98 protein-coding genes, 1 pseudogene and 1 riboswitch (2 of these 100 only partly in view) are annotated in these 115,343 nt (G+C 62.7%); of the genes and pseudogenes, 51 read left to right on the top strand and 48 right to left on the bottom strand.

The features are described from left to right. Both grxC and secB read left to right on the top strand, forming a co-directional pair. Positions 1-170 carry the 3' portion of a glutaredoxin 3 gene (gene grxC, locus J3A98_RS26010; protein ID WP_003249204.1) on the top strand. 85 nt of this gene lie to the left of the window's left edge, so the window shows 170 of its 255 coding nt (coding positions 86-255); its start codon lies off the left edge, out of view; the stop codon is at positions 168-170. 39 nt (positions 171-209) lie between these two features. Continuing rightward, entirely contained in the window at positions 210-695 is a 486-nt protein-coding gene (gene secB, locus J3A98_RS26015) for a protein-export chaperone SecB (protein WP_003249206.1), read from the top strand. Positions 696-849: 154 nt separating this feature from the next. Here the strand turns inward: secB and trmL are convergent, their stop codons facing one another. Then, positions 850-1,311, bottom strand: a complete 462-nt coding sequence (gene trmL / locus J3A98_RS26020; protein WP_003249209.1) for a tRNA (uridine(34)/cytosine(34)/5-carboxymethylaminomethyluridine(34)-2'-O)-methyltransferase TrmL — start codon at positions 1,309-1,311, stop codon at positions 850-852. Here trmL and J3A98_RS26025 point away from each other — a divergent pair. Beyond that, positions 1,310-1,747, top strand: coding sequence for a hypothetical protein (locus J3A98_RS26025; RefSeq protein ID WP_209969484.1), 438 nt, complete (start codon positions 1,310-1,312; stop codon positions 1,745-1,747). The two genes, trmL and J3A98_RS26025, sit on opposite strands and share 2 nt — an antisense overlap. 575 nt (positions 1,748-2,322) lie before the next feature. Here J3A98_RS26025 and ntrC read toward each other — a convergent pair. The 3 genes from ntrC to glnA all read right to left on the bottom strand — a co-directional run bounded on the left by ntrC (position 2,323) and on the right by glnA (position 6,613). Beyond that, entirely contained in the window at positions 2,323-3,759 is a 1,437-nt protein-coding gene (gene ntrC / locus J3A98_RS26030) for a nitrogen regulation protein NR(I) (RefSeq protein ID WP_003249213.1), read from the bottom strand. Continuing rightward, the gene (gene glnL / locus J3A98_RS26035) at positions 3,756-4,841 is read right to left on the bottom strand and encodes a nitrogen regulation protein NR(II) (protein WP_209969488.1); all 1,086 of its coding nucleotides are present in this window, start codon (positions 4,839-4,841) and stop codon (positions 3,756-3,758) included. Before glnL ends, ntrC begins: the two co-directional genes overlap by 4 nt. 365 nt (positions 4,842-5,206) lie before the next feature. After that, positions 5,207-6,613, bottom strand: coding sequence for a type I glutamate--ammonia ligase (glnA, locus tag J3A98_RS26040; RefSeq protein ID WP_021783715.1), 1,407 nt, complete (start codon positions 6,611-6,613; stop codon positions 5,207-5,209). 470 nt (positions 6,614-7,083) lie between these two features. Between glnA and thiI the strand changes: the two genes are divergently transcribed. Next, entirely contained in the window at positions 7,084-8,538 is a 1,455-nt protein-coding gene (gene thiI / locus J3A98_RS26045) for a tRNA uracil 4-sulfurtransferase ThiI (protein WP_003249221.1), read from the top strand. A gap of 128 nt (positions 8,539-8,666) precedes the next feature. Then, positions 8,667-10,487, top strand: a complete 1,821-nt coding sequence (gene typA / locus J3A98_RS26050) for a translational GTPase TypA (RefSeq protein WP_021783717.1) — start codon at positions 8,667-8,669, stop codon at positions 10,485-10,487. Between the two features lie 182 nt (positions 10,488-10,669). On the opposite strand, the gene J3A98_RS26055 is transcribed toward typA, so the two are convergent. Further along, positions 10,670-11,074 carry a YkgJ family cysteine cluster protein gene (locus tag J3A98_RS26055; protein WP_049870388.1) on the bottom strand — a complete coding sequence of 135 codons (405 nt, stop codon included), beginning with the start codon at positions 11,072-11,074 and terminating at the stop codon, positions 10,670-10,672. A 184-nt stretch (positions 11,075-11,258) separates the two neighbouring features. Between J3A98_RS26055 and J3A98_RS26060 the strand changes: the two genes are divergently transcribed. From J3A98_RS26060 to J3A98_RS26080, 5 genes are all read left to right on the top strand, one after another. Continuing rightward, the gene (locus tag J3A98_RS26060; RefSeq protein ID WP_176684812.1) at positions 11,259-13,709 is read left to right on the top strand and encodes a glycogen/starch/alpha-glucan phosphorylase; all 2,451 of its coding nucleotides are present in this window, start codon (positions 11,259-11,261) and stop codon (positions 13,707-13,709) included. A gap of 237 nt (positions 13,710-13,946) precedes the next feature. After that, positions 13,947-14,957 (top strand): class 1 fructose-bisphosphatase, encoded by a 1,011-nt coding sequence (locus tag J3A98_RS26065; protein WP_176684813.1) that lies wholly within the window; start codon positions 13,947-13,949, stop codon positions 14,955-14,957. A gap of 3 nt (positions 14,958-14,960) precedes the next feature. Then, entirely contained in the window at positions 14,961-15,557 is a 597-nt protein-coding gene (locus J3A98_RS26070; protein WP_176684814.1) for a DUF924 family protein, read from the top strand. A 226-nt stretch (positions 15,558-15,783) separates the two neighbouring features. After that, positions 15,784-16,038 (top strand): outer membrane protein assembly factor BamE, encoded by a 255-nt coding sequence (bamE, locus tag J3A98_RS26075; protein ID WP_009681214.1) that lies wholly within the window; start codon positions 15,784-15,786, stop codon positions 16,036-16,038. Beyond that, positions 16,035-16,607 carry a lipocalin family protein gene (locus tag J3A98_RS26080; RefSeq protein ID WP_176684815.1) on the top strand — a complete coding sequence of 191 codons (573 nt, stop codon included), beginning with the start codon at positions 16,035-16,037 and terminating at the stop codon, positions 16,605-16,607. The genes bamE and J3A98_RS26080 overlap by 4 nt, the downstream gene beginning before the upstream one ends. A 156-nt stretch (positions 16,608-16,763) precedes the next feature. On the opposite strand, the gene J3A98_RS26085 is transcribed toward J3A98_RS26080, so the two are convergent. Next, positions 16,764-18,128: a formimidoylglutamate deiminase gene (locus tag J3A98_RS26085; protein ID WP_209969492.1), complete on the bottom strand. Its 1,365-nt coding sequence runs from the start codon at positions 18,126-18,128 to the stop codon at positions 16,764-16,766. Between the two features lie 144 nt (positions 18,129-18,272). Between J3A98_RS26085 and hutC the strand changes: the two genes are divergently transcribed. The 14 genes from hutC to J3A98_RS26155 all read left to right on the top strand — a co-directional run bounded on the left by hutC (position 18,273) and on the right by J3A98_RS26155 (position 36,004). Next, positions 18,273-18,983, top strand: coding sequence for a histidine utilization repressor (hutC, locus tag J3A98_RS26090; protein WP_176684829.1), 711 nt, complete (start codon positions 18,273-18,275; stop codon positions 18,981-18,983). Next, on the top strand, positions 18,980-19,552 hold the full coding sequence (locus J3A98_RS26095) for a HutD family protein (protein ID WP_176684817.1): 573 nt from the start codon (positions 18,980-18,982) through the stop codon (positions 19,550-19,552). The genes hutC and J3A98_RS26095 overlap by 4 nt, the downstream gene beginning before the upstream one ends. Positions 19,553-20,109: 557 nt before the next feature. Then, positions 20,110-21,783 carry a urocanate hydratase gene (hutU, locus tag J3A98_RS26100; protein WP_176684818.1) on the top strand — a complete coding sequence of 558 codons (1,674 nt, stop codon included), beginning with the start codon at positions 20,110-20,112 and terminating at the stop codon, positions 21,781-21,783. A gap of 107 nt (positions 21,784-21,890) precedes the next feature. After that, positions 21,891-23,423 carry a histidine ammonia-lyase gene (gene hutH, locus J3A98_RS26105; RefSeq protein WP_176684819.1) on the top strand — a complete coding sequence of 511 codons (1,533 nt, stop codon included), beginning with the start codon at positions 21,891-21,893 and terminating at the stop codon, positions 23,421-23,423. A 153-nt stretch (positions 23,424-23,576) separates the two neighbouring features. Continuing rightward, a complete protein-coding gene (locus J3A98_RS26110) occupies positions 23,577-24,980 on the top strand; it encodes an amino acid permease (RefSeq protein WP_176684820.1) in 1,404 nt (467 codons plus the stop codon). A 15-nt stretch (positions 24,981-24,995) separates the two neighbouring features. Beyond that, the gene (gene hutI / locus J3A98_RS26115; protein ID WP_021783727.1) at positions 24,996-26,201 is read left to right on the top strand and encodes an imidazolonepropionase; all 1,206 of its coding nucleotides are present in this window, start codon (positions 24,996-24,998) and stop codon (positions 26,199-26,201) included. Between the two features lie 10 nt (positions 26,202-26,211). Next, on the top strand, positions 26,212-27,015 hold the full coding sequence (gene hutG, locus J3A98_RS26120) for an N-formylglutamate deformylase (RefSeq protein WP_209969496.1): 804 nt from the start codon (positions 26,212-26,214) through the stop codon (positions 27,013-27,015). Between the two features lie 169 nt (positions 27,016-27,184). Then, positions 27,185-28,156: a prolyl aminopeptidase gene (pip, locus tag J3A98_RS26125; protein ID WP_003249260.1), complete on the top strand. Its 972-nt coding sequence runs from the start codon at positions 27,185-27,187 to the stop codon at positions 28,154-28,156. Next, entirely contained in the window at positions 28,153-28,590 is a 438-nt protein-coding gene (dtd, locus tag J3A98_RS26130; protein WP_176684823.1) for a D-aminoacyl-tRNA deacylase, read from the top strand. The genes pip and dtd overlap by 4 nt, the downstream gene beginning before the upstream one ends. Before the next feature lie 263 nt (positions 28,591-28,853). Continuing rightward, on the top strand, positions 28,854-30,575 hold the full coding sequence (locus J3A98_RS26135; protein ID WP_209969498.1) for a glucan biosynthesis protein G: 1,722 nt from the start codon (positions 28,854-28,856) through the stop codon (positions 30,573-30,575). After that, positions 30,568-33,141: a glucans biosynthesis glucosyltransferase MdoH gene (mdoH, locus tag J3A98_RS26140; RefSeq protein ID WP_209969533.1), complete on the top strand. Its 2,574-nt coding sequence runs from the start codon at positions 30,568-30,570 to the stop codon at positions 33,139-33,141. The genes J3A98_RS26135 and mdoH overlap by 8 nt, the downstream gene beginning before the upstream one ends. 296 nt (positions 33,142-33,437) lie before the next feature. Then, on the top strand, positions 33,438-34,235 hold the full coding sequence (locus tag J3A98_RS26145) for a transporter substrate-binding domain-containing protein (protein ID WP_033730273.1): 798 nt from the start codon (positions 33,438-33,440) through the stop codon (positions 34,233-34,235). A gap of 79 nt (positions 34,236-34,314) precedes the next feature. Next, positions 34,315-35,277: an amino acid ABC transporter permease gene (locus J3A98_RS26150; RefSeq protein WP_209969536.1), complete on the top strand. Its 963-nt coding sequence runs from the start codon at positions 34,315-34,317 to the stop codon at positions 35,275-35,277. Next, positions 35,270-36,004, top strand: coding sequence for an amino acid ABC transporter ATP-binding protein (locus J3A98_RS26155; RefSeq protein WP_003249271.1), 735 nt, complete (start codon positions 35,270-35,272; stop codon positions 36,002-36,004). Before J3A98_RS26150 ends, J3A98_RS26155 begins: the two co-directional genes overlap by 8 nt. 109 nt (positions 36,005-36,113) lie before the next feature. On the opposite strand, the gene J3A98_RS26160 is transcribed toward J3A98_RS26155, so the two are convergent. The 11 genes from J3A98_RS26160 to ubiE form a co-directional block, all read right to left on the bottom strand. Next, the gene (locus tag J3A98_RS26160; RefSeq protein ID WP_209969539.1) at positions 36,114-38,057 is read right to left on the bottom strand and encodes a methyl-accepting chemotaxis protein; all 1,944 of its coding nucleotides are present in this window, start codon (positions 38,055-38,057) and stop codon (positions 36,114-36,116) included. 2,261 nt (positions 38,058-40,318) lie between these two features. Then, the gene (locus J3A98_RS26165) at positions 40,319-42,235 is read right to left on the bottom strand and encodes a methyl-accepting chemotaxis protein (protein WP_176683053.1); all 1,917 of its coding nucleotides are present in this window, start codon (positions 42,233-42,235) and stop codon (positions 40,319-40,321) included. Between the two features lie 101 nt (positions 42,236-42,336). Continuing rightward, positions 42,337-43,044, bottom strand: coding sequence for a 16S rRNA (uracil(1498)-N(3))-methyltransferase (locus J3A98_RS26170; RefSeq protein ID WP_209969543.1), 708 nt, complete (start codon positions 43,042-43,044; stop codon positions 42,337-42,339). Further along, entirely contained in the window at positions 43,041-43,829 is a 789-nt protein-coding gene (tatC, locus tag J3A98_RS26175) for a twin-arginine translocase subunit TatC (RefSeq protein WP_209969546.1), read from the bottom strand. The genes J3A98_RS26170 and tatC overlap by 4 nt, the downstream gene beginning before the upstream one ends. Continuing rightward, positions 43,826-44,203, bottom strand: a complete 378-nt coding sequence (tatB, locus tag J3A98_RS26180; RefSeq protein WP_020192064.1) for a Sec-independent protein translocase protein TatB — start codon at positions 44,201-44,203, stop codon at positions 43,826-43,828. Before tatB ends, tatC begins: the two co-directional genes overlap by 4 nt. Before the next feature lie 3 nt (positions 44,204-44,206). Next, the gene (locus J3A98_RS26185) at positions 44,207-44,479 is read right to left on the bottom strand and encodes a twin-arginine translocase TatA/TatE family subunit (protein ID WP_209969551.1); all 273 of its coding nucleotides are present in this window, start codon (positions 44,477-44,479) and stop codon (positions 44,207-44,209) included. An 81-nt stretch (positions 44,480-44,560) separates the two neighbouring features. Continuing rightward, the gene (locus J3A98_RS26190) at positions 44,561-44,896 is read right to left on the bottom strand and encodes a phosphoribosyl-ATP diphosphatase (protein ID WP_003249283.1); all 336 of its coding nucleotides are present in this window, start codon (positions 44,894-44,896) and stop codon (positions 44,561-44,563) included. 1 nt (position 44,897) lies between these two features. Further along, positions 44,898-45,290, bottom strand: coding sequence for a phosphoribosyl-AMP cyclohydrolase (hisI, locus tag J3A98_RS26195; protein ID WP_021783739.1), 393 nt, complete (start codon positions 45,288-45,290; stop codon positions 44,898-44,900). 72 nt (positions 45,291-45,362) lie between these two features. Continuing rightward, on the bottom strand, positions 45,363-46,985 hold the full coding sequence (gene ubiB / locus J3A98_RS26200; RefSeq protein WP_103443686.1) for a ubiquinone biosynthesis regulatory protein kinase UbiB: 1,623 nt from the start codon (positions 46,983-46,985) through the stop codon (positions 45,363-45,365). Next, positions 46,982-47,605: an SCP2 sterol-binding domain-containing protein gene (locus J3A98_RS26205; protein WP_209969556.1), complete on the bottom strand. Its 624-nt coding sequence runs from the start codon at positions 47,603-47,605 to the stop codon at positions 46,982-46,984. The genes ubiB and J3A98_RS26205 overlap by 4 nt, the downstream gene beginning before the upstream one ends. Then, a complete protein-coding gene (gene ubiE, locus J3A98_RS26210; RefSeq protein WP_209969559.1) occupies positions 47,605-48,375 on the bottom strand; it encodes a bifunctional demethylmenaquinone methyltransferase/2-methoxy-6-polyprenyl-1,4-benzoquinol methylase UbiE in 771 nt (256 codons plus the stop codon). The genes J3A98_RS26205 and ubiE overlap by 1 nt, the downstream gene beginning before the upstream one ends. A 124-nt stretch (positions 48,376-48,499) precedes the next feature. Here ubiE and J3A98_RS26215 point away from each other — a divergent pair, with 124 nt between their 5' ends. Then, a complete protein-coding gene (locus J3A98_RS26215; RefSeq protein WP_003249289.1) occupies positions 48,500-48,775 on the top strand; it encodes a polyhydroxyalkanoic acid system family protein in 276 nt (91 codons plus the stop codon). An 18-nt stretch (positions 48,776-48,793) separates the two neighbouring features. Here J3A98_RS26215 and J3A98_RS26220 read toward each other — a convergent pair whose 3' ends face one another. Continuing rightward, the gene (locus tag J3A98_RS26220) at positions 48,794-53,554 is read right to left on the bottom strand and encodes a DUF6543 domain-containing protein (RefSeq protein WP_245354965.1); all 4,761 of its coding nucleotides are present in this window, start codon (positions 53,552-53,554) and stop codon (positions 48,794-48,796) included. A 179-nt stretch (positions 53,555-53,733) separates the two neighbouring features. On the opposite strand from J3A98_RS26220, the gene J3A98_RS26225 reads away from it, so the two are divergent. Together J3A98_RS26225 and J3A98_RS26230 are read left to right on the top strand one after the other, a co-directional pair. Continuing rightward, entirely contained in the window at positions 53,734-54,153 is a 420-nt protein-coding gene (locus J3A98_RS26225) for a phasin family protein (RefSeq protein ID WP_209969562.1), read from the top strand. Positions 54,154-54,163: 10 nt separating this feature from the next. Beyond that, the gene (locus J3A98_RS26230; protein ID WP_209969566.1) at positions 54,164-54,895 is read left to right on the top strand and encodes a phasin family protein; all 732 of its coding nucleotides are present in this window, start codon (positions 54,164-54,166) and stop codon (positions 54,893-54,895) included. A gap of 121 nt (positions 54,896-55,016) precedes the next feature. Here the strand turns inward: J3A98_RS26230 and J3A98_RS26235 are convergent, their stop codons facing one another. From J3A98_RS26235 to gshB, 14 genes are all read right to left on the bottom strand, one after another. Next, entirely contained in the window at positions 55,017-55,631 is a 615-nt protein-coding gene (locus J3A98_RS26235) for a TetR/AcrR family transcriptional regulator (protein WP_209969570.1), read from the bottom strand. Between the two features lie 12 nt (positions 55,632-55,643). Then, positions 55,644-57,326 (bottom strand): class II poly(R)-hydroxyalkanoic acid synthase, encoded by a 1,683-nt coding sequence (gene phaC / locus J3A98_RS26240; protein ID WP_209969572.1) that lies wholly within the window; start codon positions 57,324-57,326, stop codon positions 55,644-55,646. Between the two features lie 48 nt (positions 57,327-57,374). After that, positions 57,375-58,226, bottom strand: a complete 852-nt coding sequence (gene phaZ, locus J3A98_RS26245) for a poly(3-hydroxyalkanoate) depolymerase (RefSeq protein ID WP_209969576.1) — start codon at positions 58,224-58,226, stop codon at positions 57,375-57,377. 62 nt (positions 58,227-58,288) lie between these two features. Beyond that, entirely contained in the window at positions 58,289-59,968 is a 1,680-nt protein-coding gene (gene phaC / locus J3A98_RS26250; RefSeq protein ID WP_209969579.1) for a class II poly(R)-hydroxyalkanoic acid synthase, read from the bottom strand. A gap of 268 nt (positions 59,969-60,236) precedes the next feature. After that, entirely contained in the window at positions 60,237-60,614 is a 378-nt protein-coding gene (locus J3A98_RS26255; RefSeq protein ID WP_003249306.1) for a DUF971 domain-containing protein, read from the bottom strand. 166 nt (positions 60,615-60,780) lie between these two features. Further along, a complete protein-coding gene (gene hslU / locus J3A98_RS26260) occupies positions 60,781-62,124 on the bottom strand; it encodes an ATP-dependent protease ATPase subunit HslU (RefSeq protein ID WP_003249308.1) in 1,344 nt (447 codons plus the stop codon). A 76-nt stretch (positions 62,125-62,200) separates the two neighbouring features. Beyond that, a complete protein-coding gene (gene hslV / locus J3A98_RS26265) occupies positions 62,201-62,731 on the bottom strand; it encodes an ATP-dependent protease subunit HslV (RefSeq protein ID WP_003249309.1) in 531 nt (176 codons plus the stop codon). A gap of 211 nt (positions 62,732-62,942) precedes the next feature. Beyond that, positions 62,943-64,214: a dihydroorotase gene (locus tag J3A98_RS26270; RefSeq protein ID WP_209969582.1), complete on the bottom strand. Its 1,272-nt coding sequence runs from the start codon at positions 64,212-64,214 to the stop codon at positions 62,943-62,945. After that, positions 64,211-65,215, bottom strand: a complete 1,005-nt coding sequence (locus tag J3A98_RS26275) for an aspartate carbamoyltransferase catalytic subunit (protein ID WP_209969585.1) — start codon at positions 65,213-65,215, stop codon at positions 64,211-64,213. The genes J3A98_RS26270 and J3A98_RS26275 overlap by 4 nt, the downstream gene beginning before the upstream one ends. Before the next feature lie 12 nt (positions 65,216-65,227). Beyond that, positions 65,228-65,746: a bifunctional pyr operon transcriptional regulator/uracil phosphoribosyltransferase PyrR gene (gene pyrR, locus J3A98_RS26280; protein ID WP_176683065.1), complete on the bottom strand. Its 519-nt coding sequence runs from the start codon at positions 65,744-65,746 to the stop codon at positions 65,228-65,230. A 49-nt stretch (positions 65,747-65,795) separates the two neighbouring features. Next, positions 65,796-66,221 (bottom strand): Holliday junction resolvase RuvX, encoded by a 426-nt coding sequence (gene ruvX, locus J3A98_RS26285; protein WP_003249316.1) that lies wholly within the window; start codon positions 66,219-66,221, stop codon positions 65,796-65,798. Further along, positions 66,221-66,790, bottom strand: coding sequence for a YqgE/AlgH family protein (locus tag J3A98_RS26290; RefSeq protein ID WP_209969588.1), 570 nt, complete (start codon positions 66,788-66,790; stop codon positions 66,221-66,223). The genes ruvX and J3A98_RS26290 overlap by 1 nt, the downstream gene beginning before the upstream one ends. A 169-nt stretch (positions 66,791-66,959) precedes the next feature. Next, entirely contained in the window at positions 66,960-67,865 is a 906-nt protein-coding gene (locus J3A98_RS26295; RefSeq protein ID WP_176683066.1) for an energy transducer TonB, read from the bottom strand. Positions 67,866-67,956: 91 nt separating this feature from the next. After that, complete coding sequence (gene gshB / locus J3A98_RS26300; RefSeq protein WP_209969591.1) at positions 67,957-68,910, bottom strand: glutathione synthase; 954 nt, start codon at positions 68,908-68,910, stop codon at positions 67,957-67,959. 238 nt (positions 68,911-69,148) lie between these two features. Between gshB and pilG the strand changes: the two genes are divergently transcribed. The 7 genes from pilG to J3A98_RS26335 all read left to right on the top strand — a co-directional run bounded on the left by pilG (position 69,149) and on the right by J3A98_RS26335 (position 78,762). Then, positions 69,149-69,535, top strand: a complete 387-nt coding sequence (gene pilG, locus J3A98_RS26305) for a response regulator (protein WP_209969594.1) — start codon at positions 69,149-69,151, stop codon at positions 69,533-69,535. 63 nt (positions 69,536-69,598) lie between these two features. After that, on the top strand, positions 69,599-69,964 hold the full coding sequence (gene pilH, locus J3A98_RS26310; protein WP_003249327.1) for a twitching motility response regulator PilH: 366 nt from the start codon (positions 69,599-69,601) through the stop codon (positions 69,962-69,964). Beyond that, positions 69,961-70,515 (top strand): chemotaxis protein CheW, encoded by a 555-nt coding sequence (locus tag J3A98_RS26315; protein ID WP_176683067.1) that lies wholly within the window; start codon positions 69,961-69,963, stop codon positions 70,513-70,515. Before pilH ends, J3A98_RS26315 begins: the two co-directional genes overlap by 4 nt. A 47-nt stretch (positions 70,516-70,562) precedes the next feature. Then, positions 70,563-72,587, top strand: coding sequence for a methyl-accepting chemotaxis protein (locus J3A98_RS26320; protein ID WP_339444141.1), 2,025 nt, complete (start codon positions 70,563-70,565; stop codon positions 72,585-72,587). Positions 72,588-72,599: 12 nt separating this feature from the next. Then, on the top strand, positions 72,600-77,540 hold the full coding sequence (locus J3A98_RS26325) for an Hpt domain-containing protein (protein ID WP_209969596.1): 4,941 nt from the start codon (positions 72,600-72,602) through the stop codon (positions 77,538-77,540). Continuing rightward, on the top strand, positions 77,533-78,006 hold the full coding sequence (locus J3A98_RS26330) for a chemotaxis protein CheW (RefSeq protein WP_209969600.1): 474 nt from the start codon (positions 77,533-77,535) through the stop codon (positions 78,004-78,006). The genes J3A98_RS26325 and J3A98_RS26330 overlap by 8 nt, the downstream gene beginning before the upstream one ends. A 138-nt stretch (positions 78,007-78,144) precedes the next feature. Beyond that, a complete protein-coding gene (locus J3A98_RS26335; protein WP_209969603.1) occupies positions 78,145-78,762 on the top strand; it encodes a hemolysin III family protein in 618 nt (205 codons plus the stop codon). Here J3A98_RS26335 and J3A98_RS26340 read toward each other — a convergent pair whose 3' ends face one another. Both J3A98_RS26340 and J3A98_RS26345 read right to left on the bottom strand, forming a co-directional pair. Next, positions 78,763-79,482: a 16S rRNA (uracil(1498)-N(3))-methyltransferase gene (locus J3A98_RS26340; protein ID WP_209969606.1), complete on the bottom strand. Its 720-nt coding sequence runs from the start codon at positions 79,480-79,482 to the stop codon at positions 78,763-78,765. Between the two features lie 148 nt (positions 79,483-79,630). Continuing rightward, positions 79,631-81,037 (bottom strand): adenosylmethionine--8-amino-7-oxononanoate transaminase, encoded by a 1,407-nt coding sequence (locus tag J3A98_RS26345; RefSeq protein WP_209969609.1) that lies wholly within the window; start codon positions 81,035-81,037, stop codon positions 79,631-79,633. Between the two features lie 371 nt (positions 81,038-81,408). Between J3A98_RS26345 and J3A98_RS26350 the strand changes: the two are divergent. From J3A98_RS26350 to J3A98_RS26360, 3 genes and pseudogenes are all read left to right on the top strand, one after another. Beyond that, positions 81,409-83,019: pseudogene (locus tag J3A98_RS26350) on the top strand (flavin monoamine oxidase family protein); the annotation flags it as partial. Between the two features lie 229 nt (positions 83,020-83,248). Then, positions 83,249-83,800, top strand: coding sequence for a cytochrome b (locus J3A98_RS26355; protein ID WP_176683072.1), 552 nt, complete (start codon positions 83,249-83,251; stop codon positions 83,798-83,800). A 32-nt stretch (positions 83,801-83,832) separates the two neighbouring features. Beyond that, a complete protein-coding gene (locus tag J3A98_RS26360) occupies positions 83,833-84,411 on the top strand; it encodes a YceI family protein (RefSeq protein WP_003249350.1) in 579 nt (192 codons plus the stop codon). 140 nt (positions 84,412-84,551) lie between these two features. On the opposite strand, the gene J3A98_RS26365 is transcribed toward J3A98_RS26360, so the two are convergent. The 5 genes from J3A98_RS26365 to ahcY all read right to left on the bottom strand — a co-directional run bounded on the left by J3A98_RS26365 (position 84,552) and on the right by ahcY (position 91,201). Continuing rightward, complete coding sequence (locus J3A98_RS26365) at positions 84,552-86,435, bottom strand: DEAD/DEAH box helicase (protein ID WP_209969612.1); 1,884 nt, start codon at positions 86,433-86,435, stop codon at positions 84,552-84,554. A 218-nt stretch (positions 86,436-86,653) separates the two neighbouring features. Further along, positions 86,654-87,442 carry a transporter substrate-binding domain-containing protein gene (locus J3A98_RS26370; protein ID WP_209969617.1) on the bottom strand — a complete coding sequence of 263 codons (789 nt, stop codon included), beginning with the start codon at positions 87,440-87,442 and terminating at the stop codon, positions 86,654-86,656. 167 nt (positions 87,443-87,609) lie between these two features. Beyond that, entirely contained in the window at positions 87,610-88,686 is a 1,077-nt protein-coding gene (locus tag J3A98_RS26375) for a hypothetical protein (RefSeq protein ID WP_209969620.1), read from the bottom strand. Between the two features lie 93 nt (positions 88,687-88,779). Continuing rightward, positions 88,780-89,625: a methylenetetrahydrofolate reductase [NAD(P)H] gene (gene metF, locus J3A98_RS26380; RefSeq protein WP_176683076.1), complete on the bottom strand. Its 846-nt coding sequence runs from the start codon at positions 89,623-89,625 to the stop codon at positions 88,780-88,782. Positions 89,626-89,791: 166 nt separating this feature from the next. After that, positions 89,792-91,201: an adenosylhomocysteinase gene (gene ahcY, locus J3A98_RS26385; protein ID WP_021783768.1), complete on the bottom strand. Its 1,410-nt coding sequence runs from the start codon at positions 91,199-91,201 to the stop codon at positions 89,792-89,794. A 20-nt stretch (positions 91,202-91,221) separates the two neighbouring features. Then, positions 91,222-91,318, bottom strand: a riboswitch (S-adenosyl-L-homocysteine riboswitch). Between the two features lie 178 nt (positions 91,319-91,496). On the opposite strand from ahcY, the gene J3A98_RS26390 reads away from it, so the two are divergent. Beyond that, positions 91,497-91,898 (top strand): hotdog domain-containing protein, encoded by a 402-nt coding sequence (locus J3A98_RS26390; RefSeq protein WP_012312432.1) that lies wholly within the window; start codon positions 91,497-91,499, stop codon positions 91,896-91,898. A gap of 112 nt (positions 91,899-92,010) precedes the next feature. Here J3A98_RS26390 and J3A98_RS26395 read toward each other — a convergent pair whose 3' ends face one another. Continuing rightward, positions 92,011-93,246, bottom strand: a complete 1,236-nt coding sequence (locus J3A98_RS26395; RefSeq protein WP_209969623.1) for a sodium:proton antiporter — start codon at positions 93,244-93,246, stop codon at positions 92,011-92,013. A gap of 282 nt (positions 93,247-93,528) precedes the next feature. Here J3A98_RS26395 and J3A98_RS26400 point away from each other — a divergent pair, with 282 nt between their 5' ends. Together J3A98_RS26400 and J3A98_RS26405 are read left to right on the top strand one after the other, a co-directional pair. Further along, complete coding sequence (locus tag J3A98_RS26400) at positions 93,529-94,362, top strand: EamA family transporter (RefSeq protein ID WP_176683080.1); 834 nt, start codon at positions 93,529-93,531, stop codon at positions 94,360-94,362. 28 nt (positions 94,363-94,390) lie between these two features. Further along, positions 94,391-94,777 carry an MAPEG family protein gene (locus J3A98_RS26405; RefSeq protein WP_176683081.1) on the top strand — a complete coding sequence of 129 codons (387 nt, stop codon included), beginning with the start codon at positions 94,391-94,393 and terminating at the stop codon, positions 94,775-94,777. Between the two features lie 111 nt (positions 94,778-94,888). Here J3A98_RS26405 and J3A98_RS26410 read toward each other — a convergent pair whose 3' ends face one another. After that, positions 94,889-96,040, bottom strand: coding sequence for an MltA domain-containing protein (locus J3A98_RS26410; protein WP_176683082.1), 1,152 nt, complete (start codon positions 96,038-96,040; stop codon positions 94,889-94,891). 119 nt (positions 96,041-96,159) lie between these two features. Here J3A98_RS26410 and J3A98_RS26415 point away from each other — a divergent pair, with 119 nt between their 5' ends. After that, positions 96,160-96,618 carry a cytochrome c gene (locus J3A98_RS26415; RefSeq protein WP_209969626.1) on the top strand — a complete coding sequence of 153 codons (459 nt, stop codon included), beginning with the start codon at positions 96,160-96,162 and terminating at the stop codon, positions 96,616-96,618. 188 nt (positions 96,619-96,806) lie between these two features. Here J3A98_RS26415 and J3A98_RS26420 read toward each other — a convergent pair whose 3' ends face one another. From J3A98_RS26420 to J3A98_RS26435, 4 genes are all read right to left on the bottom strand, one after another. After that, on the bottom strand, positions 96,807-97,199 hold the full coding sequence (locus J3A98_RS26420; RefSeq protein WP_084850245.1) for a DUF1090 domain-containing protein: 393 nt from the start codon (positions 97,197-97,199) through the stop codon (positions 96,807-96,809). Between the two features lie 132 nt (positions 97,200-97,331). Next, positions 97,332-99,032, bottom strand: a complete 1,701-nt coding sequence (ligB, locus tag J3A98_RS26425; protein WP_209969629.1) for an NAD-dependent DNA ligase LigB — start codon at positions 99,030-99,032, stop codon at positions 97,332-97,334. Positions 99,033-99,270: 238 nt separating this feature from the next. Beyond that, on the bottom strand, positions 99,271-100,461 hold the full coding sequence (metK, locus tag J3A98_RS26430; RefSeq protein ID WP_003249375.1) for a methionine adenosyltransferase: 1,191 nt from the start codon (positions 100,459-100,461) through the stop codon (positions 99,271-99,273). Positions 100,462-100,479: 18 nt separating this feature from the next. Then, the gene (locus J3A98_RS26435) at positions 100,480-101,472 is read right to left on the bottom strand and encodes a metalloregulator ArsR/SmtB family transcription factor (protein ID WP_003249377.1); all 993 of its coding nucleotides are present in this window, start codon (positions 101,470-101,472) and stop codon (positions 100,480-100,482) included. Positions 101,473-101,723: 251 nt separating this feature from the next. Between J3A98_RS26435 and tkt the strand changes: the two genes are divergently transcribed. The 9 genes from tkt to J3A98_RS26480 all read left to right on the top strand — a co-directional run bounded on the left by tkt (position 101,724) and on the right by J3A98_RS26480 (position 111,205). Continuing rightward, positions 101,724-103,721, top strand: coding sequence for a transketolase (gene tkt, locus J3A98_RS26440; RefSeq protein WP_176683086.1), 1,998 nt, complete (start codon positions 101,724-101,726; stop codon positions 103,719-103,721). A 152-nt stretch (positions 103,722-103,873) separates the two neighbouring features. Then, on the top strand, positions 103,874-104,935 hold the full coding sequence (gene epd / locus J3A98_RS26445; protein WP_209969632.1) for an erythrose-4-phosphate dehydrogenase: 1,062 nt from the start codon (positions 103,874-103,876) through the stop codon (positions 104,933-104,935). Between the two features lie 12 nt (positions 104,936-104,947). Further along, positions 104,948-106,111: a phosphoglycerate kinase gene (locus J3A98_RS26450; RefSeq protein WP_176683087.1), complete on the top strand. Its 1,164-nt coding sequence runs from the start codon at positions 104,948-104,950 to the stop codon at positions 106,109-106,111. Further along, complete coding sequence (locus J3A98_RS26455; protein WP_176683088.1) at positions 106,111-106,362, top strand: hypothetical protein; 252 nt, start codon at positions 106,111-106,113, stop codon at positions 106,360-106,362. Before J3A98_RS26450 ends, J3A98_RS26455 begins: the two co-directional genes overlap by 1 nt. Before the next feature lie 160 nt (positions 106,363-106,522). Then, positions 106,523-106,852, top strand: coding sequence for an MliC family protein (locus J3A98_RS26460; protein WP_176683089.1), 330 nt, complete (start codon positions 106,523-106,525; stop codon positions 106,850-106,852). Between the two features lie 100 nt (positions 106,853-106,952). Further along, positions 106,953-108,017 carry a class II fructose-bisphosphate aldolase gene (gene fba / locus J3A98_RS26465; protein ID WP_176683090.1) on the top strand — a complete coding sequence of 355 codons (1,065 nt, stop codon included), beginning with the start codon at positions 106,953-106,955 and terminating at the stop codon, positions 108,015-108,017. Positions 108,018-108,229: 212 nt separating this feature from the next. Next, on the top strand, positions 108,230-110,356 hold the full coding sequence (locus J3A98_RS26470) for an EAL domain-containing protein (RefSeq protein WP_209969635.1): 2,127 nt from the start codon (positions 108,230-108,232) through the stop codon (positions 110,354-110,356). Positions 110,357-110,395: 39 nt separating this feature from the next. After that, a complete protein-coding gene (locus J3A98_RS26475; protein WP_176683255.1) occupies positions 110,396-110,896 on the top strand; it encodes a M48 family metallopeptidase in 501 nt (166 codons plus the stop codon). 12 nt (positions 110,897-110,908) lie between these two features. Next, positions 110,909-111,205: a winged helix-turn-helix domain-containing protein gene (locus J3A98_RS26480; RefSeq protein WP_003249396.1), complete on the top strand. Its 297-nt coding sequence runs from the start codon at positions 110,909-110,911 to the stop codon at positions 111,203-111,205. Positions 111,206-111,262: 57 nt separating this feature from the next. Here the strand turns inward: J3A98_RS26480 and J3A98_RS26485 are convergent, their stop codons facing one another. Then, positions 111,263-111,715, bottom strand: coding sequence for a GNAT family N-acetyltransferase (locus tag J3A98_RS26485; protein WP_176683092.1), 453 nt, complete (start codon positions 111,713-111,715; stop codon positions 111,263-111,265). A 153-nt stretch (positions 111,716-111,868) separates the two neighbouring features. Here J3A98_RS26485 and J3A98_RS26490 point away from each other — a divergent pair, with 153 nt between their 5' ends. Beyond that, positions 111,869-112,606, top strand: a complete 738-nt coding sequence (locus J3A98_RS26490) for a transporter substrate-binding domain-containing protein (RefSeq protein ID WP_209969638.1) — start codon at positions 111,869-111,871, stop codon at positions 112,604-112,606. 30 nt (positions 112,607-112,636) lie between these two features. On the opposite strand, the gene yccS is transcribed toward J3A98_RS26490, so the two are convergent. Further along, positions 112,637-114,820, bottom strand: coding sequence for a YccS family putative transporter (gene yccS, locus J3A98_RS26495; RefSeq protein WP_176683094.1), 2,184 nt, complete (start codon positions 114,818-114,820; stop codon positions 112,637-112,639). A 211-nt stretch (positions 114,821-115,031) separates the two neighbouring features. Continuing rightward, positions 115,032-115,343: the end of an NAD(P)/FAD-dependent oxidoreductase gene (locus J3A98_RS26500; protein WP_209969641.1), read on the bottom strand. Its footprint extends 870 nt past the window's final position; 312 of the gene's 1,182 nt are visible here — the last part of the coding sequence; the start codon falls outside the window, past its right edge — the gene reads right to left on this strand; its stop codon occupies positions 115,032-115,034.

Raw genomic sequence — 115,343 nt, forward strand, 5'->3', positions numbered from 1 at the left:
TCGAGGAAATCAAGGTCGACGGCAAGCCGCAGGTTCGCGCCGAGATGAGTCAGAAAGCCGGCCGTACGTCGGTGCCGCAGATCTGGATCGGCAGCACCCATGTCGGTGGATGCGATGACCTCTATGCCCTGGAGCGCGCCGGCAAGCTCGACGCGCTGCTGGCGGCCTGATTTGCACTGCATTCAAAAACATTAGGATAAGGATCTGACATGACTGACCAACAGACCAACGGCGCTGCTGCAGAAGACAACAGCCCTCAGTTCTCCCTGCAACGCATCTATGTGCGCGACCTGTCGTTCGAGGCCCCGAAAAGCCCGCAGATCTTCCGTCAGACCTGGGAGCCGAGCGTTGCCCTGGACCTGAACACCAAGCAGAAATCCCTGGAAGGCGACTTCCACGAGGTCGTGCTGACCCTGTCGGTTACCGTCAAGAACGGTGACGAAGTGGCTTTCATTGCTGAAGTGCAGCAGGCCGGTATCTTCCTGATCGCCAACCTCGATGCGCCTTCGATGAGCCACACCCTGGGTGCGTTCTGCCCTAACATCCTGTTCCCTTATGCCCGTGAGGCCCTGGATAGCCTGGTGACTCGCGGTTCGTTCCCGGCGCTGATGCTGTCGCCTGTCAACTTCGACGCCCTGTACGCGCAAGAAATGCAGCGTATGCAGGAAGCGGGTGAAGCGCCTACTGTGCAGTAATAACTGCCGGTATGAAGAAAGCGCCTCTCGGGGCGCTTTTTTTTGCCTGTGCGGGCCTCTTCGCGGGTAAACCCGCTCCTACAGGGGATTGGGCCGTTCCCTCAATCTGTGTAGGAGCGGGTTTACCCGCGAAAAGGCCGGCACAGGCGACACATCAGCTCCCGGCAAACCCGTTCTGCCGCCACGCCTCATACACCGTCACCGCCACGGTATTGGACAGGTTCAGGCTACGGCACCCCGGCCGCATCGGCAGGCGCAGGCGGTGTTCGGCCGGCAGGCTGTCCAGCACCTCGGCCGGCAGCCCGCGGCTCTCCGGCCCGAACAGGAAGGCATCGCCCGGCTGGAAGGCCACTTCGTGGAACGGGTGCGAGCCCTTGGTGGTAAAGGCGAACAACCGTGGGTTGCCAAGGCTTTCCAGGCATCCGGCCAAGCTCTCGTGACGCTTGAGCGTGGCATACTCGTGGTAGTCCAGCCCTGCGCGGCGCAGGCGCTTGTCATCCAGTTCGAAGCTGATGGGTTCGATCAGGTGCAGGGCGCAGCCGCTGTTGGCGCATAGACGAATGATGTTGCCGGTATTCGGCGGAATTTCTGGTTGAAAAAGGATGACGTGAAACATGCACGGCTCCAAGCGTGAAGATGACGGGCATTCTACTCCTGAACCGGACGTGCGTTCGAAGGCCTTCCCACGGGTGATGCTGTCGTTGGCGATCGTCGGCTTGATGGTGGGGCTGATGATCGGTCGCCTGACTACGCCCGACGAGCGTGAGTTGCAACAGGTGCAGGTGATGCAGGATGGCCTGGAGCTTTGGTTCAACGAAGAGCCCAAGCTGCATGGCGAGAACGTGGAAGGGACAGTGGCATTGCTGTTCCAGGCCCAGGGCAAGGCTCAGCAAGGGCAGCTTAGCCTGCAAGGCAAGCCGGTGAGCTGGCGGATACAGCACACCAAGGAAGGTTTGTTGCTGACGGTGGTGGCCGCGCGCCCTCTGCACGGCGAATGGGCCGGTGCAGAGGACGCTGGGCGCTGGCGGGTGCAAGTGAAACTGCACGAATAAAAGAGGGGATATCCCGGCCTGCCTGTACCAGGGTCCCCAAAAGGGGTACTGCGTATAAAGGGGGGATGTCCCGGCCTGCCTGTACCGAGGTCCCCAAAACGGGCGGTGCTGCGTATAAAAGAGGGGTTCACCCGGCCTGCCTGTACCAGGGCCCCCGAAACTGGAGATGTATTGCTTATTGCAGGGGGCGTGCCAGTTTTGCAAAAGCCGTGAATACTGGGCTTTGCGGGTGATTTGGCCGGATTTTAAGGGTATTTGTGCCTTCGAGAGGTGCAGCCGGCACAGGAACGGTGCATTCAGACGGCTGAAATGGCTGGGGCCGCTTTGCGCCCCATCGCGACACAGGATCGTGGTAGGAGCGGGTTTACCCGCGAATACGGTGGTGGCGGCAATGGTGAGCGGCAGGTGGAGATTGGCCAGCAGGCCCGGCCTCTTCGCGGGTGAACCCGCTCCTACGACGACCCCGATGTATGTCCATCGCATCAGCCTTGGGGCAGAGGTGATCCCGTGGGAGCGGCCTTGTGTCGCGATGGGCTGCAAAGCAGCCCCAGCAATCTAGAAGGCTAATTCAGAGCTCAGTGGTCATCACCTTCCTCATCATCCCCACCAGCCACATTCATCCCCAATTCCTTGATCTTGCGCGTCAGGGTGTTACGCCCCCAGCCCAGCAACAGCGCGGCATCCCGCCGGCGTCCGGCGGTGTGCTTGAGTGCCGTCTCGATCATGATCCGTTCAAAGCTCGGCACTGCGCTGTCCAGCAGGCTGGTCTGCCCGCGCGCCAAGGCCTGGTCGGCCCACTGGCGCAGGGCCTGCTCCCAGTTGGTTACCGGCGCGGCGTCTTGTGGCAGGTTCAGCAGTTCTGGTGGCAGGTCACCGATCAGCACTTCGCGGCTGGAGGCCATCACGGTAATCCAGCGGCAAGTGTTCTCCATCTGCCGCACGTTGCCCGGCCATGGCAGGTTGCGGATGAACTCTTCAGTCTCCGGCTTGAGGATCTTCGGCTCGACTGCCAACTCCTGGGCGGCCCGGGCAAGGAAGTGGCGGGCGAGGGCGGGGATATCTTCGCGGCGGTCGGCCAGGCGCGGAATGTGGATACGGATGACATTAAGACGGTGGAACAAGTCTTCACGGAACTTGCCGGCCTGCACCAGTGATTCCAGGTTCTGGTGGGTGGCGGCGATGATGCGCACGTCGACCTTGACTGGCACGTGGCCGCCCACGCGGTAGAACTCGCCGTCGGCCAGCACGCGCAGCAGGCGGGTCTGGGTGTCGGCGGGCATGTCCCCGATTTCGTCGAGGAACAGCGTGCCGCCATCGGCCTGCTCGAAACGGCCCCGACGCAAGTTGGCAGCACCTGTGAAGGCGCCTTTCTCATGGCCGAACAGCTCCGACTCCATCAGATCCTTGGGGATGGCGGCCATGTTCAGGGCAATGAACGGCGATGCTGCGCGCGGGCTGTGTCGGTGCAGGGCGTGGGCCACCAGTTCTTTGCCGGTGCCGGACTCGCCGTTGATCAGCACGGTGATGTTGGAGTGGCTGAGGCGGCCGATGGCACGGAACACCTCCTGCATCGCCGGGGCTTCGCCAATGATTTCCGGGGTGCGCGCCAGGTTCTGTGGCACATCCAGGCCTTGCTGCTCCTGGGCATGCTGGTTGGCGCGCTTGACCAGCGATACCGCTTCGTCGACATCGAATGGCTTGGGCAGGTACTCGAAGGCACCGCCCTGGTACGAGGCCACGGCGCTGTCCAGGTCGGAGTGGGCGGTCATGATGATGACCGGCAGGCGCGGGTGTTGCTCGCGGATCTGCGCCAGCAGGTCGAGGCCGCTGGTGCCAGGCATGCGGATGTCGGAAATGATCACGTCGGGTTGCTGGCGTGCCAAGCGCCCCATGACACCGTCTGCGCTGTCGAAGCTCTGGGTGGTCATGCCTTCCTGTTGCAGGGCTTTTTCCAGGACCCAGCGGATGGAGCGATCATCGTCGACGATCCAGACGGTTTCACTTCGGCTCATGAGGCGGTGGCTCCTTGTTCCAGAGGCAGGTAAATCGAGAAGGCGGTATGGCCTGCGTGGCTTTCACACTCGATCAGGCCCTGGTGCTGGCTGATGATGTTCTGGGTAATGGCCAGGCCCAGCCCGGTACCGTCCGGGCGACCACTGACCATGGGATAGAAGAGGGTGTCTTGCAGTTCCGGCGGGATGCCCGGGCCGTTGTCGATGATCTCTACCCGCGCTACCAGGCGGTGACGCACGTGGCCGATGGTGAACTGGCGCAGGGCGCGGCTGCGCAAGGTAATGCGACCCAGGCGCAGCTCATTCTGCGCGCTGATCGCCTGCATGGCGTTGCGCACGATGTTGAGTACGGCCTGAATCATCTGCTCTCGGTCGATCAGCACGTCCGGCAGGCTCGGGTCGTAATCGCGCACCAAAGTGATGCACCCCTGGCTTTCGGCATCGACCAGGCTGCACACCCGCTCCAGCACTTCGTGAATATTGGTCATGGCCAGCGAAGGCAGCTTGTTCGAGCCGAGCATGCGGTCGACCAGGTTACGCAAACGGTCAGCCTCTTCGATGATTACATTGGTGTAATCGCGCAGCCCTTCCTCGGGCAGTTCGCGGGCCAGTAGCTGGGCCGCTCCGCGGATGCCGCCAAGGGGGTTCTTGATTTCGTGGGCCAGGCCGCGTACCAGCATCTTGGTGGTTTCCTGCTTGCTCAGTTGAGCCTCTTCCTTGGTGATGCGCAGCAGCCGGTCCCGCGGATGCACTTCGAGCAACAGCAGGGTCTGGCCTTGATGCAGTATCGGTGTTACCGCGTAGTCGACAGTGATGGTCTGCCCGGTCAGCGATGTAAGCTGCGCTTCACGCTTGGTGAACGGGTGCGCCTGCTCGACCGCCTGGCGCAGCGAGCTGAGCGCCTCGGTCGATTCGGTGAACAGTTCGCTGATGAACTGCCCATGGCTGCGCTGGCCACTGACGGCCAGTAGCATTTCTGCGGCCGGATTCATGTACTCCAGGCGCAGCTCGGCGTTGAGCAGCAACGTGGCAGTGGTCAGGTTGTCCAGAAGCAGACGGTGCTGTGCATCGCTGATGGTCATAAGGCGTCGTTGACCTCTTTTGGCGCTTGCCTGGCACTGTTATGGCCAGGGCCGGACGCGGGGTGGATCCACTGATGCGAGACTCTTGATAAGAAAATGCAAGAAACAAACCAAAGCGCCGAAAAGAAGCGGAATTTGCCGAGAAAGGCCTGAAACTGCGCAAATTCGGACCAGAAAGTCTTGGTGAAACGTTTAATTTGAACCAGATTGGGGAGCAAATGAGGGCATGGTGTGAATTAGTGCACCAAGATAGAGCATAGCGTGACAGGCGGGGTTGCAGTGCTTCTGCTTGGTGCGCAGAAACGAAAACGGCCTCCCGGAGGAGGCCGTTGTGATCAGGTCATCGGCGCGGGGCGCCAATCAGATCAGCAGCTGTAGTACAGCTCGTATTCCAGCGGGTGTACGAAGGTGCGCACCTTGATTTCTTCTTCGCTCTTCAGCTCGATGAAGGCATCGATGAAGTCGTCGGAGAACACGCCGCCCTTGGTCAGGAACGCACGGCCTTTATCCAGCTCTTCCAGAGCTTCTTTCAGGCTGCCGCACACTTGCGGGATGTTCTTGGCTTCTTCTGGCGGCAGGTCGTACAGGTTCTTGTCGGCCGCGTCGCCTGGGTGGATCTTGTTCTGGATGCCGTCCAGGCCAGCCATCAGCAGGGCCGCGAAGGCCAGGTACGGGTTGGCCGATGGGTCCGGGAAGCGTGCTTCGATACGGCGGGCTTTCGGGCTGCCAACGTAAGGAATACGGATCGAGGCGGAACGGTTGCGAGCCGAGTAGGCCAGCATTACCGGGGCTTCGAAGCCTGGAACCAGACGCTTGTAGGAGTTGGTCGACGGGTTGGTGAAGCCGTTCAGGGCCTTACCGTGCTTGATGATACCGCCGATGAAGTACAGGGCGGTGTCGGACAGGCCGGCATAGCCTTCACCCGAGAAGGTGTTCTTGCCGTCTTTCCAGATCGACATGTGCACGTGCATGCCCGAGCCGTTGTCGCCGTACAGTGGCTTCGGCATGAAGGTGGCGGTACGGCCGTAAGCGTCGGCAACGTTGTGCACGACGTATTTCAGCGCCTGTACTTCGTCAGCCTTCTTCACCAGGGTGTTGAACTTGACGCCGATTTCGTTCTGGCCGGCAGTCGCCACTTCGTGGTGGTGAACTTCAACGGTCTGGCCCATTTCTTCCAGAGCGTTGCACATGGCAGTACGGATTTCGTGGTCGTGGTCGAACGGCGGAACCGGGAAGTAGCCACCTTTCACGCCTGGACGGTGGCCTTTGTTACCGCCTTCCACGTCAGCGCCGGTCATCCACGAGCCCTGCTCGGAGAAGATCTTGAACATCGAGCCGGAGATGTCCGACTGGAACTTCACTTCGTCGAAGATGAAGAACTCAGGCTCTGGGCCGGCGAATACGGTGTCACCGATGCCGGTGCTCTTCAGGTACTCTTCGGCGCGCTTGGCGATTGCACGTGGGTCACGATCGTAGCCCTGCATGCTCGACGGGTCGACGATGTCGCAGGTAATGATCAGGGTTGGCTCTTCGGTGAACGGATCCAGAACGGCGGTTTCGTCAACCGGCATCAGGATCATGTCGGAGGCTTCGATGCCTTTCCAGCCAGCGATGGAGGAACCGTCGAACATCTTGCCGACTTCGAAGAAGTCTTCGTCCAGCGCATCACGCGACGGCATGGTCACGTGGTGCTGAGTGCCTTTGGTGTCCGTGAAACGCAGATCAATCCACTTGACGTCATGATCTTTGATGAGTTGAACCGACTTCGACATGTTGTCCTCCGGATGGTCTAGAGCGCGGTGGGCCGCTGCCCTGGAAAAAGGGTGTTGCCGGGCGCGGATAGTCGGCCAAGCTTACCTGCCTCACAAGGGAGCAAATTGCATGCCAGTGCCCGAAAATGGCGAGGCTGGGATAAAAGGGGGCGTTTGCGGGCATTTGGCGTTGGGGTGGCGGGCAGAAGTGCACCCTTACGATGCGTTTTTTGATCATCTCGCACCAATAGGGTGCGTGGCATGAGTGGTGTGCCAGCTTCTAGGGCCTCTTCGCGGGTAAACCCGCTCCTACGGGCTTTGCACTGCTTGTAGGCGCGGGGGCACCCGCGAAAGGGCCGGAACAGGCACTGCAAAACCCGCTCTCTGCATTTATCTCAAAGCTTCTGATCAAAAGTTGGTCAAATCCTGAGCAATTTCCGATATAATTCGCGCCCCTCATTTTCGGCAGGCCCTGCGCGCGCTGTTAACCAATGAAACTTATCGTCAAAGTCTTCCCAGAAATCACCATCAAAAGCCGGCCGGTGCGCAAGCGCTTCATCCGCCAGCTTGGCAAGAACATCCGCAACGTGCTCAAGGATCTCGACCCTGAGCTCGCGGTAGATGGTGTCTGGGACAATCTCGAAGTGGTTACCCGCGTCGAAGACGAAAAAGTCCAGCGCGAGATGATCGAACGCCTCACCTGCACGCCGGGTATCACCCACTTCCTGCAGGTCGAGGAATACCCGCTGGGTGACTTCGACGACATCGTCGCCAAGTGCAAGCACCACTTCGGCCACCTGCTGGCCGGCAAGCACTTCGCCGTGCGCTGCAAGCGCGGTGGCCACCATGACTTCACCTCGATGGACGTCGACCGTTACGTCGGCAGCCAGCTGCGCCAGCAGTGTGGCGCCGCCGGGATCGAGCTGAAGAAGCCTGAAGTGCTGGTGCGCATCGAAATCCGCGACCAGCGCCTGTACGTGATCCACAACCAGCACAATGGCATCGGCGGTTATCCGCTGGGTGCCCTGGAACAGACCCTGGTGCTGATGTCCGGTGGTTTCGACTCCACCGTTGCGGCCTACCAGATGATGCGCCGCGGCCTGATGACCCACTTCTGCTTCTTCAACCTCGGCGGCCGTGCCCATGAGCTGGGCGTGATGGAAGTGGCCCACTACCTATGGAAGAAGTACGGCAGCAGCCAGCGCGTACTGTTCATCAGTGTGCCGTTCGAAGAAGTGGTTGGCGAAATCCTCAACAAGGTCGACAACAGCTACATGGGCGTGACCCTCAAGCGCATGATGCTGCGCGGCGCCGCCCATATGGCCGACCGCCTGCAGATCGACGCGCTGGTGACCGGCGAAGCGATTTCCCAGGTGTCCAGCCAGACCTTGCCGAACCTGTCGATCATCGACTCGGCCACCGACAAGCTGGTGCTGCGCCCGCTGCTGGCCAGCCACAAGCAGGACATCATCGACCAGGCCACCGAAATCGGCACCGCGGACTTTGCCAAGCACATGCCGGAATACTGCGGCGTGATCTCGGTAAACCCGACCACCCATGCCAAGCGTCACCGCATGGAGCACGAAGAAAAGCAGTTCGACATGGCCGTGCTGGAGCGCGCTCTTGAGCGCGCCAAGTTCATTTCCATCGACCATGTGATCGATGAGCTGGGCAAGGACATCGAAATCGAGGAAGTGGCCGAGGCGCTGCCTGGCCAGATCGTCATCGACATTCGCCACCCCGATGCCCAGGAAGACGAACCACTGGTGCTGGAAGGTATCGAGGTCCAGGCCATGCCGTTCTATGCCATCAACAGCAAGTTCAAGCACCTGGACCCTACGCGCCAGTACTTGCTGTATTGCGACAAGGGTGTGATGAGCCGTTTGCACGCACACCACCTGCTCAGTGAGGGACATGCCAATGTGCGTGTTTATCGTCCGACATAAGATGCCGGGGCTGTATGGCGGCAGTATTCGCCATCGCCCTCCCGACCGCCGGGCCCGCTGAGCCTTAAACAGTACATATTGGCCGCCTACACTGGGCGGCAACCGAATCCTCTGATCGAGATACACTTGTGATCGAAAATCTGCGTAACATCGCCATCATCGCCCACGTTGACCATGGTAAAACCACTCTGGTCGACAAACTCCTGCGTCAGTCCGGCACTCTGGAGCGTAACGAGCTCAACGACGAGCGCGTCATGGACTCCAACGACCAGGAAAAAGAGCGCGGTATTACCATTCTGGCGAAAAACACCGCCATCAACTGGAACGGCTACCACATCAACATCGTCGACACCCCCGGCCACGCCGACTTCGGTGGCGAGGTTGAGCGTGTAATGTCGATGGTCGACTCCGTGCTGCTGCTGGTCGACGCCCAGGACGGCCCGATGCCGCAAACCCGCTTCGTGACCAAGAAGGCCTTCGAAGCTGGCCTGAAGCCAATCGTCGTGATCAACAAGGTTGACCGCCCAGGCGCGCGTCCTGACTGGGTTCTGGACCAGATCTTCGACCTGTTCGACAACCTCGGTGCCACCGACGAACAGCTGGACTTCAAAGTGGTCTACGCCTCGGCCCTGAACGGCATTGCCGGCCTGGACCACACCGCCATGGGCGAAGACATGACCGCGCTGTACCAGTCGATCATCGACAACGTACCGGCACCGTCTGTTGACCGCGAAGGCCCGTTCCAGATGCAGATCTCCGCACTGGACTACAACAGCTTCCTCGGTGTTATCGGTGTTGGCCGCATCGCCCGTGGTCGCGTCAAGCCGAACACCCCGGTTGTCGCCATCGACACCAACGGCAAGAAGCGTAACGGCCGTATCCTGAAGCTGATGGGTCACCACGGTCTGCACCGCGTTGACGTCGAAGAAGCCCAGGCTGGCGATATCGTCTGCATCAGCGGTTTCGATGAGCTGTTCATCTCCGACACCCTGTGCGCCCCGGATGCGGTAGAAGCGATGAAGCCGCTGACCGTTGACGAGCCGACCGTTTCGATGACCTTCCAGGTCAACGACTCGCCGTTCTGCGGTAAAGAAGGCAAGTTCGTCACCAGCCGTAACATCAAGGACCGTCTGGACAAGGAACTGCTGTACAACGTTGCCCTGCGCGTTCAGGAAACCGACTCCCCTGACAAGTTCAAGGTATCGGGCCGTGGTGAGCTGCACCTGTCGGTGCTGATCGAAACCATGCGTCGTGAAGGCTTCGAAATGGCCGTGGGCCGTCCTGAAGTGATCATCCGCGAAGTCGACGGCGTCAAGCAGGAGCCGTTCGAGAACGTCACCATCGACATCCCTGAAGAATCCCAGGGCAAGGTCATGGAAGAAATGGGTCTGCGTAAAGGCGACCTGACCAACATGGTTCCGGATGGCAAGGGCCGTGTTCGTCTGGAGTACAACATTCCAGCCCGTGGTCTGATCGGTTTCCGTAACCAGTTCCTGACCCTGACCAACGGTGCAGGCATCCTGACCTCGATCTTCGATCGCTACGACACCATGAAGTCGGGCCAGATGTCCGGCCGCCTCAACGGCGTACTGGTTTCGGTCGAGACCGGCAAGGCACTGACCTACTCGCTGGAAACCCTGCAGGCTCGCGGCAAGCTGTTCGTTGAACACGGCCAGGAGATCTACAACGGTCAGATCATCGGCCTGAACAGCCGTGACAACGACCTGGGCGTGAACCCGACCAAAGGCAAGAAGCTCGACAACATGCGTGCTTCGGGCAAAGACGAAGTCATCGCCCTGGTGCCGCCAGTTCGCCACACCCTTGAGCAGGCCCTGGAATTCATCCAGGACGACGAGCTGTGCGAAGTGACTCCTAAGTCGATCCGTCTGCGCAAGAAGATCCTGGACGAAGGCGAGCGTACCCGCGCAGCCAAGAAAGCCAAGAACTGAGTTAGCTCAGGCTGAATGAAAACGCCCCCGGTCGAAAGGCCGGGGGCGTTTTAGTTTGTCTGGGTTTTTTGTGCTGGTTGTACCGGCCTCTTCGCGGGTGAACCCGCTCCTACAGGATATCCACAAAGGTCAAGACCTGTAGGAGCGGGTTTACCCGCGAAGAGGCCGGTGCAGGCACTAGATCAGCGCCCAACCACTTTGGGCTTGTAAGCACAATACCCCGGCCGCGGCCCGACCTTGGGGTGGTTGCGGCAGGTATCCGGGCGCTTGTCATAAATGGTGCACAGGCGGCTTTTACGATCCAGGTACATGCAGTCGTCGTTGCTCATCCGGGTCAGGGTGAAGATGCCCGACTTCTGGTTGAAGCGCTCGATGATGCCTTCTTTTTGCAGGCGTTTGGCCACGTTCTTGGGTGGTTCGTCTTTTTCGAACTCGTCGACCACGCCGATACGGATCAGATCCTTGATCTTCACCTCTACCGGCAGGGTGCAGCAGGTCGAATGGCAGCCGTGGCACATGTGGCTGGCGTAGCGCTGCCAAGTCTCCAGGCGGTCGACTTCGGCGGCGGCGATCAGGGTCGTTTTCATCTTTATAAGGTGGATCACGGTCTTGGGGCGCGCGATGATACCGGAATTGTTCAATTTATGAACAACCTTTTGCCGGAATCGCAGAGTGGGCATGAAAACTGCGAACCGTAACTGTCGCTCCCTGTCGAAGGGTCTAGTCTCATCACTCTCCCTCCGCTTTCGTCAACTTGCCCGAGGATGCCGCATGTCCCAGGAACCCAAAGCACGTGACGCCGAAGTCGCGGATTTTCGCGCCGCTGTACTGAACAAGCTGACCTACGCGGTCGGCAAGGACCCCGAGCATGCCTTCGACCATGACTGGTTCGAGGCCATTGCCCTGGCTGCGCGCGATCACATGGTCGACCACTGGATGGATCACACCCGGCAGGCCTATCGGCGTAGCCAGAAACGGGTCTACTACCTTTCCCTTGAGTTTCTCATCGGCCGCTTGCTGTACGACAGCCTGAGCAACCTGGGCCTGCTGGACATCGCGCGCGATGCGCTGGAGGGGCTGGATGTGGACCTCGAGCGCATTCGCCTGCTCGAGCCGGATGCTGCGCTGGGCAATGGCGGCCTTGGCCGTCTGGCGGCGTGCTTCATGGAGAGCATGTCTACCTTGGGTATCGCTGCCCATGGCTACGGCATCCGCTACGAGCATGGGTTGTTCCGTCAGGCCGTGGTCGATGGTTGGCAGCAGGAACAGACCGAAAACTGGCTGGATTTCGGCAACCCCTGGGAGTTCGAGCGCGCCGAGGTGATCTACCCGATCAGTTTCGGCGGCAGTGTCGAAACGGTGCACGATGCAAGCGGTGCCCAGCGCCAGGTATGGTGGCCTGGCGAGACGGTGCGGGCGGTAGCCTACGACACGCCGGTGGTCGGCTGGCGCGGATCCAGCGTCAACACCCTGCGCCTGTGGCGTGCCCGTGCGCTGGAAGAGTTGCACCTGGAGCGTTTCAACGCCGGTGACCACTTGGGGGCGGTGGCTGAAGTGGCGCGTGCCGAGAGCATTTCGCGGGTACTTTACCCGGCCGACAGTACCGAGGCTGGTCAGGAGCTGCGCCTTCGCCAGGAGTACTTTTTCGTCTCGGCTTCGCTGCAGGACTTGCTGCGGCGCCACCTGAACATGCACAAGGACCTGCTCAACCTGCCCGATGCAGCGGCCATCCAGCTAAACGACACCCACCCTTCGATTGCGGTGGCGGAGTTGATGCGGTTGCTGGTGGACCAGCACGAAGTGCCTTGGGAAAAGGCCTGGGAGCTGACCGTCGGCACGCTCGCCTACACCAACCACACCCTGTTGCCAGAAGCCTTGGAAACCTGGCCGGTAGCGCTGATGGAACGCATGCTGCCGCGGCACATGCAGATCATCTACCTGATCAATGCCTACCATATCGATGCGTTGCGGGCCAAAGGCCTGCACGATTTCGACGTGCTGCGCGCGGTTTCGCTGATCGAGGAGGACAACGGCCGACGGGTGCGCATGGGCAACCTGGCGTTTCTTGGCTCGCACAGCGTCAACGGCGTGTCGGCGCTGCACAGCAAGTTGATGAAGAGCACGGTATTCTCCGAGCTGCACAAGCTCTACCCGAAACGGATCAACAACAAGACCAACGGCATTACCTTCCGCCGCTGGTTGTACCAGTCCAACCCCCAGTTGACCGAGATGCTGGTCGAGGCGCTTGGACCGGAACTCAAGGACGACCCGCAGACGCGTCTGGCGGGCCTGGTGCCGTTCGCCGACAAAGCCGGTTTCCGCAAGCAGTTCGCTGCCCAGCGGCTGCACAGCAAGCGTGCCCTGGCCAGCATCATTCAGGATCGCATCGGTGTCACGGTCAACCCCGAGGCGCTATTCGATGTTCAGGTCAAACGCATTCACGAATACAAGCGCCAGTTGCTCAACCTGCTGCACACCGTTGCACTGTACCAGGCCATACGCAATGACCCTGGCACCAACTGGGTGCCACGGGTGAAGATCTTCGCTGGCAAGGCTGCGGCCAGTTACCACCAGGCCAAACTGATCATCAAGCTGGCCAACGACATCGCCCGGGTGGTGAACAACGACCCGACGGTGCGCGGCCTGCTGAAAGTGGTGTTCCTGCCCAACTATAACGTCAGCCTGGCCGAGAGCATCATCCCGGCGGCGGACCTTTCCGAGCAGATATCCACTGCGGGCTACGAAGCTTCCGGTACCAGCAACATGAAGTTCGGCCTCAATGGTGCACTGACCATCGGCACCCTGGATGGCGCCAATGTGGAGATGTGCGAACAGGTGGGGGCTGACAACATGTTCATCTTTGGCCTGACCGCGCAGCAGGTTGAAACGCGCAAGCGTGCCGGTGACTTTGGTGCCAACGCCGCCATAGCCGCTTCCAACCGTTTGAGCGATGTGTTGCAGGCTATTCGCAGTGGTGTGTTCTCGCCCGACGATCCCTCTCGTTACACCGGGTTGATCGACGGCCTGGTGGCCTACGACCGCTTCCTGGTGTGCGCCGATTTCGATGCCTACTGGGATGCCCAGCGGCGGGTCGAGGATCTGTGGCACACGCCGCAGGAGTGGTGGCGCAAGGCGGTGCTCAATACCGCGCGGATGGGCTGGTTCTCGTCGGATCGGACTATCCGTGAGTATGCGACCGAGATCTGGAAGGCGCTGGATTGAGGTAGGCCTGTGCTGGCTTGTTCGCGGGTAGACCCGCTTCCTGCAGGGCTTTCATCAACCTGGGAGCGCGCGTGCCCGCGAATGGCCCCACAACCAGACCACCGGCCTGGCGCGCGCTGAACTACCGACCTATTGTGCCGTCTGAGAGCCGTGGCGAGTCTCATCACTCGCTAGCCCGTCACTCTCCCTGTAAACTGCGGGGGTTTTTCATCCCCCCCAATCCGTTCGGAGCCATACATGTCCCGCGTTACCCTGAGTCGCTATCTGATTGAGCAGACCCGCAGCAACAATACCCCTGCCGATCTGCGCTTCCTGATCGAAGTGGTAGCGCGTGCGTGCAAGGAAATCAGCCATCACGTGTCCAAGGGCGCCCTCGGTGGTGTGCTGGGCAGCATGGGCACTGAAAACGTGCAGGGCGAGGTCCAGAAGAAACTGGACGTGATTTCCAACGATATCCTGCTGGAAGCCAACGAGTGGGGCGGCCACCTGGCTGGCATGGCTTCCGAAGAAATGGACAACGCCTACCAGATCCCGGGCAGGTACCCGAAAGGCGCCTACCTGCTGGTCTTCGACCCGCTGGACGGTTCGTCGAACATCGATGTCAACGTGTCGGTCGGTACCATCTTCTCGGTTCTGCGTTGCCCTAACCAGTACCTGAGCCAGAACGAAAGCCTCAACGAAGAAGCGTTCCTGCAGCCAGGTACCGAGCAGGTTGCTGCCGGTTACGCCATCTACGGCCCGCAAACCATGCTGGTCCTGACCCTGGGCAATGGCGTCAAGGGCTTCACCCTGGATCGCGAACTGGGCAGCTTCGTGCTGACTCACGAAAACATCCGCGTACCGGAAACCACTGCCGAGTTCGCCATCAACATGTCCAACCAGCGCCACTGGGAAGCCCCGGTACAGCGCTATGTGGGCGAACTGCTGGCAGGCGAGACCGGCCCGCTGAAGAAGAACTACAACATGCGCTGGATCGCCTCGATGGTGGCCGACGTGCACCGCATCCTGACCCGTGGCGGCCTGTTCATGTACCCACGTGACGCCCGCGAACCAAGCAAGCCGGGCAAGCTGCGCCTGATGTACGAAGCCAACCCGATGTCGTTCATCATCGAACAGGCCGGCGGCGCTTCCACCAACGGTTACGATCGCATCCTCGACATCAAGCCAGAAAGCCTGCACCAGCGCGTGTCGGTGATTCTCGGCTCGAAGGAAGAGGTCGAGCGCGTCACCGCCTACCACAAGGAGTAAGTCATGCTCGCACCTTGGCAGCCGTTGCTGGAGTGGTGGTTCGGTTGGGGCACCAGTGCCCAGGCCGTGGCTGACGAGAAGAGCACGCTGTGGTTCGGCAAGCATCACGATGCCGACGCCTATGCGCTGTTTGGCGATCTCGTCGAGCACGCCCTGGCGGGTGGGCTCGAGGAGTGGCAGCAAAGTCCGCAGGGCTGGCTGGGCCTGCTGATTTTGCTGGACCAGCTGCCACGCATGATCTACCGCGACACGCCGCGTGCCTTCGAGGGCGACCGGCGTGCCCAGGTGGTGGCCATGCAGGGCCTGCAGAAGGGCTGGGACTACCAGCTGCTGCCGATCCAGCGGGTGTTCGTGCTGCTGGTGCTGGAGCATGCCGAAGTGCTGGACTGGCAGAACCTGTGCGTGGAACGCTATCAAATGCTGCTGGACGAACAGCCCGAGGCCAACCGCCGGCTGTTCGAAGGCTTCCTCGACTATGCCGAGCAGCACCAGCGGGTAATTGCCCGGTTCGGGCGTTTCCCGCACCGCAACCTGGTGCTGGAACGGCCAAGTACCAGCGAAGAAATGGACTTTTTGCTGGAGCCTGGGTCTCGTTTCTGACGCCCAAGGGGCCTGCTGTGCAAGACATCGCGACGCGAGGCCGCTCCAACAGGGGCGGCCTTTTTTATTGTGCGCATGACTAATGCTTTGTGATTAATCGCACAGTAGTGGCCATTCGACCAATGGTGTAGGGGCAAAGGGGGGGGGCAGGGAACCTGGGAGGGATTTTCACGTCGAAGGTCACTGCAGGCCACTCGCCTGTATCATCTTTCAGGAGTGTCCCTTCATGTCGTTGCGTTCCCTCGCCCTGTTGTCGCTGTGCGTCGTTCTGACTGCCTGCAGCAAGATCAACCAGGAAAACTATTCCAAGATCAAGGCCGGTATGAGCAAGGCCGAGGTCGAGCAGTTGCTCGGCACGCCGACCGAGTGTTCTGGCGCGTTGGGCATGAGCAGCTGCACCTGGGGGGACGAGAAGAGCTTCATCAGCGTGCAGTACGCAGCTGACAAGGTGCTGATGTACTCCGGGCAGGGTCTCAAATGAGGCGTGCGTACCTGCTGATGGGGGTATGCCTGGCGTTGCTGCTGGGCGGTTGTGCAGGTTCCTCGCACGACCCGCTGGCACCGAAAACCGCCGGCCATGTCGACCTCAAGCGCTACCAGGGCAAATGGTACGAGCTGGCGCGCCTGCCCATGCGCTACCAGGAAGGCTGCGAGCAGTCCGAGGCGCATTACAACCTCAAGCCTGATGGCAGTTATGGCGTGCTCAACCGCTGCCGCACCATGGGTGATGAATGGCTGCGCGCCGAAGGGCATGCGAATATCCAGGAGCCGGGGCACACCGACAAGCTGTGGGTCGAGTTCGATAACTGGTTCACCAAGCTGGTGCCAGGCGTGGCGCGGGGTGAGTACTGGATTCTTTATGTGGACGACCACTACCGTACGGCCATCGTCGGCAGCCCGGACCGCAAATACCTGTGGATATTGTCGCGTACGCCGACGCTGCCTGCCTGGGAGCGCGAGAACCTGCTGTCCAGGGCGCGGCAGCAGGGGTATGACACCAGCCGCTTGATCTGGCGGGCGTCCGATCAGCAAATAGTAAAGATGCACTGAGTTTTTTAGGGTTGCGTGGCAACCCTTCGCGGGCAAGCCCGCTCCCACAGGTTCTGCGCTGAACCCTGGGCTACCCCCAAGACGCTTTGTGGGGCAGTCCACCAATCTGTGGGAGCGGGCTTGCCCGCGAAGGGCTGCAACGCAGCCCCGGTACCCTCAGCCTAAAAGCTGGCGCAACACCTCGGCAAACGCCCGCCCGCTTTCTTCTTCTTGCGCATGCCGCCCCTGGCGCACCACCCACTGCCCATTCACCATCACATCGCGTACCTGGCGATCGCCGCCGGCAAACAGCCAGCGGTTGAGAATGGCGTCACCCTCCGCCATGGCGATGTACGGGTCCTGCCCATCGAGCACCAGCCAATCGGCGCGCTTGCCCACCGCCAGCTCGCCGACCGCCTGCCCCAGCGCCTGCGCACCACCGGCCAGCGCCGCGTCATACAGCGTGCGCCCGACCATCGGCTGGTCGCCGCGATACAGGCGGTTGCGCCGTTGATCCCGCAGGCGCTGACCATATTCCAGCCAACGCAGTTCCTCCACCACGCTTAACGACACATGGCTGTCCGAGCCAATGCCCATGCGCCCACCCTGTGCCAGGAAATCCACTGCCGGGAAAATCCCGTCGCCCAGGTTGGCTTCGGTGGTCAGGCACAACCCGGCCACCGCGCCGCTGCGGGCCATGGCAGTTACTTCGTCCGGTTCGGCATGGGTAGCGTGTACCAGGCACCAGCGGCGGTCCACGTCTACGTGCTCATATAACCACTGCAGCGGGCGCAGGCCGCTCCAGGCCAGGCAGTCGTCGACTTCCTTCTGCTGTTCGGCGATGTGGATATGCACCGGGCACTGCCTGTCGCTGGTTGCCAGCACTTCGGCGATCTGCCCAGGCGTCACCGCCCTCAGCGAGTGGAAGCACAGGCCCAGGTGCTGCGCGGGTTGCGCGGCCAGCAGCGGGGCGAGTTGCGCTTGCAACTGCAGGTACTGTTCAGTGGAGTTGATGAAGCGCCGCTGCCCGTCGTTCGGCGCCTGGCCGCCAAAGCCTGCATGGCTGTACAGCACCGGCAGCAAGGTCAGGCCAATGCCGCTATCGGCCGCAGCCGCGCTGATGCGGAGCGACAGTTCGGCCGGGGCGGCGTAGGGCTTGCCGGCCTGGTCGTGGTGCACGTAATGGAATTCGGCCACCGAGGTGTAGCCGGCCTTGAGCATCTCGATGTACAGCTGGCGGGCGATGACCTGAAGCTGCTGTGGGCTGATCTGCCCGACCAGGCGATACATCAGCTCGCGCCAGGTCCAGAAACTGTCGTTGGGGTTGCCGGCAACTTCCGCCAGGCCTGCCATGGCGCGCTGGAAGGCATGTGAGTGCAGGTTGGGCATGCCGGGCAGCAGCGGGCCGGCCAGGCGCTCGGCGCCTTCGGCCGAAGCGCCTGGCGCGATGCTGGCCACATGGCCATCGCTGGCGACCTCGATACGCACATGGCTGGCCCAGCCCGTAGGTAGCAGGGCGCGTTCGGCGAAGTAGGCAGACATCGGTGGAGTCCTGTTATTGTTAACTTGTATATACATATACAGGCGTTTGCCTGCCGGGTAAACTGCGGCAAGCTACCGCTCATTTCATTTGCACAAGGATCCATCGCCGTGCCGACACCTCCTGTCTCCGCGCTGGTTGCCCAGATGGGCGAGGGCCCGGCGCCGCTCTACGCCCGGGTCAAACAGATGATCATCCAGCAGATCGATAACGGCAGCTGGCCACCGCATCACCGGGTACCCTCCGAGAGCGAGCTGGTCAACGAGCTGGGCTTCAGCCGCATGACCATCAACCGCGCCCTGCGTGAACTCACCGCCGAAGGCCTGCTGGTGCGCATGCAGGGGGTCGGTACCTTCGTGGCCGAGCCCAAGGGCCGTTCGGCGCTGTTCGAGGTCAACAACATCGCTGACGAAATCGCCGCGCGTGGCCATCAGCACAGCTGCCAGGTGATCACGCTTGCCGAGGAAGCGGCCGGCTCCGAACGGGCGCTGGCTCTGGACATGCGTGAAGGTCAGCGGGTGTTCCATTCGCTGATCGTGCATTTCGAGAATGGCGTGCCGGTGCAGATCGAGGACCGTTACGTCAACGCGGCCATCGCCCCCGACTACCTCAAGCAGGACTTTACTCGGCAGACGCCTTACGCCTACCTGTCCCAGGTGGCGCCGTTGACCGAAGGCGAGCACGTGGTCGAGGCGATCCTGGCCGAGCCGGAAGAATGCCGCCTGTTGCAGATCGAGCAGGGCGAGCCTTGCCTGCTGATTCGTCGTCGCACCTGGTCCGGTCGTCAGCCGGTGACCGCTGCACGGCTGATCCACCCCGGTTCCCGTCATCGCCTGGAAGGACGTTTCAGCAAATGAGTCAGCTGCAGTTGATGCGTGCGCACGATTACCCGCGCATGCCGTGGAAGAACGGTGGCGGTTTCACCGAAGAGATTACCCGCGACAGTGGCGAGGGCCTGGACGGTTTTGGCTGGCGTCTGTCGATTGCCGATATCGAGGAGTCGGGCGGCTTTTCCGCCTTCGTCGGTTACCAACGGATCATCACCGTGCTGCAGGGCGACGGCATGCGGCTGCTGGTCGACGGCCAGGCCAGCCGGCCATTGCTGGCGTTCGATGCGTTTGCCTTCAGCGGCGAGAACCAGGTCAGCTGCAAGTTGCTGGGCGGGCCGATCCGCGATTTCAATCTGATCTATTCGCCGCAGCGATATCGGGCGCGGTTGCAGTGGCTGGATGGAACCAGCCGCGTGTATAGCTCGGCGTCGACGGTGTTGTTGTTTGCTGCCAGCAGCCTGGTCGAAGTCACTATTTCCGGGCGCGAGACGCAGCGGTTGGGGTTGTTCGACTGCTTGCGGCTGGATGGCAATGACGAATTGCTTGGGTTGGAGGTTCAGGGGCGGTTCTGCCTGATCGAACTGATTGAGTGCTGAGGGTCTGGCTGTAGGTTTTTATCGCCTGTGAGATCGAGCGCCGCCAGGTGTCCGCCTCGACACATTCTGCGCCTGTGAGATCGAGCGCCGCCCGCGCGGCGCTTCGCGGGTAAACCCGCTCCTACGTTTGTTTCAGGCCAGTCCATCCTGTGCCTGGCGCGCGCGACCGCCTTTTTGGTACGACGCGATATCGAGATAGGCACCAAGGCGTTCGCGCGCAAATCCCACAGGCATAATTGGCCCGAAACAAACGTAGGAGCGGGTTTACCCGCGAAGCGCCGCGCGGGCGGCGCTCGATCTACGCACCGCCGCAGAACTTAAGCCGGACCGGCGCTCGATCTACGCACCGCCGCAGAACTTAAGCCGGACCGGCGCTCGATCTACGCACCGCCGCAGAACTCAAGCCGGACCGGCGCTCGCTTTACCCCCAAGAAGTCAAGGTAGGAACGGCAAGGTCCGATTATTTTGGTTGTCCATGCTTGTACATACAAGTAAAGGTGTGTTTGTATATTGACCACGACATACCCGCCCGCGGACGACCGCAGAGGACCTTTCCCGTGACCGACAACAACAAATACCGTGACGTTGAAATCCGTGCCCCACGTGGCAACAAGCTGACCGCCAAAAGCTGGCTGACCGAAGCGCCACTGCGCATGCTGATGAACAACCTCGATCCACAGGTCGCGGAAAACCCGAAAGAGCTGGTGGTATATGGCGGTATCGGCCGCGCCGCGCGCAACTGGGCCTGCTACGACAAGATCGTCGAAACCCTGACCCGCCTGGAAGACGACGAAACCCTGCTGGTGCAGTCGGGCAAGCCGGTCGGTGTGTTCAAGACCCACAGCAACGCACCGCGCGTGCTGATCGCCAACTCCAACCTGGTGCCACACTGGGCCAACTGGGAACACTTCAACGAACTGGACGCCAAGGGCCTGGCCATGTACGGCCAGATGACCGCCGGCAGCTGGATCTACATCGGCAGCCAGGGCATCGTCCAGGGCACCTATGAAACCTTCGTCGAAGCCGGTCGCCAGCACTACGGCGGCAGCCTGAAAGGCAAGTGGGTACTCACCGCTGGCCTGGGCGGCATGGGCGGCGCGCAGCCACTGGCCGCGACCCTGGCCGGGGCTTGCTCGCTGAACATCGAATGCCAGCAGAGCCGTATCGACTTCCGCCTGGAAACCCGCTACGTCGACGAGCAGGCCACTGACCTCGACGACGCCCTGGCACGCATCGCCAGGTACACCGCCGAAGGCAAGGCCATCTCCATCGCCCTGCACGGCAATGCCGCCGAAATCCTCCCAGAGCTGGTCAAACGTGGCGTGCGCCCGGACATGGTCACCGACCAGACCAGCGCCCACGACCCACTCAACGGCTACCTGCCTGCCGGCTGGACCTGGGAGCAGTATCGCGACCGTGCGCAGACCGAACCGGCTGCAGTGGTCAAGGCCGCCAAGCAGTCGATGGCTGTGCACGTGCAGGCCATGCTGGACTTCCAGAAGCAGGGTATCCCGACCTTCGACTACGGCAACAACATCCGCCAGATGGCCAAGGAAGAGGGCGTGGCCAATGCCTTCGACTTCCCAGGCTTCGTCCCGGCCTATATCCGCCCACTGTTCTGCCGCGGGGTCGGCCCGTTCCGCTGGGCGGCGCTGTCCGGTGAAGCCGAGGACATCTACAAGACCGACGCCAAGGTCAAGGAACTGATCCCTGACGACGCCCACCTGCACCGCTGGCTGGACATGGCCCGCGAGCGCATCAGCTTCCAGGGCCTGCCGGCACGTATCTGCTGGGTGGGGCTGGGCCTTCGCGCCAAGCTGGGTCTGGCCTTCAACGAAATGGTCCGCAGCGGCGAGCTGTCGGCACCGGTGGTGATCGGCCGTGACCACCTCGATTCCGGCTCGGTATCCAGTCCGAACCGCGAAACCGAGGCCATGCGTGATGGTTCGGACGCTGTTTCCGACTGGCCGCTGCTCAACGCCCTGCTGAACACCGCAGGCGGCGCCACCTGGGTGTCGCTGCACCATGGCGGTGGCGTGGGCATGGGCTTCTCGCAGCACTCGGGCATGGTCATCGTCTGCGACGGTACCGATGAGGCCGCCGAGCGCATCGCCCGGGTACTGACCAATGACCCAGGGACAGGCGTCATGCGCCACGCCGATGCCGGTTACGACATCGCCATCGACTGCGCCAAGGAGCAGGGCCTGGACCTGCCGATGATCACTGGTTGATCGCCTCGCTTTGGACCGCCCCCCACAAGGGGTGATACTGAACAACAAGAAGGAGCGCGCAGGCACCTGGATACGGGCCTGCCGCTCTACGCGATTGGAGTAGCAAAGTGACCGAACTCACCCTCAAGCCTGGCACCCTGACCCTGGCCCAGCTGCGTGCGATTCACGCCGCGCCCGTGCGCCTGCAACTGGATGCCAGCGCCGCGCCGGCCATCGACGCCAGCGTCGCCTGCGTCGAACAGATCATTGCCGAAGACCGTACCGCCTACGGCATCAACACCGGTTTCGGCCTGCTGGCCTCGACCCGCATCGCCAGCCATGACCTGGAAAACCTGCAGCGGTCGCTGGTGCTGTCCCACGCCGCCGGCATCGGCGCGCCGCTGGATGACGACCTGGTGCGGTTGATCATGGTGCTGAAGATCAACAGCCTCAGCCGTGGCTTCTCCGGCATCCGTCGCAAAGTCATCGACGCGCTGATTGCATTGGTCAACGCCGAAGTCTACCCGCACATCCCGCTGAAAGGCTCGGTAGGCGCCTCCGGTGACCTTGCACCGCTGGCGCATATGTCGCTGGTGCTGCTGGGCGAAGGCAAGGCCCGCTACAAGGGCCAGTGGCTGCCGGCCACCGAAGCCTTGGCGATTGCCGGCCTTGAACCGCTGACCCTGGCCGCCAAAGAGGGCCTGGCCCTGCTCAATGGGACTCAGGCTTCCACCGCCTATGCCTTGCGTGGCCTGTTCCAGGCCGAAGACCTGTATGCCGCAGCCATCGCCTGCGGCGGCCTGAGCGTCGAAGCTGCGCTGGGGTCGCGTTCGCCGTTCGATGCGCGTGTCCACGAAGTGCGTGGCCAGCGTGGCCAGATTGACACCGCGGCCTGCTTCCGCGACCTGCTGGGCGACTCCAGTGAAGTGTCGCTGTCGCACAAGAACTGCGACAAGGTCCAGGACCCGTACTCGCTGCGCTGCCAGCCGCAGGTCATGGGTGCCTGCCTGACCCAGCTGCGCCAAGCCGCCGAGGTACTGGGCATCGAAGCCAACGCCGTGTCGGACAACCCGCTGGTGTTCGCTGCCGAAGGTGATGTGATCTCCGGCGGCAATTTCCACGCCGAACCGGTGGCCATGGCCGCCGACAACCTGGCCCTGGCCATCGCTGAAATCGGCTCGCTCAGCGAGCGCCGCATCTCGCTGATGATGGACAAGCACATGTCCCAGCTGCCGCCGTTCCTGGTAGAAAACGGCGGGGTCAACTCCGGCTTCATGATCGCCCAGGTCACCGCTGCCGCCCTGGCCAGCGAGAACAAGGCATTGTCGCACCCGCACAGCGTCGACAGCCTGCCAACTTCGGCCAACCAGGAAGACCACGTGTCGATGGCCCCGGCGGCCGGCAAGCGCCTGTGGGAAATGGCCGAAAACACCCGTGGCGTGCTGGCCATCGAATGGCTGGGCGCTTGCCAGGGCCTGGACCTGCGCAAAGGCCTGAAGACTTCGGCCAAACTGGAGCAGGCGCGCCAGGCGCTGCGCAGCGAGGTGCCGCACTACGACCGTGACCGTTTCTTCGCGCCGGATATCGAGAAGGCCGTGGAACTGTTGGCCAAGGGTAGTCTGACCGGCTTGCTGCCGACGGGTGTGCTGCCAAGCCTGTGATGCCCCTTGGGGCCGCTTGGCGGCCCTTCGCGGGCAAGCCCGCTCCTACACAAATTGCGATAGGCAAATCCATGTAGGAGCGGGCTTGCCCGCGAATGGGCTGCGCAGCAGCCCCTCAATCTCACGACCACAAAAACAATTCAAGGACGTGACATGCAACAAGCTCAAGGTCTCAAGCGCGGGTTAAGTGCCCGCCACATCCGTTTCATGGCCCTTGGCTCCGCCATCGGCACCGGCCTGTTCTACGGCTCGGCCTCGGCCATCCAGATGGCAGGCCCGGCCGTGCTGCTGGCCTACCTGATCGGCGGCGCTGCCGTGTTCATGGTCATGCGCGCCCTTGGCGAAATGGCCGTGCACAACCCGGTGGCCGGCTCCTTCGGCCACTACGCCACGACCTACCTCGGCCCAATGGCTGGCTTCATCCTCGGCTGGACCTACGCTTTCGAGATGGTCATCGTCGCCATCGCCGACGTCACCGCGTTCGGTATCTACATGGGCTTCTGGTTCCCGGAGGTAGCCCGCTGGATCTGGGTGCTGGGCATCGTCTTCCTGATCGGTGGCCTCAACCTGTGCAACGTCAAGGTGTTCGGCGAAATGGAATTCTGGCTGTCGCTGCTCAAGGTCGGCGCCATCGTGGCGATGATCCTGGCCGGCCTCGGCATCATGGCCTTCGGTTTCAGCCAGGTGGGTACCGGGCATGCCGTGGGCATGAGCAACCTGTTCGACCATGGCGGCTTCATGCCTAACGGCGTGGGTGGCTTGATTGCGTCGTTTGCCGTGGTGATGTTCGCCTTCGGCGGTATCGAGATCATCGGGGTCACCGCCGGTGAGGCAAAGGACCCGCAGCGCGTCATTCCCAAAGCAATCAACGCGGTGCCGCTGCGTATCCTGCTGTTCTACGTGCTTACCCTGTTCGTGCTGATGTGCCTGTACCCCTGGCCGCAGATCGGCAGCCAGGGCAGCCCGTTCGTGCAGATCTTCAGCAACCTGGGCATCGGCTCTGCCGCTGCCGTGCTGAACGTCGTGGTGATTTCCGCTGCCATCTCTGCCATCAACAGCGACATCTTTGGTGCTGGCCGCATGATGTATGGCCTGGCCCAGCAAGGCCACGCCCCGCGCGGTTTCAGCAAGTTGTCGAAGCATGGCGTACCGTGGATGACCGTCGTGGTGATGGGGGCTGCGCTGTTGATCGGCGTATTGCTCAACTACCTGATCCCGGAAAATGTGTTCCTGCTGATTGCCTCGATCGCCACCTTCGCCACGGTGTGGGTGTGGCTGATGATCCTGCTCACCCAGGTAGCCATGCGCCGCAGCATGAGCCGCGAGCAAGTGGCCCAGCTCAAGTTTCCGGTTCCGTTCTGGCCATACGGCCCGGCCATGGCCATTGCATTCATGGTGTTCATCTTTGGCGTGCTCGGCTACTTCCCGGACACCCAGGCGGCATTGATCGTCGGCGTGCTCTGGGTGGTGTTCCTGGTGGCGTCCTACCTGCTGTGGTGCAAGCCGCGCGCAGGGCAGGGCCAGCCGGTAGCGGAGCCGGCCGAGCTGCATCGCTAGCATAGGAGATTGTGCATGAGAACCCTCTGGCAGCATTGCCATGTTGCAACCATGGCCGACGGCCGCTACTCGGCCATCGAGGATGCGGCGATCGTCACCAGCGCCGGGCTGATCGAGTGGATAGGCCCACGCGCCGAGCTGGCGCCAGTCGAAGCTGACCGCACGGTTGACCTGGGTGGTGCCTGGGTCACCCCTGGGCTGATCGACTGCCACACCCATGCGGTGTTCGGCGGCAACCGCAGCGGCGAGTTCGAGCAGCGCCTGCAGGGCGTGAGCTATGCCGAAATCGCCGCACAGGGTGGCGGTATCGCCAGCACTGTGCGGGCTACCCGTGCGGCCAGCGAAGACGAGTTGTTCGCCAGTGCTCGCCAGCGCGTCCGGGCACTGATGCGCGATGGCGTGACCACCATCGAGGTCAAGTCCGGCTACGGCCTGGACCTGGCCAACGAGCGCAAGATGCTGCGAGTGGCCCGGCGCCTGGCTGACGAGCTGCCGCTGACGGTGCGTGCCACGTGCCTGGCAGCGCACGCTTTGCCCCCGGAGTACGCAGCCCGGGCCGATGACTACATCGCGCACATCTGTGATGAAATGTTGCCGGCCCTGGCCGCCGAAGGCCTGGTAGATGCGGTGGATGCCTTCTGCGAACACCTCGCGTTCTCGCCGGCCCAGGTCGAGCGACTGTTCATCAAGGCACGCGAACTGGGCCTGCCGGTCAAGCTGCATGCCGAACAGCTGTCATCGTTGCACGGCTCAAGCCTGGCCGCGCGTTACCAGGCACTGTCGGCTGACCACCTGGAGTTCATGACAGAGGAAGACGCCATGGCCATGGCAAACGCCGGCACAGTCGCCGTGCTGCTGCCGGGCGCCTTCTACTTTCTGCGTGAAACCCAGCTGCCGCCAATGGATGCATTGCGCCGGCACGGGGTGAAGATTGCCCTGGCCAGCGACCTTAACCCCGGCACCTCGCCAGGGTTGTCGCTACGGTTGATGCTGAACATGGGCTGCACCTGCTTCCGCATGACGCCGGAAGAAGCCCTGGCCGGCGTTACGGTCCACGCTGCCACGGCGCTGGGCCTGGGTGACAGCCACGGCTCGCTGCAAGTGGGCAAGGTGGCCGACTTCGTCGCCTGGCAGATCGAACGCCCCGCCGACCTGGCCTACTGGCTGGGTGGCGACCTGCCCAAGCGCGTAGTGCGCATGGGCCATGAAATCTCCAACTGAGCGAGGCACGATGGACAAGGTACTGAGTTTTCACCAAGGTCGCCTGCCGCTGCTGATCAGCATGCCGCACGCTGGCCTGCGCCTGAGCGATGCCGTGCGCGACGGCCTGGTCGACCAGGCGCAAAGCTTGCCGGACACCGACTGGCACATCCCGCAGCTTTACGACTTTGCCCGTGACATGGGCGCCAGCGTGGTGGCTGCAGAGTATTCACGCTTCGTCATCGACCTGAACCGGCCGGACGACGACAAGCCACTGTACGCCGGCGCCACCACGGGCTTGTACCCGGCGACGTTGTTCGGTGGCGAACCCCTGTTCAAGGATGGGCTGGCGCCGTCTGGCGAAGAACGTAAACGCTATCTGGAGCAGATCTGGCGTCCTTATCACGCCACCATTCGTCGTGAACTGGACCGCTTGCGTGAGCAGTTTGGCTATGCGCTGCTGTGGGATGCCCATTCGATCCGTTCGCTGATCCCGCACCTGTTCGATGGCAAGTTGCCGGACTTCAACCTGGGTACTTTCAACGGCGCCAGTTGCGATCCGGCACTGGCTGAGCGGCTGCAGGGGGTGTGCGCCGAGGTGCAAGGCTACAGCCATGTGCTCAACGGTCGGTTCAAAGGCGGGTACATCACCCGGCATTATGGCGACCCGGCCAACCATATCCATGCTGTGCAACTGGAGCTGGCGCAAAGCACCTATATGGAGGAAGTCGAGCCGTTTGCCTACCGGGAAAACCTGGCGCAACCGACGCAAGCGGTCTTGAAGCAGCTGCTGCAAGCGCTGCTGGCTTGGGGTGATGAGCGTTACAGACGTTGAGTGGAGGAGGCGACGCTATCGGCGTCGCCAGGCATCGTGGCGGGCAGTGGCTGGAAATCGGCGCAATGGTCAATTCGCGCCGTTCGAACGCGTCAGCAAGGACGGTGCTGAAAGCGCAATTCAGGTTTATGATGGCCCACGGCCGAATAATCCTCACACGGAGTGCGCAATGCAGACCCTCTACCCGCAGATCAAACCCTACGCCCGGCACGATCTGGCCGTGGAAGCGCCGCATGTGCTTTATGTCGACGAAAGCGGCTCGCCGGAAGGTCTGCCCGTGGTGTTCATCCACGGAGGCCCTGGCGCTGGCTGCGACGCCCAGAGCCGCTGCTACTTTGACCCCAACCTGTACCGCATCATCACCTTCGACCAGCGCGGCTGTGGCCGCTCCACGCCCCATGCGAGCCTGGAGAACAACACCACCTGGCACCTGGTCGAAGACCTGGAGCGCATTCGCGAACACCTTGGCATAGACAAGTGGGTGCTGTTTGGTGGCTCTTGGGGCTCGACCCTGGCCCTGGCCTACGCTCAGGCTCACCCCGAACGTGTGCATGGCTTGATCCTGCGCGGCATTTTCCTGTGCCGGCCGCAGGAAATCGAGTGGTTCTACCAGGAGGGCGCCAGCCGCCTGTTCCCCGACTACTGGCAGGACTACATCGCACCGATTCCACCGGAGGAGCGCGGCGATCTGGTCAGGGCCTTCCACAAGCGCCTGACCGGTAACGACCAGATCGCCCAGATGCACGCCGCCAAGGCGTGGTCCACCTGGGAAGGCCGTACCGCCACCCTGCGCCCCAACCCGCTGGTGGTCGACCGCTTTTCCGAACCGCAGCGGGCGCTGTCGATCGCTCGCATCGAATGCCACTACTTCATGAACAACGCCTTCCTCGAACCAGACCAGCTGATCCGTGATCTGCCCAAGATCGCCCACTTGCCGGCGGTGATCGTGCATGGGCGCTACGATGTGATCTGCCCACTGGACAACGCCTGGGCGTTGCACCAGGCCTGGCCGAACAGTGAGCTGAAAGTGATCCGTGACGCCGGTCACGCGGCTTCCGAGCCTGGCATCACCGATGCCTTGGTGCGTGCCGCCGACCAGATGGCCCGACGCCTGCTCGACCTGCCCCTGGAAGAAGCATGAAGGGCCTGTTGCAGCGCGTGCGCGGTGCGCGGGTTGAGGTGGCGGGGGAGGTGGTCGGTGCCATCGACCAGGGGTTGCTGGTGCTGGTGGCGGTCGAGCCTGACGATTCCCGCGAACAGGCCGATAAGCTGTTGCACAAGCTGCTGAACTACCGTGTATTCAGTGACGAGCAGGGCAAGATGAACCTGTCGCTCAAGGATGTCGGGGGTGGCCTGCTACTGGTGTCACAGTTCACCTTGGCGGCCGACACCCGCAACGGCATGCGCCCAAGCTTCTCGACAGCGGCGCCACCGGCCCTCGGCGCCGAGTTGTTCGACTATCTTTTGCAACAGGCAAAGGCTCAGCACGCCGACGTGGCCAGCGGCCGCTTCGGTGCGGATATGCAGGTGCACCTGGTCAATGATGGCCCTGTAACATTTATGTTACAAATATGAGGTCAAAAACCCCTTTGTTCGCAGGAAAACAAGGGGTTTTGTACGATAAATAGTTGCTCCAGCCTGATGCGTTGTCACGCAACCTGCTGGATAATCGCGCGCTGCATGGACCTGCGTTCGCAGGTCCGTTTCACTCTGACTCGAGCATTGTCTGGATCCGTTTGGGGAATCATTACGCCCTCACGGGGTCCGAACAGTGCTCGCCAACCCGGCATTTGTCGCTGGCCGTTGGTTTCATGATCTGTTTTCGGCGAGGGTTGCTCGTGATTGTTAGTCCCCAAAAAGCATCAAGAATCCCCGGCGTTCGGCTGCGCAAGGCGCTGATGGCCAGTGTGGCTATGGTTGGCCTGATGAGCGCGGGCCAGCTGTGGGCATTCAATCTTGACGATGTTGCAGCCAAGGCAAAGGATCTGGCCGGCCAGAAGTACGACGCACCCAAAAGCAACCTGCCGGCCGTATTCCGCGACATGAAGTTTGCGGACTACCAGAAAATCCGTTTCCTGCAGGAAAAGGCCGAGTGGGCCAAGGACAAGACCCCGTTCAAGCTGTCGTTCTATCATCAGGGCATGCACTTTGACACCCCGGTGAAAATCAACGAGGTCACCGCCACCAAGGTCCGGGAAATCAAGTACGACCCGGACCGCTTCGAGTTCGGTGACGTGCCGCACGACCCGGAAACCACCAAAAACCTCGGTTACGCCGGTTTCCGCGTGCTGTACCCGATCAACAAGGCCGACAAGCAGGACGAGATCATGACCCTGCTTGGCGCCAGCTATTTCCGCGTAGTCGGCAAGGGCCATGTGTACGGCCTGTCTGCCCGTGGCCTGGCCATCGACACCGCACTGCCATCGGGCGAAGAGTTCCCGCGCTTCACCGAGTTCTGGGTTGAAAAACCCAAGCCAGCCGACAAGCACCTGGTGATCTACGCGCTGCTGGATTCGCCGCGCTCCACCGGCGCCTACAAGCTGATCCTGCGTCCGGGCAACGATACCGTGGTCGACGTGCAGTCCCGCGTGTTCCTGCGTGAGCATGTCAGCCGCTTGGGCATTGCGCCGCTGACCAGCATGTACCTGTTCGGCCCCAATCAGCCGTCCAAGGTGCTCAACTACCGCCCGGCACTGCACGATTCCGAAGGCCTGTCGATTCACGCCGGCAATGGCGAGTGGCTGTGGCGCCCGCTGAACAACCCGAAACACCTGGCCGTGAGCAACTTCAGCGTCGAGAACCCGCGTGGTTTCGGCCTGATGCAGCGTCAGCGCGCGTTCAGCGACTACGAAGATCTCGACGACAACTACCAGAAGCGCCCAAGCGCCTGGATCGAGCCGAAGGGTGACTGGGGCAAGGGTAGCGTGGACCTGGTCGAAATCCCGACCGCCGACGAGACCAACGACAACATCGTGGCCTTCTGGAGCCCGGAGAAACTGCCGGAGCCAGGTAAACCGTTCGAGTACGCCTACCGTATGCACTGGACCATTGACGAGCCGAAGTTCCAGGCCCCTGATCTGGGCTGGGTCAAGCAGACCCTGCGTTCCACCGGTGACGTCAAGCAGTCCAACCTGATCCGCCAGCCAGACGGCAGTGTGGCGTTCCTGGTCGACTTCGCCGGCCCGGCCCTGGCCGCCCTGCCGGAAGACACCGCCGTGCGCAGCCAGATCAGCGTGGGCGACAATGCCGAGGTGGTCGAGAACAATCTGCGCTATAACCCTGAGACCAAGGGCTGGCGCCTGACCCTGCGCTTGAAGGTCAAGGAAGCCAACAAATTGACCGAAATGCGTGCCGCGCTGGTGCGTGATGTACCGGTCGAGCCCGCCAAGCCTGCCCAGAACGCCAAGCAGGACAAGGCCGCAGCCAAGCATGCCAAGGCCGAGAAAGCCGTCAAGGCCGAACAACCTGCCGCCGATGCGGCGTCCACCAACGGGGCACCGGCCACCACCGAGAAGGTGTTGACCGAGACCTGGAGCTATCAGTTGCCTGCCGATGAGTAACTCAAGCGCAAGGCCGGAGTCGCTTGGCGAGTACCTGGCCCACCTACCTCTGACCGACGAGCAGCGGGCTGAACTTGCCAGCTGCACTTCGTTCAGTGAGCTGCACCAACGCTTGGCGGCCAAACCGGCCGCCAGCTCTGCCGAGGCCGTGCAGGCCTCGGTGGGCCCGCGCCTGACCGTGGGCAGCGCCGCCGAACTTGAAGACGCCGAAATGCTCGGCGTCGATGGCAGCGGCCGCCTGTGCCTGAAGATCGCCCCGCCGATCAAGCGCACCAAGGTTGTGCCCGAGCCGTGGCGCACCAATGTGTTGATCCGCATGTGGCGGCGCATGACCGGCCGCACCAACGCCCCGCAGCCGCCCAAACGCGAACTGCCACCGGCCCGCTGGCGCACGGTCGGCTCGATCCGCCGTTACATCCTGCTGGCACTGATGATCGGCCAGACTATCGTCGCCGGCTGGTACATGAAAGGCATCCTGCCGTATCAGGGCTGGTCGTTCGTCGACCTCGACGAAATCCTCAGCCAGTCGCTGTGGGACACGGTGGTGCAGGTGTGGCCGTATGCCCTGCAGACTTCCATCCTGATCCTCTTCGGCATCCTGTTCTGCTGGGTGTCGGCGGGCTTCTGGACCGCGCTGATGGGCTTCCTCGAGCTGCTCACCGGGCGCGACAAATACAAGATTTCGGGCAGCAGTGCAGGCAACGAGCCGATCGCGCCCGAGGCGCGCACCGCGCTGGTGATGCCGATCTGCAACGAAGACGTGCCGCGGGTGTTCGCCGGCCTGCGCGCAACGTTCGAGTCGGTGGCCGCCAGCGGCAACCTCGACCGTTTCGACTTCTTTGTGCTCAGCGACACCAACGACACTGACATTGCCGTGGCCGAGCAACAGGCCTGGCTGGATGTGTGCCGCGAAACCAAAGGCTTTGGTCGCATCTTCTACCGCCGCCGTCGGCGCCGGGTGAAGCGCAAGAGCGGCAACCTCGACGACTTCTGCCGTCGCTGGGGTGGCGAGTACAAGTATATGGTTGTACTCGACGCCGACAGTGTCATGAGCGGCGAGTGCCTGAGCAGCCTGGTGCGCCTGATGGAGGCCAACCCGGACGCCGGCATCATCCAGACCGGGCCGAAAGCCTCGGGCATGGACACCCTGTATGCACGTATGCAGCAGTTCGCTACCCGCGTGTACGGCCCACTGTTCACTGCCGGGCTGCACTTCTGGCAGTTGGGTGAGTCGCACTACTGGGGCCACAATGCGATCATCCGCATGAAGCCGTTCATCGAGCACTGCGCCCTGGCGCCGTTGCCGGGCAAGGGCGCATTCGCCGGTGCCATCCTTTCCCACGACTTCGTCGAAGCTGCGCTGATGCGCCGTGCCGGCTGGGGCGTGTGGATTGCCTACGACTTGCCGGGCAGCTACGAAGAACTGCCGCCAAACCTGCTCGACGAGCTCAAGCGCGACCGCCGCTGGTGTCACGGCAACCTGATGAACTTCCGCCTGTTCCTGGTCAAAGGCATGCACCCGGTTCACCGTGCGGTGTTCCTCACCGGGGTGATGTCTTACCTGTCGGCGCCGCTGTGGTTCCTGTTCCTGGTGCTGTCGACCGCGCTGTTGGCGACCAACACGCTGATGGAGCCGCAGTATTTCATCGAGCCGTACCAGCTTTACCCGCTGTGGCCGCAATGGCACCCGGAGAAGGCCGTAGCGCTGTTCTCCACCACCATCGTGCTGTTGTTCCTGCCCAAGCTGCTTAGCGTCATCCTGATCTGGGCCAAGGGCGCCGTCGAGTTTGGTGGGCGAGTCAAGGTTACCTTGTCGATGCTGATGGAGATGCTGTTCTCCATGTTGCTGGCACCGGTACGCATGATCTTCCACACCCGCTTCGTGCTGGCCGCGTTCCTCGGCTGGGCTGCGACCTGGAACTCGCCGCAGCGCGACGACGACTCCACGCCGTGGGGCGAAGCCGTGCGCCGGCATGGCCCGCAGACGCTGCTGGGCATTGCCTGGGCCGCACTGGTGGCGTGGTTGAACCCGAGCTTCCTGTGGTGGCTGGCGCCTATCGTCGGTTCGCTGGTGCTGTCGATCCCGGTATCGGTGATTTCCAGCCGCACCCGCCTGGGTCTGGCGGCCAAGGACGAGAAGCTGTTCCTCATCCCCGAGGAATACGCCACCCCACAAGAGCTGCTGGCGACCGACCAGTACACCCACGAAAACCGCTGGCATGCCTTGCATGATGGCTTCGTGCGGGCCGTGGTCGACCCGCGGCAGAATGCCCTGGCCTGCGCCATGGCCACTGCTCGCCATGGCCAGGCGGCACCGATCGAAGCGTTGCGTGCCGAGCGCGTTGCCAAGGCGATTGAAGCCGGGCCGAAAGGCCTGGACCTCAATACGCGCCTGGCCTTGCTCAGCGACCCGGTGGCATTGAGCCGCCTGCACGAGCAGGTATGGGCCGAGCACAATGCGGCATGGATCGATGTGTGGCGTGCGTCGATCAACAATGACCCGCATTCGCCGCTGTTGCCGTTGCATCCGGAAAACGCAGGCCAACCGAGCCTCGTCGGCGCCTGATCGGGCCTGTTCGCGGCGGATCGACGCCCCGATGGACCTGATCCTACAGGGTACCTGACAGGGCCTCTTCGCGGGTGAACCCGCTCCTACCAGGGATACACATTCCCTTGTAGGAGCGGGTTCACCCGCGAAGCTTTTTGCCCTAGCCCCCCATTTTGGCCAACAAAGTCCCCCCGCGGCTCTAGGTCCTCGGGCCGCCATGCGTTAGCATCCCTCTCCGATACGACGCTTCGGCCAGCACGGCCGTGCCAACACAATAAGATTCGCTACTTTTATTGCTAGGGGACTTGGTGATGATCAAGAAATACCTTTCGCGACTGCTGGTCGGTGTGACCGCCCTGGTCGCCGTGACTGCGGCCCAGGCGGGCGCCATCGATGACGCGGTCAAGCGCGGCACCCTGCGGGTGGGCATGGACCCGACTTACATGCCGTTCCAGATGACCAACAAACGTGGCGAAATCATCGGCTTCGAAGTCGATATCCTCAAGGCCATGGCCAAGTCCATGGGCGTCAAGTTCGAGGCTGTGTCCACCGCCTATGACGGCATCATCCCGGCCCTGCTGACCGACAAGTTCGACATGATCGGCAGCGGCATGACCCTGACCCAGGAGCGCAACCTGCGTCTGAACTTCAGCGAACCCTTCATCGTGGTTGGTCAGACCCTGCTGATCCGCAAGGAACTGGCTGGCGAGATCAAGTCGTACAAAGACCTGAACAACGAGAAGTACCGCCTCACTTCCAAGTTGGGCACCACAGGTGAAATGGTCGCCAGGAAGCTGATCAGCAAAGCCAAGTACCACGGCTACGACAACGAACAGGAAGCGGTCATGGACGTGGTCAACGGCAAGGCTGACGCCTTTGTCTATGACGCACCGTACAACGTGGTGGCGGTAGATAAAGCCGGCGCCGGCAAGCTGCTGTTCCTCGACGAGCCCTTCACCTACGAGCCGCTGGCCTTCGGCCTGAAGAAGGGCGACTACGACAGCATCAACTTCATCAACAACTTCCTGCACCAGATCAAGCACGACGGGACCTACGATCGTATTCACGACAAGTGGTTCAAGAACAAGGACTGGCTGAAGGAAATGGAATAAGGCCCAGGCCACAAGCCCGGCTTTATGACCCCGACGCGCAGGCAAACCCTGCGCGTTCGCATTTACGGAAGTACCCCACGTGATCAAACACAAGAAAGCCCAGTGGCCCTGGCATGGGTTGACCGCCCTGGTCCTGGTGGGCCTGGCGCTCAGCCTTTACATGGCCACCTCGATGATTTCCTACGAGTGGCGCTGGAACCGCGTACCGCAGTACTTCGCCTACAAGGCCGAGGACGCACAACGCGCTGCCGGTTACGGCACTGTGCAGGAAATCGTCATCTCCGGTGACAACGCCCGCGTCACGCTGAAGGACGAAAGTGGTGCCGAGCAAGTGCTCGATGTGGCCAAGGACAGCCTGCAACTGAGCCGCGGCGACGATGTTGCCGAAGGCGACCAGATTGGCGTAACCCGCCACTGGGCCGCTGGCCCGCTTGCGTGGGGCCTGTGGACCACCTTGTGGATCTCGGTGGTGTCCGGGGCGCTGGGCCTGGTGATCGGCCTGTTCGCCGGATTGTGCCGGTTGTCCAACAACCCGACCCTGCGCGACCTGTCGACCGTGTATGTCGAACTGGTGCGCGGCACGCCGCTGCTGGTACAGATCTTCATCTTCTACTTCTTCATCGGCACCGTGCTCAACCTGTCCCGCGAGTTTGCCGGGGTGGCGGCACTGGCATTGTTCACCGGTGCTTACGTGGCCGAAATCGTCCGCGCTGGCGTGCAGTCGATCGCCAAGGGCCAGAACGAGGCTGCCCGGTCGCTGGGCCTGAACGCTGGCCAGTCGATGCGCCATGTGATCTTGCCGCAGGCGTTCAAGCGCGTGCTGCCGCCCCTGGCCGGCCAGTTCATCAGCCTGGTCAAGGACACCTCGCTGGTGTCGGTGATCGCCATCACCGAACTGACCAAGAGTGGCCGTGAGGCCATCACCACCTCGTTCTCTACCTTCGAGATCTGGTTCTGCGTGGCAGGCCTGTACCTGCTGATCAACCTGCCGCTGTCGCACATTGCCAGCCGGCTCGAACGGAGGCTTGCGCAAAGTGATTGAAGTCCGTGACCTGCTGAAAGTCTTCGACACCCGTGGCCAGGTGGTAAGGGCTGTGGATAACGTCACCACTCAGGTCGCCAAGGGCGAAGTGGTGGTGGTGCTCGGCCCGTCGGGGTCGGGCAAGTCGACATTCCTGCGCTGCCTCAACGGCCTGGAGCATTTCGACCAAGGCCATGTGGCCATCGATGGCCTGCAACTGGCCGACCCCAAGACCGACATCAATGCCTACCGCCGCGAAGTCGGCATGGTGTTCCAGCACTTCAACCTGTTTCCGCACATGACCGTGCTGGAAAACCTGTGCCTGGCGCAGAAGGTGGTGCGCAAGCGCAACAAGGCTGACCGCGAGGCCAAGGCCCGGGCGCTGCTGGAAAAGGTCGGTATTGCGCAGAAGGCCAACGAATTCCCGTCCCGGCTTTCTGGCGGTCAGCAGCAGCGGGTAGCGATTGCCCGGGCCCTGGCGATGGACCCGAAAGTGATGCTGTTCGACGAGCCGACCTCGGCGCTCGACCCGGAAATGGTCGGTGAGGTGCTGGACGTGATGAAGACCCTGGCCCAGGAAGGCATGACCATGGTTTGCGTCACCCACGAAATGGGCTTTGCCCGTGAAGTGGCCGACCGCGTGCTGTTCTTCGACCACGGCAAACTGCTGGAAGACTCGGCACCGGCCGCGTTCTTCGCTGCGCCGAAAGACCCGCGTGCGCAGGCATTCCTGCGTCAGGTGCTGTAACCGCGCCGGTTTCTTCACGGGCAAGCCCGCCCCTGCATGTCCATCACTGCCTTGAAGGGGGTGCTGTACCTGTGGGAGCGGGCTTGCCCGCGAAGAGGGTGACGTGATGTCAGATGCTGAACCGCCCCACCATCCCCCGCAATTGCTGCCCCAGATGCTCCAGCTCTCCACTCGAGGCTGCTGTCTGCTCACTGGCGGCACTGGTCTGATCCGAGACATCCCGCACATTGATCACGCTTCGATTGATCTGCTCGGCCACCACGCTCTGCTCTTCACTGGCGGTGGCGATCTGCTGGTTCATGCCCTGAATGCTCGACACCGTGTCGGTGATCTGGCTCAGCGCGTGCCCGGCTCTACGGCTCAGATCCACGCTCTGTTCGGTCAGGCTCTTGCTGCTGTCCAGCAAACGGGTCACTTCGTCGGTACCGTTGTGCAGACTGTCTATCAGTTGGCCGATCTCCTCGGTCGCCGTCGACGTGCGCTGAGCCAAGCCGCGTACCTCATCGGCCACCACGGCAAAGCCACGCCCGGCTTCACCGGCCCGTGCCGCTTCGATCGCCGCGTTCAGCGCCAGTAGGTTGGTCTGTTCGGACACCGACTTGATCACATCGAGGATGCTGCCAATCCGCTGGCTCTCGCCTGCCAGGTGCTGCATGGCCGCCAGGCAATGGTCCATCTGCCCGGCCAGTTGTTCGATACGGCCGATGGCTTCGGCTACTACCTGGTCACCCACCTGTGCCTGCTGGTCTGCGTTGGTCGCGGCCAGCGAGGCTTGTTCGGCGTTCTGTGCCACTTCCTGCACGGTGGCACTCATCTGGTTCATGGCAGTGGCCACCTGGTCGGTTTCCTCGCGCTGCTGATTGATGCGCAGCTTGGTGTCTTCGCTACTGGCCGCCAACTGCGTGGCGGCCTGTGACAGCTGACCGACACCCTGATCGATGCCACCGATCAGCTCGCGCAGGCTCAAGGTCATCTCGCGCATACTGGTTTGCAGCTGGCCCATTTCGTCGCGGCGTTGCACGGTATCAACCTGGCTCAGGTCACCCTTGGCGATGCGGGCGGCCACAGCCAGCGTCTGGCGCAGCGGCTGGGTGATCTGCAAGGTGATCAGCCAGGCGGCCAGCGCCCCTACCACCATTGCCAGCAGTGCCACACTGGTCAGCAGCGACCGGGCGGCCAGGGCCTCTCTGTCGCGTTGTTCGACCTTGCGTTTGCCCAGTTCGAGGCTCACCGTTCGCAGCTCGTTGCCCATGTTTTCCATGCTGTTCTGCAACTGCTCGACACGAACGGCGGCGCGGCGGTACTGATCCAGGCTGGCGCGGTACTTGCTCAGCTCGGCACCGGGTTGCTCACTGATGGCACGTGGCAAGCTCAGCGGCGCAAGGCCTTCAAGCAGTTGCGCAAGGCTACTGTCGGCAGCGTCCAGGGCGCTATCACCGACTTTGGCAAAATCCTCGACCGGGACGAAGGTGTAGGCTGGAACCAGGCTTTGCTGATTGGCACCTTCGACATGCCGGCTGAGGGTGTCCATAAGGCCCAGCACGCCACTTTGCTGACTGTCGTCAGGCATTTTCAGCAAGGCCTGGGTCTGCAGTTCGTCAATCGCCTCGCTGAGTGCATGCTCCTGCGACTGCAGGGCTTCGCGCAGGGCTACACGGCTGGCGACGCTGCGCTGCAGTTCGCTGAAGTTGTCGCGCAGGCTCTGCAACAATGCCATTTTTTCTGTCAGCAACTGCCGTGACTCATCGACGTTGCTGCGTTGCTGCAGGGTGGTCAGCATGCTGTTGAGCTGGTCGAGGATGTTGCTGATGCGCGCTCTGCTGGCATCGTCGTTGAGCACGCGGTAGGTGATGCGTTCCGCGCGCAGGTCTTTTGTCAGGTCGTTGATCAGGCCTATTTCGCTGAGTTGCTGTGAGCGCACGATGGCACCATCCAGGGCACGCCAGCCGCTGATGGTGGTGGCCAGGGTGAGCAGCAGGACCACGGCGAAGCCGAGGGCCAGCTTGGCGGCGACACTGATGTTGCCGAGCTTGCGGTTGAGGGAGCCAAGCATGGGGAATCTCCGAGCGAGTGAGAGAAAGGATGCAGGCGCATGGCTGGCATCACATCTCTGCCCATCGGCAGCGGAGCTGTAGGACTTGACCTGATAATCAAGTAGGAAATTTCGCCGCGAACAGTAGGATACATAGGAGCGGGTTTGCCCGCGAATACGGTGGTGCCGGCAACGGTGAACGGCGGGTGGAGATTGGCCAGCAGGGCCGGCCCATTCGCGGGTAAACCCGCTCCTACGACGGTCTGTGCATGTGTGTAGGAGCGGGTTTACCCGCGAATACGGTGGCGGCGGCAACGGTGAACGGCGGGTGGAGATTGGCCAGCAGGGCCGGCCCATTCGCGGGTGAACCCGCTCCTACGACGGCCTGTACATGTGTGTAGGAGCGGGTTTACCCGCGAATACGGTGGTGCCGGCAACGGCGAACGGCGGGTGGAGATTGGCCAGCAGGGCCGGCCCATTCGCGGGTGAACCCGCTCCTACGACGGTCTGTGCATGTGTGTAGGAGCGGGTTTACCCGCGAATACGGTGGTGGCGGCAACGGTGAACGGCGGGTGGAGATTGGCCAGCAGGCCTGGCCCATTCGCGGGTGAACCCGCTCCTACGACGGCCTGTGCATGTGTGTAGGAGCGGGTTTACCCGCGAATACGGTGGTGCCGGCAACGGTGAACGGCGGGTGGAGATTGGCCAGCAGGGCCGGCCCATTCGCGGGTGAACCCGCTCCTACGACGGTCTGTGCATGTGTGTAGGAGCGGGTTTACCCGCGAATACGGTGGTGCCGGCAACGGTGAACGGCGGGTGGAGATTGGCCCGCAGGGCCGGCCCATTCGCGGGTGAACCCGCTCCTGCGACGGCCTGTGCATGTGTGTAGGAGCGGGTTTACCCGCGAATACGGTGGTGGCGGCAGCGGTGAACGGCGGGTGGAGATTGGCCAGCAGGGCCGGCCCATTCGCGGGTGAACCCGCTCCTACGACGGTCTGTGCATGTGTGTAGGAGCGGGTTTACCCGCGAATACGGTGGTGGCGGCAACGGTGAACGGCGGGTGGAGATTGGCCAGCAGGGCCGGCCCATTCGCGGGTAAACCCGCTCCTACGACGGTCTGTGCATGTGTGTAGGAGCGGGTTTACCCGCGAATACGGTGGTGCCGGCAGCGGTGAACGGCGGGTGGAGATTGGCCAGCAGGCCTGGCCCATTCGCGGGTAAACCCGCTCCTACGACGGTCTGTGCATGTGTGTAGGAGCGGGTTTACCCGCGAATACGGTGGTGGCGGCAACGGCGAACGGCGGGTGGAGATTGGCCAGCAGGGCCGGCCCATTCGCGGGTGAACCCGCTCCTACGACGGCCTGTGCATGTGTGTAGGAGCGGGTTTACCCGCGAATACGGTGGTGGCGGCAACGGTGAACGGCGGGTGGAGATTGGCCAGCAGGGCCGGCCCATTCGCGGGTGAACCCGCTCCTACGACGGTCTGTGCATGTGTGTAGGAGCGGGTTTACCCGCGAATACGGTGGTGGCGGCAACGGTGAACGGCGGGTGGAGATTGGCCAGCAGGGCCGGCCCATTCGCGGGTAAACCCGCTCCTACGACGGTCTGTGCATGTGTGTAGGAGCGGGTTTACCCGCGAATACGGTGGCGGCGGCAACGGTGAACGGCGGGTGGAGATTGGCCAGCAGGGCCGGCCCATTCGCGGGTGAACCCGCTCCTACGACGGCCTGTGCATGTGTGTAGGAGCGGGTTTACCCGCGAATACGGTGGTGCCGGCAACGGTGAACGGCGGGTGGAGATTGGCCAGCAGGCCTGGCCCATTCGCGGGTGAACCCGCTCCTACGACGGCCTGTGCATGTGTGTAGGAGCGGGTTTACCCGCGAATACGGTGGTGCCGGCAACGGTGAACGGCGGGTGGAGATTGGCCAGCAGGCCTGGCCCATTCGCGGGTGAACCCGCTCCTACGACGGCCTGTGCATGTGTGTAGGAGCGGGTTTACCCGCGAATACGGTGGCGGCGGCAACGGTGAACGGCGGGTGGAGATTGGCCAGCAGGGCCGGCCCATTCGCGGGTGAACCCGCTCCTACGACGGCCTGTGCATGTGTGTAGGAGCGGGTTTACCCGCGAATACGGTGGTGCCGGCAACGGTGAACGGCGGGTGGAGATTGGCCAGCAGGGCCGGCCCATTCGCGGGTGAACCCGCTCCTACGACGGCCTGTGCACATGTGTGCAGGAGCGGGTTTACCCGCGAAGAGGCCCGACCGGGTGACCGCTAGTTCAGATCACAGCCTGAACCGCCCAACCAACCCTTGCAAATGGGTCCCCAACCGCGCCAGTTCCACGCTGGAGCTGGCGGTCTCCTCACTCGCCGCGGAGGTCTGGTCGGAAATATCCCGCACATTCATCACGCTGCGGTTGATCTCCTCGGCCACGGCCGTCTGTTCCTCGGCCGCCGTGGCAATCTGCTGGTTCATCGCCTGAATCGACGACACCGTGCGGGTGATGGTTTCCAGCGAGCTGCCGGCGCGGCGGGTCAGCTCGACGCTGCTGTCGGTCAGTTGGCGGCTATTGTCCATCACGCTGGCCACCCGTTGGGTGCCGCTTTGCAGGCCGGCAATCAACTCCTCGATCTCTTCGGTCGATTGCTGTGTGCGTTGAGCCAAGCTGCGCACTTCGTCGGCAACCACAGCAAAGCCACGCCCGGCCTCACCGGCGCGTGCCGCTTCGATGGCCGCGTTGAGGGCCAACAGGTTGGTTTGCTGGGCCACCGATTTGATCACGTCGAGTACGCTGCCGATCTTGTCGCTTTCGGTCTTGAGCAGGTTCATCGCTTCGCTGGAATTGACCACTTCGCTTGCCAGGCGCTCGATCTGTGCCACCGCCTCGCCCACCACGCGATCGCCCTCGCGGGCCTGCTGGTCGGCCATCAAGGCGGCTTCAGAAGCCTGTTCGGCATTGCGTGCCACATCGTGCACGGTGGCTGTCATCTGGTTCATGGCCGTCGCTACCTGGTCGGTTTCGACCTTCTGGTTGTTGACTCCGGCGCTGGTCTGTTCTGTCACCGCCGACAGCTCCTCGGCAGCGCTGGCGATCTGCGTGACGCCGTCGCCAATGCCGCCGATCAGCTCACGCAAGCCCTGGGTCATGCGATGCATGCTGGCCTGCAATTGGCCCAGTTCGTCGCGGCGTTGTACTTGCAGGCTCTGGGTCAGGTCTCCGCTGGCCACACGTTCTGCGGCGCGCAGGGTTTGGCGCAGAGGGATGATGATCTGCCGGGTAATGGCCCAGGCAGCCAGCAGGCCAAGGGCCAATGCCAGCACGGTGGCGACTGTGAGCAGTGTTTTGGCCTGCGCGGCCGCGGCATTACGCACCTCGGTTTGCGAGGTGGTCATCGTCTGGCTGGCCTGCAGCAGTACCGTGCCTTGTTCAGCCATGCTTTGCAGCGCTTGCTCACTGGCACGCTGGGCGTCGCCGAACTGGGTCACGGCATCGCGGTAGCCGCCCATGGCCGTGGCGGCATCATCCAGGCTGGCAGCATGTTCGGCTGGCACTTTGGCCGGCAGTGCGCGCAGCTCGGCCAAGGCCTGGTCGATGGCTTTCAGTGCCGTTTGCTGGAAGTCGGCATTGCCGCTGTAGGTGTAGCCACGCACCTGGAAACGCGCTTGTTGCAGCAGGGCGCTGACGTCCACCGCGTGCTGGTACTGATTGATGTCTGCACCCTGCAGCAGGCTGCGCTGTACGCGGCCAATCAACTCCACGACTTTATCGGCGCTGCTACCCAGTACATCACGGCTTGCTTCGCGGCGTTGGTCGGCCTGCTTCAGCTCGTTGAATGCCTGCTGGTAGACGCGCACTGCCTCGCGCTGTTGTTCGAGGCGCTGGCGGTCGGCGGGTTGCTCGATCTGGCCAAGCATCAGTTGCACCTGGCGGTCGAGGTTGCTCAGGGCTTTTTCCAGCTCTGCCAGCGAAGCGTCGTCGCGGCGGCGATCATAGAGCTGGCGGGCGATGCGCAGTTCCTGGGTGTATTGCTGGACGACAGAGATATTTCCCAGTTTGTCGCCACGGTCGATGATGCTGTCCATGCCGTGCCAGCCGACCAGGGTAATGGCCAAGGTCAACAGCAGCACCAGGCCGAAGCCCAGCCCCAGTTTGCGATTGACGCTCACATTGCCCAGCGATTGGGCTAACCATTGATACATGTTCGACTCCCCGGCGGCTTGGCAGCACAAATAATTGTTTTGTTGCCAAGGCCATCGGCCCGGGAGAGGGAAACTTGATGGGCAAAAAAGGGGTGTTTGTGTCAGAAAATACGCGAAAGCAGCGCGGTGACGGCGGTCTCCACCCGCAAGATGCGATCACCCAGCTGCACCGGCGCCAGGCCTGCCTTGCCCAGCAGGTCGATTTCGTAGGGGATCCAGCCTCCCTCGGGGCCGATGGCCAGGGTAACGGCTTGTTCTACGGCGCGCGGACAGGCTGGGTAAGGGCCGGGGTGGCCGACCAGGCCCAGGGTGCCGGCGGCGATGGTGGGCAGGCGGTCTTCGACAAAAGGCTTGAAGCGCTTTTCGATGATGACCTCGGGCAGCACGGTGTCGCGCGCTTGTTCCAGGCCCAGGATCAGGTTCTCGCGAATGGTGTCGGGCTGCAGGAAAGGCGTTTGCCAGAAGCTTTTCTCGACTTTGTAGCTGTTCAGCAGGATCAACCGCGGCACGCCCAGTGTGGCCACGGTCTGGAACAGCCGTCGCAGCATTTTGGGCCGAGGCACCGCCAGCACCAGGGTCAGCGGCAGCTTGGCCGGTGGCTGCCGGTCGAAGGTCACTGCCAGCTCGGCTTCGTGTTTTTCCAGGCGCAGCACCGTGGCCTTGCCCATCAGGCCATTGATACGGCCCACGCGCAGGTTGTCGCCCACCGCCACGCGGTGGATTTCCTGCATATGGGTGAAGCGCCGATCAGCAAGAACGACGCGGTTGGCCGAAACGAAGTCGGTCTCTTCAAGAAGCAACAGGTTCACGGTTGGGTCGCAGGTGGCTGGTCGTTATGGTCGTCGGCGGTTTCGTCGTGGGCGCTGCGCTTGCGGATCAGGCTGCCGCACAGCACACCGATCTCGAACAGCAGCCACATGGGCACGGCCAGCAGGGTCTGGGAGAAAATGTCCGGTGGGGTGAGGACCATGCCGACCACGAAGCAGCCGATGATCACATACGGGCGGGCCTTTTTCAGGTACTTCACGTCGACGACGCCGATCCACACCAGCAGCACCACTGCCACCGGGATTTCGAAGGCCACGCCAAAGGCGAAGAACAGCGTCATCACGAAGTCGAGGTAGCTTGCGATGTCGGTCATCATCGAAACGCCTTCTGGCGTGGCGCTGGCGAAGAAACCGAAGATCAGCGGGAATACCAGGAAATAGGCGAAGGCCATGCCGGCATAGAACAGGAAGATGCTCGACACCAACAGTGGAATGGCGATGCGCTTTTCATGGCGGTATAGCCCTGGCGCGATAAAGCCCCAGATCTGCTGGAGGATGAACGGGATGGCCAGGAACAGCGAGACGATCATGGTCAGCTTGAACGGCGTGAGGAACGGCGAGGCCACATCGGTGGCGATCATCGTCGCATTGGCCGGCAAGTGCTCGCGCAGTGGCGCGGAAACCAGTGTGTAGATCTGCTGGGCGAAGGAGAACAGCCCGGCAAAGATCAGGAAAATGACGGCAACGCAGCGCAGTAGGCGGGTGCGCAGTTCGGTCAGGTGTGAAACCAGCGGCATCGGCTGGTCGTGTTCCGGATTCTCGCTCATGGGGCTCGCGGCGGTTGAGGCGGTTCAGACGGTGCGGCCGGGGCAGCAGGTGCTTCGACCGGCCTGGCTTCGAGCCCGGCAGGTGGCTGCACGCTGGCCGTGGTGACCGGCGGCTGCGCGGGTGGCGTCATTGGGTTGAGGATGCGCTTGGCTTCCTCTTCCATCTGCAGGATGTGCTCGTTATGCAGCTGGCGGCGGATGTCGTCGGCGCCAATTTCTCGCTCCACTTCCATCTTGATGCTATTGAAGCTGCGCTTGAGCCGGCCGATCCACAGGCCTGCCGTGCGCGCGGCACCCGGCAGGCGCTCGGGGCCGAGCACCAGCAGGGCGACCAGGCCGACGAGCAGCAGCTCGCTGAAACTCATGCCGAACATGGGTCAGTCTTTCCGCTGCGGCTCTTGGACCGGTTGTGCCTGGCCTTCGATTGTGTGGCCTTGTTGCGGCTGCGCGGTGTTTTGCACCGGCGGCACAGGCTGGGCAGGCGGCGGAGTCTGCTCGGCCGGCTTGGACTCTTCCTCGTTCATGGCCTTGCGGAAGCCCTTGATCGATTCGCCCAGGTCGCTGCCGAAGTTCTTCAGTTTCTTGGTGCCGAACACCAGAACCACGACCACCAGCAGGACGATCCAGTGTTTCCAGTCAAAGATACCCATTTCGTACTCCTGAGAATTGTGTGTACAGCATATCGATCCGGCAACCCGGTGCCTGTGGGAGCGGGCGCCCCCAATAAAACGTCAGGCAGATGGCTGGCGTGCGGCCTTCTCATCATGCCCGGACAAGCCGAAGCGGCGTTCCAGTTCATCCAGCACGGCTTGTGGATGCTGGCCCAGCGCACTGAGCATCACCAGGCTATGAAACCACAGGTCGGCGGTTTCGTAGATGACATCGCTGTAATCCTTGCTGATCTGGGCATCCTTGGCAGCAATGATCGTTTCGACCGACTCTTCGCCGAGCTTTTCAAGGATCTTGTTCAGGCCCTTGTGGTACAGGCTGGCCACGTAGGAGCTGTCAGGCGCCGCTTGCTTGCGTTCTTCAAGCACTTCGGCCAGGCGGTTGAGGGTGTCGCTCATGTCAGTGTCCTGCGTTGTAGATGGCATCCGGGTCCTTCAGGACCGGGTCGACGATTTTCCACTGGCCGTCTTCATAGACGCGGTAGAAGCAGCTTTCACGACCGGTATGGCAGGCGATATGACCCAGTTGCTCGACCATCAGGATGATCACGTCGGCGTCGCAGTCCAGGCGCAGCTCATGCAGTTTTTGCACATGCCCGGATTCCTCGCCTTTACGCCACAGCTTGCCACGCGAACGCGACCAGTAGATGGCACGCTGCTCGGCGGCTGTCAGGGCCAGCGATTCACGGTTCATCCAGGCCATCATCAGCACACGTCCGGTCTTGTGGTCCTGAGCGATTGCCGGTACCAGGCCATCGCTGTTCCACTTGATCTCGTCCAGCCAGTCTTTCATCGTCGACTCCAAAGCGGGCCCGCTCCTGTGCCGAGCCCTTTGCGCTAGTGTGCCAGCCACAGGCGCGGCTGGCTATTGGCGCACGATCAGGTAAAGGCCCGCAGCCAGCATCAACCAGGCGGGCCAGGCGGCCGGGGCGGCCAGGCTGGCGGTTTCAGCAGCGCCTGCGGCCAAAACTGCGCCACCGCCGAGCAGGCCGGCGCCGAGCAGGCGCAGCGCCCAGCGGTCGCCCTGGCGGCGCCGTTCCGGCAATTGTGGATCGTGCAGGTGAGGCTGCGACAGGCGTTCGAGCAGGTCGCGGGTCATGCCGGCCAGGTGCGGCAGTTGCTCGACCTGGCTGTGCAGGTTGCCGAACACGGCCTTGGGGCTATAGCGGTCGCGCATCCAGCGTTCGAGGTACGGTTTGGCGGTGCTCCACAGGTCCAGGTCGGGGTACAGCTGACGGCCCAGGCCTTCGATGTTGAGCAGGGTTTTCTGCAGCAATACCAACTGTGGCTGCACTTCCATGTTGAAGCGCCGTGCGGTCTGGAACAGGCGCATCAGCACTTGGCCGAAGGAAATATCTTTTAACGGTTTTTCGAAGATCGGCTCGCACACGGTGCGAATCGCTGCTTCGAACTCGTTGACCTTGGTGTTTGCCGGCACCCAGCCCGAGTCGATGTGCAACTGGGCCACGCGGCGGTAGTCACGTTTGAAGAAGGCAAACAGGTTGCGCGCCAGGTAGTCCTGGTCCTCGGCGGTGAGGCTGCCGACGATGCCGCAGTCGATGGCAATGTACTGCGGGCTCCACGGCTTGACCGTGCTGACGAAGATGTTGCCGGGGTGCATGTCGGCATGGAAGAAGCTGTCGCGGAACACCTGGGTGAAGAACACTTCCACGCCGCGCTCGGCCAGCAGCTTCATGTCGGTGCGCTGGTCGGCCAGGGTGGTCATGTCGGTCACCGGTACGCCGTAGATGCGCTCCATCACCAGCACCTTGGGGCGGCACAGGTCCCAGTACACCTGGGGCACGTACATCAGCTCGGAGCCTTCGAAGTTGCGCCGCAGCTGGCTGGCGTTGGCAGCCTCGCGCAGCAGGTCGAGCTCGTCGTAGATGGTTTTTTCGTAGTCGCCGACGATTTCCACCGGGTGCAAGCGACGGGCATCCGCCGAGGCACGTTCAGCGGCCTTTGCGATCAGGAACAGCCAGGCCAGGTCCTGGGCGATGACCGGTTTCAGGCCCGGACGCACCACCTTGACCACCACCTCTTCGCCGGTTTTCAGGCGTGCGGCGTGCACCTGGGCCACCGAGGCCGAGGCCAGTGGCTCGACGTCGAAGCGGCTGAACACCTCGCCGACCTTCGCACCGAGCTGTTCCTCGATCAAGGCCACGGCTTTTTTCGGGTCGAAGGGGGGGACACGGTCCTGCAACCGCATCAGCTCGTCGGCGATGTCGGGGGGGAGCAGGTCGCGGCGGGTGGAAAGCAGCTGGCCGAACTTGATGAAGATCGGCCCCAGGTCCTGCAGCGCCAGGCGCAGGCGCGCGCCGCGGCTGAGCTCGGTGGGTTTGCGTGGCAGCCAGCGCCATGGCATCAACAGGCGCAGGCTGGCCAGCCACCAGGGCAGCAAGGGTTGGTCGAACAGCAGGTCATCGAGGCGGTAGCGGATCACCACACGCTGGATGCGAAAAAGACGTCGGACGGCGAGCAGCTTCATGCGTTATCGCTGGTATCAAGGGATCGGGACAGGCGCCTGAGGCGCGCTTCGAGGCGTTCTGTATCAAGCTTCAAGGCATCGAGCTCGCTGAAGGCGGCTTCGGCCTCGCGCTTGCCGACCAGGGTACGGGATTCTTCGGCCAGGTATTCGGACAGGCTCTGGCTGAAACGTGCCAGGCCTTGGCGAGTCCAGCGAGCGCGCAGGCGGATATGGCCGGCCAGCATTGCCGTGGCGACCGGACCAAGCCAGCGTTGCAGCTCGTGCTCCCAGTCCAGTTCCAGGTCCTGCAGCACACCAAACAGGTCGAGCAGTACGGCGCTGTCGCCGTGCAGCTCGACCTGCGGGCTGTGCAGCACGGCGGTCTTGTCCTTGGCCAGGGCCAGTTGCGCCAGGCTACCGGCGGGGGCACGCAGGCTGCAGTCGACCTCACCCTGCCAGTGGGCGGCGAGCATCAGGCCTTCTTCGTCGGGCAGGATGAACAGCTGCAGGGCTGGTTGGCGGCAGTCGATTTCGATGACCTTGCCTTCCAGCGCGGCCAGCCGCGGCAGGGCCGTGCTGTCCAGGCGCAGGATGCGGTTCAGGCCATGTTCGACGCTGGCGAGCAGCCCGGCCAGCAACATCAGGGTTTGATTCCCCGGTGCACGGCAACGATGCCGCTGGTCATGTTGTGGTAGGTGACGCGGTCGAAACCGGCCTCGACCATCATGCTCTTCAGGGTTTCCTGGTCAGGGTGCATGCGGATCGACTCGGCGAGATAACGGTAGCTCTCGGCGTCATTGGTGATCAGCTTGCCAGCCAGCGGCATGAAGGCGAACGAGTAGGCGTCGTAGGCCTTGGACATCAGCTTGTTGGTCGGCTTGGAGAACTCCAGGATCAACAGGCGGCCACCGGGCTTGAGCACGCGCAGCATCGAACGGATGGCGGCGTCCTTGTGGGTGACGTTGCGCAGGCCGAAAGCGATGGTCACGCAGTCGAAGTGGTTGTCCGGGAACGGCAGCTTTTCAGCATCGGCCTGGACGAACTCGATATTGCCGGCCACGCCGCGGTCAAGCAGGCGGTCACGGCCTACCTTGAGCATCGAATCGTTGATGTCGGCCAGCACCACCTGCCCGGTCGGCCCGACAAGACGCGAGAACTTGGCCGCGAGGTCACCGGTACCGCCGGCGATGTCCAGCACGCGGTTGCCGCTGCGCACGCCCGACAGCTCGATGGTAAAGCGCTTCCACAGGCGGTGCATGCCGCCGGAAAGCACGTCGTTCATCAGGTCGTACTTGGCTGCCACCGAGTGGAACACTTCGGCAACTTTCCTTGCCTTCTGGCTTTCAGGTACGTCCTGATAGCCGAAATGGGTGGTGGGTTCGGCGTGGTCGCCTTTGCGCTGGTCGTTCATATCGCTTCACCGGAAAAAATTACCGCCATTCTAGGGCGAACGGGCGGATTTGTCTTGGCGGGGTGTGCCAGTGGGCAGGGGCGGGCATAATGCTCATTATGTCTACATCTTCAGGAACGCCTGCATGACCCAGATCAGCGTCGAACGCAAACACTCCCTCGGCCGTGATGCCGCCCGCGCCAAGGCCGAAGCGCTGGTCGACAAGCTCAGCCGCGAGTACGACCTCAAGGCCACCTGGAACGGCGACCGCGTGGACGTTGCGCGCAGTGGCGCCAATGGCAGCGTGCACATTGGCGACGACAGCATCCGCGTGGAATTGAAGCTGGGCATGATGCTGTCGATGATGAGTGGCACCATCAAGGGTGAGATCGAGCGGGCGCTGGACAAGGCCCTGGCCTGAGCCGGCGCCGCTCTCTGGCTACTGCGGCGCGTCCGCCGGGAAGGGAATGATACCAATCACCTGCTCCAGGCGCAGATCGCCGCGGTAGATCGCGATGCGCTCCCGTGCGCTTGCTGCTTGCTCGAGCAGGGCCTTGCGGCCCCTTACGCCCGCATCCCAGAATTTGAGGTGGCCCTTGACGAAGTCATGCCCCCTCGCTTCGAGGCTGGGATAATGAAAATGCGCCTCCCACAGTAACCGCTGTGGCGCTTGCACATCGCGAACCTCGTAGACGTCGAGGTAATCATTGGCGTGACGTAACTGCCGGCGAATCACGGTTTGCCTGATCCGAATCCGCTTCTGCTCAGCCAGGAAGCGAAGGGCCTTGCCGTCGGGATGGCGGGTGTTCAGATACGCGTCGGTGAGTAGCCGAAGTTTTTCGTGATGGACGCGGTCTACCGCTGCCCGAAGGAGTTCGACCAAGCCGTAATCCAGTGGATTGTTAAGCTCGGTCAGTTGCTGCTGCACTTCGCGCATGTCACCTGCCGGCCATTCCAGAAAGTCGCTCAGGCTGTTGGGCTCATCGGCATAGTGAGCGGCGAAGGCGATTTTTCCATCCACCTCTGCCAGCAGGCGGTTTGCTCGCTGGCGCAACTGTGCCCGGTCATGCAGGGCCGGCCGCGCGTGCTCAGGCACGGCATGCCACACCCCGTCGCGTTGCGCGAAACTGCCCGCAGGCTCCTGGTTGAATGCACTGCGCTGGATGGCCCGGTTGCCCATTTGATCGATTTCCACCAGCAGCGGTCGGCCTTGGTCAACACGGATGACCCGGCGCTTGATCGTTGCGGGGCGATGATAGGGCGCTGGCGAGGGGGGACTGATGCCACTGTCGAGGTTGGTCAAGGTCGCGCTCAGTTGCTGCTCCGTGATCTGGGTAATGGAGGACAGTTCGCGTATGTATTCGTCCAGTACGTCAGCGACCAGCGCAGGCGAGTCCAGTGTCCTCATGTATTGGGCTCGATCCAGCACGGTACGGTATTTCTGAAGGATATCCTGAAGCAGTTCGGCTTTGACTTGGGCCGTCTCTTCGGTGGCTGCCAGCCCGTCGTGGCTCCACACTGTGCGGCTGAATTCGATGCCGCTGAGCGGCGCGCGCATCGCAAGCAAGTCCTCGGCCGTGTCCGCAGAGAGGCGGGTCTTGTCCACGGCGAGGTAGGCCAGGTCACTGAGCAGCTGGGCCCGAATGACCAGTGTCGAATACGTCCTGCGTTCAATGGTCTGGGCGAGTTTCGTGGCTTTATTGGGAAAATCGATCTTGGGGTCCTGCAGTGTTTCCGCCAGGATCCGATCCAGCCGCTGGCTGACGACAAGCAGGCGGCGGCTGGCCTGGCTAGAATCGCGTACCCGTTCGCGATAATCGAGGTATTGCTGTATCTGCTCGGCAGTCTCTGGAACGCGGGGCAGCCCGATGGACTGTGCGCTCAGTGCCTGGTGGTCGACCTGCTCCAGCAAGCGGCGGCACAGCAGCATGTCGTTTTCGATGGCTGCACCGTACCAATTGCCGTATCGGCGTCGGTTCGGGGCTCGGGTGTCGAATTTGCTGAACCGTGGTTCGGCCATCTCCTTGAACACTTCGATGTTCCCATGCAACAGCGTGCTCTGCCGTTCCAGGTAGAGTGCGGATGCCCTGATCTCTGGCAAGTGGCGCAGGCGCTGGGCTTTGAGTGCCTGCCTCTGAAGTTGCAATGCTGGCGGCGGTGAAGCGCGCTCCTGTGCAGGCAGAGCATCGACAGCCAGGCTGTACTCCAGCGCGAGGTCGTCATAAACCTGCAGTTGCACTTGACTGCGTTCCATCAGTGGCGCCATCTGATTAAGCGTGTATTGATTCGCCGTGGCGGTTGCGCTCAACGTGTCGAACCGTTGGCGGTTTTCAGCGTTGATGGTGTGCCTGTCCTTTGGCATGCCGCCAAAGAGGCTCACGTTCAAAGTCCATTGTTCATGCCAGCGCGTAAGCCATGGCCCTTTTTGCCGCTCACGACCAATGATGTGGTAACCGTCCGGGTCGCCATTCCATTGCGACACCCATTCGCTGTTGCTCGGCTCGGGCCCGATGATCTGCATGCCGTTCCAGGTCTCGATGACCTCATAGGCGTCATCGCCGAGCTTGACGTAGTAACGGCCGGCGATGCTGTACAGCCCCCGCAGACGGCCCTTTGCCAGTGGCACGTGCCCTTCCAGCGGCTGCGAAGCTTGCAATTGGGCCATTGACTGACGCACCTGGACCGACAGCTTGCTCAGGCTCTGCTCCTCACACCAGGCATTTACCCGCATGATCCTGGGCTGCGTCGCCTCGACGGGGGCCTGCCAGGGTTTCTCCTGTGGCTGCTCGAGCGCTGGCGGCGGGGAGTCTGCCTTCGGTGCAGGGCCTGAAAAACGGAGCGTAGCGGCCTCTTCGCTGTTGACGGGTGGCGTTGCAGGGCGGTGGGCAAGGAGCAAGGCCAGGTTGGTGATCAGGTCTATGGCAGCGACGATCTTGTTGTCACCGCTGCGCTTGATCAGCGCCTCCACGTCTTCCTTGGCTGCCGACAGCGCCACCACCAGCCACACCAGGGTGGTCATCGGGCCATGCCAAAGTTGGGTGACGGTATTGAAGATCGCCCAAGCAGCCTCCTTCACCAAAGCCCGCACTTCTTGAGCATTGGAGACGCTGTTGCTGGCTGAGGCCAATAACATGGTCTCGATACGGGCGTTGAACAGATGAGTGTCCAGGTCTTCCGTCCACGCCTGGAACGAGGCCTGGACCGGGCGTCTGAGGCGTTGCAAAAGGCCGTCCAGCAGCTCGACCGGCACATTGAGCAAGTGCGTCAGCGTTGTAATATTCGGGTGCAAGTGCGGGTGCTTGAACCCGTCGTTCTGGTAAATCGGACGCGCGTCATCGTCGAGCCAGGCCAATACGCTCTCTTGCAGTTCGCCCCTGCTGCGGATTGCGTCCATCAACAGTTCGAGGGTCGGAAATTCCTGCAACGCCTTGTCGACATAGAATGGGCGGTACAAGACCCAACTGCCGCTTGCCGGTATTTCGATGATGAACATCCCGTGTGCCACATCGCTTGCCGAAGCGCCAGGCGCGCAAAGGAACGCCAGGGGGGCGATGCGCAGAAGGTCCACGCCATTGTCCATGCCCTGGCAGAACCTGAGCATTGCCTGGCTTGCCGTTTCGCCAAGCTGTTGCTCGATCTTGGCCTTCAGGGTGCTGAACCGAAGGGCGTAACGCCATTCCCTGGCATGCTGTCGTATCCGCTCGGCCCTGCGCGGTTGGGTGTTGACTTGGTCCTTCAGGTAGGAGGGGTAGTGACCGCCGATGTCGACCTGATGAATCAGGCCCCTGATCTGGTCGATGCTCAGCCAGTCGGTTACAGGCGAGCCGTCCTCGAAATTCATCCCGCTCATCACCTCGCCAGCCTCCAGCCGCAGGCGTGAAATTGCCAGGTCGGTCAGGGGCACCGTGCGCAAGAACAGTGACTGCCCTTGTGTGCCGGGGCCGATGATGGCCTGGGAAATGCGGATGTGCACCTCGTTCGGGTCGTGTACCGCCTTGTCTGGGTAGCTGGTCTGCAGGGTCTCACGCAAGCGGCGAGCGGCGTAATCACGGATATCCTCGACATCGCCCAGCGATGTGCGACCTTTCGACCGACCTTGGTTCGCCGCCAGATCGAGCAGTGCAGTGTGATAGGCATAGCGGTCCTCAGCGCTGGCATTGAGCAGCCATCGCGGCGGGCTGACGGCGGGTGCAGTTCGTTCCTGTGAAGGCAGGTCGAAGAAGTAAGCTGACGGGTCGCTCACCTGGCGCAGTTGTCGCTCCAACTCGTCGACGGTTGCCAGTCCACCAAGACGCAGGCGTCCGATGTCGTCAAGGATATCGTTCAGCAGCTGCCTGGCCTGGAAGGCGAAAGGCCGTCCGATCACCGGTGTGTGCGCCCAGGACAACGCCTCGAAGCGATAGCGTTGCGCTAGCTGCTGTTGCAGCGCAGTGGCAAAGCTGGGCAGGTCGACATGGCGACGAACCGAACCGCAGGGCTTGCATTGCAGAACCAGGTTGCGGTTGCCACTTGTGGTGATGAGCAATAGATCCGGTAGGGTAACGGTGTGTGCCCCGCTATCCGTTCCGAGCGTGACTTGTATCGCCTCGACAGCCAGGCTGTCGTGTACCCCGTCGAGCAGGGTGTACATTGCCGCTGTTTCATCATCTTCAAGGCCTTGGCGAGGGAGGTTCTCGAGCAATGCGGCCTTGATGGTGTGTTCCAGCCAGAGCATGCGCGAGATTTGGCTGTCTTCGTCGAATCCGTTCCAGAAGCCGACCTGGGCTTGCTGGAAGGCGGGTATCAACGCACCAAGCACGGTATCGAAGTCATCGCTGAGCTTCGTCAGGTCCGGCATGATTTCGGGTTGGCGAATGTTGTCCTGGCCTTGCTGCTGAACTTGAAACACATGGGGAGGGCTGATGCTCAGCTTGTCTGCGGCGCCCAGTTGCACACGTTCCTTGGTCAGGAAATGCCGGAGAAGCTCGTCCAGCAGCCCGCTCTGACGTGGCAGATCATCTGTGCTGGCCGGTGCATGCAGGATGACGAAAGGGTCGAGCGATGTGATATGAGGATGGTTGCGGTGCAACCATGGATACCGGTCGCTGAAAGTCAGGAATGCTTCCTTTGATAAAACGTCCCGCAGGCTGGGTCGTTTGGAGAAACAGGCTGCCACGCTTTGCTTGAACGTCAGCCTGGGTGGGTTTGCTACAACAGTCATGGCGTCGATGTCCGTGAGGTGAAGCTTGCGACGCTAGCGCTATGGGCGAAGGGGCTTGCGGTATATAGATGCGACAACGAAGACCTTAGGGTGAGGTTTCTAATTTTCTTCCCTACCTTATGTTCAAGCCCAACCTCCGTGGGCGGTTTTCCACCACTCATGAGCATGAGGTACACAGCATGGCCAAAGTGATTGTGAAGAAAAAAGACGAAGCCCTGGGCACGCTTGGCGAGGTGCGCGGCTATGCGCGCAAGATCTGGCTGGCCGGTATCGGCGCCTACGCCCGCGTTGGTCAGGAAGGCTCTGATTATTTCAAGGAGCTGGTCAGGGCGGGTGAAAGTGTCGAGACGCGCGGCAAGAAGCGCATCGACAAAGAGCTCGATGCCGCCAACCACCAGCTTGACGAAGTCGGTGAAGAAGTGAGCCGCGTACCCGGCAAGGTAGAAATTCAACTCGACAAGATCGAAAAAGCTTTTGACGCACGGGTCGGTCGCGCCTTGAATCGCCTGGGTATTCCGTCTAAACATGACGTTGAGGCGTTGTCGATCAAGCTTGAACAGTTACATGAGCTGCTTGAGCGTGTCGCGCACAAACCATAAGGAGAGCAGGATGGCTGGCAAGAAGAACACCGAAAAAGAAGGCAGCTCCTGGGTCGGCGGGATCGAGAAATACTCCCGCAAGATCTGGCTGGCGGGGCTGGGTATCTATTCGAAGATCGACCAGGACGGACCGAAGCTGTTCGACTCGTTGGTGAAGGATGGCGAGAAGGCCGAGAAGCAGGCGAAAAAGACGGCTGAAGATGTTGCCGAGACTGCCAAGTCTTCGACCACTTCGCGGGTGTCGGGCGTGAAGGACCGTGCGCTGGGCAAGTGGAGCGAACTCGAAGAAGCCTTCGACAAGCGCCTTAACAGCGCCATCTCGCGTCTTGGCGTGCCGAGCCGCAACGAGATCAAGGCACTGCACCAGCAGGTGGATAGCCTGACCAAGCAGATCGAGAAGTTGACCGGTGCTTCGGTTACGCCGATTTCTTCGCGCACTTCGACGAAGCCGGCTGCGGGCAAGGCCGCGGCCAAGCCACTGGCCAAGGCAGCGGCAGCCAAGCCTGCTGCTAAAACCGCAGCGGCAAAACCCGCAGCCAAGCCAGCAGCCAAGCCTGCAGCGGCCAAACCTGCGGCAGCCAAGAAACCTGCGGTGAAGAAAGCTCCAGCCAAACCGGCAGCGGCCAAACCAGCAGCACCAGCTGCCAGCGCTGCGCCTGCTGCGACCACAGCACCGGCACCTGCCGCTTCCCCGGCCAGCAGCACGCCGTCGGCACCGACTGGCACCGGTACCCTGATCTGATACCGCGTCGCTTTCTTCGCGGGCTCGCCCGCTCCCACAGGTACAGCGCAGATCCGAACATCAGCGCAGACCCTGTGGGAGCGGGCATGCCCGCGAAGGCCCCACCACGGATCTGCTCGGCCTACCCCTCCAGGTACTTCATCGCCAGTTGCTCCGCCGCTGCCCGGGCCTGGGCCTGCAGATGCGGCGCCACCAGCATCATCACCTGGTACACCACGATCCCCACATCCCCCTCGCGCCCCAGCACACGCTGGTAATCCAGCGAGAACATCAGCGTCAGGGTGATCTGCTCCACCAGTTGCCCCAGCGCCTGGGTATCACTCTCTACCAGCCCCTGGCTCTTGAGGCTGGCCAGCAGCGCTGCCAGCGTGCGTTTGAGCGCATTGATCAGGCCGCGCATGCCTCGGGCGAGCTTGGGCAGGCGCCCGGTGAGGTTGGACAAGTCCTGGAAAAGGAAGCGGTACTGAGCCATGCGCTCGACGATCAAGTGCAGAAACAGCCAATAATCCTCTGCGTCCAGACGCACCTCCAGCGGCGGGTCCAGCAGCGGCATCAACGCTTCCTCAAAACGCTCGAACAAGCCCAGTACCAAGGGCTCCTTGCCATGGAAGTGGTAGTACAGGTTGCCTGGGCTGATGCCGAGTTCGTTGGCAATTTCCAGGGTGGATACGTTGGGTTCGCCCTGCTGGTTGAACAACTGCAGGGCGCATTCAAGGATACGGTCGCGGGTTTTCATCCAGTCAGCAGCTCATCGGGTCAGCACGTAGGTGCCTGGCGCGGGGCCTAGCGGTGGGTAAGTGGCGTTGCCCAGTTCAGTGCGCGGCGCCTTGAGCAGGCCGGAGCGGGCGGTGATCCACTCCAGCCACAACGGCCACCAGCTGCCTTCGCTGCGCTTGGCATCGTGGAACCAGGCGCGCGGGTCGTTGCTCAGCTTGGGGTTGGCCAGGTAGTAGGCCTTGGGGTTGCCTGGCGGGTTGATGATGCTCTGGATATGCCCGCTGTTGGCCAGCACGAAGCGCCGCTCGCCACCCAGCAGTAACGCCGAGCGGTACACCGCATCCCATGGCGTGATGTGGTCGTTGCTGCCGGCCACGGTAAAGCTGTCGATATTGACCTGCTGCAGGTCGATCGGCGTACCGCACACCTCCAGCCCGGACGCGTAGGTCAAGGGGTTGAGCTTGAAAAACTCCAGCAGGTCGCCATGCAGCGCGGCGGGCAGGCGCGTGCTGTCGGCATTCCAGTACAGGATGTCGAAAGCCGGCGGTGTCTTGCCGAGCAGGTAGTTGTTGACCCAGTAGTTCCAGATCAGGTCGTTGGGCCGCATCCAGGCAAAGATCCGCGCCACTTCGCCACCGTCCAGCACGCCACGCTGATAGGAGCGCCGCTTGGCCGCTTCGATGGTTTGTTCATCGGCGAACAGGCTGGCCGGGCTTTCGAACTTGCTGTCCAGCAAGCTGACCAGATACGTGGCACTGCGCACCCGGCGCAATTGCTTCTTGGCTTGCAGGTGGCCTTGCAGTGCGGCCATGGTCAGGCCACCGGCACAGGCGCCCATCAGGTTGGGGTCGCGGTTGCCGCTGATACTGCGGCAGGCATTGAGCGCTTCCTCCAGGGCTTGCACGTAGCTGGAAAGGCCCCATTCACGGTGGCGTGGGTCGGGGTTACGCCAGCTGACCATGAACACCTGCAAGCCGCTTTTGAGCATGTACTGGACGAAGCTGTTGGTAGCGCTGAGGTCGAAGATGTAGAACTTGTTGATCTGAGGCGGCACGACCAGCAGTGGGCGTGCGTGCTGCTTTTCGCTCATCGGCGAGTACTGGATCAGCTCCAGCAGCTCGTTGCGAAATACCACTGCGCCAGGGGTTGCGGCCAGGTTAACGCCCACTTCAAAGGCGCGCTCGTCCACCTGACGCGGCAGCCCATCGTTGTGACGCAGGTCGTCGAGCAGGTGGGCCACGCCGCGCACCAGGCTCTGGCCGCCGGTGTTGAACAGCTCCTTGACCGCCAGCGGATTGAGCAGTGAGTTGCTGGGCGCCAGCGCATCGTTGATCAGGTTGAACAGGAAGTGGGCGCGGGCTCGATCATCGTCGTTCAAGTGGCCTTCATCGATCCACTGGCGTGTCTGCTTCTGCCAGGCCAGATAGGCCTGCAGGCTGCGGCGGTAGAACGGGTTCTGGCTCCAGGTCGGGTCACTGAAGCGTGCGTCACGCGGGTTCGGCTGGTAGGGCGTGTCCCCCAGCATCACCCGCCCCAACTGCCCGCCAAGCGCCAGCAGATGGTGTGCGGCATGCAGCGGGTGGCGCAGGCCGTGGCGGCCGACGTTGCGTAGCGTGGAAAGCAGGTCGCGGCCGCGAAGGCCGAGGATGGCGTTCTGCACGTTCATGCGGGTGGCGGGGAGCGTTGTCGATCCTTTGGCCGGTTTGTCTTTCATGGCAACACTCCCTCGTCTAATCCATTTCCCTGTCAGGCCGCAGCTGTTTCACCCCCCCGAAGCCGGACGGGGATGCATGACCGCACGCTGACGTTCTTCCTGCAGGAACTTCATGATGATCGGGGCGACGGCTTCTGCCCGGGTGATCAGGAACAGATGGCCGTCGTCGATAATGTGTAGCTGGGCATTGGGAATCCGCCAGGCCAGCAGGCGCATGTTGATCAGCGGGATCAGCGGGTCGTCGTCGCCGGCCAGTACCAGGGTGGGCTGCTGGATCTTGTGCAGCCAGTGGATGCTGGTCCAGCCGAGCCCGGCGAACAGCTGCCAGTAGTAGCCCAGCTTGCCGCCGGAGCGCACCTTGGCGGCATGGTGCATGGCCAGGTCGGGGTCACGTCGGAAGCCGCCGCCATAGATCATCGGCGCAATGCGGATGACATGCGATGGCTGCACGTAACGCCGGGGGCTGGCCATCATCCATAGCACCTTGGGCTTGCCTGGCACCATGACCGCACCGGCAGCGGTGGCGGCCAGCACCAGCTTCTTGCAGCGCTCGGGGTAATCGTGAGCAAACTGCTGGGCCAGGGCGCCGCCCCAGGACACGCCGATGACGTTGACCTGGCCGTAGTCGAGGTAGTCGAGCATCCGCGCGGTCAGCTTGGCCAGCCCAGGGAAGCGGTACGGGTTGCGTGGCGTAGACGAGCCGCCGACCCCGGGCACATCGAAGGCGATGACTTCCAGGTCCGGGTCAAGTGCTTCGATGAAAGGAAACACCAGCTCGAGGTTGGCGCCGATGCCGTTGAAGATCAGCAACGGCGTCAGGTGCGGCTTGCCGGGGCGAACAGCGGTGCGGATGGACTGGTTGTCCAGCTCGACGGTCCTGAAGATATAGGGTTGCGGCATGCACGTGACTCTTGGGTGAAGTAAACACCGTGGCGCCTTGCAGGCCGCCACGGCGCTGTAACTCAACGCTCGTGAACGTAGGTGCCTGGGGAGGCTTCACCGGCGGCATACGCACGGTTGCCCAGGCGGGTCGGTGCCTTTTTCAGCGCGCCGGCACGCTCGCCCAGCCAACTCTGCCAGTGCAACCACCAGGAGTCTGCATGCTTGATGGCGTTTTCCTGCCAGGCCACCGGGTCGCCCGGGCGGTCGGCACCGGTCATGAAACGTGCCTTCGGGTTACCCGGCGGGTTGAGGATGCTCTGGATATGCCCGCTGTTGGACAGTACGAATTCGATCTTGCCGCCGAACAGATGTGCCGAGCGGTAGCATGACGGCCATGGGGTGATGTGGTCGTTGGTGCCGGCGAGGCTGTAGATGTCGCATTTGACCTGTTTCAGGTCGATCGCGGTGCCGCACACTTCCAGGGCGTCGGGGCGGGTCAGCGGGTTGCTCTTGAACATTTCGATCAGGTCGCCGTGGAAGGCGGCCGGCAGGCGCGTGGTGTCGTTGTTCCAGAACAGGATGTCGAACACGGGGGGCTCATTGCCGAGCAGGTAGTTGTTTACCCAGTAATTCCAGATCAGGTCGTTGGGGCGCATCCAGGCGAACACCTTGGCCATTTCGCTGCCTTCCAGCACGCCCGCCTGATAGGAGTGGCGCTTGGCAGCCTCCAAGGTCTGCTCGTCGACAAACAATGCGACCTGGTTGTCCATGGTGGTGTCCAGCACGCTGACCAGCAGGGTCAGGGCGTTGACCTTGTTCTCGCCAATGGCGGCATAGTGGCCCACCAGCGCGGTGCAGGTGATACCGCCGGAGCAGGCGCCGAGCATGTTCAAGTCTTTGCTGCCGGTAATCGCCAGCACCGCGTCGACGGCTTCTTTCAGCGCATCGATGTAGGTGGACAGGCCCCACTCGCGCTGGGCCTTGGTCGGGTTGCGCCAGCTGATGATGAAGGTCTGCTGCTGCGAGCGCAGGCAGAAACGCGCCAGGCTCTTTTCTGGGCTGAGGTCGAACACGTAGAACTTGTTGATCTGCGGTGGTACCACCAGCAGCGGGCGGGCATGCACCTGTTCGGTGATGGGGCTGTACTGGATCAGCTCCAGCACATCGTTGCGGTATACCACCGCGCCTTCGCTGGTGCCCAGGTTCTTGCCCACTTCGAAGGCATCCATGTTCACCTGGCTGGGCATGCCGCCGTTATTGACCATGTCCTTGGCCAGGTTGGACAGGCCATCGAGCAGGCTCTTGCCGCCGGTTTCGAAGAAGCGTTTGACCGCAGCCGGGTTGGACAGGGTATTGGTCGGCGCCATGGCCTCGGTCATCAGGTTGATGACGAACTGGCCGCGGCTGATGTCCTGGGGGGACAGGTCGCTGCTGCTGACCCAGTCCTGCAGCTCCTTGCGCCAGGCCAGATAGGTTTGCAGGTAGCGGCGGTACAGCGGGTTGTTGCTCCAGGCCGGGTCATTGAAGCGACGGTCGTCGCTTTCCGGGGCCAGGCTGGATTTGCCCAGCAGCACGTTCTTCAGCTCCAGGCCAAAGTGAGCCACATGTTTGGCGCTGTGCAGCGGTTGGCGCACGGCCTGGCGCAGCACGGTGCGTGCCGAGCTCAACAGGTCCTTGCGGCGGATGCCGATGACCGGGTTCAGCCCCAGGGTGTTTTCCGAGGCCTGCCGCTGCAGCTCATCGTTGTTCTTGTTACTCATCTACGACGCTCCGTTGTCCTGAGACGAGTACCGGTTGCTGTGGCGGGTGCACAGCCCTGAGCCCGGTACTGCTACTCGGGTGACCAGTGATAAGGAACAGCGGTGCTGCGTGGCTCCTGACGACCTGAAAAGCCATGCAGGGAACTTGCCACACACATTGGTTACCCGACTTTCGTGTAATGCGCAAGACAGCCCTTCACTGGGCTGTCTTCAAGTCATTCAAACAGATGAATTTAGAAAATGCGCTCTAAACCCCGCAGGCCTTGCGCTAGAGCATGAGCTTGACCACAGATTCGGCCGGGTCGCGGGATTTGCCGGCCTTGTGTAACTCGTCGAGGTACTCCGCCCACAGTTGTTCCTGGCGCAAGCACAGTTGCTCAAGGTATTCCCAGGTGAACAAGCCGCTGTCATGACCGTCGTCGAAGGTCAGTTTCAGTGCATATTGGCCGGCAGGTTCCAGGCCACTGAGGCCGACATTGATCTTGCCGAACTGCAGGATGGGATTGCCGTGGCCCTGGACCTCGGCGGAGGGAGAGTGCACGCGCAGGAATTCGGCGGGCAGGTGGTAGACCTCGCCGGGCGCGTAGGTGAGGCTGAGGGTTTTGGAGGCTTTGTGCAGGTTGATGGCGGTAGGCAGGCGGGCCATGGGCAGAATCTCTCGGGAGCTGATGAAGCACAGCTTCCAGCTTATGGGAAAGGGATTCAAGGGCCTCTTCACGGGCAAGCCCGCCCCTGCACAGATCACGACATGCCTTGGGCCTGTGGTGGTCCGTATAGGAGCGGGCGTGCCCGCGAAGCTGTCGAAACCGGTCTTACAGAATGTAACGCGACAGGTCTTCGTTCTGTGCCAGCTCACCAAGGTGGCTGTTCACATACGCCGCGTCGATCTGGATCGGCGCTTCGTCATGGGTGCTGGCCAGGTCGCCCGCACTGAACGACACCTCTTCGAGCAAGCGCTCGAGCAGGGTGTGCAGGCGGCGGGCACCGATGTTTTCGGTTTTCTCGTTGACCTGGTAGGCAATCTCGGCCAGGCGCTTGATGCCGTCGGCGAGGAACTCGATGTTCAGGCCTTCGGTCTTCAGCAATGCCTGGTACTGCTCGGTCAGCGACGCGTGCGGCTCTTGCAGGATGCGCTCGAAGTCTTCCGGGGTCAGTGCCTTCAGCTCGACACGGATCGGCAGGCGGCCTTGCAGCTCGGGCACCAGGTCGCTCGGCTTGCTCAGGTGGAAGGCACCCGAGGCAATGAACAGAATGTGGTCGGTCTTGACCATGCCCAGCTTGGTGTTGACGGTGCAGCCTTCGATCAGCGGCAGCAGGTCGCGCTGCACGCCTTCGCGGGACACGTCGGCGCCGCCAACGTTGCCACGCTTGGCAACCTTGTCGATTTCGTCGATAAACACGATGCCGTGCTGTTCGACCGCTTCCAGGGCCTTGGCCTTGAGCTCTTCCTCGTTGACCAGGCGGCTCGCTTCTTCATCGCGAACCATCTTCAGCGCTTCTTTTACCTTCAGCTTGCGCGCTTTGCGCTTGCCCTTGCCCATGTTGGCAAACAGGCTCTGCAGCTGGTTGGTCATTTCTTCCATACCGGGCGGCGCAGCAATTTCGACACCGACGGCATCGGCCACTTCGATCTCGATTTCCTTGTCGTCCAGCTGGCCTTCGCGCAGGCGCTTGCGGAACAGCTGGCGGGTGTTGGAGTCGCTGCTGGTCTGTGCGGCTTCTTCGCTGAAGCTGGTGACGCGCGCCTGGGGCAGCAGGGCGTCGAGGATGCGGTCTTCGGCGGCGTCTTCGGCGCGGTGGCGCACGCGGATGATTTCCTGCTCGCGCAGCATCTTCAGCGCGGCATCGGCCAGGTCACGGATGATCGACTCGACGTCGCGGCCCACGTAGCCCACTTCGGTGAATTTGGTGGCTTCGACCTTGAGGAACGGCGCGTTGGCCAGCTTGGCCAGACGGCGGGCGATTTCGGTCTTGCCGACGCCGGTAGGGCCGATCATCAGGATGTTCTTGGGGGTGACTTCGGCACGCAGCTCGGCAGGGAGCTGCATGCGCCGCCAGCGGTTGCGTAGCGCAATGGCCACGGCGCGCTTGGCGTCGTCCTGGCCGATGATGTGGCGGTTGAGTTCGTGGACGATCTCGCGGGGGGTCATGGACATGATCAATACGGTCCTTGGGCAGATGAGTCAGCGTGGAAAAGCCCCTTCGCCGGGAAGGGGCGCCAGAACAGCTGAATCAGTCGGCCAGGTCCTGCTCCTCGATGGTCAGGTTGTGGTTGGTGAACACGCAGATGTCGCCGGCGATGTTCAGGGCGGTCTCGGCGATTTCGCGGGCCGAGAGGTCGGTCTTGTTCAGCAGGGCACGGGCTGCGGCCTGGGCATAGGCGCCGCCGGAACCCATGGCGATCAGGCCGTCTTCGGGTTCGACCACGTCACCGTTGCCGGTGATGATCAGGGATGCATCCTTGTTGGCCACGGCGAGCATGGCTTCCAGGCGGCTCAGGGAGCGGTCGGTACGCCATTCCTTGGCCAGCTCGACGGCGGCGCGTACCAGGTGGCCCTGGTGTTTTTCCAGCTGACCTTCAAAGCGCTCGAACAGGGTGAAAGCGTCGGCGGTAGCGCCGGCGAAGCCCGCGATGACCTGGCCGTGGTACAGGCGGCGCACCTTCTTGGCGTTGCCTTTCATCACGGTGTTGCCAAGGGATACCTGGCCGTCGCCGCCCATGACGACTTTGCCGTTACGGCGGACAGAAACGATTGTGGTCAAGGGGAGAGTCTCCACGCAGCGGGGCGAAAGTGCCTGATGCAGACTCATATGGGGGTGGGGGGAAGGATTTCAACCGGGGGGGATGAATGGTCGCGCTTGGCGGGGGGACTATGTGAAGGCATTCGCGGGCATGCCCGCTCCCACAGGGTTACCACATGCCTTGGAATTGTGGTGATCCTGTGGGAGCGGGCGTGCCCGCGAAGCATGTTACTCAGGCCTCGTGGCAGACGTGGCCATCGACCAAGGTATAACGCACCGCACCCGGCAGGCAGTGGCCGATGAACGGGCAGTTCTCGCCGCGGGAGAACCATTGTTCGCCGGCAACGGTGGACGCTTGCGGGTCGAACAGCACCAGGTCGGCCGCGCCCCCCACTTTCAGCTCACCGGCCGGCAGGCGCAGGGCGGCAGCCGGGCCGCTGCTCAGACGGGCCAGCAAGGTCGGCAGGTCGAGCAGGCCGTCCTGCACCAGGGTCATGGCCAGTGGCAGCAGCAACTCGACGCTGCTGATACCCGGCTCGGTGGCGCCGAACGGGGCCAACTTGGCGTCGCGCTCGTGCGGCTGGTGGTGGCTGGAGATTGCCTGGATCACCCCCGACTTCACCGCCTCGCGCAATCCGTCACGGTCGGCAGCGGTGCGCAGTGGCGGCTGCACGTGGTACAGGCTGGAGAACTCGCGCAGCGACTCGTCCGTGAGGATCAGCTGGTACAGCGCTACATCGGCGGTCACAGGCAGGCCCAAGGCCTGGGCCTGGGCGATCAGCCGCGCGCCACGGGCACTGGTGATCTGGCTGAAGTGCGCACGCACGCCGCTTTGTTCCACCAGCAGCAGGTTGCGCGCCAGGGCCACGGTTTCGGCGCTTTCCGGGATGCCTGGCAGGCCGAGGAAGCTGGCCATGGCACCTTCGTGGGCCAGGCCGCCCTGGGCCAGATCGCGGTCCTGGGAGTGGAACACCACCGTCAGATCGAAGGTGGCGGCATACTCCAGGGCGCGGGCCAGGGTACGGTTGTTGGGGATTTCCTTCAGGCCGTTGCCAAATGCTACGCAACCGGTGTCACGCAGGGCCACCAGTTCGGCCAGTTGCTCGCCTTCCAGGCCCTTGGTCAGGGCGCCGACCGGGTAGACCTTGCTGTTGGCGGCTTCGCGGGCGCGGTCAAGGATAAGCTCGGCCACTGCCGATGTGTCCAGCACCGGCTTGGTCTGCGGCGGGCAGCACAGGCTGGTGACACCACCGGCAACGGCCGCGCGGGTTTCACTGGCGATGTTGCCTTTGCGGCTGTAACCCGGCTCGCGCAGGGACACGCCCAGGTCGACCAGGCCGGGCGCAGCGACAAGGCCAACAGCCTGGATCGTGCGGCTGGCGCTGAAACCGGCCGGTGCGGCGCCGATGGCGGCAATGCGGCCGCCGTCCAGGTGCAGGTCGGTGACCTGGTCCAGGCCGCTGTTGGGGTCGATGACCCGGGCGCCGAGAATACTGATGGTCACAGGGCGTTCTCCTGGTCGAATTGACGTTGCGCGTTCTGCCCGCTCATGGCCATGGACAGCACGGCCATGCGCACGGCGATGCCGTAGGTGACCTGGTTGAGGATCACCGAGTGCTTGCCGTCGGCAACCGCCGACTCGATTTCCACGCCACGGTTGATCGGGCCCGGGTGCATGACGATTGCATCGGGCTTGGCCGCGGCCAGGCGTGCAGTCGTCAGGCCGAACAGGCGGTAGAACTCGCCCTCGCTGGGGAGCAGGCCGCCGGCCATGCGCTCACGCTGCAGGCGCAGCATGATCACCACGTCGACGTCTTTCAGGCCTTCGGCGAGGTCGGTGTAGACCTTCACACCGTACTGCTCGATACCGATCGGGATCAGGGTTTTCGGGCCGATCACGCGAATGTCCGGGCAGCCCAGTGCCTTGAGGGCGAGCATGTCGGAACGGGCCACACGCGAGTGCAGGATGTCGCCGACGATGGCCACGGACAGGTTCTCGAAGCTGCCTTTGTGGCGGCGGATGGTGAGCATGTCGAGCATGCCCTGGGTCGGGTGCGCGTGGCGGCCGTCGCCGCCGTTGATCACGGCAACCTCCGGGCACACGTGCTCGGCGATGAAGTGCGCGGCGCCGGAGTCGGAATGGCGCACGACGAACATGTCGGCCGCCATGGCTTCGAGGTTGCGCAGGGTATCGAACAGGGTCTCGCCCTTGCTGGTCGAGGAGGTCGACACGTTCAGGCTGATTACGTCGGCCGACAGGCGCTGGGCTGCCAGTTCGAAGGTGGTACGGGTACGGGTCGAGTTCTCGAAGAACACGTTGCACACAGTCTTGCCGCGCAGCAACGGGACTTTTTTCACAGCCCGGGCGCCGACTTCCAGGAAGGAGTCGGCGGTTTCGAGGATCTCGGTGAGCAGTTCGCGGGGCAAACCGTCAAGCGAGAGGAAGTGGCGCAGCTGGCCCTGATCATTGAGCTGCAGCGGGCGCTTGGCGTCGATTGGCGTCATCGCGGGGGACTCTTAAAGGGCGGAAGCGGAGGCGAGGTCCTGGCGCTCGAGGGCGAGCGGTGCGGGTCCGGTCAATTTTACCCGTTCATGGGCGGCCAGCGACAGGGTGGCGCCGAGCACGTTCGGGCGAATCGGCAGTTCGCCGGCATCCAGGTCCAGCAGGCAGACCAGGGTAACGCTGGCCGGGCGGCCGTAATCGAACAGTTCGTTGAGCGCCGCGCGGATGGTACGACCGCTCATCAGCACGTCGTCCACCAGCACCAGGTGCTGGCCTTCGACTTCGAACGGCAACTCGGACGGACGCACTTGCGGGTGCAGGCCGTTCTGGCTGAAGTCGTCGCGGTAGAACGATACGTCCAGAGTACCCATGGGGCTGGTGTCGCCCATGGCTTCCTGCAGGGCCTGGGCAACCCAGACGCCGCCGGTGCGGATACCGATGTAACGGGGCTCGGTGATTGCCCGGCGCGCCAGGTGGGCACGAAGGTCGACAGCCATCTGCCGGATCAGCTCGGCGGGATTGGGTAGGCTCATTGCGGGCTCCTCGGAAGGGTGCGCCGGGTGGGCCCGGCGGCAAAGATGATCAGGTATTGGCCTCCAGCCAGCCTTGCAGCAACAGGGCAGCGGCAATGGCATCGACCGGGTTGTCGCGGTAGCTGCCACGCTGGCCGCCACGGGCCATGCGCTCGCCTTTGGCCTCGAAGGTGGTCAGGCGCTCGTCGTGCGTGTGCACGGGCAGGTTGAAGCGGCCGTTCAGGCGGCGGGCGAACTTTTCGGCGCGGGCGCTCATTTCGCTGGGCGTGCCGTCCATGTTCAGCGGCAGGCCGACGACAATGGCATCTGGCTTCCATTCGGCAATCAGCTTTTCCACCTGGGCCCAGTCCGGTACGCCGTTCTGCGCCTTCAGGGTGCACAGTTCGCGGGCCTGGCCGGTAATCACCTGGCCGACGGCCACGCCGATCTGTTTGCTGCCATAGTCGAAGCCCAGCAGCAGGCGTAGCTCAGCCATCAGGCGTGGCCCGCTTGGCTGGTCAGCAGGTGCAGGTTGATCCCCAGGCTGGCGGCCGCAGCCTCCAGGCGCAGGTCGCTGGCCACGCCGAAGACAATGTCCGGGTCGAACGGGCAGTTCAGCCAGGCGTTGTCGGCCAGCTCCGCTTCCAGTTGGCCCGCTTCCCAACCGGCATAGCCCAAGGTGATCAGGCTCTGCTTCGGGCCCACCCCGGCCGCGATAGCCAGCAATATGTCCTGTGACGTGGTCAGCGACAGCCCCTCCAGCGCCACGCTGGCCTGGAAGCTGCACTCGCTGCTGTGCAACACGAAACCGCGGTCGGTTTGTACCGGGCCACCCTGGTAGATCGGCACCTGCAAGGTGCTGGCCGGCGGCATTTCGTCCGGGCGCAGTTGCTCGAGGATGTCGGCCAGGCTCAGTTCCTGTGGTCGGTTGACCACCAGGCCCATGGCGCCATGCTCATTATGCTCGACGATGTACGTGAGGGTCTGGGCGAAGTTCGGATCGGCCATGTGCGGCATGGCGATCAGGAACTGGTGCTTGAGGTAGCTCGGTGCGAGGGTTTTCATGGGGGATAGTGTGGCGCCAGGTGGCGAGGCTGACAAGGTGGGCTTTGTGTCGCTTGTGCCGGCTCCTTCATGGGCATGCCCGCTCCCACCGGTACTCCACAGGCTTCAGCGCCGGTTAGCAACCTGTGGGAGGGGGCGTGCCCGCGAAGGGGCCGGAACAGGCAGAAAATCAGTTACTGGACAAACGGTCCCCACGGGCAAAGCGCCAGGTGCGGATGATCTCCAGCCGGTCGAACTCGGCCAGGTCCCCGGTAAACGGTGCAAACGGCGCCGCCAGCCGCACGATGCGCTGCGCCGCCTGGTCCAGCACGGGCTGGCCGGATGATTCCAGCACCAGCACCTCGTACAGCGAGCCATCGCGGTTGATCGACACCATCATGCGCAAGTTGCCGTAGATCTGCTGCCGGCGCGCTTCGTCGGGATAGTTCAGGTTACCCACGCGCTCGACCTTCTTGCGCCACTCTTCCTTGTACCAGGCGCCCTTGTCGCGCATGGTCGACGCGGCGTTCAGGCGATGGATGCGCGGGCGCTTGGCGTACATCTGCTGCTCGTTGGACAGCTCTGCCTCCAGGCTGGCGATCTGGCTGGACAGCTGCGAGCTGTCGAAGTCCGGCACCGGTGCGGCTGGCTTGGGCTGTGCTTTGCTTTCCTTGGGTTTGGGTTCGACCTTGTGCGGCTTGGGTGCAGTAGTCACCACCGCCGACTTTTTGGGAGGAGGGGGTGGGACCACCTCGGGCCTGGCCGCAGGCGGTGGGGTGATCTTGTTGATCTTGCTGTCCTGGAACGGTGCCAGCTCGGTGGTCTTGGGCACCGCCTTCTTGTCCAGGGTGCCGCTGCCTTGCTGGTTGTCCTGGGCCTGAAAGTCAGCCTTCTCGGGCGGTTTCTCGCTTTTGAAGGTGGCCAGGGTGATGTCCATGGTGTGGCGGATTTCGGCAGGCTTGACCACGGTGAAGCCGACGCCGAGGATCAGCGCCAGGTGCACCAGCGCAGCCAGGAACAGGGTGAAGCCGAGCCGGTCCGCAGGGCGAACACGGGGAGGCAGCAGGTCGGCAGGGACGTCAGCGGGCAGCGTCATCAGGTATCCAGCAACCGCAGGGCGGGGCAGCAGCTCAGTCGAATAGGACCGGCATCATACCCCACTCTACGGCTTTACTTCGCGTTGGCTGTCAGCGTGCCTTGAGCTTGCGATCAATGGCATCCATCAGCTTGCCACCGATATCGGTGTTGTAGGCGGCATCGATTTCGCGAATACAGGTGGGGCTGGTGACGTTGATTTCGGTGAGGTAGTCGCCGATTACGTCCAGGCCAACGAACAGCAGGCCCTTCTCGCGCAGCGTCGGGCCGACCTGGGCGGCGATCCAGCGGTCGCGCTCGGTCAGTGGGCGGGCTTCGCCACGCCCGCCAGCGGCCAGGTTGCCACGGGTCTCACCGCTGGCCGGAATGCGTGCCAGGCAATAGTCCACTGGCTCGCCGTCGATCATCAGGATGCGCTTGTCGCCGTCCTTGATTGCCGGCAGGTAGGCCTGGGCCATGATCTGTTGGGTGCCCAGTGCGGTCAGGGTTTCCAGGATCACCGACAGGTTGGGGTCGCCCGCCCGGTGACGGAAGATCGACGTACCGCCCATGCCATCCAGTGGCTTGAGGATCACGTCGGCATGCGTGGCAGCGAATTCGCGAATGATGTCCGGGCGGCGGCTGACCAGGGTCGGGGTGGTGCATTGCGGGAACAGCGTGGCGAACATCTTCTCATTGCAGTCGCGCAGGCTTTGCGGGCGGTTTACCACCAGTACGCCGTCGTTCTCGGCTTGTTCCAGCAGGTAAGTGCTATAGACGAACTCCATGTCGAAGGGCGGGTCCTTGCGCATCAGGATCACGTCCAGTTCGGCCAGCGGGCTGTCCTGCTCCTCGCCCAGTTCGAACCAGCGCGCCGGGTCGGCAAACACCTTCAGCGGGCGCATGCGGGCGCGGGCCTTGCCTTCGCCCTGATACAGGTCTTGCTGTTCCATGTAGAACAGGCTCCAGCCGCGTGCCTGGGCGGCCAGAAGCATGGCCAGCGAGCTGTCCTTCTTGTAGGAGATGGACGCGATGGGGTCCATCACAATGCCGAGGCGAACGCTCATGGGGGGTCCTCTTGGCGGCAGGTGGCCGCGGTGGATCGAAAGAAAAGTGGCTCAGGGTGGCGCCGCGAACGCCGACGGTCAAGGGGCGCGGCAGATGGAATGGCCACCCGGAGTATGCTAAAAATGCAGCTGCAAGCCTTGAGCTACAAGCCTCAAGAAAAGAGCATCCATGCGCCGAGCTGCTTTCTTGCAGCTTGCCGCTTGCAACTTGCGGCTTCAATCCTATTGGTAGGCGTCTATGGAACAACCCCTGAAGGTGATGGTGATCGACGATTCCCGCACGATCCGCCGCACCGCGCAGATGTTGCTCGGTGAAGCGGGCTGCGAGGTGATCACCGCCAGCGATGGCTTCGATGCCCTGGCCAAGATCGTCGACCATCAGCCCAGCATCATTTTCGTCGATGTGCTGATGCCACGCCTGGACGGCTACCAGACCTGCGCGGTAATCAAGCACAACAGTGCCTTCAAGGACACCCCGGTTATCCTGCTGTCGTCCCGCGATGGCCTGTTCGACAAGGCCCGCGGCCGGGTGGTCGGTTCCGATCAGTTTCTGACCAAACCGTTCAGCAAGGAAGAACTGCTCGACGCGATCCGCGCCCATGTGCCCGGGTTTGCCGCACCTTAACAACACGCACCCTGACCGAGCCCCCGCCATGGCGCGGTCCTACTTTCCTGATGGGGAAACAGCATGGCCCGAGTTCTGATTGTCGACGACTCGCCGACAGAGATGTACAGATTGACCGAATGGCTGGAAAAGCACGGCTACCAGGTGCTCAAGGCCAGCAACGGTGCCGACGGCGTGGCCCTGGCCCGGCAGGACAAGCCCGACGCGGTGCTGATGGACATCGTCATGCCTGGCATGAATGGCTTCCAGGCCACCCGCCAGCTCAGCAAGGACCCGGACACCAGCGCTATTCCAGTGATCGTGGTAACCACCAAGGACCAGGAAACCGACCGTATCTGGGCCACGCGCCAGGGTGCCCGTGACTTCCTGACCAAACCGGTGGAAGAGGAGGCGCTGATCGCCAAACTCAAAGAAGTGCTGGGGGCTTGACCACCCGCCCGCAAGGCGCGTCGCTGACCGCCTTTGAGTTGCTGCTGGACATCGACCGGCGCTGCCGCCTGCTGGTCGCCGACCAGCCGCCGCAGGACAACCGCGTGCAGCAGTGGAGCGGCATTGGCTTTCGCATTGCCGGGCAGTGGTTCGTCGCGCCCATGGGCGAAGTGGCCGAGGTATTGCGCGAACCGCGCAGTAGCCGCGTCCCCGGCGTGCAGCCATGGGTATGCGGGGTGGCCAACCTGCGTGGCCGGCTGTTGCCGGTGATGGACCTGAGCTGCTTCTTCGGCCTGGGCCACGCCGCACCGGGCAAGCAGCGGCGAGTGCTGGTGCTGGATCACGACGACCTGTTCGTCGGCTTGCTGGTCGACGAGGTGCTGGGCCTTCAGCACTTTGCCCTCGACAGCCTGCAGTTGTCGCCGCCGCAGCCTCTGATCGCTGCCGCTGCACGCTTTGTGCAGGGGTATTTTCCGCGTGAACGTAACTGGGCGATCTTCAGCCCCTTTGCCCTGGCCCAGGCGCCGGGCTTTCTCGATGTGGCGTTATAGGACCTGCGAACGTGAACAAGCCTGCCACCCCCGTCACTGCCACCACCGTGAGCCCACGTACCCGCAGCATCGCGCAGATCACCGTGCTGTTCCTGATACTGATCCTTTCGATCATCTTGCTGTTCGCCAACTTTGCTTACCTGAATACCCAATCCAACTACGACAAGCAGTACATCGGCCATGCCGGCGAGCTGCGCGTGCTGTCGCAGCGTATAGCCAAGAACGCCACCGAGGCGGCCACTGGCAAGGCCCTGGCCTTCAAGCTGCTGTCGGATGCGCGCAATGATTTCGAACAGCGCTGGGGCTACCTGCGCCAGGGTGACAAGTCCACTGGCCTGCCGCCTGCGCCGCCTTCGGTGCGTGACGAGATGGAATCGGTACGCCGCGACTGGGAAAACCTGCGCAAGAACACCGACATCATCCTGGCCAGCGAGCAGACCGTACTGTCGCTGCACCAGGTGGCAGCGACCCTGGCCGAGACCGTGCCGCAGCTGCAGGTGGAATACGAAAAAGTGGTCGAGATCCTGCTGCAGAGCGGTGCCCCGGCCAGCCAGGTTGCAGTGGCCCAACGCCAACTGTTGCTGGCCGAACGTATTCTTGGCTCGGTCAACACCGTCCTGGCGGGTGACGACAGCGCCGCGCAGGCGGCCGATGCCTTCGGCCGTGACGCCGGGCGCTTTGGCCAGGTGCTGGAGGGCATGCTCAATGGCAATACGACGATCCAGGTAACCCGTGTCGAAGACGCCGACGCCCGCGCACGGCTGGCCGAAATCGCCGAGTTGTTCCAGTTCGTTGCCGGTTCGGTGGATGAAATCCTCGAAACCTCGCCCGAACTGTTCCGTGTGCGGGAGGCTGCGGGCAACATCTTCAGCCTGTCGCAAACCCTGCTCGACGAAGCTTCACACCTGGCGAACGGTTTCGAGAACCTGGCCGGCGGTCGTACCCTCGACACCGTTGGCGGCTATGCCTTGGGCCTGCTGGCGCTGGCCTCGATCATCCTTATCGGCCTGGTCATGGTGCGTACCACCAACCGCCAACTACGCGAGACCGCAGAAAAGAACGAACGCAACCAGCAGGCCATCATGCGCCTGCTCGACGAAATCGAAGAGCTGGCAGATGGCGACCTGACGGTGACCGTATCGGTGACTGAAGACTTCACCGGCGCCATTGCCGACTCGATCAACTATTCCGTGGACCAGTTGCGCGATCTGGTCGCCACCATCAACCACAGTGCAGTGCAGGTCGCGGCCGCCGTGCAGGACACGCAGAACACCGCGCGGCAACTGGCCAAGGCCTCCGAGCACCAGGCCGCACAGATCAGCGAGGCGTCCGAGGCGGTGGGTGACATGGTCGAGTCGATCGACCGGGTTTCGGCGCATGCTTACGAATCGGCCAAGGTGGCCGAGCGTTCGGTGGCCATCGCCAACAAGGGCAACGAGGTGGTGCACAACACCATCGACGGCATGGACAACATTCGCGAGCAGATCCAGGACACCGCCAAGCGGATCAAGCGTCTGGGCGAGTCTTCTCAGGAAATCGGCGACATCGTAAGCCTGATCGACGACATTGCCGACCAGACCAACATTCTTGCCCTGAATGCCGCCATCCAGGCGTCGTTGGCCGGTGAAGCCGGCCGCGGGTTTGCCGTGGTTGCCGACGAGGTGCAGCGTCTGGCTGAGCGCTCATCGTCTGCCACCCGCCAGATCGAGGCGCTGGTGCGTACCATCCAGGCCGATACCAACGAAGCGGTGATCTCCATGGAGCAGACCACCGCCGAAGTGGTGCGTGGTGCCCGCCTGGCTCAGGATGCCGGGGTGGCGTTGGCCGAGATCGAAGGGGTATCGCAGAACCTCGCCGACCTTATCCACAGCATCTCTGACGCTGCCCAGTTGCAGACTTCGTCGGCCGGGCAGATCTCCCACACCATGGCGGTGATCCAGCAGATCACCGCGCAAACCTCCGCCGGCTCCGGTGCCACCGCCGACAGCATCCGCCACCTGGCCCGCATGGCCAGTGAGATGCGCCGTTCGGTGTCCGGATTCACCCTGCCGCCACCTACCGAGCCGCGTTGAGGAATAGTGACCATGGCGTCTGCAGTAAGCCCCGAGCGTCACGAAACAGTGGCATTGGCCTGGACCAAGGCCGCCATTCTCGATTGCCTGGGCCAGGCAAGGCAGGCGCTGGAGCGCTTTGCCGGCGAGACGGGCGACCTTTCGATGATGGCTTTCGTGGTCGACAACCTGCATCAGGTGCACGGCTGCCTGCGCATGCTCGAACTGCGCGGCGCCACGCGCCTGGCCGAGGAGCTGGAGCTGTTTGCCAAGGCTTTGGCCGATGGCCAGGTCAGCCCCCGGGGTGATTGCCTGGGTGCATTGTTCCGCGGCCTGGAGCAGTTGCCCTCGTACCTGGAGCGGTTGCGCGGTGCTCGCCATGACCTGCCACTGGTGATGCTGCCGTTGCTCAACCAGCTGCGCGCCTGCCGGGGGGAGGAACCGCTGGCCCAGGCCAGCCTGATGACCGGCGCCGCCCAACGCTTCGCGGGTGACGATGACCTTGCCAACCTCGACTTGTCGCTGGGCAACTGGCGTGACCAACTGCAGGCCGGGTCGGGGCGCGATGCGCTGCGTTCGGTGGTGACTGCACTGTGCGATGACTTGATGCGCATCAAGGAGCGCCTGGACCAGTTCGGGCGCGGCGACCGTCAGCACCGCGAGCAGCTCGATGCGCTGCTGGCCCCGTTGCGCCACGTGGCTGACACCCTGGCGGTTCTGGGCTTTCAGCAACCGCGGCGGGTGATCATCGACCAGGTGCTGGCGTTGCAGGCATTGGCTCAGGGCGAGCGGGCGGTGGACGACGCGGTGTTGATGGATGTGGCAGGGGCTCTGTTGTACGTGGAAGCCTCCCTGAACGGCATGGTCGGCCCTTTGGAGGAAAACGGCCAAGGCAATTTGCCGGGCTCGGACCTGGCTGAGATACGCCAGTTGGTGCTGAATGAGTCGCTGAACGTGTTGCAGCAGGCCAAGGATCTGATCGGCGATTACCTGGAGTCCGACTGGCCCCGGCAACGCCTGCAGCCTTTGCCGGGGCTGTTGCAGCAGATCCGCGGGGCGCTGGCCATGTTGATGCTGCCCGCCGTGGCCGAGCTGTTTGTCGGCTGCGCAAGCTATGTGCAGCGTTGGTTGCAGCACCAGGAGGAAGAGCCGCCGATTGATGAGCTGACGCACTTGGCCGAGGCACTGAGCGCTGCCGAATGCTACCTGCAATGGCGGACGGCAGACCCGCTGGCCGATGGCCAACCCTTTATCGAGATGGCACGGGCCAGCCTGGCGGCGCTGGGTGTGCAGTGCGCGGTGATCGGGGCCAGCCCAGACCAGGACGGCAATGGCGATGGCATCGATGATGAGCTTCGTGAAGTGTTCCTAGACGAGGCGGGCGAACTGCTGCCGGAAATCGAGCGCCACTGGTTGCGCTGGCGTGCCGACAACCAGCAACGCGAGGCACTGGGCGAAGTGCGTCGCGCGCTGCATACACTCAAAGGCAGCGGCCGCATGGTACATGCAGAGGCGGTGGCTGAACTGGCCTGGGGCGCCGAGCACCTGCTGAACCGGGTACTCGAGGGCCGCAGCGTGCTCAGCCCGGAAGGGGTTGTAGCGCTGCAGCAGGTGTTCGTCCACCTGCCTGACCTGCTGGCCGACTTTGCTGCCGGCCAACTGCCGCAACTGACTGAAATCGAGCAATTGGCCGGGCACCTGCACAGCCTGGCCGAAAACGATGCCCCGGCGGCTACCGGTGTCGATGGCCTCGATCCGCAGTTGCTGGGCATTTTTCGCACCGAGGCGCAGGGGCATCTGGCCAGTCTTGAGGTTTATCTGCAAAGCGCCGGTGGCCACGACACGCCGGTCAGCGATGATTTGCAGCGTGCCTTGCACACGCTCAAAGGCAGTGCCGCCATGGCCGGGGTGATGCCGATCGCTGAACTGGCCACTGCCTTCGACCGCCTGGCCCGTGAGTACAAGGGGCATCAACTGCCACTGCAAATGGCTGAGATGGAGTGGCTGGAAGCTGCGCGCTCGTTGTTCCATCTGGGCTTGGCGCAACTCGATAGCACGCCACTGGCCGCCATCCCCGGCGCCGCGGAACTGATCGAACAGGTCGGCCAGGCAGTGGACGGCCGCCTGGCCAGCCTGCATGAAGACCCGCACCATGCCGGCCGCCGCAAGCATGATCCGCAGTTGGTCGCCAGCTTCCTGGCGCAGGCCATGGACATTCTGCTCGATGCAGAGACGCTGTTGTCGCGTTGGCAGCAACAGCCCGCCCAGCGTGACGCACTGGATAACCTGCTCGACCAGATGACCACCCTGGGGCATGCCGCGCACCTGGCCGACCTGTGGCAGATGGATGAGGTGTGCGAGGCGTTGCTGGACTTGTATGGCGCTGTGGAGGAGGGCAGCCTGCCTGCCGATGCCCGCTTCTTCAGCCAGGCGCAGCGGGCCCATGAGACCCTGCTGGACATGCTCGACGAAGTGGCGGCCGGGCAGGATATTCCGCCGCGCCCGGAGCTGGTCGACAGCCTGCGCAACCTGCTGGACCAGGCCCTGGCGCCAGATGCCACCGGCCTGGTGGGCATCGATACGGTCACACCACTGCACCCGGACATGGACCTGTCCGATACCCTGGGGTTGCCACACCCGCCGTTGCAACCGGAGGTGGCCGGGCCGCTTGCCGAGGCGCCGGAAAGCCCCGGCGAAGAGCTGCTGGAAGTGTTCCTGGAAGAAAGCTCGGACATCGTCGAAAGCGCCGCGGCGGCCTTGGCACGATGGCAGGCCGACCCGCGCAGCAGCGTCGAGGTGGACAACCTGATGCGCGACCTGCACACCCTCAAGGGCGTGGCGCGCATGGTCGAAATTACCCCGATCGGTGATCTGGCCCACGAACTGGAGTTTCTCTACGAGCTGTTGGCTGCCGGCAGATTGCCGCCAAGCGCGCCACTGTTCGCCCTGCTGCAGAACTGCCACGACCGATTGGCGCATATGCTTGACGCCGTCCGCCTGGGGCAGCCGTTGCATGCCGCTACGGCGCTGATCGACTACATTCGCAACTTCAGCAGTGCGGCACTGACAGACAGTGCCGCGGGCCAGGGGCCGCCAGAAGCTGCAACCGCCGAAGCACCGGCAGCAGCGCCAGAGCGGGCACCGGGTGACATGGTCAAGGTCGACGCCGAGCTGCTCGACGACCTGGGTAACCTGGCCGGCGAGCACTCGATCATCCGTGGGCGCATCGAGCAGCAGGTCAACGACGCGCAGTTCGCCCTCAACGAGATGGAAACCACACTCGAGCGCATGCGCGATCAGTTGCTGCGTCTGGATGTGGAGACCCAGGGGCGAATCTCCAGCCGGCAGCAGTTCGAAGGCGATGCCTATGACGACTTCGACCCTCTGGAAATGGACCGCCACTCCCAGCTGCAGCAGCTGTCACGGGCCCTCTTCGAGTCTGCCTCGGACCTGCTGGATCTGAAGGAAACCCTGGCTCAGCGTGCTCAGGAGGCGTACAGCCTGCTGCAACAGCAGGCGCGGGTGAACAGCCAGTTGCAGGAGGGCCTGACCGCCACCCTGATGGTGCCGTTCGAACGCCTGGTGCCGCGCTTGCAGCGCGTGGTGCGTCAGGTGGCCAGCGAGCTGGGCAAGCAGGTGGAATTGGTGGTTGGCAATGCCGAGGGCGAACTGGACCGCAGCGTGCTGGAACGCATGGTGGCGCCACTGGAGCATATGCTGCGCAACGCCGTTGACCACGGCCTGGAAAGCCGCGCAATGCGCCTGGCCGCCGGCAAGCCGGAGCAGGGCACCATCCATCTGAATTTGCTGCATGAGGGCGCCGATATCGTCATCGAAATGACGGATGATGGTGCCGGCGTGCCACTGGAAGCGGTGCGGCGCAAGGCCATCAAGCGCGGCCTGCTGGACCCGCAGGCGCAGTTGAGTGACCACGAGATCCTGCAGTTCATCCTGCGGCCAGGCTTTTCTACCGCCGAAAAGATCACCCAGATTTCCGGGCGCGGGCTGGGCATGGATGTTGTGCACGAGGAGGTCAAGCAACTGGGTGGCTCGATGAGTATCGAGTCGGCACAGGGCAAAGGGGCGCGCTTTCTGATCCGCCTGCCGTTCACCGTGTCGATCAACCGTGCGCTGATGGTGCACCTGGGCGAAGAGCAATACGCCATTCCGCTCAATACCATCGAGGGCATCGTCCGCGTGCCACCTGCCGAACTTGCGGCGTGCTACCAGCTGGACTCGCCCCGCTATGTGTATGCCGGCCACGAATACGAGCTGCGCTACCTGGGTGAATTGCTGCAAGGCCTGCCGCGCCCGGCGCTGCTGGGGCAGAGCGTACCGTTGCCGGTGCTGTTGGTGCATTCCAAGGAGCAGTCGTTCGCCATCCAGGCCGATAGCCTGTCGCCCAGCCGCGAGATCGTGGTGAAAAGCCTGGGGCCGCAGTTTGCTGCGGTTGCCGGGCTATCGGGGGCGACACTGCTAGGCGATGGCCGGGTGGTACTGATTCTTGACCTGCTGGGCCAGCTGCGCGGCCAGCAGCGACGGCTGGCCCGCCTGCCCGGTGGCGGTAGCCAACGCCAGTTGCTTGGCCCGGCACCGCGCCGTGCCTTGCTGGTGATGGTGGTGGACGATTCGGTAACCGTACGCAAGGTGACCAGCCGCCTACTGGAGCGCCACGGCATGAGCGTGCTCACGGCCAAGGATGGCGTCGATGCCATGGCCTTGCTGGAAGAGCACCGGCCCGACGTGTTGTTGCTGGACATCGAGATGCCGCGCATGGACGGCTTCGAGGTGGCCACACGTATCCGCCGTGACGCGCGGCTCAAAGACTTGCCGATCATCATGATCACCTCGCGCACCGGGCAGAAGCACCGGGACCGCGCCATGGCCATCGGCGTCAACGAATACCTGGGCAAGCCGTATCAGGAATCGCTGCTGCTGCAGAGCATCGCACATTGGAGCCAGGCCCATGCTTGAACTGATTTCCGGCCAGCGCAGCAGCCTGACCGGGCTGTTGCTGCCGTTGGGGGACCGCACGCTGGTGTTGCCCAACGTGGCGGTGGCCGAGCTGAGCGGGCAACGTAACCTGGTGTGCCAGCACGGCGACCCCGCCTGGCACCTGGGGTGGATCGACTGGCGTCAGCAACGCCTGCCGTTGATCGGTTTCGAGGCCGCGTGCGGTGGTGAGACGCCGTGCGGGGAGCGGGCTCGCGTGGTGGTGCTCAATGCCTTGGGCGATACCGGTTTGCGGTACCTGGCGCTGTTGCTGCAGGGCATTCCGCGCTCGTGCAAGCTCGACAGTCAGCTGAACTACGTTGATGTGGCGCTGGGCAGGCTGGAGCTGGCGGCGGTGCAGGTGGGTGAGCAGGTGGCGCGGGTGCCGGACCTGGTCGCACTGGAAAGGCTGGTGCGTGACGCGGATCTGCAACCTGATCTTGGGTAGGATGTGAGGCACAGGGCCTCTTCGCGGGTAAACCCGCTCCTACAATGGCTGCGCTCCGTTGTAGGAGCGGGTTTACCCGCGAAGGGTTCATCAACATCACATCAGGAACCCAGCCCACCTCAGGAGGTCTGTGTTTGCATGTATTACGGTGAACGCTTCAACGCCTGGACCCACCTGGTCGGTGCCGTCCTCGCTGCTATTGGTTCCATCTGGCTGATCGTGGTCGCTGGCCTGCAAGGCGACCCGTGGAAGATTGTCAGCTTCTCCATCTACGGCGGCACGCTGCTGTTGCTGTACAGCATCTCCACTCTGTACCACAGCACCCGTGGGCGGGCGAAAGTGATCATGCGCAAGCTCGACCATCTGTCGATCTATCTGCTGATTGCCGGCAGCTACACGCCGTTTTGCCTGGTCAGCCTGCGCGGCCCTTGGGGATGGAGCCTGTTCGGCGTGGTCTGGGGGCTGGCGATCATCGGCATGTTGCAAGAGATCAAGCCGCGCTCCGAGGCGCGGATCCTCTCGATCATCATCTATGCGGTAATGGGCTGGATCGTGCTGGTGGCCGTCAAACCACTGCTGAATTCGCTGGGCACTGCCGGCTTCGCCTGGCTGGCTGCCGGCGGCGTGTTCTACACCGTCGGCATCATCTTCTTCGCCTTCGACAGCCGCTTCCGTCACTGGCATGGCATCTGGCACCTGTTCGTGATCGCTGGCAGTCTGATGCACTTCGTGGCGGTGTCGCTCTACGTACGCTAATTAAAAATCGCCCCACAACTGCTGTGCCACCGACAGCGCCACCACTGGCGCGGTCTCCGTGCGCAGCACGCGCGGGCCAAGGCGTGCTGCGTGGAAGCCGGCGGTTTTGGCCTGCTCGACTTCGGTTTCGCTCAGGCCGCCTTCGGGGCCGATCACGAAGGCCAGGGTTGCGGGCTTTTCATGGCTGGTGAGCGGCTCGGCCACCGGGTGCAGGACCAGTTTCAAGTCAGCCTTGGTGCTGCTCAGCCATTCGGCCAGGGTCACAGGCGGGTGGATGACTGGCAAGGTAGAGCGCCCACATTGTTCACAGGCGCTGATCGCCACTTGGCGCCAGTGGGCCAGGCGCTTGTCGGCGCGTTCGTCTTTCAGGCGCACTTCGCAGCGTTCGCTGACGATCGGGGTGATTTCGTTGGCACCAAGCTCGGTGGCCTTCTGGATCGCCCAGTCCATGCGCTCGCCACGGGAAAGGCCCTGGCCCAGGTGCACATGCAGCGGTGAATCGGCCTGGCCGGCAAAGGCCTGGTCAAGGCTGACGCGGACAGTTTTCTTGCCCACCTCAAGCAACTGACCACGGAATTCCTGGCCGCTGCCATCGAACAGCTGCACGGCGTCGCCGGGGGCCATGCGCAGCACGCGGCCAATGTAGTGGGCCTGAGCCTCGGGCAGGTCGTGCTCGCCAAGGCTCAGGGGGGCGTCGGTGAAGAAGCGGGACAGTCTCATGGGTTTGCTCGGTAAATAGAGAGACGCAGATCCCCTGTGGGAGAGGGCGTGCCCGCGAATCAGGCGCCGCGGTGCCTGGCAAGGGCTTCGCCCTTGTTCGCGGGCTCGCCCGCTCCCACAGGAAAAGTGGTGTGGCGAATTGCCGGGCCTAGCCCGGGTCGCGGAAATCGGGGTGGAAGTTGGCCGGCACTGCGATACTGACGCTGTCGCGGGTGGCGATATCGATGCCTTCGCTGGCCACTTCGCCAAGGAAGTCGATCTGCTCGGGGGTGATCACGTACGGCGGCAGGAAGTACACCACACTGCCCAGCGGTCGCAGCAGAGCGCCGCGGGTCAGGGCGTGCTCGAACACCTTCAGGCCACGGCGCTCCTGCCAGGGATAGGCAACCTTGCCTGCCTTGTCCTGAACCATTTCGATGGCCAGGGCCATGCCGGTCTGGCGAATTTCTGCAACGTGAGCATGATCGGCCAGGTGTGCAGTGGCTGTGGCCATGCGCTTGGCCAACGCTTTGTTGGCCTCGATCACATTGTCCTGCTCGAAGATATCCAGGGTTGCCAGCGCCGCAGCGCACGCCAGCGGGTTGCCGGTGTAGCTGTGCGAGTGCAGGAATGCGCGCAGTGTCGGGTAATCGTCGTAGAACGCCTGGTACACCTTGTCGGTGGTCAGGCAGGCGGCCAGCGGCAGGTAGCCGCCAGTCAGGGCCTTGGACAGGCACAGGAAGTCCGGGCGGATGCCGGCTTGCTCGCAGGCGAACATCGTACCGGTGCGGCCGAAGCCTACGGCGATTTCGTCGTGGATCAGGTGCACGTCGTAGCGGTCGCAGGCTTCGCGCAACAGCTTGAGGTACACCGGGTGGTACATGCGCATGCCACCGGCACCCTGTATCAGTGGCTCGACGATCACGGCGCTGATCGAGGCATGGTGTTCGGCCAGGGTCTGCTCCATGGCCTGGAACATGTTGCGCGAGTGCTCTTCCCAGCTCATGCCCTCGGGGCGCAGGTAACAGTCAGGGCTTGGCACCTTGAGGGTGTCGAGCAGCAGTGCCTTGTAGGTTTCGGTGAACAGCGGCACATCACCCACCGACATGGCGGCAATGGTTTCGCCGTGGTAGCTGTTGGTCAGGGTGACGAAGCGCTTCTTGTCCGGTTTGCCGATGTTCTGCCAGTAGTGGAAGCTCATCTTCAGCGCCACTTCGATGCACGACGAGCCATTGTCGGCATAGAACACCCGGTCGAGGCCGGCCGGGGTCATGGCGACCAGGCGCTCGGACAGCTCGATCACGGGCTGATGACTGAAGCCGGCCAGGATCACGTGTTCGAGCTGGTCGACCTGGTCCTTGATGCGCTGGTTGATGCGCGGGTTGGCATGGCCGAACACGTTGACCCACCAGCTGCTCACCGCATCCAGGTAGCGTTTGCCCTCGAAGTCTTCCAGCCACACGCCTTCGCCGCGCTTGATCGGGATCAGCGGCAGCTGCTCGTGGTCTTTCATCTGGGTGCAGGGGTGCCACAGGACCTTGAGGTCGCGTTGCATCCACTGATCATTGAGGCCCATGGGCACTTCTCCTGGCTTTGCGGCGTGGTTCGACCGCGTAAGCCTAAGCAATGCCGCAGGGCAGGACAACCGCTGCCGTTCAATGGGGTGGGTGCCGGTCCATTCGAGCTTGCTGCCTTGCATGGAGCAAAGCCCTCCAGGATGTGTTGCCGGAGCGGAGGCTCAGGCCTGAGGCTGTGCAAAGTCACCAAGATCATGCAGAGCTCCCCTGCCACTGTGTGGCCTAGCGACTGACAAAAATGTGAGCTGCCAAAAGGACTTGATGTCACTGCGCTGGCAGGGTGGTCGGACCTGACGTATTCTTAACGCATCTACCCGGGGCATTCCTGCCTCTCCCCGTTTCTGTAACCTCTGACTCGGAGTTCGCCGACATGGCTGCTGCTTGGGTGCGTCTGTGCGCGTTGATATTGATTGGTGTGTCCAGCGGCGCTGCGCTGGCGAAAGACAAGACGCCCACGGCGATTGTCGTGGGGGGAGGCCTGGCAGGCCTGACGGCAGCCTACGAGCTGCAGAACAAAGGCTGGCACGTGACCCTGCTGGAGGCCAAGGCGGGCATGGGCGGGCGTTCGGGCCTGGCCACCAGCGAGTGGATCGGCAACGCCAAGGCACAGCCGGTGCTTAACCAGTACCTCAACCGTTTCAAGCTTGAAACACTGCCGGCGCCGGAGTTTGTGCGTACCCCGGGTTACCTGATCGACGGCGAGTACTTCAGCGCCAGCGACCTGGCCACCAAGCAACCGGCCACTGCCGAGGCGCTCAAGCGTTACGAGAAAACCCTCGATGACCTGGCCCGTTCGATCGATGACCCGCTGAACCCGCAGGCAACCAGCACGCTGTTCGCCCTGGACCAGATCAACGTCTCCACCTGGCTGAACAAGCTGCAACTACCGGCCACCGCCCGTCAGTTGATCAACCAGCACATCCGTACCCGCTACGATGAACCGTCGCGCCTGTCGCTGCTGTACTTCGCCCAGCAGAACCGCGTGTACCGCGGCGTCAGCGACCGCGACCTGCGCGCCGCGCGGCTGCCCGGCGGCAGCCCGGTGCTGGCTCAGGCTTTCGTCAAGCAACTGAAAACCATCAAGACCAGATCGCCGGTTACCGCGATTGTCCAGGACAAGGATGGTGTCACGGTAAAAGTCGGCAGCGTCGGCTACAAGGCAGATTATCTGGTCATGGCCGTGCCTTTGCGCGCGCTGGCCAGGATCCAGATGACCCCTGGCCTGGACAGCCAGCACCTGGCGGCGCTCAAGGGCACCAACTATGGTTGGCGCGACCAGATCATGCTCAAGTTCAAGAAACCCGTATGGGAAAGCCGTGCACGCATGTCGGGCGAAATCTTCAGTAACGCCGGCCTCGGCATGCTGTGGGTCGAGCCGGCGCTCAAGGGGGGGGCCAACGTGGTGATCAACCTGTCCGGCGACAACGCTCGTCTGCTGCAGGCCTTTGGTGACAAGCAGATGGTCGACCAGGTGCTGATCCGTCTGCATGCGTTCTACCCCCAGGCCCGTGGTGCTTTCACCGGTTACGAGGTCAAACGATACAGTGCTGACGTGGGCACAGGTGGTGCCTACCTGGCCTACGGCCCGGGGCAGATCAGCAAGTACTGGCGCCTTTGGGAGCGTCCGGTGCAGCGCATTGCCTTTGCCGGTGAGCACACCGATGCCCTGTACCCCGGCACTTTGGAAGGCGCCCTGCGCAGTGGCCAGCGTGCGGCCAGCCAGGTACAGGACCTGTTGGCCGGCAAGTCGTTCGACCCGGCCAAGACGGCGCCAGTTGCGGTGACGGCAGGTGCGGCGGCCGCCAAGGAGAGCAAAGGAGGGTTCTTCTCCAATATGTTCGGCGGTTCGTCCGACAAGGGCGACAAGACTGACAAGGCGCCGGTCAAAGCTGAGCCGAAGCCGTCCGAGGAGGCGAAGCAGGACAAGCCAGGCTTCTTCAAGCGCGTGTTTGGTGGGGCGGACACGCCCGAGGTGAAGGCTGCAGCCAATACCCAGGCCAAGGCTGGCTGATTGTTCGACAGTGTCGGCCTGTTTGCAGCCTGAAGGCCGGCACTGCAACCCCAGCGCTCCGACTATCGTTAATGTTTTCTTAATGGTGAGCCAACAGAATAAATATCGGATTCCTCGATAATCCGAAGCAATTTTTTCCGCTTTTCTTCGATACGTTTCGCGTTAGTCTGTGCACAGCTTTCACGGGGAAACACGCAACATGCAACTGCGCAATTCACCTTCTCGCTATGGCGTGGTCAGCATCATCCTGCACTGGGGTGTGGCGCTGGCAGTCTTCGGCCTGTTTGGCCTGGGCCTGTGGATGGTCGGCCTCGACTACTACAGCCCCTGGCGCAAGGCCGGCCCGGACCTGCACAAGAGTATCGGCCTGGTGCTGCTGGCGGTGATGCTGCTGCGAATGCTCTGGCGTTTCATCAGCCCGCCACCACCGGCTCCGGTCAATCATGGTGCACTCACTCGCCTGGCGGCCAAGCTGGGTCACCTGGTCCTGTACTTTGGGCTGTTTGCGGTGATGGTTGCCGGTTACCTGATTTCCACTGCCGACGGGGTCGGCATTCCGGTGTTTGGCCTGTTCGAAGTGCCGGCACTGATCAGCGACCTGCCCGACCAGGCAGATGTGGCGGGTGTGGTTCATTTGTGGCTGGCCTGGGGCTTGGTGATTTTCGCCGTGCTGCATGCCCTTGCCGCGCTCAAGCACCATTTCATCGACCGTGACGCGACCCTGATTCGCATGCTGGGCCGCAAAGCTTGACTCTCAACCTCAATTACACAGGAAGGAACAGGATGTTGAAAAAGACTTTTGCCGCTCTGGCGCTCGGTACCGCTCTGCTCTCTGCTGGCCAGGCCATGGCTGCCGAGTACAAGATTGACAAGGAAGGCCAGCACGCGTTCGTTGACTGGAAAATCAGCCACCTGGGCTACAGCTTCATCCACGGTACCTTCAAGGATTTCGACGGCAATTTCAGCTGGGACAGCGCCAAGCCTGAAGCCAGCAAGATTAGCGTCGACTTGAAAACCGCCAGCCTGTGGTCGAACCACGCCGAGCGTGACAAGCACATCGCCAGCGCCGACTTCCTCGACGTGAAGAAGTACCCGGACGCCAAATTCGTCTCCACCAGCGTCAAGTCGACTGGCGACAAGACGGCTGACGTGACTGGCGACCTGACCATGCACGGTGTCACCAAGCCGGTGACGTTCAAGGCTACCTTCAACGGTGAAGGCAAGGACCCATGGGGTGGTGAACGCGCTGGCTTCAACGCCACCACCACGCTGAACCTGAACGACTTCGGCATCAAAGGCCCAGGTGCCACTTCGCAGACCCTGGACCTGGATATCAGTGTTGAAGGTGTGAAGCAGAAGTAATTTCTGCCAGCTGAAGACCGAGGGGGCCGCTTTGCGGCCCTATCGCGACACAAGGCCGCTCCTGTAGAGAATTTCTTGATCTCTGCAGGAGCGGCCTTGTGTCGCGATAGGGCTGCGAAGCAGCCCCCTCGGCATTTCCATCAGCCCTTGCGGGTCAGCAGCGCCGGGCGCTCACCACGTGGGCGGCTTGGCAGGTCATCCAGTTGCTCAGGCGTCGGGAAGCGGTCCAGCTTGGACTCCTTGCGAATGATCACTGGCTGTTTTTCCGGCTGACGCGGGTTGCGCAAGGCCGGCTCTTGCCGGGCAGCATCGTCACGCGCAGGGCGACCACGGCCACCGCCGCCATCACGACGGGTACCGCCACCGTTGTTGGCGCGGGGCGGGCGTTTTTCTCCGCCACCACTGCGTGGCTGGCCGCCATTGCGGGCTTGGCCCTGGCCGCCAGCGTTGCTGCGTTGGCCATTGCCTTGCCCCTGACCTTGGCCAGCACCACCTGGGCGGCGGTTGCGGCCCTGGTTCTTGCCCTGGTACGGGCTGACATAGTCGGCGCGGTTACCGAAGTTATCGAGCTCGTCGTCCAGGAATTCTTCCGGGTCGCGGTCTGCCGGCGGCTTCGGCACGCTGCTATTGCTGGCCTGCTGCTGGCGTGGCTTCTTGTCACGCGGCTTGCGCGGTTGCTGCTGCTTGTCACCGCTCCTTTCCTTGTCCTCCGGCTTGGCCGCAGCTTGCTGCCTGGCTTTGCCTTTGTCCTTGCCTTTGTCCTTGCGGCCGCCGTTGGTGTCTTTACCACCTTCGCCACGGGCTTGCTGGTTGCGGCCACCGCGGCCGTTATTCTGCGGGCGCTCGCGTGCTTCGGGCTTCTCGGCTTCTACCTGGCTGGCGTCGAAGCCCATCAGGTCGCCATCCGCGATGCGCTGCTTGGTCACCCGCTCGATGCTCTTGAGCAGCTTCTCTTCATCTGGCGCGACCAGGGAAATAGCTTCGCCCGAACGACCGGCACGGCCGGTACGGCCGATGCGGTGGACGTAGTCTTCCTCGACATTCGGCAGCTCGAAGTTGACAACATGGGGCAACTGGTCGATGTCCAGGCCGCGGGCAGCGATGTCGGTGGCGACCAGTACGCGCACGCTGTTGGCCTTGAAGTCGGCCAGCGCCTTGGTGCGGGCGTTCTGGCTCTTGTTGCCGTGGATCGCGGCGGCGGTCAGGCCTTGCTTTTCCAGGTACTCGGCCAGGCGGTTGGCGCCATGCTTGGTTCGGGTGAACACCAACACCTGTTCCCAGGCGCCCAGGGTGATCAGGTGCGCCAGCAAGGCACGCTTGTGGCTGGCAGGCAGGCGATATACCCGCTGCTCGATACGCTCGACGGTGGTGTTCGGCGGGGTGACCTCGATACGCTCCGGGTTGTGCAGGAGCTTGTCGGCGAGGTCGGTGATGTCCTTGGAGAAGGTGGCCGAGAAGAGCAGGTTCTGGCGCTTGGCCGGCAGGCGGGCGAGGACCTTCTTGACGTCGTGGATGAAGCCCATGTCGAGCATGCGATCGGCTTCATCCAGTACCAGGATTTCCACGTGGGCCAGGTCGACCTTGCCTTGGCCGGCGAGGTCGAGCAGGCGGCCTGGGCAGGCGACCAGCACATCAACGCCTTTGGCAATGGCCTGGATCTGCGGGTTCATGCCAACGCCGCCGAAGATGCAGGCGCTGACCAGTGGCAGGTCACGGGCATAGACCTTGAAACTGTCATGCACCTGGGCTGCCAGTTCGCGGGTCGGTGTCAGGACCAGAACGCGAGGCTGGCGCGGGCCGTGGCGCTGTGATTTGTCGGGATGGCCGGCCGGGAACAGGCGCTCGAGAATCGGCAGGGCGAAGCCGCCGGTTTTACCCGTACCTGTCTGTGCGGCAACCATCAGGTCGCGGCCTTGCAACACGGCGGGAATTGCCCGCTGTTGCACGGGGGTCGGCTGGGTGTAGCCCGCAGCCTCGATAGCGCGGACAAGAGCCTCGGAGAGACCGAGGGAAGCAAAGGACATGGGCGATCCTGTTCTCGTGTGGGCTGGGCCCGTTGGGATGTTCTGCCTGGCGCGACGGGCATCGGTGGAATGCGATCGCGTCCGGTCCAGCTGGGCTTTCACTGCACATCCGGGAAACGGAGGCTGGACGCAAAGGAGCGTCGGTGCCGATCGGGATGCCTGTTGCGAGGCCGAGCGTCCGGGCGTGAGCCGGGCGGGAAGGCCCGAGTATAACAGAGCTATCGCGCTGTGCTGCTTTCCTGCTGCTCAACGGCGTTGAGAATGTTTCCGGTGTCGCTTGTGTAGCGGTTGCTGATCGCTGCATAGGCCGGTTCCTGCTTGAACCGCTGCAGCTCTTCGGCAAAGGCCAGAGCCAGTGCCTCCCGGCCGGGTTTGCGCACTAAACCCAGGTACTGTGACTGATGGCTTACTACCAGCGGCAACTCTTCGACTTGCCGCTGCAAGCCAAGTTGGTGAAGCAGGTAATGGCCAACCCTGCGATCGGTGATCGCCAGATCGATGCGGCCCAGCATCAGCTTGCCGAAGTTGGCTTCGAGGGTAGGCGCGGCTTCGCGCTTGAAGTAAGAGGCCTCGCTGAACGCGGTGCCATAGGTATAGCCGGGCGATGTGCCGACGGTAAGGCCAGAAAGGTCCTTCAGCTGGGTGACCGCATGGCGACGTGCATGAGCCTGAAACAAGACGAATTCGACCTCCGACATGGGCTCGGGGGCATATACCAGGTAGGGGCGGCGCGACTCGATCATGAAGATGTCGAGGATACCGTCGGCCAAACCTTGCTCGACCATCGCCAGGCAGCGCTTCCACGGCAGGAACTGCCATTCCACCTCGACCCCCAGGCGCTTGAAGACCTGAGTGGTAACCTCGTAGTCGATACCGCGTGGCTGGCCTTCATGCTGATACACGTAGGGCGCCCAGTCATCGGTCACCAGACGCAGTCGCTCACCCAGAGCCAACGGGCTCAGGCTGGCGAGCAGCAGGATCCAGAACAGACGGGCGATATGTGGCATGGCCGGAGATTACGCGTTCGGCCGGTGTACGGTAAAGGCATGCACGATCGATGCGGGAGCGGGCGTGCCCACGAACACCGGCGAAGCCGGTTCTAACTATCGGGTTGCGCTCTTCGCGGGCACGCCCGCTCCCACAACCGCGCAAGACAATGAATTTTGCGGGCACATCAGGATTGAGTGGTTCGCAGCAGATGCGCCTCGATATCCTTGCGCCGCTCGCCCAGCGATAGCCGCAACCCTGGATGGCGCAGGCACTGACGCAGCCGCTCGGGCTCCATGTAGCCATGGCGGTCGTAGAGGTTTTCCAGAGCCTTGTCCCACCAGGCGGACGCGCAGGCGCGGTCGAACTCATTGGGGTAGGGGTAGCAGCCATAGAGCAACTCGCGGGCAAACTGGCGCTCGTGGCTGGGCAGGGTCAGGCTCAGCGCCTTGTAACCCAGACGGTGCAGGGTTGGTGGCCGCGGCAGTTGGTCGTTGACCCGCGCAACGTCCGCCAGGGCCGAGGGGCTGAGTGGGTCGTGGTCGTGCTTGCGCAGCCAGGCCTGGATCTTGGCGCGGAACTGCGCCTTCCGGCTCCAGTAGTGATGGATGACATCGGTGCACTCGGCCAGCTCCAGGTTGCGGTAGGCCGCCACTGCCAGGCAGAACTCCTCAAGGGTATAGGCCTCACGCGCCAAGGGGTAGAATTCGTCCATCATGGCGATGGAGCGGTCGAGGGTGCCGCAGTCCTCGGCAGTGAGGCCGATAACGCCGGAGTTGACGAGCGGCATCTGGCAGTCGGCCAGTCCCCGGGACTCGAGAATGGCCAGCAGGTTCTTGTACAACAGGCACTTCTGGTCAGCGCCGTAGCGTGTGCCGATGGCGTTGCACAGCAGGCGGTTGGGCGCCACACGGGCGAACAGATGCAGCGGCGAAGTGCGGAAAAAGGTGTCTGTGTCGATCAGCACTGCCAGTGGGTGTTCCTGCAGTACCCGGCGCAACAGCACATGCTTGCTGCGAAAGTGATAACCGTGCGGGGCGTTCCATGCCTGGCGCGTGGCCTCGTCCAGCAAGTGGACGGTGACGGGCAGCTTGGCGTAGGGCTGCGCATTGTCGGTGTAGACCTGGATGTCCATGGCCTCGCCGGCTGCACTGCCCAACTGGGCGAGGGCGCTGACGATGCTGAAGCAGGCTTCCTGATGGTAGGTTGCCGGGCCGAAAGCCAGATATACAAGCTGTGGGCGCGAAGGTTGGGGACGCTGCATGGCAGGCAAGACCTGTTTAACCCGAAAATGAATAAGGCTTTAGTCTATGACCAAAGCCTTAAGCATTTCTTAAGCAGACTTTGCCAAAAGATTTCAGCGCGGCAGCTTCAGGTTGTTCCAGATCGCCAGGCTCGGTTCGGCCTGGTTCAAGGTATAGAAGTGCAGGCCCGGTGCGCCGCCTTGCAACAGCTGTTCGCACATGCGGGTAATCACTTCTTCGCCGAAGGCCTGGATGCTGGCGGTGTCGTCGGCATAGGCCTCCAGCTGCTTGCGGATCCAGCGCGGGATCTCGGCGCCACAGGCATCGGAGAAGCGGGCCAGCTTGCTGTAGTTGGTGATCGGCATGATGCCCGGTACCACCGGAATGTCCACGCCCAGCTTCTGTGCGCGCTCGACGAAGTAGAAGTAGCTGTCGGCGTTGAAGAAGTACTGGGTGATGGCGCTGTCGGCACCGGCCTTGACCTTGTGCACAAAGTTGGCCAGGTCGGCCTCGAAGTTGCGCGCCTGCGGGTGCATTTCCGGGTAGGCAGCGACTTCCAGGTAGAAGTGGTCAGCGGTTTCCTGGCGGATGAATTCGACCAGCTCACTGGCGTAGCGCAGTTCACCACTGGCCATGCCCATGCCCGACGGCAGGTCGCCACGCAGAGCGACGATGCGTTTGATGCCGGCGGCCTTGTACTCGGCCAGCAGGGCGCGCAATTCGGCCTTGGTATCGCCCACGCACGACAGGTGCGGCGCGGCAGGGATCTTCACTTCGCTTTCCAGCTGCAGCACGGTATTGAGCGTGCGGTCGCGGGTCGAGCCACCGGCACCGTAGGTGCAGGAGAAGAAGTCCGGGTTATAGGTGGCCAGCTGGCGGGCAACGCCCATCAGCTTTTCGTGACCGGCGTCGGTCTTGGTCGGGAAGAACTCGAAACTGTAGCGGCGTTCTTGTGACATCAGGCGTTCCTCTGGCAACAAGCGTCTTGCGGCAAGCTGCAAGTAAAAGCCAGATCGGTGATGGCCGGTCTGGCTTGGGCGTCGTTCAAGATCTGTGTTTCCTGAGCTGCAAGTGGCAATGGCGCGGACCGCCTTTGCTTGCCGCTTGCAGCTCCAAGCTTGCCGCTTAGTAGCGGTAGGCGTGCGGCTTGAACGGGCCTTCGACGGTCACACCGATGTAGTCGGCTTGCTGCTTGGTCAGCTGAGTGACCACGCCGCCGAAGCCGCGGACCATTTCCAGGGCCACTTCTTCGTCGAGTTTCTTCGGCAGCACTTCAACGGTCAGGCGCTCGGCTTTCTTTTCGGCCGGCAGGTCAGCGAACTTCTGCTCGAACAGGAAGATCTGTGCCAGAACCTGGTTGGCGAACGAACCGTCCATGATGCGGCTTGGGTGGCCAGTGGCGTTGCCCAGGTTGACCAGGCGGCCTTCGGCCAGCAGGATCAGGTAGTCGTCGTTTTGCGGGTCGAAGCTGCCAGCGCCGGTACGGTGGATCTTGTGAACCTGCGGCTTGACCTCTTCCCAGGCCCAGTTCTTGCGCATGAAGGCGGTGTCGATTTCGTTGTCGAAGTGGCCGATGTTGCAGACCACGGCACGCTTTTTCAGGGCCTTGAGCATGTTGGCGTCGCAGACGTTGACGTTACCGGTGGTGGTCACGATCAGGTCGATCTTGCCCAGCAGGGCCTTGTCGATGCTGGCTTCGGTGCCGTCGTTGATACCGTCGATGAACGGCGAGACCAGCTCGAAGCCGTCCATGCAGGCTTGCATGGCGCAGATCGGGTCAATTTCGGAGACCTTGACGATCATGCCTTCCTGGCGCAGGGACTGGGCCGAGCCCTTGCCCACGTCACCGTAGCCGATCACCAGGGCCTGCTTGCCCGACAGCAGGTGGTCGGTACCACGCTTGATGGCGTCGTTCAGGCTGTGACGGCAGCCGTACTTGTTGTCGTTCTTGCTCTTGGTGACCGAGTCGTTGACGTTGATCGCCGGGACTTTCAGCTCGCCCTTGGCCAGCATGTCCAGCAGGCGGTGCACGCCGGTGGTGGTCTCTTCGGTCACGCCGTGCACCCGGTCCAGTACCTGCGGGTACTTCTTGTGCAGCAGTTCGGTCAGGTCACCACCGTCGTCGAGGATCATGTTGGCGTCCCATGGCTGGCCATCTTTCAGGATGGTCTGCTCCAGGCACCACTCGTACTCTTCTTCGGTTTCGCCTTTCCAGGCGAACACCGGGATACCGGCGGCGGCGATCGAGGCAGCGGCCTGGTCTTGAGTCGAGAAGATGTTGCAGGACGACCAGCGCACTTCGGCACCCAGGGCAACCAGGGTTTCGATCAGCACGGCGGTCTGGATGGTCATGTGGATGCAGCCCAGGATCTTCGCACCCTTGAGCGGTTGCTCGGCCAGGTACTTGCGACGCAGGCCCATCAGCGCAGGCATTTCCGATTCGGCAATGATGGTTTCGCGACGGCCCCAGGCGGCCAGGGAGATGTCGGCGACTTTGTAATCGGTAAAACCAGCAGGCATGTTTGCAGCGCTCATGAGAGCCTCCATTCGTAATGTGCGAATGGGCGCCGTTGTGCGTTAAGCGCTCGCGGGAGCGAGCAACGCCCCATCCGAGCCTGACAGGCCTAGCCTGCTGCAGCGCCCCTCGGACAGGTGGCGGGCATGGCACCGCTGTGGGCAACCATGTAAAACGGCGCAGATTATAGCTGCCCCCGCCGGCTTGCCCAAGGTTTTCCGTCGATTAATCGCGACGATAGTCGATGTTCAATGGAGCGAAGGCAGCCGCTCTGCCATCATTGCTACACGTTAGCCAAGCAGGTCAGGAGTACAGATGAACTTTCACACCCGCAAGTGGGTTAAACCCGAAGACCTCAACCCCAATGGCACCCTGTTCGGTGGCAGCCTGTTGCGCTGGATCGATGAAGAGGCGGCGATCTACGCCATCGTCCAGCTGGGCAACCAGCGTGTGGTGACCAAGTACATGTCGGAAATCAACTTCGTCAGTGCTTCGCGCCAGGGCGACATCATCGAGCTGGGCATTACAGCTACCGAGTTCGGCCGCACCTCGATCACCCTCAAGTGCGAAGTGCGTAACAAGATCACCCGCAAGAGCATTCTGACTGTCGACAAGATGGTGTTCGTCAACTTGGGTGAAGACGGCCAGCCGGCGGCCCATGGGCGCACCGAGATCAAGTATGTGCAGGACCAGTTCCCGGATTCGGCAGTCGAATAGTTCCTGGTTGTCTGTGCTGGCCTCTTCGCGGGTGAACCCGCTCCTACAGGGGTACGCGATCCCGTAGGAGCGGGTTCACCCGCGAATGGGCCGCAAAGCGGCCCCGGCATTCTCAAGGCTGGGCGCTGACCTTGCGTACCACCCGCCCAATGCTCAACCCCTGCACCAGAATCGACGACAGCACCACGATGTAGGTGATCGACAGCAGCAGGTCCCGTTCCTCGCCCAGCGGTAGCGACAGCGCAAGTGCCACCGACACGCCACCGCGCAGGCCCCCCCAGGTCAGCACCCGCACCGTGCCTTTGGGCACCGGACGCCAGCGCCGCAGCAGCACGATCGCCGGAGCCACGGTCAGCAGGCGCGACAGCAGCACTGCCAGTGCCAGTACGCCGCCAGCCGCCAGGTGCATCCAGTTGAACGGCAGCAGCAACAGCTCCAGACCGATCAATGCGAACAGCAGGGCATTGAGCATGTCGTCGATCAGTTCCCAGAAACCGTCCATGTAACGGCGGGTCATGTCATTCATCGCCAGGTTGCGCCCCAGGTTGCCGATGATCAGGCCGGCCACCACCATGGCGATCGGCGCCGACACATGCAGCTCGTAGCACATTGCCGAACCACCGATCACCAGCGCCAGGGTCAGCATGACTTCCACCTGATATTGCTCGACGCTCTTGATCATGCGGTAGGTGGCATAGCCGATCAGGCCACCGAACACCGCACCGCCAATGGCCTCGCGGGCGAACAGGATCGCCGTGTCGGTCATGCTCGGTGTTTCACCCAGCCGGATGATGCCCAGCAGCACGGTGAATACCACGACTGCCGTACCGTCGTTGAACAGTGACTCGCCGACGATGGTGGTTTTAAGCGGTTTGGGCGCATTGGCAGTACGCAGCGCGCCAAGTACGGCAATCGGGTCGGTCGGTGAGATCAGTGCACCGAACAGCAGGCAGTAGATCAGTGGCACCTGCCAGCCGAACAGGGCAAACACCCAATGCGCCAGGTAGCCGATGACCACGGTGGCGATCAGCACACCCAAGGTGGCCAGCAGGCCAATCGGCCAGCGGTAGCTGCGCAGGTCGCTGAGGTTGACGTGCAGGGCGCCGGCAAACAGCAGGAACGCCAGCATCCAATGCATGAGCAGGTCGTTGAAGTCGATCTGGCTCATCAGCCCTTCGACGCGTTCTTCCAGGCCAGGGAAGCCGATAACGCTCAGGCCTTGCAATATCAGGGAAAACAGCAGCGCCGTAACCATCACGCCGATAGCGGGGGGCAGGCCGATGAAGCGGTAATTGACATAGGTAAGAAGGGTGGTGAGGCAAATAAACGCGGCAACGAGTTCAAGCATCCTGAATCCTGTGACAGTGGCTTCCAAGTCTCAACCCGAATGGCTCGGGCAGTTCTTTGATGACCTGGCTCGGGGTTCGGGGCACAGGGTTTGACCGAATTAGTCCAAATCGTTCCCGTGACAGTCTGCACTGGTTACCCTGTGGGAGCGGGCGTGCCCGCGAACACCGGCAAAGCCGGTGCCATACACCGAGTTGCATTCTTCGCGGGCATGCCCGCTCCCACAAAGCCCCCCTGAACGCTATATATTCACAGCCATGAAAAGCCATAAGGATAAGAAGGCGTGTTGGCAACATCTCTGGTGCTGGTTGCCGCCCTGCTGCATGCAACCTGGAATACCTTGATCAAATTCAGTGGCGAGCGCTTGCTGGTAATTGCCAGCATGGACACGGTAGCGCTGGCCTTCGCGGTGCTGGCGGTGCCCTTTGTCGATGTTCCGCCTGCTGAAATCTGGCCCTGGTTGGTAGCCTCGGCACTGGCTGAGCAGTTGTACCGCTATCTGCTGATCCAGGCCTACCGCGTGGGCGACCTGGGGCTGGTCTATCCTCTGATGCGCGGGCTGTCACCGCTGGTGGTGCTGGGGCTGACCCTGGCCTTTGCCGGGGAATCGCTGAGCCAGCAGCAGATCATCGGTATCCTGTTGATCCCCTGTGGCATGGCCTGCCTGTTGTGGCAGGGCGGCGGCGGTGACCGGCTGCCATGGTCGATGCTGCCGGTGGTTGCCTTGATTGGCCTGTGCATTGGTTGCTACACCTGGTTCGACGGCCAGGCCGTGCGCCTGTGGGGCAAACCGTGGGATTACCTGGTCTGGCTGACCCTGCTCAGCGCCTGGCAATTCCCGTTGTTGGCGAGCGTAGCGCGGCGGGCGCCATTCGTACTGTTCTGGCGAACCCAATGGCGCCTTGGGTTGGCGGTAGGGTTCTGCGTATTGTTCAGCTATGCCCTGGTGCTGTGGGCCATGCACCTGGGGTCAGTGGCCGAGGCGGCGGCTCTGCGGGAGTTGAGCGTGATCCTGGTGGTGGTGCTGGGTATGCGCTACCTCAAAGAACCTTTTGGCGGGCCGAGACTCCTAGCTTGCGGGCTGGTGTTGGCCGGCATGCTGGTAATGAAGCTTTGACCTGAAGACTGAACAAGGAGTCCTGTCCATGACTGTTGCCCTGTGGTGCATCCTGATTGCGCTGCTGTTGAACCCGCTTTGTGCCTTGATCGCCAAGGCGAGCAGTGGCCGCTTCGGCCTCAAGGACAATCACGATCCGCGAGCCTTCCTCGATACCTTGTCGGGCCTGCCACGGCGTGCCCATGCTGCGCAGCAGAATGGCTACGAAGCGTTTCCGGCATTTGCTGCGGCGGTGCTTGTGGCGGATATCGTCGGCAATGCAGAGCAGGTGACCCAGGATGTGCTGGGGGTGATGTATATCACCAGCCGCTTGCTTTACATCATCTGCTACCTGGCCGACTGGGCTGCCTTGCGATCGCTGATGTGGTTTGCCGGCTTGGCGTTGATCGTGTCGTTCTTCGTGGTTTCCATCTGAAACCGAGTGGCCTTCTTCGCGGGCTTGCCCGCTCCCACAGGTACACCACAGTATTCAAGGGCTGTGGTGTACCTGTGGGAGCGGGCAAGCCCGCGAAGAATCCACCGCCGATCAAGGTACCTTAGGTACCTCAGGTAGCGGCTGGCCTTTAGGCCAGAGCATCCAGATCTGCCCCTGCTGCTTCATGTTCCCCGCCAGCTCGCCGGCTTCCGGCCCGGTGCCCCAGAACAGGTCGGCACGCACTTCACCCGCAATCGCCCCACCAGTGTCCTGCGCACCCACCGGGCGCACCACTGGCGAGCCGTCCGGGCGCGTAGTGGAAAGCCACAACAGGCTGCCCAGCGGAATTACCTTGCGGTCGATGGCCACGCTGTAGCCGGCGGTAAGCGGTACGTTCAGCGAGCCGCGCGGGCCTTCGTTGCTGTCCGGGCGGGTGCTGAAGAATACGTAGCTGGGGTTGCTCGCCAGCAGTTCTGGTACGCGCTGCGGGTTGGCCTGGGCCCAGGCATGAATGGCACCCATGCTCACGTCTTCTTTTTTCAGCTGGCCCTGTTCCACCAGCCAGCGGCCGATCGGCCGGTAAGGGTGGCCGTTCTGGTCGGCATAGCCCAGGCGCAGTTGACGGCCATCTTCCAGTTGCACCCGGCCAGAACCCTGGATCTGCAGGAATTGCAGGTCCATCGGGTCGGTCAGCCAGGCCAGCACCGGTGCCTTGACGCCGTTACGGTTGATGACTTCGGCCGTGTCGTATGGCTTGAGCACCCGCCCCTCCAGACGGCCGCGCAGGCGTTTGCCCTTGAGTTCGGGGTACACGCTGGCCAGGTCGACCACGATCATGTCATCAGGGATGCCGTAGACTGCCACATGGTTGGTTGCCGATTGGCTCAGGCTGCCTGGGTAGACTGGTTCGTAGTAGCCGGTAATCAGGCCATTGGCGTTGTTCTCTGCAGAGCGCAGGCCGTACACCTGCAGGTTCTGCTCAAGGAAGGTACGCACTTGGGCGGCGCTGGCTGTGGCACTGCCGGCCGCTTCGCAGGTGGCGGCCCACACCGGATCGCGCTTGAGTTTTTCGCAGCCGTTGCGCCATGCATAAAAGCCTGCCAGCAGGTCTTCATCGCTGACGGCCGGCAAGTCTTTCCAAGTGGCCGGGGCATAGGTGGCGACAGCGTGGGGCTCGGGCTTGGCGCTCTCGCCGCCGTTGCAGCCGGCCAGCAAAGCCAGCACCGGCAGTGTCCAGGCCAGGTGACGCAGGGCAGATTTCATGTGTGCATTCCTGTCAGAAGCGAACATGAAGGTTCGCCCCTGCCTTTTATGTGGCTATTGGTGTTTGGCCTGGGGGCAGCGATACTGGCCGCCCATTTGCGTAGGCCGAAGTGAGCGTGATGTTTAAGCGATTGACCGTTGTTCTGCTGGCAGTACTTACCCTGGGAGGGGCTCTGACGGGGTGTGACCGGGTAGATCCGAACTCGCCGCTGGGGAAACGCAAGGTGATCTTCAAGGACATGCTCAAGACCAGCGAAGACCTGGGTGGCATGCTGCGTGGCCGGTTGCCGTTCGACGGGGTGAAGTTTGCCGACGGTGCATTGAAGCTGGACAGCCTGTCGCATCAGCCGTGGCAGCATTTTCCACAGGTGCGCGATGGTGGTGACAGCGCCGCCCGCGCCGAGGTGTGGGAGCGCCAGGCGCGGTTTCATGACCTGGCCCGGCAACTGGAAGGTGTCACTGGTGAACTGGTCGATGTCAGTCGCAGCCAGCCGCTGGATGCTGCGCAACTGAAAGCACCGATGGACAAGGTCGAGGCTGCGTGCAAGGCCTGTCATAGCGAATTTCGTAATCATTGAATGGCTGTGCTGTTTGCGCAAACCGTCGAGGCGTGTCCAAATTCCTGTGGGAGCGATCTTGTGTCGCGATAGGGCCGCGCAGCGGCCCCAGGATTTCAGCAGAAATGCATGCATAGCCGGGGCCGCTGTGCGGCCCTATCGCGACACAAGGCCGCTCCCACAAAGACCAGGCTTGCCGGCCAGATGCCTTAGCGGTCGAGATCGTCGACCGCTTCCTGCAGCTCTTTGCGCGACTCGGCCAGCTTGTCCTTGCGCTTGTTGATCTTCTCGGCGTCGCCTTTCTTCTCGGCTTTCTTCAAGTCCTTTTCCCGCTGCGCCACTTCATGGCGTGCGTCGAGCACCTTCTGCTCACGCTCTTTGCGCAGGCTGGCGTCGGTGCAGTTGTCCACACCACGCAGGGCTTCTTCCAGCCCGGCGACCTGGTCGCTGTTGCCGTGGTCACGGGCAATCTTCAGTTGGTTTTCAATGGCGCTACGCTTGGCGGCGCAACCGGTCAGGCCCGGGTCCGGCTGGGCAGCTTGCACGCTGCCCGCAGCCAGGCCCAGTGTCGCGAGCAGGAAAAGAGTCGAAATACGTTTCATGAAAAGCCTCTTGAACGGGGCGGGGCAGCAAAAGTTGGTGGAAATCCTGCCTTGGTTTTGCCCATTTAGAAACCCTTGGTGGGGTTTTCTGTCCGAGTCTCGGGTTTTTCCTACGCACTATTTGGTAAAAAATCATTGCTCAATGCGCTGGGACGGGGTCAAGAACCCTTCTATACCGGTTTCTGCCAACTGTGCGGCAATGGCTTGCACCTCAGAGGCCGCGAAAAATTCCACAAGTTGGCGCGAGCGTTTTGCGCCGATGCCGGGCACGGTTTGCCATTGCCCGGCACTGCGTGAGGCCAGTTCCTGCCAGTCGCCAGTCAGTGGCAAATGCTTGCCAATGGGCGCGCCAAGGGCGCGCAGCCACTGATCGAAGGGGCGTGAGCGTGCTTCGTCGAAACTGCCCAGCAAGTGTGCCGCAGTGAGTCTGCTGATTCCGGGGGCCTGCTGCAGGCGCTCGGCATCGAGCTGCAGCCAGTCGGTCATGGACGTCACCAGGCCCGCTTCGACCAGCCGACGCCATGTGCCGGGCCCGGTGCGCGGCAAGGCCAGGCCCTGTTTGCCGCTAAGCCAGGTGAGGCGGGCAATGAACTGCTCATCGCAGCCCTCGCCAGCCTGCCAGCAGCTGTGGGCATGATGCTGCTCGGGTGCTGGCGCGGTAATCGGTTGGCGCTCTACAGCGCGGTGCACGACGTGATCGAGCCGCGGAATGGTCAGCCCGGCAAGGCTGATAGCCACCTGATCGCCGGGGCGAATATCCAAGGTTTGCCAGCGCGCCAGCGACCCAAGGCTGACCTGGGTAATACGACGGTCATCGAGGGTAACGGGTTGCACTTGCAGAACGGGCGTGACCCTGCCAGTGCGGCCGACCCGAAAGCGCACGTCCCGTACTTCAGCCAAGGCTTGTGCATAAGGGTACTTCCAGGCCGCGATCCAGTAAGGTGCCTTGGCCTGCCAGCGCTCGGCAGGCGGCCGGCTGCCCTGGCGCAGGATTACACCGTCGGTGGCGAAGGGCAGAGCAGAGCGATACCAGTGCTCGCGCCAGTGTGCCGCATCCTCCAGCGTGTCGATGGCGATGCTGTAACGCTGGCTGTCCGGAAACCCCAGCCGTGCCAGCTGGTCGAGGCGATCGGCCTGTTGCTCGGGGCCGTGCGGCCAGCCCCACACGAACAGGCCGATAGCGTTGCCTTGTGCGCCAGTCAGTTGCTTGCGTGCAAGCAGCCCTGCCACGGTACCCCGGGCGTTGGCGCTGCCTGCCATGGCTTGCACATGGTCGTCCAGGCGCAGATACAGTTCACCTTGCAAGTGCAGGTCGACCGCCTCAGGCAATTGCCGAGTGACAGCGCCGAGTTGTGGAATGTGTCGGCTCCAGTCATGGCCGTGTACACCGTCCCCCCGGCTGGTCAGTTGTACCAATCGGCCCTGCTGGTAAGTGAGGGAAACTGCAACACCGTCGACCTTGGGCTGTACCCACACGCCGGTCTTGCCGGCCATCCATCGCGCCACGGCCTGGCGGTCTGCCAGCTTGTCGACGCCGGTATGCGGCACGGTGTGGGGGACCGGGCCGCGAGCACTGACCAGGGGGGAGGGGCTGGTGCCAACCGCGAAGCACTGCTGCAGGTGATTCAGGCGCTCGCGGCTCTGATCGTACAGTTCGTCGGCTACCAGGGCTATGCCCTGGCGATGGTAGTGCTCGTCCCATCGGGCAAGCGTGGCGCGCAGTTGTGCAACTTCGGCCTTGGCCTGTTGCAGGTCCCAGTGTGGGCAGGAGGCAGCCCTGGCCAATGGGACGTTCAGCGCAAATAGCAGGGCGAACAACAGCAGGTACGGCATGGCCTGGCATCCTTGCATGGCGGTGAAGCGCTTAGCGTAGGCGGGTAGCGGGGCGGCTGGCGTGTGCAGTTGTCAGGTGATATTTCGCAGATGTTCGTCTTCAATCCCGGGCTGGGGCAAGAAACCAGCGCCGCTTGGGCGGCGGCCGATCTCACAGGCGATGAAAATGCTGTGACAGGCACAAAAAAGCCCCTGCCGATCACTCGGCAGGGGCTTTCGTCCAGCGCTGCAGGAAAATTTACAGGCCGGCAGCGTCACGCAGCGACTGGGCGCGGTCGGTGCGCTCCCAGGTGAAGGTGGTGAAGGTGTCGTCGCCGACAGTCTTCTGCTGCGGTGTGCGGCCGAAGTGGCCGTAGGCAGCGGTTTCCTGATACATCGGGTGCAGCAGGTCGAGCATGGTGGTGATGGCGTACGGACGCAGGTCGAAGCATTCGCGCACCAGCTGGATGATCTTGTCGTCGGAGACCTTGCCGGTACCGAAGGTGTTGATCGAGATGGAGGTCGGCTGGGCCACGCCAATGGCGTACGACACCTGGATCTCGCAACGCTCGGCCAGGCCGGCGGCGACGATGTTCTTGGCCACGTAGCGGCCGGCGTAGGCGGCGGAACGGTCAACCTTGGACGGGTCCTTGCCGGAGAACGCGCCACCACCGTGGCGGGCCATGCCGCCGTAGGAGTCGACGATGATCTTGCGGCCCGTCAGGCCGCAGTCACCCACCGGGCCACCGATGATGAAGTTGCCGGTCGGGTTGATGTGGTACTGGGTGCCTTTGTGCAGCAGTTCGGCCGGCAGGGTGTGCTTGACGATCAGCTCCATCACGGCTTCCTGCAGGTCTTTCTGCGAAACCTCCGGGTTGTGCTGGGTCGACAGCACCACGGCGTCGATACCGACCACTTTGCCGTTCTCGTAGCGGCAGGTGACCTGCGACTTGGCATCCGGGCGCAGCCACGGCAGCAGGCCGGACTTGCGCGCCTCGGCCTGGCGTTCTACCAGGCGGTGCGAGAAGCAGATTGGTGCAGGCATCAGGACTTCGGTTTCGTTGCTGGCATAGCCGAACATCAGGCCCTGGTCACCGGCGCCCTGGTCTTCCGGCTTGGAGCGGTCCACGCCTTGGGCGATGTCTACCGACTGTTTGCCAATGATGTTCATCACGGCGCAGGTGGCGCCATCGAAGCCGACGTCAGAGCTGTTGTAGCCGATGTCGATGATGACTTTGCGCACCAGGTCTTCCAGGTCGACCCAGGCCGAAGTGGTGACTTCGCCGGCGATGATGGCGACACCGGTCTTGACCAGGGTTTCGCAGGCTACGCGGGCGTATTTGTCCTGGGCGATGATGGCATCAAGGACAGCGTCCGAAATCTGGTCGGCGATCTTGTCCGGATGCCCTTCGGACACGGACTCGGAGGTGAAAAGGGAGTATTCGCTCATCTCGAAGGTTCCTGAAATTTACCGATGGTGTATGTCGCCAGCCGTCCGCTGGAAATGGCGGACCTGGATCTGGAAACCGTTACGCAAGCCCACGTACAGGCTGTCCGCATGGGCCAGCCCGGCAGCGTTGGCCCAGCGCGCCAGGTCGTCCTGTTCGAAGCCCAGCCAGAGGTCGCCGCAGGCTTCGCGTGCCCACCCCTGGTCATGGCTGCACAGTTCGGTGACCAGCAGGCTGCCGCCTGCCTTCACCCGTTTGGCCAGCTGGCGCAAGGCCAGGGCCGGGTCGCTGAAATGGTGCAGCACCATGTTCAGCACAACGCAGTCGGCGGCCACATCCGTTGCACCCAGTGCATCGGCCAACTGCAGGTTCACGTTGTCGAGCCCTTCGCGCTGGCACACCTGGCGCGCAAGTTCGAGCATGGTAGGGCTGTTGTCCAGAGCGGTGACCTGGGCGAAGCGCCGGGCCAGGTCGGGCAGGAAGCCACCGTCGCCGGGCCCGACTTCCAGCGCGCTGGCGGCCGGGTCGAAATGCAGTTTGTCGAGCAGCGCCAGCAGGCTGTCGCGGTACTGCGGAAGGCCGGCGATCAGGTCTTGCTGGGCACGGAACTTCTCTTCCACGCGCAGGAAGAAGTCCTGACTGGTGGCCGCTCGGCGCTGCTGTACATGGGCTATGCGCGCCTGCACATCGGGCGGCAGGGCCAGGTCGTCGACTTCTTCGAGCAGCGCCGCGTGAAGCCGACCCCCCAGGCGCAGGCCATCGGGCAGGGCGCGGCGGTAGAAGATGGCGTTACCTTCGCGGCGGGTTGCCACGAGGTCGGCCTGCGCCAGCACCTTAAGGTGGTGGCTCATGCCCGACTGGCCGATGTCGAAGATTTGCGCCAGCTCCAGCACGCCGAACGAGTCGTTGGCCAGGGCGCGCAATACGTTCAGGCGCAACGCATCGCCACTGGCTTTGCACAGGGCGGCCAATGTTTCGCGTTGCTCGGGGATCGATTGCGCACGGAGATTCATGGGGCGGCAGTCTAGACAGGCATCGATGCCCTAGCAAGGCCAATATCAAAAAGTTTTGATATTGGCGATGAGCTGCAAGCCGAAAGCCTCAAGTTACACGCTTTGGGGCGCCCCGAGTCGCGCTCTGCTTCTTCAGTTGCGGCTTAAAGCTGGCGCTTGGCGCTTAAATGTTTGCCCCAAGCGCCCCCAGTGGGCGAAAATGGCCGCCTTTTTCGTGACACCACCTATTCAAGCCCCCTAGGAGATCAGCGATGCCCAGCCGTCGTGAACGTGCCAACGCCATTCGTGCCCTCAGCATGGATGCCGTGCAAAAGGCCAACAGCGGCCACCCAGGTGCCCCCATGGGCATGGCGGATATCGCCGAAGTGCTTTGGCGCGACTACCTGAAGCACAACCCGAGCAACCCGAGTTTCGCCGACCGTGACCGCTTCGTACTGTCCAACGGCCACGGTTCGATGCTGATCTACTCGCTGCTGCACCTGACCGGCTACGACGTCACCATCGATGACATCAAAGGTTTCCGCCAACTGCACAGCCGCACCCCGGGCCATCCGGAATACGGCTACACCCCAGGCGTCGAGACCACCACCGGTCCGCTCGGCCAGGGTATCGCCAACGCCGTGGGCTTCGCCCTGGCCGAAAAAGTGCTGGCTGCCCAGTTCAACCGTGACGGCCACAATATCGTCGACCACAACACCTATGTGTTCCTCGGCGACGGCTGCATGATGGAAGGCATCTCCCATGAAGTCGCCTCGCTGGCAGGCACCCTGGGCCTGAACAAGCTGATCGCCTTCTACGATGACAATGGCATCTCCATCGACGGCGAAGTGCACGGCTGGTTCACCGACAACACCCCGGCGCGCTTCGAAGCCTACAACTGGCAGGTGATCCGCAACGTCGACGGCCATGACGCCGAAGAAATCAAGATGGCCATCGAGACCGCCCGCAAGAGCGATCGCCCGACCCTGATCTGCTGCAAGACCATCATTGGTTTCGGCTCGCCGAACAAGCAGGGCAAGGAAGATTGCCACGGTGCACCGCTGGGCAACGACGAAATCGCCTTGGCCCGTAAAGAACTGAACTGGAACCACGGCCCGTTCGAAATCCCTGCCGACATTTATGCCGAGTGGGATGCCAAGGCCGCTGGCGCCAAGGCCGAAGCCGAGTGGAACCAGCGCTTCGAGGCCTACGCCAAGGCCTACCCGGAGCTGGCTGCCGAGTTCAAGCGTCGTGACAGCGGCGAGCTGCCGGCCGACTTCAGCGAAAAGGCCCAGGCCTACATCAACGAAGTGGCTGCCAAAGGCGAAACCATCGCCAGCCGCAAGGCCAGCCAGAACGCCCTGAACGCCTTTGGCCCGCTGCTGCCGGAGTTCCTCGGTGGTTCGGCGGACCTGGCCGGCTCCAACCTGACCCTGTGGAAAGGTTGCAAGGGCGTCGAAGCCAATGACGCCAGCGGCAACTACGTGTTCTACGGCGTGCGCGAGTTCGGCATGACCGCCATCATGAACGGCGTTGCCCTGCACGGTGGCCTGGTGCCTTACGGCGCGACCTTCCTGATGTTCATGGAATACGCCCGCAACGCCGTGCGCATGTCGGCCCTGATGAAGCAGCGCGTGATCCACGTGTACACCCATGACTCCATCGGTCTGGGCGAAGACGGCCCGACGCACCAGCCGATCGAGCAGCTGACCAGCCTGCGCAGCACGCCAAACCTGGATACTTGGCGCCCAGCCGACGCGGTGGAATCCGCCGTGTCCTGGAAAAACGCCCTGGAGCGCAAGGACGGCCCATCGGCGCTGATCTTCTCGCGCCAGAACCTGCAGCACCAGGACCGCGATGCCCAGCAGATCGCCGACATCAGCCGCGGTGGCTATGTGCTCAAGGACTGCGCCGGCGAGCCCGAACTGATCCTGATCGCCACCGGTTCCGAAGTGGGCCTGGCTGTTCAGGCCTTCGACAAGCTGACCGAGCAAGGCCGCAAGGTGCGCGTGGTTTCCATGCCGTGCACCAGCGTGTTCGATGCCCAGGACGCTGCCTACAAGCAGTCCGTGCTGCCGCTGGAAGTCGGTGCGCGCATCGCCATCGAAGCTGCCCACGCCGACTTCTGGTACAAGTACGTTGGCCTGGAAGGTCGTATCATCGGCATGACCACTTACGGTGAGTCGGCGCCGGCTTCGGCACTGTTCGAAGAGTTTGGCTTCACCCTGGAGAACATCCTCGGTACTGCCGAAGAGCTGCTGGAAGACTGATTTAAAGATCTGCGGGCGGTGTCGCCTTCTATTCGCGGGCAAGCCCGCTCCCACAGAGGTTGCATGAAACCCTGTGGGAGCGGGCTTGCCCGCAAATGCCACACCGCAAACTCCGCAGGCTGACGACAATTGAACTGTCTCGTGAGCCCCGAATGCCCCACCTGCGTCCCTACAAAGTTGCACTCAACGGTTATGGCCGTATCGGCCGCTGTGTCCTGCGCGCGCTGTTCGAGCGGGGGGCAAAGGCCGGCTTCGAGATCGTAGCGCTGAACGATCTGGCCGATCAGGCCAGCCTGGAATACCTGACACGCTTCGACTCCACCCACGGGCGTTTCCCCGGCGAGGTCAAGGTCGACGGCGACTGTCTGCACATCAATGGCGACTGCGTGAAGGTAATGCGCAGTGCCACCCCCGAAGGCATCGACTGGGCTGCGCTGGGCACCGACCTGGTGCTGGAGTGTTCCGGTGCCTATAACACCCGTGCCGATGGCCAGCGTTTCCTCGACGCCGGTGCACCAAGGGTGCTGTTCTCGCAGCCCATGGCCAGCGAGGCCGACGTTGACGCCACGGTGGTCTACGGCATCAACCAGGCCTGCCTTACCGGCAGCGAGCGCCTGGTGTCCAACGCCTCGTGCACCACCAACTGCGGCGTGCCGCTGCTGCGTGTGCTGGACCAGGCGTTCGGCATCGAATACGTGCAGATCACCACCATCCACTCGGCGATGAACGACCAGCCGGTGATCGATGCCTACCACCACGAAGACCTGCGCCGCACGCGTTCGGCCTTCCAGTCGGTGATCCCCGTGTCCACCGGCCTGGCGCGTGGTATCGAGCGCCTGCTTCCGGAACTTGCCGGGCGAATCCAGGCCAAAGCGGTACGTGTACCGACCGTCAACGTCTCGTGCCTGGACATCACCCTGCAGACCGCCCGCGACACCAGTGCGGCCGAAGTCAACCGAGTGCTGCGCGAGGCCGCGCTGGAAGGCCCGCTCAAAGGCTTGCTGGCCTACACCGAGCTGCCGCACGCCAGCTGTGATTTCAACCATGACCCGCATTCGGCGATCGTCGATGCCAGCCAGACGCGTGTTTCCGGCCCCCGCCTTGTAAACCTGCTGGCCTGGTTCGACAACGAATGGGGGTTTGCCAACCGTATGCTCGACGTTGCCGAACACTTTCTGCACGTCGTTCACCCAACCCGCAACAAACAGCCCTGAAGGACTGCATTCATGACCGTGTTGAAGATGACCGACCTCGACCTGCAAGGTAAGCGTGTACTGATCCGCGAAGACCTCAACGTGCCTGTAAAGGACGGTGTGGTAGCCAGCGACGCACGTATCCTGGCAGCGCTGCCGACCATCAAGCTGGCCCTGGAGAAGGGCGCAGCGGTAATGGTCTGCTCGCACCTGGGCCGCCCGACCGAAGGCGAATTCTCTGCCGAGAACAGCCTCAAGCCGGTCGCCGATTACCTGAGCAAGGCCCTGGGCCGTGACGTACCGCTGGTTGCCGACTATCTGGACGGTGTCGCGGTACAGGCCGGTGAACTGGTGCTGTTCGAGAATGTGCGCTTCAACAAGGGCGAGAAGAAAAACGCCGACGAGCTGGCGCAGAAGTACGCTGCCCTGTGCGACGTATTCGTCATGGACGCTTTCGGCACTGCACACCGCGCCGAAGGCTCGACCCATGGCGTCGCCAAGTTCGCCAAGGTTGCCGCTGCCGGCCCGCTGCTGGCAGCCGAGCTGGATGCCTTGGGCAAGGCCCTCAAGGCTCCGGCCAAGCCAATGGCGGCCATCGTTGCCGGCTCCAAGGTTTCCACCAAGCTGGACGTGCTGAACAGCCTGAGCAGTGTTTGCGACCAGTTGATCGTTGGTGGCGGTATTGCCAACACCTTCCTGGCAGCTGCTGGCCACCCGGTGGGCAAGTCGCTGTACGAGCCTGACCTGGTCGACACCGCCAAGGCCATTGCCGCCAAGGTCAGCGTGCCGCTGCCAGTCGACGTGGTGGTTGCCAAAGAGTTCGCCGAGAGCGCTGAAGCTACGGTCAAAGCCATTGCCGACGTAGCTGCCGACGACATGATCCTGGACATTGGCCCGCAAACCGCAGCCAACTTCGCCGAGTTGCTGAAGTCGTCGAAAACCATTCTGTGGAACGGCCCGGTTGGTGTGTTCGAATTCGATCAGTTCGGCAACGGCACCAAGGTACTGGCCAAGGCGATCGCCGAGAGCGCTGCGTTCTCCATCGCCGGTGGCGGTGACACCCTGGCGGCCATCGACAAATATGGCGTCAGCAAGGAAATCTCCTACATTTCTACCGGTGGTGGCGCCTTCCTCGAGTTTGTCGAGGGCAAGGTCCTGCCAGCTGTGGCAATCCTGGAAGAGCGGGCCAAGGCCTGATGACGTCGGCGCTTGGCAAAGGGAGTGGCCTGGTGGTCAAGCAATTGTCTGTGATGATGCTGGCCGGTCTGCTGAGCGCTTGCGCGGGCAGCCCGACCTCGGATGCCGACCCGGCGCGATCGCACAAGGGCGGTTGCTACCAGTCCGAATGGCAGGCCGAGACCGTGCCGGTCATCGGCAAGCGCGTGGGCCCGGAAGGCCTGGAAAAGTACGACGAAGACCACCAGCGCAAGGCGCCGGGTTGCCCTTGATCGGGTAATAGGCAACCTGAAGGTTGATTTGTGGTCTTGAAGAAGGGGCCGCTGTGCGGCCCTTCGCGGGCTCGCCCGCTCCCACAGAGACCGAACTGTACCTGTGGGAGCGGGCGAGCCCGCGAAGGGCTGCACAGCAGCCCCAAATCGAGGAAACTGAATGAAAGCGCTTTTGGCCGTGACGGCCCTGGCGACACTGGCAGGATGCTCACTGCTGCAGCCGGCGCAACCCGCCCCGGCAGACAACTGGACCCGTTGGGTCTGCGACACCCAGGCTGAGGTGCTTTGGCGCTTTGCCGATGTGCAACGCGAACAGGTTGACGTGCGCCTTGGCGGCGGCGACCAGGTCTACCGGCTCAAGGCTGAACCGGGTGCCTCAGGCGCGCTGTACAGCGATGGCATGCTGGCCTTCCACACCAAGGGCGAAGAAGGCCTGGTGTACTGGGTGGCAACCAACGATCTGATTGGGCGGGGCTGCAAGGCACCGTGACTGGCCGGGCCGCAAGGGTGGCCCACACTACTTGAACAGCAACCGCCCCTGCGGCAGGCTTGCACGAAACAAACGACGCTTGTCGGGAGAGAGATACACAATGGCACTCATTAGCATGCGCCAGATGCTGGACCACGCCGCCGAGTTCGGCTATGGCGTTCCAGCTTTCAACGTCAACAACCTCGAGCAGATGCGCGCCATCATGGAAGCGGCCGACAAGACCGACTCCCCCGTGATCGTCCAGGCTTCGGCCGGTGCCCGCAAATACGCTGGTGCGCCATTCCTGCGCCACCTGATCCTGGCTGCCATCGAAGAGTTCCCGCACATCCCGGTGTGCATGCACCAGGACCACGGTACCAGCCCTGACGTCTGCCAGCGCTCGATCCAGCTGGGCTTCAGCTCGGTCATGATGGACGGTTCGCTGGGTGAAGACGGCAAGACCCCGACCGACTACGAGTACAACGTCCGCGTTACCCAGCAGACCGTTGCCATGGCTCACGCTTGCGGCGTTTCGGTTGAAGGCGAGCTGGGCTGCCTGGGTTCGCTGGAAACCGGCATGGCCGGTGAAGAAGACGGGATCGGCGCCGAAGGCGTGCTGGATCACAGCCAGATGCTGACCGACCCGGAAGAAGCCGCCGACTTCGTCAAGAAGACCCAGGTCGACGCCCTGGCGATCGCCATCGGTACCAGCCACGGTGCCTACAAGTTCACCAAGCCACCAACCGGTGACGTGCTGGCCATCGATCGCATCAAGGAAATCCACAAGCGCATTCCCAACACTCACCTGGTGATGCACGGTTCGTCCTCGGTACCGCAAGAGTGGCTGGCGATCATCAACCAGTACGGCGGCGACATCAAAGAAACCTACGGTGTACCGGTCGAAGAAATCGTTGAAGGCATCAAGCACGGCGTGCGCAAGGTCAACATCGATACCGACCTGCGTCTGGCGTCCACCGGTGCCATGCGCCGCCTGATGGCGCAGAACCCGAGCGAGTTCGACCCGCGCAAGTTCTTCGGTGAAACCATCAAGGCCATGCGTGACGTGTGCATCGCCCGTTACGAAGCCTTCGGCACCGCTGGCAATGCCTCGAAGATCAAGCCGATCTCCCTGGAAGGTATGTTCCAGCGCTACCTGAAAGGTGAGCTGGCCGCCAAGGTCAACTGATCGACTGGTAACCCTGAAAAACCCGCAGCGATGCGGGTTTTTTTATGGGCGATGGATACGTGGACATAAATCAGGCAGACCGACCGTTAGTCGGCTACCGTACAGTTTGGCCATTGATAGCGTTCTGATTGCATTGCGTGTTGCTGCCTCAGGTCTAGAGTACTAATGGATCCAACCGTATTTTGAAGTCGGTCACATAACAGAGAAGCAGCATGGATGGCGCTCACCCTAAACAGCAGCCACTGGATGGCAGCTCAGTTCTTCTGGTGGTAGACGACTACCCCGAGAACCTCATCAGCATGCGGGCCTTGCTGGCCCGGCAGGATTGGCAAGTATTGACGGCAAGCTCTGGGATAGAAGCCTTGAGCGCATTGCTGGAGTACGAAGTCGACCTGGTGTTGATGGATGTACAGATGCCGGAAATGGACGGCTTTGAAGTCGCACGGCTGATGCGCGGCAATCAGCGTACCCGACTGACCCCGGTCATTTTCCTCACCGCCAACGAACAGTCCGAAGCGGCCGTGCTCAAAGGCTACGCCAGCGGCGCCGTGGACTACATGTTCAAACCGTTCGACCCGCAAATCCTCAAGCCCAAGGTTCAGGCTCTTCTCGACCAGCAGCGCAACCGGCGCATGCTGCAGCAGCTGAGTCGCGAGCTGGAGGCGGCCAGGGCATTCAATGCGTCCATCCTGGAAAATGCCGCTGAAGGCATTCTGGTGGTTGATGCCAATGGCATTATCAGTTTTGCCAATCCGGCCATTTCCCGTTTGCTGGGGGCGCCGGTGCAACAACTGCAGGGCACCCAATTGCTCGACGTTGTGCATCTGGCCAGTGCCAGCCTATGGCGCGAGTCGGACTTCTACAAGGCCTATCAGGGGCGGCAGATCTTCCGCGTACACGATGCCCAACTGCGTACCCAAGGGGGTGAATCTGTACCGGTGGCGCTGTCCTGTGCGCCGTTGCCGGCCGACCAGCAGGCGATGGTGGTGACCGTGCTGGACATGTCGGTGGTGCGTAACTTGCACCAGCAGCTGGAATACCAGGCCATTACTGACCCGCTCACCGGTCTGCTCAACCGCCGGGGTTTCTACCAGGCTGCTGAAGGTGCTCTGTTACGCAACGAGCGCTCGGCCAAGGCGCAGGCGCTGATGTACATGGACCTGGATGGCTTCAAGCGCATCAACGACTCGCTCGGCCACGACGCGGGCGACCGGGTGTTACGCTGGGTCGCCGAGCAACTCAAGGACTGCCTGGGCAGTGAGGCCTTGCTGGCGCGTATGGGCGGCGATGAGTTCACCGCACTGTTCGACAGCTTGCCCTACCCGGAGCAGGCCGGGCGTTATGCCGAACGGTTGCTCGAGCGTGTTTCCATCAGCCATGAGGTAGATGGGCTCGATGTCTGCCTTGGGGTCAGCATCGGCATTGCCACCTACCCGGACTGCGGCGCCAATGTCGAAGGCCTGCTGCGTTCGGCCGATACAGCGATGTACGCAGCCAAGCAAGCTGGGCGTCAGCAATACCGCTTCTACGACCAGGAGCTCAATGGGCGGGCACGCTCGCGGTTGATGCTCGAAGACAGCGTGCGCGCGGCCATCGAGCAGCAGGACTTTACCTTGGTGTACCAGCCACAGGTAGCTTTCCACGATGGTCGGCTGCGTGGTTTCGAGGCCTTGCTGCGCTGGCAGCACCCCAGCGTTGGCGATGTACCGCCGGGGCTGTTCATCCCGTTGCTGGAAGAAGCGCGGCTGATCAACCGCCTGGCCAGCTGGATCTACCGCCAAGGGGCCGCGCAGCGGCAGGCCTGGTACGACCGGTTTCCGCCGGACCTCGTGCTTGGCATCAGCCTGAGCCGCGCGCAGTTCGTCATGCCTGGCCTGGTCGAAGAACTGCAACGGGTCATCCAGCTCTACCAGCTTGTCCCGACGCAGTTGGAAGTGGAAGTGGCGGAAACCTCGCTGATGTACAACATCGATGCGGCCGTCAAACAGATACACCGCTTGCGTGAGCTGGGCGTGAGGGTGGCCCTGGATGACTTCGGAGCGGGTGACTGTTCGTTGCGCATGCTGCGCGACCTGCCTATCGATACCCTCAAGCTCGATCGTCATCTGGTTGCACGCCTGCCCGATTCGGCGGTAGATGCTGCGTTGGCTCGCAGCGTGATCGGCCTGTGCGCCGACTACCGTATAACGGTGATCGCCGAAGGCGTGGAGACCCCGGCGCAGGCAGCCTGGCTCAAGGCCAATGGTTGCGAATACGTTCAGGGCTTCCTGGTGGCTTATCCGATGACTGCTGCTGACGCCAGCGGCTTCCCGGCAATTTTCTCCTGGCCAGGGCCGTGATTGGCTAGAATCGGTATTCGTTACGCCGAATACAGCGCCATGACCGTACTACGTTACTTGCAAGCCTACCCCCCGCACCTGCAGCAGCAGGTGCGGCAGATGATCGACAGCGACCGCCTGGGTGAATACCTGCAGCGCCGTTACCCTGACCGCCATGACGTGCAAAACGACAAGGCGCTGTATGGCTATGCCCAGGATCTGCGCCAACAGTACCTGCGAAGTGCGCCAAACCTGGACAAGGTGCTGTTCGACAGTCGCCTCGACCTGACGCATCGGGCCCTGGGCTTGAACACGGCGGTATCGCGGGTGCAGGGCGGCAAGCTCAAGGCGAAGAAGGAAATCCGTATTGCCTCACTGTTCAAGGAAGCCGCGCCACAGTTCTTGCGCATGATCGTTGTGCACGAGTTGGCGCACCTGCGCGAGCGAGATCACAACAAGGCGTTCTACCAGCTCTGCCAGCACATGGAGCCGGACTATCACCAACTGGAATTCGACCTGCGCGTCTACCTGACCTACCGGGAGCTGCCGGGCAACCTCTAAGGAACAAGCAGCATGGAAGTAAGCAAGACCAAGAGCAGCTTCTACCGCCGGCTGTACGTGGCCTGGCTGATCGACAGCCAGACGGCGACCAGCGTGCCCGCCCTGATGGAGGCCACTGGCATGCCCCGCCGGACAGCCCAGGACACTATCGCCGCGCTGGCCGACCTGGACATCGTCTGCGAGTTCGAACAGCAGGAAGGCGCACGCAACCACGCCGGGCATTACCGCATTCATGACTGGGGGGCGATCGACAAGCAGTGGATCATCCGTCACCTGCGGCAGATCCGCGAAGTACTGGGCTACCCCTGATCTGAAAAGCCTGCGCGGTGTCAGCTTCGCGGGCAAACCCGCTCCCACGCGGTTGACTCAACCCTTGCGCATTCCGATAGACACGATGCCGTCCACCAGAGACTCCCCGCTCACCACCGCAAACCCATGGCGGGCATAAAAATCCTGCAAATGCGCCTGAGCCGACAGATAAACCGGCACCCCAGGCCAACAATGGTCCGCTGCCTCCAACCCCTTGAGCAGCAAGCTTTCTTCAAGCTTCAAAGTTCGCGCCTGCGGTGATGTCACCAATCGCCCCATCACCACATCCCCACCTTGTGACTGCGGATCCAGCAGGCGCAGGTAGGCTACCAGCTTGTCTTTGTGCCAGGCCATGAGATGCAAGGTATCGCCAGTCAGGTCCTGACCATCGACTTCCTGGTAGGCATGGCGCTGCTCCACCACGAATACTTCAGTGCGTAACTGCAGAATGGCGTAGAGCTGCTCTTTGCCGAGGTCAGTGTGGTGCTTGCACAGCCAGGCGATTGACATTGGCGCGAACTCCTTGGATGGGTCTCGATCATCGCATGCTGCATGTGCTTCGGCCAAAATAGAGGCTAAATGACACTATTGGCCGCTGCCCTCGGCAACAGCTTTGTGTAATCTCACTGCCAGTGTTGCCCTCCATTGCGAAAGGACGTGAACATGCGGCCACTGCTTTGTGTTCTGGGATTACTGGCAACGATGCTGGCAACACCCGCCCTGAGTCGCGACAAGCTACGCCTGGTGGCTGACAACTGGCCACCGTTCACCGATGCCAGGATGCCGGGCGGCGGCCTTGCGACCAGCATCGTTACCACGGCACTGGCCCGTGCCGGCTACGCCAGCGGTTATGAAGAGGTGCCGTGGGCGCGTGCGTTGCTGGGGGTAGGTGAAGGGCGCTACGACGTGCTGATCAATGCCTGGTACAACGATTCGCGCGCCAGTATCGGGCAGTTCTCCAACGCCTACCTCAGTAATCGAATTCGCCTGCTGCAACGTAAGGGCGAGACGTTTAGCTACAAGCAGCAGTCTGACCTTTATCCCTACAGCATTGCCGTAGTGCGTGATTACGCCTATTCACCGGAATTCGACGGGGATCCCCGGCTGCGCAAGGTGGTGGTGCGCAACTTTTCTTCTGCGGTACGCATGTTGGCGGCGGGGCGGGTGAGCCTGGCGGTGGAAGACGAGTACGTGGCCCGCTACAACCTGCAGCGTGAGCCGCAGGAAGTGCGTGATGGGGTGATGCTGGTGGAGCCGCCGCTGGGGGAGAACACCCTGCATATACTGGTCAGCCTGAAGCACCCGGAGCATAAGCGGATCGTCGAGCGCTTCGAGCAGGCGATAGCGGCGATGAAGGCGGATGGCAGCTATGCCCGGCTGCTGCATCAGTATGGTTTTTGAGCGCTGCGGCCAGCACAGGAGATAAAACTATCAGGCCGGGGCACCTTCCTTGATCAGGTGTGCCGCCAGGGTCCGCAATGGCCCCAACTGCCGGCATATCAACGCCAACTGCGTCTGCACCAACCGCTGATGCTCATCCAGATCTTCCGGCATCTGCTCCAGGGCATTGGCCAGCGCCTCTTCGGTATCACTGTGAATCGCCACCGGCAGCCGTGCGGCCAGGCCGTTGGCAATCTCGTCCAGGCTGCTGGCCAGGCTTTGCCCGGCGCCTTCGATCAATTGCTCCTGCACCTCCGCCGGCAACGCCGTGTCGCGGTGCGCGCCTAACCCCGAGAGGTAGCTGAGCAAGGTGTGCGACAGCACCAGGAAGCGAAAGCCAACGTCGGCCTCCTTACGGAAATGCCCCGGCTCCATCAGCATGTTGGCCAAGGTGGTGGACAGCGCCGCATCAGCGTTGTGGGCATTGCGCCGGGCCAGGCGGTAGGCCAGGTCGTCGCGCTTGCCGTGGGCATACTGCTGCATGATCTGGCGCAGGTACACGCTGGCGCAGGCCAGGGTATTGGCCAGCGCCTTGTTCAGCCGTCGGCCCTGCCAGTCAGGCAGGAACAGGAACACCGCGAGGATGGCAATCAGGCTGCCCACCAAGGTATCGAACAGGCGTGGCAGGAACAGGCCGTAGCCATCGCCGATCTGGTTGAAGCAGAACAGCACCATCAGGGTGATCGCGGCAGTGGCCAGGGTGTAGCGGGTGGTGCGGTTGACGAAGAACACCACCCCGGCAACCACGGCGAACAACGACTGGATGACCGGGTTGGGGAAGAGGTCGAACAAGGCCCAGCCCACTGTCAGGCCAACGGCAGTGCCGAAGATCCGCTGCACCAGCTTGCGCCGGGTGGCGCCGTAGTTGGGCTGGCACACGAACAGCGTGGTGAGGATGATCCAGTAGCCCTGGGTCGGGTGAATCAGGTGCACCATGCCATAGCCGATCGACAGTGCCAGCGGCAGGCGCAAGGCATGGCGGAACAACAGCGAGGTCGGTGTGAGCTGAGTGCGCAGGCGCGTCCACACGTCCTTCAGCGAGCGTGGCGAGCGGTCGAGCAGGCTGCTGTCGCTGGCATCGGCCAGGCTGTCCGGGTTGCTGGCGGCACTGAGCAGGCGGTCCAGCGTTGCCAGGTTGGCAGCCAGCGCCCGCAGCGACCGCAGCAGGCCGCGCCAGGCCGGGTTGCTCTGGATGCGCAGGTGCTCCAGCGAGGCGTTGAGGTCCTCGAGGGCTTCTGGATAGCCGCTGGCCAGCACGAACGGTTGGCGCAGGCGGATCGAGCGGGCCAGTTCCTGGCAAGATGAACCCTGCTTACGCAACAGGCGCTGGCAGCGGAACATGACGTCGCTGTGGAAAAACGCCTCGGTCAGTGCGTTGTAGGGGTAGTGCGAGGCGCTGACACGCTCGTGGATGTCCTGGGCCAGGAAGTACAGCTTGAGGTAGCGGCTCACCTTCGAGTTTGGCTGGCTGTTGCCCACCCGGTGCAGGATGATCTCCTTGGCGGCGTTCAGCGCTGCCACCACCTTGCCGTTCTGCTGGGCCAGTTCCAGGCGCCGGGCCTCGACGTCGAGCGTGCGGATCGGTTCGAACAGGCTGGCCTTGAGCTTGAGGTAGCTGCCCAGCTCGAAGAACAGTTTGGCCAGGCTCTGTTGTACCGGCTGGTTGGAAAACAGCGCCTGCCATAGTACCGACAACAGCCCGTACCAGGCCGCACCTGCCACCAGCAGCAGCGGTTCGTGCCAGAAGTCGGTGACCTGGCCGCCGCGCTGGTCCACGCCGATCATGGTGTAGACCGCAGTGATCAAGGTGGCCGAAGCGATGGCGCCGTAGCGCTCGCCCAGCGCCCCGAGCATGGTCAGGCCAAAGGCGGCCAGGGCCAGGGCAATGACGAAGATCCAGGGGTAGGGGAACAGCAACTCGACCGCCAGTGCAGCGATGGCGAAACACACCAGGGTAACGGCCAGGGCGCTGAGGCGGCCCTGCCAGCTGTCGTCGGTTTCGGCCAGGGCGCTGGCGATGATGCCGAGGAACAGTGGAATCAGCAGGGCCATCTCGTTCTGGTACCAGCACAGGGCCAGACTGCCGGTGAGGGCAATGGTGACCCGGATGCTGTAGCTGAACTTGTCTTGGCCCCACAGGCGACGCAGTGACTGACGGAACGAGCTCGATGACATGATGGCCTGCCAGGCGGTGATCAGAAGAATACCTTTCAGGGCCGGTTATTGGGGCCGCTTCGCGTCCCTTCGCGGGCACGCCCTCTCCCACACGTTCTACAAAGAACCCTGTGGGAGCGGGCGTGCCCGCGAAGGGACGCGAAGCGGCCCCAATAACGGCTCCAGGCACGGGCCAGCAAGAAGCGTTCCGTGCTGCTGAAAGGATTCTACCCTACACGAACTGCGCTGCGGCGTTCGCCGATGCCCAGGCCCACTGGAAGTTGAAACCGCCCAGGTGGCCGGTGACATCCAGCACTTCACCGATGAAGTACAAACCGGGGCTTTTCAGCGATTCCATGGTCTTGGACGACACCTCGCGGGTATCCACGCCGCCCAGGGTCACTTCGGCGGTGCGGTAGCCTTCGGTGCCGGCCGGCACAACTTGCCAGTTCGCCAGCGTTTCGGCGATTTGTGCCAGTTCTGCCGGGGTGTACTGCTTCATCGGTCTGGACTCGAACCACTGCTCGGCCAGCAGGTTGGCCAG

This window comes from Pseudomonas sp. BP6, from assembly GCF_017875935.1.
In the GTDB taxonomy this organism is placed as follows: Bacteria; Pseudomonadota; Gammaproteobacteria; order Pseudomonadales; family Pseudomonadaceae; genus Aquipseudomonas; species Aquipseudomonas putida_Y.

Excerpts from the sequence above, each read along its gene's own strand:
- secB (WP_003249206.1), top strand. The coding sequence starts at position 210 with ATGACTGACCAACAGACCAACGGCGCTGCTGCAGAAGACAACAGCCCT.
- J3A98_RS26025 (WP_209969484.1), top strand. The coding sequence starts at position 1,310 with ATGCACGGCTCCAAGCGTGAAGATGACGGGCATTCTACTCCTGAACCG.
- trmL (WP_003249209.1), bottom strand. The coding sequence starts at position 1,311 with ATGTTTCACGTCATCCTTTTTCAACCAGAAATTCCGCCGAATACCGGC.
- ntrC (WP_003249213.1), bottom strand. The coding sequence starts at position 3,759 with ATGAGCCGAAGTGAAACCGTCTGGATCGTCGACGATGATCGCTCCATC.
- glnL (WP_209969488.1), bottom strand. The coding sequence starts at position 4,841 with ATGACCATCAGCGATGCACAGCACCGTCTGCTTCTGGACAACCTGACC.
- glnA (WP_021783715.1), bottom strand. The coding sequence starts at position 6,613 with ATGTCGAAGTCGGTTCAACTCATCAAAGATCATGACGTCAAGTGGATT.
- thiI (WP_003249221.1), top strand. The coding sequence starts at position 7,084 with ATGAAACTTATCGTCAAAGTCTTCCCAGAAATCACCATCAAAAGCCGG.
- J3A98_RS26055 (WP_049870388.1), bottom strand. The coding sequence starts at position 11,074 with ATGAAAACGACCCTGATCGCCGCCGCCGAAGTCGACCGCCTGGAGACT.
- J3A98_RS26060 (WP_176684812.1), top strand. The coding sequence starts at position 11,259 with ATGTCCCAGGAACCCAAAGCACGTGACGCCGAAGTCGCGGATTTTCGC.
- J3A98_RS26065 (WP_176684813.1), top strand. The coding sequence starts at position 13,947 with ATGTCCCGCGTTACCCTGAGTCGCTATCTGATTGAGCAGACCCGCAGC.
- J3A98_RS26070 (WP_176684814.1), top strand. The coding sequence starts at position 14,961 with ATGCTCGCACCTTGGCAGCCGTTGCTGGAGTGGTGGTTCGGTTGGGGC.
- bamE (WP_009681214.1), top strand. The coding sequence starts at position 15,784 with ATGTCGTTGCGTTCCCTCGCCCTGTTGTCGCTGTGCGTCGTTCTGACT.
- J3A98_RS26080 (WP_176684815.1), top strand. The coding sequence starts at position 16,035 with ATGAGGCGTGCGTACCTGCTGATGGGGGTATGCCTGGCGTTGCTGCTG.
- J3A98_RS26085 (WP_209969492.1), bottom strand. The coding sequence starts at position 18,128 with ATGTCTGCCTACTTCGCCGAACGCGCCCTGCTACCTACGGGCTGGGCC.
- hutC (WP_176684829.1), top strand. The coding sequence starts at position 18,273 with ATGGGCGAGGGCCCGGCGCCGCTCTACGCCCGGGTCAAACAGATGATC.
- J3A98_RS26095 (WP_176684817.1), top strand. The coding sequence starts at position 18,980 with ATGAGTCAGCTGCAGTTGATGCGTGCGCACGATTACCCGCGCATGCCG.
- J3A98_RS26110 (WP_176684820.1), top strand. The coding sequence starts at position 23,577 with ATGCAACAAGCTCAAGGTCTCAAGCGCGGGTTAAGTGCCCGCCACATC.
- hutI (WP_021783727.1), top strand. The coding sequence starts at position 24,996 with ATGAGAACCCTCTGGCAGCATTGCCATGTTGCAACCATGGCCGACGGC.
- hutG (WP_209969496.1), top strand. The coding sequence starts at position 26,212 with ATGGACAAGGTACTGAGTTTTCACCAAGGTCGCCTGCCGCTGCTGATC.
- pip (WP_003249260.1), top strand. The coding sequence starts at position 27,185 with ATGCAGACCCTCTACCCGCAGATCAAACCCTACGCCCGGCACGATCTG.
- dtd (WP_176684823.1), top strand. The coding sequence starts at position 28,153 with ATGAAGGGCCTGTTGCAGCGCGTGCGCGGTGCGCGGGTTGAGGTGGCG.
- mdoH (WP_209969533.1), top strand. The coding sequence starts at position 30,568 with ATGAGTAACTCAAGCGCAAGGCCGGAGTCGCTTGGCGAGTACCTGGCC.
- J3A98_RS26160 (WP_209969539.1), bottom strand. The coding sequence starts at position 38,057 with ATGCTTGGCTCCCTCAACCGCAAGCTCGGCAACATCAGTGTCGCCGCC.
- J3A98_RS26165 (WP_176683053.1), bottom strand. The coding sequence starts at position 42,235 with ATGTATCAATGGTTAGCCCAATCGCTGGGCAATGTGAGCGTCAATCGC.
- tatC (WP_209969546.1), bottom strand. The coding sequence starts at position 43,829 with ATGAGCGAGAATCCGGAACACGACCAGCCGATGCCGCTGGTTTCACAC.
- tatB (WP_020192064.1), bottom strand. The coding sequence starts at position 44,203 with ATGTTCGGCATGAGTTTCAGCGAGCTGCTGCTCGTCGGCCTGGTCGCC.
- J3A98_RS26185 (WP_209969551.1), bottom strand. The coding sequence starts at position 44,479 with ATGGGTATCTTTGACTGGAAACACTGGATCGTCCTGCTGGTGGTCGTG.
- J3A98_RS26190 (WP_003249283.1), bottom strand. The coding sequence starts at position 44,896 with ATGAGCGACACCCTCAACCGCCTGGCCGAAGTGCTTGAAGAACGCAAG.
- hisI (WP_021783739.1), bottom strand. The coding sequence starts at position 45,290 with ATGAAAGACTGGCTGGACGAGATCAAGTGGAACAGCGATGGCCTGGTA.
- ubiB (WP_103443686.1), bottom strand. The coding sequence starts at position 46,985 with ATGAAGCTGCTCGCCGTCCGACGTCTTTTTCGCATCCAGCGTGTGGTG.
- J3A98_RS26205 (WP_209969556.1), bottom strand. The coding sequence starts at position 47,605 with ATGTTGCTGGCCGGGCTGCTCGCCAGCGTCGAACATGGCCTGAACCGC.
- ubiE (WP_209969559.1), bottom strand. The coding sequence starts at position 48,375 with ATGAACGACCAGCGCAAAGGCGACCACGCCGAACCCACCACCCATTTC.
- J3A98_RS26215 (WP_003249289.1), top strand. The coding sequence starts at position 48,500 with ATGACCCAGATCAGCGTCGAACGCAAACACTCCCTCGGCCGTGATGCC.
- J3A98_RS26220 (WP_245354965.1), bottom strand. The coding sequence starts at position 53,554 with ATGACTGTTGTAGCAAACCCACCCAGGCTGACGTTCAAGCAAAGCGTG.
- J3A98_RS26225 (WP_209969562.1), top strand. The coding sequence starts at position 53,734 with ATGGCCAAAGTGATTGTGAAGAAAAAAGACGAAGCCCTGGGCACGCTT.
- J3A98_RS26230 (WP_209969566.1), top strand. The coding sequence starts at position 54,164 with ATGGCTGGCAAGAAGAACACCGAAAAAGAAGGCAGCTCCTGGGTCGGC.
- J3A98_RS26235 (WP_209969570.1), bottom strand. The coding sequence starts at position 55,631 with ATGAAAACCCGCGACCGTATCCTTGAATGCGCCCTGCAGTTGTTCAAC.
- phaC (WP_209969572.1), bottom strand. The coding sequence starts at position 57,326 with ATGAAAGACAAACCGGCCAAAGGATCGACAACGCTCCCCGCCACCCGC.
- phaZ (WP_209969576.1), bottom strand. The coding sequence starts at position 58,226 with ATGCCGCAACCCTATATCTTCAGGACCGTCGAGCTGGACAACCAGTCC.
- phaC (WP_209969579.1), bottom strand. The coding sequence starts at position 59,968 with ATGAGTAACAAGAACAACGATGAGCTGCAGCGGCAGGCCTCGGAAAAC.
- J3A98_RS26255 (WP_003249306.1), bottom strand. The coding sequence starts at position 60,614 with ATGGCCCGCCTGCCTACCGCCATCAACCTGCACAAAGCCTCCAAAACC.
- hslU (WP_003249308.1), bottom strand. The coding sequence starts at position 62,124 with ATGTCCATGACCCCCCGCGAGATCGTCCACGAACTCAACCGCCACATC.
- J3A98_RS26275 (WP_209969585.1), bottom strand. The coding sequence starts at position 65,215 with ATGACGCCAATCGACGCCAAGCGCCCGCTGCAGCTCAATGATCAGGGC.
- pyrR (WP_176683065.1), bottom strand. The coding sequence starts at position 65,746 with ATGAGCCTACCCAATCCCGCCGAGCTGATCCGGCAGATGGCTGTCGAC.
- ruvX (WP_003249316.1), bottom strand. The coding sequence starts at position 66,221 with ATGGCTGAGCTACGCCTGCTGCTGGGCTTCGACTATGGCAGCAAACAG.
- J3A98_RS26290 (WP_209969588.1), bottom strand. The coding sequence starts at position 66,790 with ATGAAAACCCTCGCACCGAGCTACCTCAAGCACCAGTTCCTGATCGCC.
- J3A98_RS26295 (WP_176683066.1), bottom strand. The coding sequence starts at position 67,865 with ATGACGCTGCCCGCTGACGTCCCTGCCGACCTGCTGCCTCCCCGTGTT.
- gshB (WP_209969591.1), bottom strand. The coding sequence starts at position 68,910 with ATGAGCGTTCGCCTCGGCATTGTGATGGACCCCATCGCGTCCATCTCC.
- pilG (WP_209969594.1), top strand. The coding sequence starts at position 69,149 with ATGGAACAACCCCTGAAGGTGATGGTGATCGACGATTCCCGCACGATC.
- pilH (WP_003249327.1), top strand. The coding sequence starts at position 69,599 with ATGGCCCGAGTTCTGATTGTCGACGACTCGCCGACAGAGATGTACAGA.
- J3A98_RS26325 (WP_209969596.1), top strand. The coding sequence starts at position 72,600 with ATGGCGTCTGCAGTAAGCCCCGAGCGTCACGAAACAGTGGCATTGGCC.
- J3A98_RS26330 (WP_209969600.1), top strand. The coding sequence starts at position 77,533 with ATGCTTGAACTGATTTCCGGCCAGCGCAGCAGCCTGACCGGGCTGTTG.
- J3A98_RS26335 (WP_209969603.1), top strand. The coding sequence starts at position 78,145 with ATGTATTACGGTGAACGCTTCAACGCCTGGACCCACCTGGTCGGTGCC.
- J3A98_RS26340 (WP_209969606.1), bottom strand. The coding sequence starts at position 79,482 with ATGAGACTGTCCCGCTTCTTCACCGACGCCCCCCTGAGCCTTGGCGAG.
- J3A98_RS26345 (WP_209969609.1), bottom strand. The coding sequence starts at position 81,037 with ATGGGCCTCAATGATCAGTGGATGCAACGCGACCTCAAGGTCCTGTGG.
- J3A98_RS26355 (WP_176683072.1), top strand. The coding sequence starts at position 83,249 with ATGCAACTGCGCAATTCACCTTCTCGCTATGGCGTGGTCAGCATCATC.
- J3A98_RS26360 (WP_003249350.1), top strand. The coding sequence starts at position 83,833 with ATGTTGAAAAAGACTTTTGCCGCTCTGGCGCTCGGTACCGCTCTGCTC.
- J3A98_RS26365 (WP_209969612.1), bottom strand. The coding sequence starts at position 86,435 with ATGTCCTTTGCTTCCCTCGGTCTCTCCGAGGCTCTTGTCCGCGCTATC.
- J3A98_RS26370 (WP_209969617.1), bottom strand. The coding sequence starts at position 87,442 with ATGCCACATATCGCCCGTCTGTTCTGGATCCTGCTGCTCGCCAGCCTG.
- J3A98_RS26375 (WP_209969620.1), bottom strand. The coding sequence starts at position 88,686 with ATGCAGCGTCCCCAACCTTCGCGCCCACAGCTTGTATATCTGGCTTTC.
- metF (WP_176683076.1), bottom strand. The coding sequence starts at position 89,625 with ATGTCACAAGAACGCCGCTACAGTTTCGAGTTCTTCCCGACCAAGACC.
- ahcY (WP_021783768.1), bottom strand. The coding sequence starts at position 91,201 with ATGAGCGCTGCAAACATGCCTGCTGGTTTTACCGATTACAAAGTCGCC.
- J3A98_RS26390 (WP_012312432.1), top strand. The coding sequence starts at position 91,497 with ATGAACTTTCACACCCGCAAGTGGGTTAAACCCGAAGACCTCAACCCC.
- J3A98_RS26395 (WP_209969623.1), bottom strand. The coding sequence starts at position 93,246 with ATGCTTGAACTCGTTGCCGCGTTTATTTGCCTCACCACCCTTCTTACC.
- J3A98_RS26405 (WP_176683081.1), top strand. The coding sequence starts at position 94,391 with ATGACTGTTGCCCTGTGGTGCATCCTGATTGCGCTGCTGTTGAACCCG.
- J3A98_RS26410 (WP_176683082.1), bottom strand. The coding sequence starts at position 96,040 with ATGAAATCTGCCCTGCGTCACCTGGCCTGGACACTGCCGGTGCTGGCT.
- J3A98_RS26415 (WP_209969626.1), top strand. The coding sequence starts at position 96,160 with ATGTTTAAGCGATTGACCGTTGTTCTGCTGGCAGTACTTACCCTGGGA.
- J3A98_RS26420 (WP_084850245.1), bottom strand. The coding sequence starts at position 97,199 with ATGAAACGTATTTCGACTCTTTTCCTGCTCGCGACACTGGGCCTGGCT.
- ligB (WP_209969629.1), bottom strand. The coding sequence starts at position 99,032 with ATGCCGTACCTGCTGTTGTTCGCCCTGCTATTTGCGCTGAACGTCCCA.
- metK (WP_003249375.1), bottom strand. The coding sequence starts at position 100,461 with ATGAGCGAATACTCCCTTTTCACCTCCGAGTCCGTGTCCGAAGGGCAT.
- J3A98_RS26435 (WP_003249377.1), bottom strand. The coding sequence starts at position 101,472 with ATGAATCTCCGTGCGCAATCGATCCCCGAGCAACGCGAAACATTGGCC.
- tkt (WP_176683086.1), top strand. The coding sequence starts at position 101,724 with ATGCCCAGCCGTCGTGAACGTGCCAACGCCATTCGTGCCCTCAGCATG.
- epd (WP_209969632.1), top strand. The coding sequence starts at position 103,874 with ATGCCCCACCTGCGTCCCTACAAAGTTGCACTCAACGGTTATGGCCGT.
- J3A98_RS26450 (WP_176683087.1), top strand. The coding sequence starts at position 104,948 with ATGACCGTGTTGAAGATGACCGACCTCGACCTGCAAGGTAAGCGTGTA.
- J3A98_RS26455 (WP_176683088.1), top strand. The coding sequence starts at position 106,111 with ATGACGTCGGCGCTTGGCAAAGGGAGTGGCCTGGTGGTCAAGCAATTG.
- J3A98_RS26460 (WP_176683089.1), top strand. The coding sequence starts at position 106,523 with ATGAAAGCGCTTTTGGCCGTGACGGCCCTGGCGACACTGGCAGGATGC.
- fba (WP_176683090.1), top strand. The coding sequence starts at position 106,953 with ATGGCACTCATTAGCATGCGCCAGATGCTGGACCACGCCGCCGAGTTC.
- J3A98_RS26470 (WP_209969635.1), top strand. The coding sequence starts at position 108,230 with ATGGATGGCGCTCACCCTAAACAGCAGCCACTGGATGGCAGCTCAGTT.
- J3A98_RS26475 (WP_176683255.1), top strand. The coding sequence starts at position 110,396 with ATGACCGTACTACGTTACTTGCAAGCCTACCCCCCGCACCTGCAGCAG.
- J3A98_RS26480 (WP_003249396.1), top strand. The coding sequence starts at position 110,909 with ATGGAAGTAAGCAAGACCAAGAGCAGCTTCTACCGCCGGCTGTACGTG.
- J3A98_RS26485 (WP_176683092.1), bottom strand. The coding sequence starts at position 111,715 with ATGTCAATCGCCTGGCTGTGCAAGCACCACACTGACCTCGGCAAAGAG.
- J3A98_RS26490 (WP_209969638.1), top strand. The coding sequence starts at position 111,869 with ATGCGGCCACTGCTTTGTGTTCTGGGATTACTGGCAACGATGCTGGCA.
- yccS (WP_176683094.1), bottom strand. The coding sequence starts at position 114,820 with ATGTCATCGAGCTCGTTCCGTCAGTCACTGCGTCGCCTGTGGGGCCAA.